Here is a 115343-nt window from a genome sequence, read left to right on the forward strand (position 1 = left end):
ACCGCAGGATATCGCGGTATTCGGGTTCCAGCGTGGACAGGCCGATGGAGACGGACACGGCAATCGGGAAGAAACTGATCATGAAGGCGATCAGCACCGTGTTGAAATCGTGCCAACCCACGAACATCAGCGCCACGATGGGCACAACGGTCGCCTTGGGCACGGCGTTGAAGCCGACCAGAAGCGGGTAAAGCGCATCGCGCATGGTGCGTGAAAAGCCCATCACCATGCCCAGCGCCGTGCCGAACACGACGGCCAGCAACAGCCCCGCCACCGTCCGCCAGAGCGTCTGCCAGCCCATGACAAGGAACAATTCCCAGTATTTGGCATAGGCAGGGGGCAAATCGCTGGGCGCGGCCATCTTGAACGTGGGCCAGCCCATGACCCAGACCAGCGCCTCCCATGCGGCCAGAAAGATCAGCAATGCCGCGACCGGCACATAGACCTGCCGCGCGGTCATGCGGCGTCCCCGGCGGGCACGCGGCCTTGGGCGACCTCGATCTGGTGGCGCAGGATATTGAGCATGTTTGCCGCCTCGGGGGTGTAAAGATGGTCCAGCGTGCGCAGGCCGGTGCCGGGAATATCGAGTACATATTGCGTGCGTGCAGGCCGGCCCGACAGGACAACGACCTGATCGGCCAGAAAGATCGATTCGCGCAGATCATGGGTGATCAGCACGCCGGTAAAGGGTTCTTCGGCCTTCACGCGGTGCATGATCTGCCACAAATCCTCGCGGGTGAAGGCATCAAGCGCGCCGAAAGGTTCGTCAAGGATCAGGACCTCGGGCGCATGGATCAGCGCACGGCACAGCGACGCGCGCTGTTTCATGCCGCCGGACAGTTCCGAGGGGCGCTTGTTCTCGAACCCTTCCAGACCCACCAACGCCAGCAATTTGCGCGCGCGTTCTTCGCCTTGCGCCTTGCTGAGCTTCGTCGGCACGATTTCCAGCGGCAGCAGCACGTTTTGCAGGATCGTGCGCCATTCCAGCAGCACGGGGTTCTGGAATGCCATGCCCACATTCGACCGGGGTGCGGTGATGCGCGTGCCATGCACCCGCACCTCGCCTTCTTCGGGGATCAGCAGACCTGCGATCAGCCGCGTCAGCGTGGATTTCCCACAGCCTGACGGGCCGACGACCGCGACAAAGCCCCCTTCCGGCACCGACAGTTCCAGACCGTCCAGCACCGGCAGAGGGCCAGAGGCGGTGCGATACGCATGCCGCACCCCCTTGATGTCAATCAGCGTCTCCAAGGTCATTCAGCCAGACTGAACCCGCCTTCGGGCAGATAGGCGCTGGTGAAATACAAGGATGCATCGGGTTCGTTCACGAATTCATAGGTCGTGGCAATCTGTTCGATGGACGTCGCCATCCGTGCGTCGTCGATGATGCCGAACCCGTTGGCCATGACCCAATCGGTCGCGACATTGTCGTTGATGGACAATTGCAGACGGCGCAGTTCAAGATCCGCATCAGCGGCGGGGTTGCGTTCGATCAGCATCGGGATCACGGCCTCGGGGTCGGCCACTGCAATGGCCCAACCTTCGGCGACACCTTGCAGGAAGCTGCTGATCACTTCGGGGTTCGCGGCGGCATATTCGGTGTTGACGATGATGACGTTGCCATAAAGCTCGACGCCGTGATCGGCCATCAGCAGTGTGACCAGATCATCCTCTGGCACGCCCAGACGGGCGGTGTTCAGATAGGATGTGAACGAAAAGCCGGTGATCGCGGCGACATTGCCTTCGGCCAGCATCGGTTCGCGGGTCGGAAAGCCCACGGGTTCCACGGTGATCGCGCTGACATCAAGCCCGTTTTCGGCCGCGAAGATCGGGAATTGCGCCCATGCGCCATCAGGCGGCGGCGCGCCGAGGATCTTGCCCTCAAGGCTTTGGGGCGTGTCGTCGATGCCCAAAGACCGCCGTCCGATAACCGCAAAGGGCGGCTTGTCATAGATCATCATAGCGCCGATCACGGGCGCGCCGGGGTTCTGGTCCAAAAACTTGATCAGGCTGTTGATGTCGGCCATGCCCACAGGGAAAGCGCCCGTCGCGACCTTGGGGATCGCATCCAGTGACCCGTCACCGGCGGACACGGTCACGTTCAGGTCAAGGGCGGCAAAATTGCCGTTGTCGATGGCCGCGAAATAGGGCGCGGCGGGTCCTTCGAAGCGCCAGTCAAGCGTGAAGGGCAGATCGGTCTGCGCGTGAACTGCCGATGCACCCGTCAGCGCGACAGCCAGAATTGTACGATTGAACATTATTACATCCCCGTTGGTGGTTTGGTCTTGTCGGCTGTCAGGTTTCATCCGCACCGCAGCAAGACACCAGTCGCACCGCCTTGCATCAGCCCCGTCCGCGCCACATCGACCATCATTTGCCCGATTGTTGTGCAGTTTGCCACAAAAGCAAGCGAAATTTCTGTAGGCGGTCAGACCACGCCCCGACAGAAAAATCAGAGTTGATGCACGGTCCCTGTTGCGCATCCGCCAAGGTGCTGCCAATCACACAAGGGTCAAAGGGGCTTTGGCCAATCATAACTGGAGAATACAGATGAATATTCGGTCGAAACTGCTGCTGCTGGCAGGCGTCTCGCTGGCGGCCTGCACCGAAATGCCTGTGGCAGCCACCGCACCAAACGGGTCACCGTTCATCGCTGAACTGCCCGAAGGCGTGCGCGCGATCGCGGCACCCAATCAGAACCTCGACAGGGTTGTCTTTCTCGAAGAGGACAATTGTTACTGGTATGAGCACGCAGGTCCGGTCGAAACGACCCTGCTGCCACTGCGTACCGCGCGCGGCAACGCGATCTGTGCCGAAGCACCTGCCGCAACGCCGGCAACGACCTGAGTCGACGAAAAAAGGCTGCGCCGCGATGGGCGCAGCCGGTCAGCTTCGCGCGGTGACTGTGTTTTCGGTCGGATAAAGGATCGCGCTGACGCCGGTGTCGACCTCTTCATAGAGTCCGATGATATGGGCCATGACCATCCGCACACAGCCGGAACTTGCCCGTCCGCCGATAGACCTCGGGCTGGGCGTTCCGTGGATACGCAGATAGGTGTCGCGGTTCCCGTCGAAGAGATAAAAGGCCCGCGACCCCAAGGGGTTCGACGGTCCGCCGTCCATCCCGTCGGAATGTTGGGCATAGGTTTCCGGTTCCCGCGCGATCATCGCATCGGTCGGCCGCCATGTCGGCCATTTCGCCTTGCGGCGGATCGTATAGGTGCCGGGTTCATAGAGGTTGCCCCGCGCGATGGCCACGCCATAGCGCATCGCGGTGCCGTCGCCGCGCACGTGGTAGAGATACCGCGCCACCGCATCGACATGCACATCGCCAGCGCGCAAGCCATCGTTCGCCTCGACGAGCGACGGAAGGAACCGAGGGTGAAAACCCCAGGGGTTGGATGTCATCGGATCATAATTTGCGGGCGTGACGCGCCGATCCCAGACCGGCCACATCGATGGCGGTGACACAGGCACACGCGGGGGCACGACTTCGGCGACGTCCGGCAGATCGGTGGTGATCTCGCCTCCGGTCAGGGTGTCGGCAGGCGCATCCTCGACAGTTTGCGCCGCGATGGGCGTGGAAAACAGGGCTGCACCTGTCATGATAAAATGGCGGCGGTTCAACATGGGGTCACTTCCAACTCGGGCATCAACAGATTGCTTTTATCTCTAGGCAGCGCATATGCGCCTGACAAGCATTTTGCGTCAGGGCGATATACACAACCTTGTGGCGTGGTGTTCCTGAAACACCCCAACCTCAGAAATGTTCCAGAACGATCTTGCCCTTGGCGGTGCCCGCCTCGATCAGGGCATGGGCCTTGCGCAGGGTATCGGCGTTGATCGGGGTCAGCACGGTATCCAGCGTCGTGCGCAAGCGGCCTGCGTCGATTTCACCCGCGACATAAGTCAGCAGGTGGTGCTGCGCGATCATGTCTGGGGTCTGGAACATCGCACGGGCGAACATGAATTCCCAATGCAGGCTCGCGGCCTTGGTTTTCATCCCCGCCATCGGCATCGGCACATCGGTGTTGTCGATGGACACGATCCCGCCTTGCGGGCGGATCAGTTCCACCGCCGCATCCCAATGGCGCATATCGTTGAAAACGGCGATATGATCGACGAATTGCAGCCCCAGCGCGCGCACCTGTGCGACCATGTCTTGCCGGTGGTCGATCACGTGGTCGGCCCCGAGGTCGGTCACCCAAGCGATGGTTTCAGCCCGCGACGCGGTCGCGATCACGACCAGCCCTGCTGCCTTGGCAAGCTGGATGCCGATGGACCCGACGCCGCCCCCTGCCCCGATGATCAGGATGGTCTGGCCCGCGTTCGCCCCGTCGCGGTCGATGCCCAGCCGGTCGAAAAAACTTTCGTAAGCCGTGATCGTCGTCAGCGGCAAGGCTGCGGCCTGCGCAAAGCCCAAGGTCGCGGGTTTGCGCCCGACGATGCGTTCATCGACCAGCTGGAATTCCGCGTTCGAGCCTGACCGCGTGATGTCGCCGGAATAATAGACTTCGTCACCCACGGCGAAAAGTTCCGCGTCCGGCCCCACGGCCTCGACCACGCCGGCGGCGTCGTAGCCCAGCACGCGCGGAGGGTTCTCGACCACATCAGCCGCTTTGGATTTGCGCACCTTGGTATCGACCGGATTGACCGACACCGCCTTGACCGCGACCAGAATGTCGCGCCCCGTGGGCACAGGCTTGGGCAGATCGACATCGACAAAACAGGCAGGGTCGGTCACCGGCAGGTAACGGGTCAGGGCGACAGCTTTCATGGGTTTATCCTTTGGTCAGTCATCAAGGGTCAGTCGGGCGAGTATCTCTTCGCTGTCCTGACCGCAATGCGGCGGCGGCAGGCGGTAGCTGACAGGCGTGCGCGACAGTTTCAGCGGATTGCCCAAGAGCCGCACCTGCCCTTTTTGCACATCGTCGCGCGGCATTGCCACGACCATGTCACGCGCTTGCGCTTGATCGGACCCCAGCGCCAGATCAATCGTGTTCACAGGCCCCACAGGCACCTTGCGCGCCTCGAGCCCGGTAATCACCTCGGCCAGCGGGCGCGTGGTGAGCCTTGGGCCGATCACCGCCAGCAAGGCATCGCGGTTTTGCGTCCGCGCAAGGTTGGTCGCGAAACGCGCATCCTGCACGATCTCGGTGCATCCAAGATAGTCGCAGAACCGTGCGAACTGGCTGTCGTTGCCCACCGCGATGATCGCATGGCCGTCCGCCACTTCGAAAACGTGATAGGGGACGATATTGGGGTGTCCGTTGCCGCGCCGCTGCGGCAGATCGCCCGATTCAAGGTAATTGGTGCCTTCGTTGATCAGCCATGCCAACTGGCTGTCCACCAGCGCGATGTCGATATGCTGGCCTTCGCCGGTGCGTTCCCTGTGGCGCAGGGCGGCCAGAATGCCGACGGTCGCATACATGCCGCACATCACATCGGCGATGCCGACGCCCACCTTCATCGGCGCGCCATCGGGTTCGCCCGTCAGGCTCATGATGCCACCGAACCCTTGGGCCATCAAATCATAGCCCGGCTTGTCGCGGTTGGGGCCGGTCTGCCCGAACCCCGAGATCGAACAATAGATCAGCCCCGGCTGCCGCGTCAGCAGATCATCCGGCCCCAGCCCGTATTTCGCCAGACCACCGGGCTTGAAGTTTTCGACCACGATATCGGCATGCCGGGCCAGCGCGCGGACCTGCTGCTGGCCAAGCTTTGTGCTGATGTCGATGGCGACGGATTTCTTGTTGCGGTTGGCGGCCATGAAATAGGCCGACAAATCCGTGGGCTGGCCGGCCGTGTCACAGACATTGGGCGGCCCCCAGCCGCGCGTGTCGTCGCCGCCGGTCGCGGGGTTTTCGACTTTGATGATCTCCGCGCCCAGATCGCCCAGCAACTGCGTGCAGGTCGGCCCCGCCAGAATGCGGGTCAGGTCCAGCACGGTGATCCCGTCGAGTGCGCCCGTCATGCTGTGTTCCTCCCCCTTGGTCTTGGCTGCGCGACTGTCTCGGGATGGTGCAGCTTCGTCAAGGGCTGGCGGTACGGTCCCCCGCCAGTCCCGATTCCATCTTTCAACCCATGCTTGTGATGCGCTGCCTGCGTGAAAAGCAGCAACGCAGAAGGCGCGACGGTGGTCTGACCCTGCAGATGGTGACCACGACCAGTGAGTCACCCGTCAAGGCGGCGTCCGGCTATCGTGTCACTCAACGCGCTTTTACCCTTGAAAAGCGTTAACAGCCGCGGCCTGAGCGACCGAAAAATCACTGGCCGTGCAAAGTGACACCACGTCACTTCGGCCAAACCTGTCCTTTAGGTAAGGCTTGGCCAGATACCCGCGGAAAATGTATTGACCAACCGAAATGTATCGGACTAAAGCACAACTCAGCCGCGTGTATGTAGTGAATGTTTTACCAAGTTTTGCGGGTTGCGAGCGCCGGTTCGGCGGATGCGATATTGCTGGCAGGATCAACGTCCTGCCAGCAAGTATCGGCACGATAACAGCTAAAGTCCCACCACTTTTGCAGGCGCGTTGTCTGGAGACATCAGGCTGACCGCCTGCCCTGTGCGCGCGCTTTCTTGTGCGGCGATCCCGATCGCGACCGCCTTGGCACCGTCCTGCACCGTCACCTCGACCATGCCTTCACCGCGCACAACCGCGTTGAACCGCTGGTGCTGGTAGAAGGTCGACCCATTGTGATCGCCCGCTTCCAGCAAGGTCGGATCGACCGGAATTTCGGACACGAACGGCCCCTTGGGGTCACGCGGGCTGATGATCAGCTGCGGCACAGGCGGTTCACCCAGTGCGAGCGGCCAGAACCGGCCCGGACCGGGGACCAGCGCCTCGATCTTGCCGCGCGGTCCCACAGCGCTGATTTCTTCCTGATAGCGCGACCCTTCGGCGAACATGCACAGTTCCAGCATCGCACGCGACCCATGCGCGAAATCGACGATCACATAGGCATTGTCCCAGATATCGGGCGCCTGCCCGTCATAGCGTTCATCCTTGTGGTTCACCGCCTGTCCCGCGCTGGCCATCACGCGGATCGGTTCGTCCTGCAGGATCAGGCGCATCAGATCGAAGAAATGGCAGCATTTCTCGACCAAGGTTCCGCCCGTCTTGGCGTTGAACCGGTTCCAGTCGCCGACCTTGGGCAAAAACGGAAAGCGGTGTTCGCGGATCGTCAGCATCTTGACGCCACCCGTGGCCGCCTCGGCCTGCGCGATCAGGGCGGCGACCGGGGGCATATAGCGGTATTCCATCGCGACCCAGACAGGGTGCGGGTAGCCCGCAAACAGGTCTTCGACCAGCACCGCCTCGGACGGGTTGGTAAACAGCGGCTTTTCGCACAGGATCGGCAGGGGCCGCATCGCCACGATCTGCTGCAATTGCGGGACATGCAGGTAATTCGGGCTGACGATCACAACGGCATCCAGATCGGGATAGGCCAGCAGCGCATCGAGGCTGTCCGCGACCTGCGCGCCACCCGCGAGCACCGCCCCCGCCTGTGCAAGTTCGGGCACCGGATCATAGACCACAGACACCCGCCCATGAGGCAACAGGTTGATATTCATGATATGTTCGCGGGCCATCATACCGCAGCCGACCAGCCCGTAGTTCACCATTTGCACGTCGTTCACCCTTTTCCCATGCGCGAGATATATTGCGCCCTGTCCGCATCGAACCAGGTGCGCGAAAATTCGACAGGCACGCGGCCTGCCAGATATGAATTGCGTTCGATATAGCCAGCCATCGCGCCCGCCCGCAGATGGAACGGCGCGGGCGTCCAGTCGGGCAAAGGTGCGACCCCGATCCGGTCCTCAGCGGCGGCAATCACCAGCCCGAGACGGTCGCGGTAGAACAGATACAGCGAATCGAGCAGATCGTCCGGCCCGATCGCAGGCGCATAGGCTCCGTCGAGCCAGATTTCCTCCAGCCCGACCAGAACCCCGCCCAGCCAGCGCAACCGCCTGATCCGGTGCCCCATCGCATCGGCCCCGAAGGGCTGTGCATCCGCAGGCTTGGGCAACAGATCGACCGACAGCACCCGCGCTGTGGGCAGACCGCCCCCGCGCTTCAGTTCCAGCCGGAAAAACGCATAGACGGAATCGACCGCCTCCAGCCTGCGGACGTAGTTGCCCGACCCTTGCACACGCTGGAGCAGCCCCTTCGCCTCGACATCGGCCAGCGCCTTGCGCAGCGTGCCGACGGCGACGCCCAAAGTCTCTGCCATCTCGCGTTCGGGGGGCAGGCGCGCGCCATCAGCCAGATGCCCGGCCGCGATTTCACGGATCAGCATTTCGCTGACCTGCACGAATTTCGGCAAGGCTGAGGTGGTCGCCATGGCCCTGCCCCTCCCCGGCGCGCCATCGAATTGATACACTATTGTTGCACATATCCGCCCGTGCTACGCAAGTGCAATCAGCAAGTCCTTGGGAGGGGAATCAATGACCGTCGTGCCCGTCACCAGCGCCGATCTGAATGCGGCAGAGGTGTCCTGGTTTTCCGCCCTGTGTTCGGATGACTACCAGTTTCTGGGCGTGCCGGATGGCGATCTGCGATCCTCGTGGGAGCATTGCCGCGACATTGCCCTGACCGCCGAGGCACAGGGGTTCCGCAACATTCTTGCACCGTCATCCTATCAGGTGGGTCAGGATACCCTGTCTTTCGTCGCGGGCATGGCGCCCTTGACGGAAAAGATCAATTTTCTCGCCGCCATCCGCTGTGGCGAAGTCCAGCCCATCATGCTGGCGCGCACCATCGCGACGCTGGATCACATGCTCAAAGGGCGGCTGACGCTGAACGTCATCAGCTCCGATTTCCCCGGCGAAGTGGCCGACAGCAAATACCGCTACAGACGCAGCCACGAGGTCGTGGAAATCCTGCGCAAATGCTGGACGCAGGACGAGGTCAGCCACGACGGCGAGATCTACCAGATCAGCAAGCTGACCACCGACCCTGCCCGCCCCTACCAGCAGAACGGCGGTCCCTTGCTGTATTTTGGCGGCTATTCGCCCGATGCCTTGGAACTTTGCGGGGCACAATGCGATGTCTACCTGATGTGGCCCGAAACAACGGATGTTCTGGAACAGCGGATGAAGGATGTCCACGCAAGGGCCGCCGCCCATGGCCGCACGCTGGATTACGGCCTGCGCGTGCATATGATCGTGCGCGACACCGAAGCCGAGGCGAAAGATTATGCCGACTACATCGCCAGCAAACTTGACGACGAATACGGCAAGCTGATCCGCGACCGCGCGCATGACAGCATCAGCCTTGGCGTCGCGCACCAGTCGCGCGCGCGCGAATTGGCGGATCAGTTCGGCTATACCGAACCGGGGCTTTGGACGGGGATCGGCCGTGCGCGGTCGGGCTGTGGTGCGGCCCTTGTCGGGTCCACCGACCAGATCATGACCAAGATCGAAGCCTATCAAAAGATGGGCATCCGTGCTTTCATCTTTTCGGGCTATCCGCATATCGCAGAGGCCGAACATTTCGGATCGCGCGTCATGCCGCATCTGAAAACCTGCTCGCTGCCGCATGCCTACGGGCGCGTGCCGACCGCAACACCAGCCACGCCCTTGGGCACAGGACCACGCCGCTAATGCAACGTATCACCATCTCCGACGACCTTTCCTTCAGCCGCATCGTCTATGGCATGTGGCGGCTGGGCGATGACGCCGACACCAGCCCCAAACATGTGCAGGCCAAGATCGAGGCTTGCCTTGCCCAAGGCATCACCACGATGGATCAGGCCGATATCTATGGCGGCTACATGGCCGAGGAAATACTGGGCGATGCCCTGCGGGCGGCCCCCGCACTCAAGGACCAGATCGAGATCGTGACCAAATGCGATATCGTCGTGTCCGCCGGGCGCTATGCGGGTGCCAGCGTCAAGCATTACGATACCTCGGCTGCGCATATCAATGTTTCGGTCGACCATTCGCTGCGGCTGATGGGGCTTGACCGGATCGACACGCTGCTGATCCACCGGCCCGACCCGCTGATGGACCATCACGAGACAGGCGCGGCGCTGGATGCCTTGGTCGCCGCAGGCAAAGTGCGCAGCGTCGGCGTGTCGAACTTCAAACTGCATGACTGGACCCTGCTGCAATCGGCGATGCAGACGCCGCTGATCACCAACCAGATCGAATTGTCGCTGGCCGCGCATCAGGGTTTCACCAACGGCGATGTCGCCTATCTGCAGGAACGCGACGTGCCGATCATGGCCTGGTCGCCTTTGGGCGGCGGCGCGCTGATGACAGGCAAAGGCGCGATGCAGGATGCCCTGGCGGCGGTTGCTGCGGAACAGGGTGTGGACATGGGCGCCGTTGCCGTCGCATGGTTACTGGCACATCCCGCGCGGATCATGCCGGTCATGGGCACCAATACGATCGCCCGGATCAAGACGCTTTCTGACGCATTGAAAGTCACGATGGACCGTGAGACCTGGTTCAAACTCTATACCGCAGCCCTTGGCCAGGAAGTTCCGTAATGCTCCAGACATTCGACCCGCAAACCGACAGCGCCAGTTTCCGTGCAGCCCTCGGGGTGTTCACGACCGGCGTGACCGTCATCACCACCGACAGCCCGGACGGCCCCATCGGGATCGTCGCCAACAGCTTTGCCAGCGTCTCGCTCGACCCGCCGCTGGTGCTGTGGTCGCCGGCCAAATCGTCCAAGCGGTTTGCCTATTTCGCGGGCGCGCGGCGCTTTGCGATCCATGTGATGGCCGCCGACCAGCGCGACATCTGCGCGGCCATCCTGGAATCGAAAACCGCCGTGCGATCGGTGCCTACCCATCTGTCGCATTGCGGCATGCCGATCATCGAAGGCGCGCTTGCCACTTTCGAATGCAATCTCGAGACCAGCCATGACGCGGGCGATCATGTCATCATCATCGGCCGTGTGACCAAGGCGCATTACACAGACGGCCACCCGCTGACCTTCCATGGCGGCCAGTACGGCACATTCGCACCACATCATCCACCATCTTCAGAATAAAAATATCCCGGGGGAATTGCCCCGCAGGGGCAAGGGGGCAGAGCCCCGAAAGCGCAACAAAACAGGGGAGGAGCCGATGTCGGTCCTGTTTGGTATCTTGTGGCCGCTGGAGCGGTTCAACACAGCCGTGCTTGCCATCGGCAAGCTGATCGCGGTGGCAGCGCTTGCCGTGATGGTGGCCTTGATCCTCGGACAGGTGTTTTTCCGCTACGTGCTCGACGATGCGCCGAACTGGACCGAAGAAGGCGCGCGGTTCGGGATGCTCTGGATGACCGGGCTGATGGCGCCGCTGGCCTACCGGATGGGCGGGTTCGTGGCCATCGACATGCTGGAACGCGCACTGCCCCGCCTGCTCGCCGGGCTGTTGTCGCTGCTGCTGCTCGCCATCTCGCTCTGGGTGCTGGTGGTCGCCTGGGAACGCGGGCTGAACAACCATGTCCTGACACTGTCGGGGCGCGGCTGTTCGTCCTCGCTGGAATGGCCCTTCGGGATCGAGATCGGGCGCTGCGGCGCGCGGTTCCAGAACAATTACCAATATGCCTCGCTCTGGGTCGGGGTCAGCCTGCTGATCGCGGTGAATATCGAACTGATCCTGCGGCAGGTCATCACCCTGCTGGGGCAAGGTGACCGTCTGACGCAATTCCGGCAAGAAGAAATGGCGGGGGCTGAATAATGCTGATTCTGTTCCTGCCGCTGTTCCTGCTCCTGATCATGATCGGCCTGCCGGTGGTCTTTGCGCTGATGGCCTCGCCCTTTGCGATGATCATGGCCGAAGGCGACACACGCAACGTCGTCGCAGGTCTTTACCGCAACCTTTACAACGGGATGGACAGTTTCCCGCTGATGGCGCTGCCCTTCTTCATGCTGGCAGGCGAGATCATGAACCGTGGCGGCATCACGCTGCGGCTGGTGGAATTCGCACAAGCCTTCATGGGCCATCTGCGCGGCGGCCTTGCGCATGTGAACATCCTGTCCTCGATGCTGTTCGCGGGCCTGTCGGGGTCGGCCGTCGCCGATACATCCGCAATCGGGTCCACGATGATCCCTGCGATGGAAAAGAACGGCTATACCCGCCGTTTCGCCGCCGCGATCACGGCAGCCAGTTCGGTCATCGGGCCGATCATCCCGCCCTCGGGCATCATGATCATCTATGCCTATGTGATGGGCGAAAGTGTCGCCTCGCTGTTTCTGGCAGGCATCGTGCCGGGGATACTCGTGGGTGTCGGGCTGATGGTCATGGTCCGACTGATGGCCGACCGCTATGACCTGCCCAAAGCGGAACGGATCGTCAGCAAGGACCAGACGATCACGCCCGGTGAATACTGGGTGAGCTTCGTGCTGCTGCGGATCAACCTCGCGGGGCTATTGATCGCGCTCTACACGCTGATCGCGCGGCCTGTGGGGCTCGCAAGCCTCGATGAGGCGGGCGACACTATACATGCCCTGAACCTCTGGGTCGTGTTTGCGGCGCTTATTGTCGCAGCGCATTTCGTCCTGGTGGGCTATCGCAAGCGGGTGTCGTCCGATTTCCGCATCGTATGCAAAAAGGCCGTGGCCCCCCTGCAGACGCCGATCATCATTCTGGGCGGCATCCTTGTGGGCGTCTTCACCCCGACCGAAGCCTCGGCCGTGGCGGTCGCCTATGCGTTGATCGTGTCGTTCTTCGTGCTGCGGTCGATGAAACTGCGCGACCTGACAGGCGTGCTGACGCGTTCGGCCATCGCCACCTCTGCCGTGCTGCTGCTGGTCGGGGCCGCCGTCGCGTTCAAAACTGTCGTGGCCTTGTCATATGCGCCGCAGATACTTTCGGATTATATCCTGTCGCTGTCCGAAAACCCGCTGATCCTGCTGTTCCTGATCAATATCCTGTTGTTCATCGTCGGCATGTTTCTGGATGCAGGTCCGGCGATCATCATTCTGGGGCCGATCCTTGGACCAATCTTCGTCGACATGGGCGTGCATCCCGTGCATTTCGCCATCATCATGAGCGTGAACCTGACCGTGGGGTTGGCCACACCACCGATGGGGCTTGTGCTGTTTGTCGCCTCAACCGTATCGGGCGAACGGGTCGAAACCATCGCCAAGGCGATCCTGCCGTTTCTGGCGGTGGAGATCCTCGTGATTTTCCTGATCACCTATATCCCCGCCATTTCGATGACGGTGCCATACCTTGCAGGCTTTCTGGGCTGTGCCCCGGATGTCGGCTTTTCCGCCTGTATCAGCCCCGCGCCGATACAGTAATCCACAGCATCCACAGGGAGGATACCATGCTGAAAAAACTGACCCAACTGGCCATGACCGCCGCCGTGCTTGTCACGCCGATGGCCTTGGCCGCACAGGATTTCACGATCCGCGCGACGGCCAATTCCAACACTGAAGACGAAGACTATGACGGGCTGGTCGTATTCAAGGATTACGTCGAGGCTGCATCGAACGGGCGCATCGCGGTGGAATTGTTCATCGGCACCCAGCTTTGCGCCACCGGCGAGGAATGCCTTGAAGGTGTCTCCGAAGGCTCGATCGACGTCTATATCTCGACCTCTGGCGGGGCTGCGGGGATTTTCCCTTACGTGCAGGTGCTTGACCTGCCCTATCTGATGAGCAGCGACCGCGTGGCCGAGGCCGTGCTGCAGGGCGATTTCGTGCGCATCATGCGCGACCGCGCGCTGGAAGACAGCGGCAACACGATCCGCCTGATGACCATCGGCAACACCGGCGGCTGGCGCAACTTTGCCAATACCGAACGCCGCGTGCAGACCCCCGCCGATCTGGAAGGGCTGAAGCTGCGCACCGTCGTGGCCGACCTGCCGATCCAACTGGTCGAGGCGATGGGCGCATCCGCGACCCCGATCCAGTGGCCCGAATTGTTCACCTCGCTGCAGACCGGCGTTGTCGAAGGCACGGCGAACGGCATCACCGACATCATGAACATGAAGTTCCCCGATGCCGGCCTGCAATATCTGACGCTGGACGGCCATTCCTACATGGGGGCGCTGTGGTGGATGAACAACGACGCTTTCCTTGCGATGCCAGAGGATCTGCGCCGCGTCGTGGTTGACGGCTTTGCAGCCCTGCAACAGGCGACCTTCGCCTCGCCCAAGCGCAAATCCATCGCCGCCTATGAGGCGTTTCTAGCCGGTGGCGGCAACCTCTATGTGCCGACGCCGGAAGAAAAGGCCATGTTCGCCGAAGCCGCCCAGCCGGTCTACGAATGGTTCGCCGCCAATGTCCAAGGCGGGCCAGAAATGCTGACCGCCCTGCAAGAGGCGGTGGCCGAGGTCGAGGCCGATCTGGCATCGGGATACGAGAGCGATTTGAACTGATCGCGCTTCACGAATGGTATGAAAATGGCCATCCCCAGCGGGTGGCCATTTTTGCATCAGTCAGGACGGCTGTGACTGCGCAAAATTATACACGGCACGGTTGCTTCGCTTTGGTGTTCAAGAGTATGCTGACAAAACTGAATCTCAGGAGCCAACGAATGTTCAGAGCCAAGATACTGCCGACCTTGGGTGCGTTGATCGCGCTATTCGTTGTGATCGGCATTTTTCCACGACAGGTGCTGGATTCGTTGGGTGCATCCGACGCTGTCAAAGGAATCGTGGTCATCGTGGTTGCGATCGGCGTCGCATGGGTTGTCGAGCGACTTCTCAAGCCAAAAACCTGAACTGGGGAGCGGGTGAACCCCGCCCTACGCCAGCACCCCCTGCACCGCGTCATATTGCGACAGGAACACCTTGCCGGTCAGCTGGTGCAGGAAATGCTGTTCGGCCAGACGGTCCATCACGGGGCCTTTCACCTCTGACAGGTGCAGTTTCACATCCATCTCGCGCAGCCTTTCATTGATCGCCTCAAGCGATTCCAGCGCGCTGAAGTCGATCTCGTTGATGGCCGAACATTGCAGGATCACGTGCCGCACGTCCTTGTCCCCCGCGACACGGGCTTGAATCCGGTCCTCCAGATAGCGGGCATTCGCGAAATAGAGGCTTTCATCCACCCGCAGGGTCACGATGCTGGGATGCGTGATGACCTTGTGGCGCAGGATATTGCGGAAATGTTCGGTGCCGGGCACCTGCCCCACCTCGGCGATATGTGGCTTGGACGAGCGGTAAAGATGCAGCAGCACCGACAGCAGGACACCTGCGGAAATCCCCGCCTCGACGCCAAGGCCCAGCGTCAGCAGGATCGTGGTCGCGACGGCGGCGAAATCGGCGCGGTCATAGGCCCAGCTGCGTTTGAGGATCGAAAAATCCACAAGGCTGAGCACGGCGACGATGATCGTCGCGGCAAGGGTCGCGATCGGCAGGAAATAGATCAGCGGCGTCAGCGCGACAGCGGCAATCGCCAGCCCTACCGCGGTGAACGCCCCCGCAGCAGGCGTTGCGGCCCCTGCGTCAAAGTTCACGACAGACCGCGAAAAGCCCCCCGTCACCGGAAAACCGCCCGTCAGCGATGCGCCGATATTGGCGGCCCCCAGCCCGATCAGTTCCTGATCCGGGTCGATGCGCTGGCGTTTCTTGGCGGCGAGCGTTTGCGCCACAGAGATCGATTCCACAAAGCCGATGATCGAGATCAGAAAGGCCGGCAGCAGCAATTGTCCCAAAAGCGCAGGCGAGAAAGAGGGTAGCGTGAAAGGCGGCAGGCTCTGCGGCACAGCCCCCACGATGCGCACGCCGCGTGCGTCCAGCCCCCAGTACCAGACCGCCGCAGTGGTCGCGACGACCACTGCAATCGGCCCCAGTTTGACCAGAAACCCTGTCAGCCCGGCGCCGAGGCCCAGCTTGGTCAAAAGAGGCTTCAGCCCCTTGCGCACCCAGAACAGGAACCCCGTCGCCAGCACACCGATCAGCGCGGTGATCCAGTTGATCCCACCCAGATTACTGCCCAGCGACACGACGAGTTCGGCAAGGTTATGCCCGTCGGCACTGATCCCCAGAATATGTTTCAGCTGGCTGGCCGCGATGATGATGCCCGATGCGGTGATGAACCCCGCGATCACCGGATGCGACAGGAAATTCGCGACGAACCCCAGCCGGAACAACCCCATGGCAAGCAGAATGATCCCCGACAGCCCCGCCAGCGACAAGGCGGCCACGGCATAGCCCATCGTCCCCTGTTCGACGATATTGCTCAGCGCTGCCGCCGTCATCAGCGACACAACCGCAACCGGACCCACGGCAAGGCTGCGGCTGGTCCCGAACACCGCATAAAGCATGATCGGCACGATCGAGGCATAAAGCCCCGCCTCGGCCGGAAGCCCCGCCAGCAGCGCATAGGCCAAAGATTGCGGGATCAGCATGATCGTGACAATAAAAGCGGCGGTCAGGTCGTTGCCAAGGTCGGAACGGGTATAATCCCGCCCCCATGACAGGATGGGCAGGTAGCGGGTCAAACGGGTATTCATGAACTTCTGGCCAGTTATGCCGCTTGCAAGGCCTGCAAGCGGACGGTTTCAACGCAAGGTCACGCCTTGCTGGTGTGCACACCCAGAACGGAATAGATCGGGCAGGACCGCGTCGCCGCCACGCCCAGCATCACCACGCCTAGCACAACCGAGATAACGGTGGCGAGCGTGCTGTTGAACAGCGCAAAGCCGCTGACGAACGGCAGCGCCAGCAGAACCAATCCCACGATTCCACGGATTATCCGGTCGATAGTGCCAACATTTACAGTCATGTCTCATGCTCCTTCATAAAGCTGAGTCCTGTCTAACCCCATCGCGACGAACCTGACGGTGACAATGTCACCAAGGTGCCTCAGCCATGGTGTTTGGCCAGTTGTTCCAGCCCGGTCCGGTCGCTGATCATCACCGCCCCGCGCGCCTGTGCGATCCAGCCGCGCCGCTGGAATTCCTGCAACTGCCGCGACACGACCTCGCGCGCTGTGCCAAGTTCGATGGCCAGTTTCTGATGTGTCGTCGCGATGTGGTCATCGCCATGCGACAGTTTCAAGAGCTTGTCGGCCAGTCGCACATCGATCCGCTGGAACGCGACCTCGTCGATCATCAAAAACAGGTCGGTGATCCGCTTGGAAAAGGCGGCAAAGACAAAGCTGCGGAATGACTTGGATTGCGCCACCAGATCGTCGAACACATCACGCGGGATCGCGGCGGCCTGGACGTCGGTTTCCGCGACCCCTTCGGCGGAATAATCGTCATAGGCCAGAAGGCAGGCGGTGGTCAGCACGCAGCTTTCGCCCGCCGTGATCCGGTAAAGCACGATCTCGTGCCCGGACTCGGACACCTGTTGCACACGCACGACCCCATCGAGCAGGAACAGCATGTTTTCCGGCGATTTGCCGGGGCCGAAGATCACGCTGCCTGCGGGTGCCGCGATGATGGCGCTGCGCGCCAACAGCAGGTCGCGCACGGGCGGTTCCATGCTGGCCAGTCCGGTAAAGCGGTCAAGCCAGGTGTCAGTCATGCGACCCGCCCCGGATCAGCACGCCCAGATCGGCGACATTCGTGCCGGTGGCCCCTGTCATCAGCAGGCCACCCGCCTGCGCAAGCGCCGCATGGCTGTCATTGTTGGCAAGCAGCCCTGCCACGTCGTCGATCCGGGCCAGCGTGTCCTGATCGACGATCCCACCCGCAGCCTCCGTTGGCCCGTCGCGTCCGTCGCTGCCGCCTTGCAGGCAGGTCCAAGCCACCCAACCGCGCCGCGCCGCCTCGATCGCGATGCGCAACGCCAGTTCCTGATTGCGCCCGCCGCGGCCTTTGCCTTTGAGCACCACGGTCGTCTCGCCCCCCCAAAGCGTGATGCCGGGGCGCGCCTGATCGCAGATCAGTTGCGCGGCATCCGCCACGTCGCCTGTGACAGGTTCGGGGATGACAAAGGCCGCACCCGCCGCCTTCGCCATGGCGGCGACACTTTGCGCGTTCGATCCGATCAGGATGTTAAGCGCCGCAGGCAGGTCCGGCACGGGACGGGCCTGCCCCAGATGGTCGCGGACGGCAGGCGGCACGCGGTCCCAAAGGCCCGCGCTTTGCAACAGCGTCACCGCCTGCGCCGCAGTGCCAATGGGGCGCGCTGTCGGCCCGCTGGCAATCGCGCTCAGATCATTGCCCACCACATCGGACAGGATCAGCGCCGTGACAGGATGCGGGGCCGCATGCCGCAGCATGCCCCCGCCCTTGAGGTCGGACAGTTGCTGACGGATCAGGTTCATGTCGCGGATATCAAGGCCCGATCCCAGCAACAGCGTGTTGACCGCGATCTTGTCGGCCAGCGTCAGCGCGCCCGCAGGGGCAGGCAACAGCGCCGACCCGCCGCCCGAAATCAGCGCCAGCACCGGGCCTTTGGCTGCCTGCAAGGCCGCGATCACGGCCTTTGCGGCCTCTGCGCCATTGTCATCCGGCACCGGATGCCCTGCGGCAAGCACCTGCGCACCGTCAAGCGGCTGGGCATTTTCGTAATTGGTCACTACGATGGTCGGGACACCCGCAAACCGCCCCAAGGCCGCCTGCGCCATCCCCCGCGCGGCCTTGCCCACGGCGATGGTGAGCGCGGGCGTCGCAATGTCGTCCAGATGCCGCGTCACCGCTGCCACGGGATCGGCGGCCATCACCCCCGCCGCGAAAATCCGCCGTGCCAGATCGCGCCTGTCATCCATCTCTCACCTCTTCGTTCCGCGCCAGCAGTGCCGCCATCCGCTGCACGACCTCCAATTCCAGTTCCGCCGCGGGCGATTGCCCCAAGGACGGCATCGAAAGCGCAATCAACACCCTCGGGCGCGGCATGGCAAGGATGACATGGGTCGCGGCATAGCGTTCGAACAGCCACGCGATGTGATCGTCGGCCACCGGGCCAAGCGCGGGCGGATCGTTGCGCCGCAAAACGGGCGCTGCCGCAAAGATCCTGTCCAGCACATCAGCCTGCAGACCGGATAGGCTCGCTTCGTTCACCACGACAGCGCCTTCGACCAGCGGATGGCTTTGCAGATCGCGCAGGAATGCCATCGGATCGTCGGTTTTCGCGGTGGCGAGATACCGCAAAAGCCCCAGGCTCTGGTCCTCTTGCCGCAAGGCGCGGGCATCATTCAGGATCGCCACGACGAACAGCGTCGTCATGATCGCGGCAATGCACATCAGCGCGCCATCGCGCCCCAGTTCGCCCAGCACGGCGATCAGCCCGCCCACGATGACAGCAGCGGCGACCATCACGCCCAGATGGGTCAGCGTGCCCGCATGCCCCTGCGACGATCGCCCAAGCCCAATAGCCAGCCAGCACAGGATCAGCACGCCGAGGGCCGAAAACTGGATCGGCAGCCCGATGTAAAGCAGCAGGAAATCCCCTGCCGCCAGCGGGATGAACAGCAAAAGCGACAGGCCCAGCCGCACGACCATCGCGTTTTCGGATCGCGACAGCTGCGCAGTGTCGCGGGTCACGACCAGCCAGCCGGACAACACAAAGCCCAGCGTCTGGAACGCCAAGAGCGCGAACAGCCGCGCGGGGTCGATCGCGTCCGAATACCACAGCGACGATGCGCCAAACGCCGCCGCCCCGCCCCCGATCACCAGCTTGATCGCGGGAGGCGCATGGCGGCGCAACAGACCTTCGGTCAGGATCAGCACCCCCAGCGGGATCAGCGCAGCACCCAGCAGGACCAGCACACGGAACGCCTCGATCCCGGTCAGGGCAACAAGGATGCGGCCCACGAACAACAACATCGTCACGCGGATGCCGAACAGGAACCGTCGGTTGATCGGGTCCCAGTGGTCGCGGCGCACCAGAACGCCTTGCAACACCGCAAGCCCCAGAACGGCGGCCGCCGACAGGAACAGCTGCATCAGGACGGTCGAGGCCGCGATCACGGGGCACGCCACGGGCGGAGCGTCGCCCAAGCCTTCGTGCTGTCGGACCAATGCACCAACGGCAGGATCACACGGCGCAGGCCTACGATGAACCCCGTGACCAGCAGACCGAAAACCGCCGATTTGGGCACTTCACGCGACAGGTAGGTCCGCATCGCGGCAAGGTCCATCCGCCCCAGTTGCAGCACGTCATCGCCACGGTCGTAATCCAGCATGGCGGCGCAAAAGGCGTTGTAGCTGTCGTCGCGGTGCTTGGGGGCGGCGTCCCATGTCTTTTTGAGATCGTCCGACCCGCCGGTATAGGCGTTCTCGATCACAAAGCGGTCCTCGTCGAACGATGCCTCGGGGCCGACGCCGAAAACGTGCCGCTGCCTGTCCATGATCTGACGCGCGAGCAGCAGATGGTTCAGCGTGCGCCTGCCCGCCTGCGGTCCGGGCCAGACATCGGAAAACATGCCGGATACCATGCCGACAACGGCAGGCACCTGCGTGACGTTGGATATCCAGACAGGCCGGAACTGGCGGCGGAAGAACACCAGAAAACAGGTCAGCCCATAAAGGACCCACGACAGGTTCTTCGACCGTTCGTCAGGGTCGACCATGACAAGGCCCAGATGCAGCACCTCGGTCAGGTGCGGGCCTGTGTCGAGCTGCATGATGGCCAGCGCGTTGAAGGCAATCGGCGTGCCATCCGCGCGGCAGACCAGCGTGATGATGACATCGCCCATGCGGGCCTTGTCGCCAGAAAACACGCCGTAAGTCAGCCCGCCCGCAGGCAGGGTGCGGGCGGCGATGCTGCGCAACTGGGCGGACAGATCGGCCAGCGCCGCATCCTCCATCCACCGCCCCGGCCGTTCTACGATTCGCACCACATGGCCCGCACCGCTGCGCAGGGACACATCCATGAAGCTGCGCCCAAGCGCCTTGAAAATCGTGCGGATCATGCTGTTACGCCTGCAAGGGTGCCGCTGACACTAGCAGCACCCGAGCAAGGCGCACAAGGCAGTTACAGGTAGCGGTTGACCAGATTTTCCAGTCGTTCCTGACGGCCAGACCGTGGTTCGGGGTTGATCCCTTCGGACTGGACCTTGGCGGTAATGGCATCAAGATCGCTGTTGAGCAGCGCGCGGCCTGCGTCGGTATCCCAACCGGCATAACGGGCGTTGCGTGCCTCTTCCAGCTTGCCATCCTCCAGCATCGCGGCGGCGGCGTTCAGGCCAGCGGCACAGGCATCCATGCCACCCACATGCGCAAGGATCAGATCCTCGGCATCAAGGCTCTGGCGGCGCAGTTTGGCGTCGAAATTGGTGCCGCCCGTGGTGAACCCGCCTGCGCGCAGCACCTCGTAATAGGCCAGCGCCATTTCGGGCACGTTGTTGGGGAACTGGTCGGTGTCCCAGCCGGACTGGTAATCGTTGCGGTTCATGTCGATGGACCCGAAAATCCCCAATTCGCGCGCCATCGCCAGCTCATGTTCGAACGAATGACCCGCCAGAATGGCGTGACCCTGTTCGATGTTCATCTTGACCTCACCTTCAAGGCCAAACTCTTTCAAGAACCCGTAGACGGTGGCGACATCATAGTCATACTGGTGCTTGGTCGGTTCCTGCGGCTTGGGTTCGATCAGGATCGCGCCCTTGAAGCCCATCTTGTGCTTGTAATCGACGACCATCTGCAACATCCGCCCCGCCTGCGCGCGTTCGCGGCCCATGTCGGTGTTGAGCAGGGTTTCATAGCCTTCGCGCCCGCCCCAGAGGACATAGTTTTCGCCGCCCAGTTTCATGGTCGCATCCATGCAGGTCTTGATCGTGGCTGCCGAGAAGGCAAAGACATCCGGGTCAGGGTTCGTCGCCGCCCCCGCCATGAACCGGCGGTGCGAGAACAGGTTGGCGGTGCCCCAAAGCAGTTTGACGCCGGTCGCTTCCATCTTGGCCGCGAAGTAATCGACGATTTCTTCCAGATTGCGGGTGTTTTCTGCAAAGCTGTTTCCTTCGGGGCGCACATCGGCGTCGTGGAAACAGAAATAGGGCACGTTCAGGATCTGGAACATCTCGAAGGCGGCATCGGCCTTCATCTTGGCCGCATCCATGCTGTCGTCGAACCACGGGCGGTCAAAGGTCTGCCCGCCGAACGGGTCACCGCCCGGCCAGGCGAAGGAATGCCAATAGGCGGCGGCGAAACGCAGGTGATCCTTCAGCGTCTTGCCCATGACCACTTCGTCGGGGTTGTAATGGCGGAAAGCGAAGTCGTTGTCGCTGTCCGGCCCCTCGTAGGTGATGGCGGGAATGCCTTTGAAGAAATCGGTCATGATAGTCCTTTCAGAGCGGTATAGCTCGCGCGATAGCGCGCATGGGCCTCGGCGAAGGCCGCGGTCAGTTTTGTGTCCGGGTCGATGGTGCGGGCGATCTCGGGGGCTGTTGCAATCTCGGCCCCTGCCCCGGTCGCGGCCATCAGGCCAAGCCGGGCGGCACCAAAAGCCCCGCCGAAATCACCCGCGACAGGCAGTTCGATGGCCATGTCCAGCGATGTGGCAATTGCCTGCACCCAGTAATCGGACCGCGACCCACCGCCCACGGCGATCAGGCGGTTGATTTTCGTACCGGTGCTGGTCAGCGCATCGTGGCAATCGCGGATCGCGTGGGTCACGCCTTCCAGCACGGCCCGGGTCATGGCGGCGGTATCGGTCGCGTGATCCAGATGCAGGAAGGCACCACGGATGGTCGCGTCGTTATGCGGGGTCCGTTCGCCGCCCAGATAAGGCAGGAACAGCGGCTTGCCGGGGGCTTGCAACGCGCCCAGACTGCCGGTCAGCGTGGCGGCGGGTTTGTCCGCGACACGCGCAAACCAGTTCAGCGCATCGGCGGCGGCAAGGATCACGCCCATCTGGTGCCATGTATCGGGCAAGGCGTGGCAGAACGTATGCACGGCACTCGCGGCGTCAGGATTGTAGGCGTCGCTTGCGGCGAAGAGCACACCGGACGTGCCAAGCGAGACGAACGCATCGCCCGCCTTGACCACACCCACACCCACGGCACTGGCGGCATTGTCGCCACCGCCGCCCGCGACCACGACGCCAAGCTTCAGGCCCCAGCGGGTGGCCAGCGCATCGCGGACCTGCCCCGACACTTCGGACCCTTCCACCAGACGCGGCATCTGCGCGCGGCTGAGGTTGGTCGCGGCCAGCAGGTCATCGGACCAGTCGCGTTTGGCGACATCGAGCCAGCTAGTGCCCGCGGCATCCGACATTTCCGCCACAGCCTCGCCCGTCAGCCACAGGCGCAGGTAATCCTTGGGTAACAGCACGCGGGCGACACGCGCAAAGATCGCGGGTTCATACTTAGCCACCCAGGCAAGTTTCGGCGCGGTGAAGCCCGGAAACACGATATTGCCCGTCAGCGCGCGGAACCTTGGGTCCGCGTCCAGTGCAGCAGCCTCCACCGCAGAGCGGGTGTCGTTCCACAGGATGCAGGGCCGCAATACTTCGTCGTTGTCATCCAGCAAGGTCGCGCCGTGCATCTGGCCGGACAGACCAATCGCCCTGACCCCCGCCAGCGGCACCCGCGCGCCAAGGTCGCGCATCACCGCGTCTGTCGCGTCAAGCCATGTGGCAGGCGCCTGTTCGGACCAGCCGCTTTCGGGGCGCACAGCCTCCAGCGGGGCGGATGCCTCTGCCAGAATGGCCTGATCATCGTCGATCAGGATGCCTTTCAGGCCCGATGTCCCCAGATCAAGCCCGATATACATCAGGCCGCCTGTTTGGGGTTCTTGCCCAGAATGATCATCGACAGGATGTCGTCCTCGGTCACATCCTCGACCCGTTCGGTGCCGACGACCTGCCCGTTCTTCATCACGGACACTCGGTCGCACAATTCCATCATCTCGCGCGTGTCGTGGCTGATCAGGAAGATACCAAGGCCCTGGGCTTTCAGTTCCTTGATCAGATCGGCGACCATCTTGGTCTCATGCACGCCCAATGCGGCGGTCGGTTCATCCATGATCAAGATCTTGGCCTTGAAATAGACCGCCCGCGCAATGGCGACCGACTGGCGTTGGCCGCCCGACAGGGCCGACACGGGTTCTTTCAGCTTTTTGAAGTTCGGGTTGAGCCGCGCCATGATCTTGCGGGTCTCTGCCTCTTGCCGCCCGTCATCGACGAAACCGAAAGGGGTCGTCAACTCGCGCCCCAGAAACAGGTTCGAGGCGGCATCGAGGTTATCAGCCAGCGCCAGCGTCTGGTAGATCGTTTCGATATTGTGGTCGCGGCTGTCGCGCGGCGACTGGATATTGGCCTTTTTGCCATCGATCCAGATCTCGCCGCTGTCGGCCTTGTAGGCCCCCGACAGGATCTTGATCAGCGTCGATTTGCCCGCCCCGTTGTGGCCCAGAAGGCCCACGACTTCACCGGGGTAAAGGTCGATGCTGACGTGATCCACCGCCTTGACCCCGCCAAACGAGATCGAGACATCTTTCATCTGCACAAGGGGTGTCATCATTTCGCTCCTGAAAGTTTGCGGTACTGGATGTCGATCCAGACGGCGAGGACCAGCACAAGACCGACGACGATGTTCTGATACGGCGCATCGACTCCGACCATTGCCATGCCCGATTGCAGCGACTGCATGATCAGCGCGCCGATGATCGCGCCGTAGATCGTGCCGATCCCGCCAGCGAGTGCGGTGCCGCCGATGACGGCCGCCGCGATGACGCGCAACTCGTCCAGCGTGCCGATATCGTTGGTGTGATACCCCAGACGGGCCGAGGCCACGATACCGCCCAGCGCGCAGAGCATGCCGACCATGGCGAAAATCTTGACCGTCAGAAGCTTGGTATTGATGCCCGACAGTTCCGCCGCATCAGGGTTGCCGCCCGTGGCAAAGATATAGCGGCCCAGACGTGTGCGCTGTGCGATCACAGTCATGACAACAGCGACGGCAATCAGCAGCAGGACCGAATAGGGAATGCCATAGCCGGCGGTGCAGCCTTCGGCAGCGGCACAGCCCCAGCGTTCGAATTCGCGTTCGATCACGCGCTCTGGCACCTCGTAGGCATTCAGCACGGCAACGAACCCCAGGATTGCGGCGACAACAGCACCGATCACCACCATTTCGGCCCACATCGGTTTCACAGGAAAGCCGTGGCCCATCTTGGTGCGGCGTGCCAGCAGCAGGCCAGCGGCGGCCGCGGCGGCGGCAAGCAGGCCGACAACCCAGCTCCAGAAAATGCCCAGCGTGCCATTGATCCCGCCGAACAGCATGTAGGTCTGGTCCAGCGGCCCGATGGTCTGCCCGTCAGTCAGATACCAGGCGACGTTGCGCCAGATCAGCAGACCGCCCAGCGTGACGATAAAGGCGGGGATCAACTGATAGCCGACCAGATACCCTTGAAACGCACCGATCAGCGCACCGGTCAGAATGCCCGCGACAATCGTGATCCAGGGGATCATGGGATGGCCGATTTCCAGCCCGAAGACCTGCGGCAATATCTGTGTCTGGGTGATCGCCATGACGGCGGTCGTCGTCGCCAGCAGCGCGCCGACCGACAGATCGATATGGCGGGTGACGATGACGAAGACCATGCCGGTCGCCATGATCGCCACCGACACGGTCTGGATCGACAGGTTGAAAATGTTGCGCGGTGTCAGGAACCGCAGGTCCGACCAGATGTGGAACACGACCCAGATCAGGGCCAGCGCCCCGATCATGCCAAGCAGGCGGGTATCCACCTCGAGCGTTTTGAGCAGAGACCGGCGCGCAGCGGGCGCTTTGGTCGCGGTTTGATCAGACATAACTTTGCTCCATCGCAGCCAAATGCGCACGGTCAGCGGCCAACGGTTTGCATGAAAAGGAAAAATGCGGCCCCTGCATCAACGGCAGGGGCCAGAGGCGGCGGGACGCGCCCGCCGCCATGATCTTAGTTACAAGGTGCCGGACCTGCGGTCACACCCTGGCAAAGCGCCTCGACGGTGATCCAGCCCGCATCGGCCACGACCGACAGGTTGTCAGCGGTCACAGGCACGGGGGCCAGGAAGATCGCGGTCATCTCGGTGCCGGCTGGCGATGTCCAGGACTGGCTGCCTTCGACGGCCGACATGTCGCCATCACCCGACGCCAGCGCCACGGCGATTTCACCGGCCGCACGGCCCAGTTCACGGGCGTCTTTCCAGACCGACACGGTCTGCGTGCCAAGCGCGACACGGTTCAGCGCGGCATGGTCGCCGTCCTGACCGGAGACGGGCAGACCTTCGAGGCCCTGTGCCGTCAGTGCCGCCACAACACCACCGGCAGTGCCGTCGTTCGATGCGACAACCGCGTCAACCGCGTTGTCGTTCGCTGTCAGGATCTGTTCCATGTTGCGCTGTGCGTTCGCTGGCAGCCAGCCATCGGTATAGGCTTCGGCCACGATGGTGATCGCGCCGCTGTCGATCGCTGCCTGCAGCACTTCCTGCTGGCCGCCACGCAGGAAATCTGCGTTCGGGTCGGTGGGCGAGCCCTTGATCATGACGTAGTTGCCGCTTGGCTGCTGTTCCAGCACGGCGCGGGCCTGCATCCGGCCGACTTCGACGTTGTCGAAGGTCAGATAGAATGCGCGGGGATCTTCGATCAGGCGGTCATAGGCGACGACAGGGATGCCTTCGTTGGCGGCAGCTTCGACAGCTGGCCCGATTGCGGCGCTGTCCTGTGCCAGAATGATCAGCGCGTCAACGCCTTGGGCGATCAGGCTTTCGACGTCAGACAATTGCTTGGCCGAGGACGATTGCGCGTCCGCGGACACATAGGTCGCGCCTGCCGCTTCGAGCGCTGCGCGAATCGCGGCTTCGTCGGTCTTCCAGCGCTCTTCCTGAAAGTTGGACCAGCTGACGCCGACCGTCAGGTCCTGCGCCAGTGCGGCAGAGTTGAAGCCAGCGACAGCAATCGCGGCAGCGATGATGGATTTATGCATGTATTCCTCCCAGAAATGCGGCCCTCATGCAGTGAGGGTGTGGGTTCATGAACCCTACGGCATCCAAAATGCCATATTAAGTTCAGTTGTCAAAATAAAAATCGCACGGATTTTGAAAAAACAGGCTTGATACAGCGAAATAATCGGGCAGTCTGTGAAGACCCCGGGTTTTGGCGCGCCGATCGCCCGTTTATAATTCAAGGGCTGAACTATGTATGATGAAATTTCGGCCAGCGGCGACGAATCGCCTTCTGTTTCAGGCTGCGGTCCATTGTTGCCGACGGCCAGCGCCTCTGCAAAGCCCCTGCGCCAGCAGATTTTTGAGCATGTGCGCGGCGCGGGTCGGGCCGCGCGGACAGACGTCACCCGTGCGCTTGGAATCAGTGCCGGGTCCGCGACGACGCTGACCGCCGAATTGATCGCCACAGGGCTTTTGCGCGAAGTCGAGGGGTTGCCCCGCGAAACCGGGCGCGGCCGCCCGCCTGTCGCCCTCGAAGTCGTATCAGAAGCCTGCCATGTGATCGGGATCAAGCTGTCGGACGAGGTCCATTCCGCTGTCCTGACCGATTTTTCGGGCCAGATGCTGGCGGATGCCAGCCTGCCCACGCCGCCCACCCGCAAGGGGCTGGACGATCTGCTCGATGAAATCGGCGTGCTGGTGGCGCTGGTCCTGAACGGCAGCGGCAAGGATATGTGCGACATCGCCGCCGTGGGAATCGGTTTGTCGGGGATCGTGGATCACCACACCGGCACGGTGCCGTGGTCACCCCTGCTGGCGGATCGCGATATGGATGTGGCAACCGCCTTTGTCGCGCGGTTCGGCGTGCCGCTGTATCTCGACAACGATGCCAACGTGCTGACTCTGGCCGAGTTGTGGTTCGGCGCGGGCCGGTCGATGACCGATTTCGCGGTCGTGACCATCGAACATGGGGTGGGCATGGGGCTGGTGCTGGACAACCGGTTGTTTCGCGGATCGCGCGGGATGGGGTTGGAACTGGGCCACACCAAGGTGCAACTGGACGGTGCCTTGTGCCGGTGTGGCCAGCGCGGCTGTCTGGAGGCGTATCTGGCCGATTACGCCCTTGCGCGCGAAGCGGCGACCGCCCTGCACCGCAACCCGCGCAACCTGCAAAGCCCCAACGCCATGCTGGACGCGTTGTTCGCACAAGCCAAAGGCGGCAACGAGGCCGCGCGCACGATTTTCCGGCGCGCAGGGCGTTATCTGTCGGTGGGGCTTGCCAATGTGATCCAGCTCTTTGATCCCGAACTGATCATCCTGTCGGGTGAACGGATGCAATACGATTACCTTTATTCCGACGAGGTGCTGGCCGACATGCACAAGCTGACCCTGAACGACGGGCGCAAGGCCTGCCGGGTCGAAATTCACGCCTGGGGCGATCTGGTCTGGGCGCGGGGCGCATCGGCGCTGGCACTGGCGGCGGTCACCGACAAGATCATGGGCGAGGCGCGGGCATGATCCGTGCGCTGGTGCTGTGCCTGCTGGCGGGTCAAGCGGCAGCCGGCCCCGTCTTCGAGGATCGCTCGGACGGGCTGCCCGGGCATATCTATGCTGGCGGCTGGGAACATTTTGTCGGCGGCGGCGTGGCGGTGTTTGACTGCGATGGCAATGGTTTGCCGGACATATTTGCCGCTGGCGGTGAAAACCCTGCCATCCTGCTGCGCAACACGGGTGACTTCACCTTCACCCCCGCGCCAGTCGCGGCGCTGACCGGCGTGACTGGCGCCTATCCTATTGACCTTGACGCCGATGGCGCGATGGACCTGTTCGTGATGCGCGTGGGTCCGAATGTCGTGCTGCGCGGCGACGGGGCCTGCGGCTTTACCGATGAAACTGCTGATTGGGCTGTGCCTGTGGGCGATCACTGGACCACCGCCTTCACCGCATGGTGGGACGGCGACGGCAGGCCGGTGATGGCTGTTGGCAATTACGTCGACCGGACCGACCCCGACGGCCCGTTCGAGGCCTGCGACGCCAACCAGATTCTGACGCCTGCGGCGGATGGTTACGTCAGCACCGATCTGACGCCGGGGTTCTGCCCGCTGTCGATGCTAGCCGCACAGGACGCGCGCGGGCGGCTGACGCTGCGGCTGTCGAACGACAGGCATTACTATGTGCGCGGCGGGCACGAGCAGATGTGGGATATCGCTGACGGGCGTTTTCTGGGGGCCGAGGATGGCTGGCAGAACGTCTCGCTCTGGGGGATGGGCATCGCCAGCCGCGACCTGACGGGCGATGGCCGCGACGATGTGATGCTGACCTCGATGGGCGACCAGTTGCTGCAACTGGCGCAAGAGGACGGCACCTATGCCAATGCGCCCTACAGCATCGGCACCTATGCCCAGCGCCCGCATACCGGCGATGACGGGCGGCCTTCGACCGGCTGGCACGCGGAATTCGCCGATGTGGACAATGACGGCCGCGCCGATCTCTTCATCGCCAAAGGCAATGTCGACCAGATGCCGGGGCTCGCCATGGCGGACCCCAACAACCTTTTGATGCAAAAGCCGGATGGCACGTTCGTCGAGGCTGGCCAGACTGCCGGGATCGCGACTACCGCGCGGTCACGGGGTGCGGCCTTGGCCGATTTCGACGGCGACGGGCGGCTGGATTTGATCGTCGTGAACCGCCGTGCCCCCTTGGAGATTTACCGCAACGTGACGGACGGCACCGGCAACTGGCTGACCGTCGCACTGACCCAATCGGGTGGCAATCGCAACGCCATAGGCGCAGTCGTCACGGTCACAACCGACGGCGCGACGCAAAGCCAGCAGAACACCATCGGTGGCGGTCATGCAGGCGGCAAGGCGCTGCCGTTGCATTTCGGGCTGGGCGATGCGGACAACGCCACGGTGACCGTGACCTGGCCCGATGGCACGCAAAGCACGCATGAGGGTCAGGCGAACGCGCCCCTAACCCTCTGGCATCCGCGCGACCGCTAGGCCGCTTGGCACAGCGTCAGGGACACCCAGAACGCCAGTCTTTGCGTTCGGATCGGTCAGACTTTCCAGAAAGGCCAGCAAGGCATCGAGCCCGCCATCGTCAAGCGTCACCGGCGCAACCTCGACCGCCGCCGCGATGGCCGCGGTATCGGCAAAGCCGCGCGTGTCGTCGACCGGCAGGTCAGGCAGCAGGGCCAGTTCAAGATCGTAAGCTGCCAGCGCCGCCACGGGATCAAGATGTGCGGTCAGGAAATCACGCAGATCGGCATAGGCGCCTGAATGGCCATAAGGCCCGGTCAGCGCCACATTGCGCAGGCTGGGCGTGCGAAAGGCGTAAAGATCCGCCGGATCACCCGTCACGCGGTAACGCCCCAGATCGCTGGCGTGGCTTTCGAACCGTTCGGCCTTGCCCGGCCCGATCTGCGGCACGCCCATCGCGTGAAACTGGTGGTCGGTCAGGAAAGGACCGGCATGGCAGGACACGCAGCCCGCCTCGCCATAAAACAGCGCCATGCCGGTCGCGGCGGGTTCGGGCAAGGTTGCCTCGCCGCGCAACACGGCGTCAAAGGGCGCGTTGTCGGACCGCCATTCCAGTTCCATGAATGCTGCGACCGCGTTGGATATATCGGTGAACCCGATCTGGTCGGGGCGGTCGATATGGTCATAGACCGCGATGAAACTATCGGCATAGGCCGGAATGTCCGCGACACGGTTGGCGATGATGTCCCAAGCGCCGCCTTCGCCGGTGATCGTGCCGCGCCGGACAGCTTGGGCCACGTCGTTTTCGCTGTAATGCCCTGCCATCTCGTCGGCGGAGAGCACCGGAAACATCGTCTGCGCCGACAGAAGCGAGGCAAAGCCCGTCACCATGTCGTCGGCCAGCGGTGTGCGCAGGCCACCGGGGCGGGCGGGGTCCACCTCGATCCGGCCATCGTGGAACAGGACCGTGAATTCATGCGCGCCAAGATTGAACAGCGCGGGCGAATTGCGCGGGATGCGCTGTTCGGGCCGATTGGCAGGGTCGGCCACACGGTCAGGGCCCAACCCCGTGCCGCCGTCGCCCATGCCCAGCGACAGCCCGTCGCTGGTGCCAAGGGCAGGATGATGGCAGGTCGCGCAGGAGACGTCGCGGTTCCCTGACAGGATCGGATCGAAGAACAAAAGCTGGCCGAGTTCGGCCTCGGCGCGGTCGACAGGCTTGAAATCCGCATCCGTCAAAGGCCGCGGCAAATCCTGCGCCGCTGCACTGCACGCCATGACGGCAAAACCTATAACCAGACGCATGTGATCCCCCCTGTTTGCGAGGCGGATCGTATCACCTGCCAAAGGTCTGGCAAGACTGCTTCATTCCATCCGCTTGCGAATCCGGCTGACCAGCATCCAGACAAGCAACAAGACAATCGGTGTTGCGACCGCCGTCATGATCGGTTTGGTGATCCCGAACGCCGCTTCCAGGGGTGCGGCCATGTAAAGCGCGAGATTGACGGCGTAGTAGCTGATCGCGACGACGGACAGCCCCTCGACCGTGCGCTGCAGGCGCAGTTGCAGATCGGCGCGCTTGTCCATGCTGGTAAGCAGTTCCTGATTCTGCGCCGAGCGTTCGACATCGACCCGTGTGCGCAGCAGATCGCCCGCGCGCAACGCACGTTCGGACATGGCGAAAAGCCGCGCCTCGGTGGATTTGACGGTCCGCATCGCGGGATCAAACCGGCGCATCATGAATTCACCGAATGTCTGCCGCCCGCCGAACCGCTCTTCGCGCAGGACCGCGATGCGCTGGTTGACGATCGTCTCATAGGCCCCCGCCGCCCCGAACCGGAATGTTGTCTGGGCGATCGTATTTTCGATCTCTGCCGACACCTGCAGCAAGGATTGCAACACCTTGGCCTGATCGGCCACCGACATGCGCATGTCATCGAGCAGCCCTGTCAGCGTACGGTCGAATTCCGCCATCTTCGGCCCGAGAGAGCGCGCCTTGGACAAGGCCAGCATCGACATCGCCTTGTAGGTTTCGATCTCGCACAGGCGTTGCACGACGCGGCCAATGCGGCGGTCATCGACATGCGGGCGCGCGAAGACGGCAAAGCGCATGTGGCCCGCAGGATCGATACGGAAATCGCCCGAGATGATCAGATCATTTTCCACCACGCGGCTGATCGCAAGGCTTTCGGGGACGAACCAATCCTTCACCTTGTCGAGAATGCCGTCGTCGGCCTCGACAACCTCGATCCGGATCAGGGCCGATGTGACGCGCGTGCCGGGCGCCTTTGACAGCCAGTCGTCCGGAAACACCTCGAACGTCGCCGCGTCAAACGGGCGGGCGGCAAGTCCGTCGCCAAAGATCGTGTAGGTCACGAATTCGGTGTGGCTTTCCCATTTCAACTGATGCTTGCCGATGGTCCCGAAGTAATGCGTGGCATCGGGCTGCGGATGCTGCGCGCCGAACCGGTCGAGCAGGTCGATCAGATGCGCGCGGTCCGCCGCACGGTCGCGGCCCGCGGCATTGCTGGCGGGTTTGATCGCCAGATAGGCCGCACGGCTGGGCGCGCCTACAGCCGGAAAGGGCCGCGCATGCAGTTCGTTGGCAAGAGTATAGCGCAGAGGATGGTCGGCTATCGGCGGCATGGTCAGGCGCTTTCACATTCGGATCACACCTACACTAGCGCACCAATCCTTGCTGTAAACAATAAAAGCGTTGATTTATAATTACTTAGTCGCACACAAAGGTATACGGTGGACGGCAATGCCCGGCGCGGGCTAGAAAACGTCATGCCGCGCACCCTGCTGTTCAACAAACCTTACGGCGTCCTGTCACAATTCACCGACGCACGCAGCCCCTCGCCGCGCCCGACGCTGTCGGCCTATATTGATGTGCCCGGCGTCTATCCTGCTGGCCGCCTCGACCGTGACAGCGAAGGATTGCTGGTGTTGACCGACGATGGCGCCTTGCAGGCGCGCATCGCAGACCCGCGTCACAAGCTGCCGAAAACCTATCTGGTGCAGGTGGAAGGCGCGCCCGACGACGCGGATCTTGCACCCCTGCGGCGCGGCGTGATGCTGAACGACGGGCCGACGCGGCCTGCGCAGATCCGGCTGATCGCGCCGCCCGCGCTGTGGGACCGCGATCCGCCCGTACGGTTTCGCAAATCGGTGCCGGATCAATGGATCGAGATCACCCTACAGGAAGGCCGCAACCGGCAGGTGCGCCGGATGACCGCGCATATCGGGTTTCCGACGCTGCGGCTGGTGCGCTGGCGGATCGGGGACTGGGATTTAGACGGGTCGTCGCCGGGCACCTGGCACGATGCACCGACCGGATAATGCTGTGTGGGGGCAGCGCAAGGTTTTTCGGACGAAAAACCTTCGGAGCGCAGCATCTGCCATCAGCGAGTGGTGCGGTCGGGGGGACTCGAACCCCCACGAATGTTACTTCACAGCGACCTCAACGCTGCGCGTCTACCAATTCCGCCACGACCGCACGTCTCAGGCTGGCAAGTGCCGCTCTCATAGACGAGGGGATTTGCGATGCCAAGAGGGAAATCATGTCCCTTTCCATCACCCTTTTGCCGGTTTATCCCGAAGCCATGGTAGAGTGGATCATCAGCGACGGGTTGACAGAGTACGAGACGGCGCTGGCCTTCATGGAGAACCGCGTCAACGCCATCGTCACGGGCCAGGCCGACGAATGTATCTGGCTGCTGGAACATCCCCCGCTCTACACCGCGGGCACATCGGCAAAGGCGGCGGACCTGATCGCGCCCGACCGTTTCCCGGTGCATGACGCGCGGCGCGGTGGTGAATACACCTATCACGGACCGGGGCAACGGGTGGTCTATGTTATGCTTGATGTGGGCAAGCGCGGGCGTGATGTGCGGCGTTTCGTGCAGGATCTGGAACGTTGGGTGATCGGCACGCTTGATGCCTTCACCATCAGAGGCGAGATTCGACCGGGCCGCGTCGGTGTCTGGGTGCAGCGCCCCGACAAGCCGCGCAGCGCAGATGGGGCGCTGGCCGAGGCAAAGATCGCCGCCATCGGGATTCGCATGCGCAAATGGGTGTCGTTCCACGGGCTGTCGATCAACGTCGACCCGGACCTGTCCCATTTCGATGGCATCGTGCCCTGCGGCATCCGCGACCACGGCGTGACGTCGCTGGTCGACCTCGGCCTGCCGGTCAGCATGGCCGATCTCGACCTCGCCCTGCGGCAGAGTTTTGAGCGCACCTTTACCCCCCCTGCGCCAATATAACCCAACGTGTCGCCCGCATGGGCAGTTGCCCCTTGCGGTGCAAGCGACTAGAACGCTGACCAACGACCGCCGTTCTTTGAATCGGCGGCGTCGATCTGTAGCCAATACGAGGAGAGCCACATGGCGGACGCAGCCATCCACGGCGATACACATCAGGACAACCGGAATTTCTTTACCCGGTGGTTCATGTCCACCAACCACAAGGACATCGGTATCCTGTACCTGTTCACCGCAGGCATCCTGGGGTTCGTGTCCGTGGCCTTCACCATGTACATGCGGCTGGAGCTTATGCATCCGGGCGTGCAATACATGTGCATGGAAGGGTTCATGACAGATCCCTGCACGCCCAACGGGCACCTTTGGAACGTCCTGATCACCTACCACGGTGTGCTGATGATGTTCTTCGTCGTGATCCCGGCGCTTTTCGGTGGGTTCGGGAATTATCTCATGCCGTTGCAGATTGGTGCGCCCGACATGGCGTTTCCGCGGCTGAACAACCTGTCTTTCTGGATGTTCGTGGCCGGTGGCACGATGGGTGTGGCTTCCATGCTTGCGCCTGGCGGCAATGGCCAGCTTGGGTCGGGTGTGGGCTGGGTCATGTATCCGCCGCTGTCCACCAACGAGGCGGGCATGTCGATGGATCTTGCGATCTTTGCCGTCCACTTGTCGGGGGCGTCGTCGATCCTTGGAGCGATCAACATCATCACCACTTTCCTGAATATGCGCGCACCGGGCATGACGCTGCACAAGGTGCCGCTGTTTGCCTGGTCGATCTTTGTGACCGCCTGGATGATTCTGCTGGCGCTGCCGGTTCTGGCGGGTGCGATCACCATGCTGCTGACCGACCGCAATTTCGGCACGACCTTCTTCCAGCCTGAAGGTGGTGGCGATCCGGTCCTGTACCAGCACATCCTGTGGTTCTTCGGTCACCCCGAAGTCTATATCATCATCATCCCCGGCTTTGGCATCATCAGCCACGTGATCGCCACTTTCAGCCGCAAGCCGATCTTCGGCTATCTGCCGATGGTCTATGCGATGGTCGCAATTGCGGTTCTGGGCTTCGTCGTCTGGGCGCACCATATGTACACCGTTGGCATGTCGCTGACCCAGCAAAGCTATTTCATGCTGGCCACGATGGTCATCGCGGTGCCGACCGGCGTCAAGATTTTCTCTTGGATCGCGACGATGTGGGGCGGGTCGATCGAGTTCAAGACACCGATGCTCTGGGCGTTCGGCTTCCTGTTCCTGTTCACCGTCGGTGGCGTCACCGGCATCGTGCTGAGCCAGGCGGCTGTGGACCGCGTGTACCACGACACCTATTATGTCGTCGCACACTTCCACTATGTGATGAGCCTTGGCGCGGTCTTCGCCATCTTTGCGGGGATCTATTTCTACCTGCCCAAGATGTCAGGCCGCATGTATCCCGAATGGGCCGGAAAGGTCCACTTCTTCACGATGTTCATCGGTTCGAACCTGACCTTCTTCCCACAGCACTTTCTGGGTCGGCAGGGCATGCCACGCCGCTACATCGACTACCCCGATGCCTTTGCGCTATGGAATCTGGTGTCATCTTGGGGTGCATTCCTGTCCTTCGCGTCCTTCCTGTTCTTCATCGGTGTGATGGCCTGGACGCTGTTGCGCGGACGCCGTGTCACGGAAAACAACCCGTGGAACGAATATGCCGACACGCTGGAATGGACCCTCCCCTGCCCGCCACCCGAACACACGTTCGAGACGCTGCCCAAGCGGGAAGACTGGGACAAGAAACACGCGCACTAGCGGCGCAGAAGATCAAAAGCCCCCGCCATGCGGGGGCTTTTTGCGTTAGACGGTGGGCGGTTAACCTCTCTTGCGCGGGCGGCAAGGGTTTGCGGCGATCAAATAGGCAGATTTGAGGACTGGAATGTCTGCAATGCGGACAGCCAGGCAGTTGCCGCTGAATAATAGGTGAGGATTTGATGGAGGACGATTCTGCGGAGACGCGGCGACCGATCTTGAAAGATCAGTCTGGTGCGCAGAGTTCCAGGAACGGGTCTGTTGCGTCCAACACTCCTTTTGCCGCAGAAATAGCCAACTCATTCGCTGCGCGTGTGTTTGGTAGAGACATTTGGGAACGGTTCTCAAAAATAGCTGTCCCCCATTCAAGCCCCAATACTGAGCCAAGGAGCTCAGCGTTTGCGAGCTTAAGGCGCTCGACGTCGGCGCAAAAGCTGTCGCGGCCCACTATAATCGTGTTACCTTCCGCGGCTGCAGCTTGCCCAAGCAACAGGATGGCGAGCGAGAAGATGAAAAACAGCTTTAGCTTCATTTAGGCAAAGTTACATCAATTCAGCGCCCGCGCAACTCGACTGTCGGTGCTGTCGGTCGAATTCGGACTAGTCTCAGTTTGCCCCAGATTGAGCTGCTGCCGGTTTCGTGGGTCGTTGGCGAGGTTATCAGGCAAATGGGCACTTTGCATACCTCCAGCCGTGGGAAATGATGTTCTTTTACATTGCGATTGCACATTGCGAGGGCCCGGATCACTTGGCGCGAATGCATAAGCTGGAGGATGCAGTCGAACTGGTCATTAAAGAGCTCCCAGATCAACTTCGCGAAAGTGGTCCACGACTGCGGGCGCAACATCAAAAGGTCAAAAAGATCATTGCAACATACGCGAGGTACCCTCATCGCAATGACATTCTTTCGCGACACTCGATCCCCGAAGAAGATCTTTATATTTCTGCAGGTAATTTTCTACATCGCGCCAACAGCGGACCTTGAGGCGCCTTGCAGCATTGGTATCTGTGGGCTCAAAGCAGTCATCGCACCGCGATATCGCGTACTTGCGTCAATTGCTGCAAAAGGCTGACCGTTGTGGGCGCTTTTTGGGTTTGGTCCACCATGACGGAGACAAAAGCCAGTGACAGTTTCACGCATGGCCCTATCTGTCGGGAAAGACGAGACTTTGCCGCGACGAGGTGAGACACATGCCCTATCAATGGACCCCAGACCATCCCGACACGCAGACAGACTGGCAACTGAGCCTGTGGCCCTACCGCTCGTTGTTGCGCAAGGATTTCGTGCTATTCATGGGGGCGACGGCAGCACTGGTCGCCCTGCCCTTGATTTCGCTTCTGGGCACGGTGATCGTCTGGGCCTTGCTGCCGTTTTTTGGCGTAATGTTCTGGGGGCTCTGGACCGCGATCAATATCAGCTACAAGCGCGGTGAGGTGCTGGAAGAACTGGTGGTCGATGAAACATCCGCCCATCTGATCCGCTACAATCCCAAGGGCGAGCGGCAGGAATGGCACGCGAACCGCTATTGGGTGACCGTGCATCTGCACCCAAGGGGCGGGCCGGTCGAAAACTATATCACCCTGCGCGGCGGCGACCGCGAGGTCGAGATCGGCGCGTTTCTGGACGTGTCCGAACGGCTGGCGCTTTACGGTGATCTCAAACGCGCGATCCGCGGGGACAGCCCGCGCTGATCCAGCCTCCGTGTCGCCGTCAGAAAGGCTTTCTTGCCTCCGGCGGGGATATTTGGGCTCGGAAGATGATGAAGGAAACTAGCCCAGCCGCGCCTTGACCATGGGACCGGCCTTCGCGAAATCCATCTGGCCGGTGTAGCGCGCCTTGAGTTCAGCCATGACCTTGCCCATGTCGCGGATGTTCTGCGCACCCACGGCGGCGATGGCGGCGTCGACCGCGGCCTCTGCCTCGGTCTCTGACAGCTGGCGGGGCAAGAATTCCTCGATCACCTTGATCTCGGCCAGTTCCTTTTCCGCGAGTTCCAGCCTGCCGCCTTCTTCATAGGCGCGCGCGCTTTCCTGCCGTTGCTTGACCATCCGGCCCATGATCGCAAGGACATCGGCATCCGACAGACCGGCGGCCTCGTCGGCGGTGCCGCGCATGGCGATGTCGCGGTCCTTGATCGCGGCGTTGATCAGGCGCAGCGTGGACAGCCTGTCGGCTTCCTTCGCTCTCATCGCATCGGTCAATGCGGTGGTGATCCGGTCGCGCAACTGCATGAAAAGTCCTGTTCCTGTCTCGACAAAGAACCTGCACCTTATCGCCTTGCCTGTGTTCTGACAAGCGGAGCTGACGCCACGGTATCCCTTGTTTGCAAGGCGGCACTCCGGCCTTGACCCTGTGGCCGCACCCCCGTAAACCCGCACCAATTTGACCAATGGAGATCGGCTCATGACGCAGAAATTAACGGCCTGCCTTGCTCTGGCGGATGGCACGATCTTTTACGGCATGGGTTTTGGCGCGGCGGGCGAAACGGTTGCGGAACTCTGTTTCAACACCGCAATGACGGGCTATCAGGAAATCATGACAGACCCGTCCTATGCGGGGCAGGTCATCACATTCACATTTCCCCATATCGGGAACACGGGGGTAAATGCCGATGACGATGAAACCGCTGATCCGGTGGCAGCGGGCATGGTCGTCAAATGGGACCCGACCGAGCCGTCGAACTGGCGCGCCACCGGAGAATTGAAAAGCTGGCTGGCCAGCCGCAACCGGATCGGGATGGGGGGTGTCGACACCCGCCGCCTGACCCGCGCGATCCGCCAGCAAGGCGCGCCGCATGTCGCCCTTGCCCATAACCCCGATGGCGTCTTTGATCTGGAGAAACTGGTCGCCAAGGCCCGTGCCTTTGCCGGTCTTGTCGGCCTCGACCTGGCCAAGGACGTGACCTGCGCGCAATCCTATCAGTGGAACGAAATGCGCTGGGCCTGGCCCGAAGGCCACCAGCCGCAGACACAGGCCCGCCACAGGGTCGTTGCCGTGGATTACGGCGCCAAGCGCAATATCCTGCGCTGTTTGGCGTCGGCTGGCTGTGACGTCACTGTCTTGCCCGCCTCTGCCACGGCCGAGGATGTGCTGGCGCTGAACCCCGATGGCGTGTTCTTGTCCAACGGTCCGGGCGATCCGGCGGCCACGGGCGTTTACGCTGTGCCGATGATCAAGGGCGTGCTGGAAACCGATATTCCGGTCTTTGGCATCTGTCTGGGCCATCAGATGCTGGCGCTGGCCTTGGGCGCGCGCACGGTCAAGATGAACCACGGCCATCACGGCGCCAACCACCCCGTCAAGGACCGCGAAACCGGCAAGGTCGAGATTACTTCGATGAACCACGGCTTTACGGTGGACAGCCAGACCCTGCCCGTAGGCGTGATCGAAACACATATCTCGCTGTTTGACGGGTCCAATTGCGGGATCCGCGTCGATGGTCGCCCCGTGTTCAGCGTGCAATACCACCCAGAGGCCAGCCCCGGCCCGCAGGACAGCTATTACCTGTTCGAACGCTTTGCCAATGCGATGGATTCCCGCGCCGCGCGCTGAGGCCGGTTAACACCATCTTAACCATCCGGCGCGATACCTGACCCGTTCACGGGGCGGGGTGCCGCATGCTTGACTTTATCACCGATTCCGCTCTGGTCCCGCGTTTGCCGGAGCGAGACACCGCGCTCTTGCAGTCCTTGCTGGCCAAGCGGACGCTGGATCAGACGCAGGCTGGCCGCGCTGTCGCGTCAGCGTTGCGTCTGGATGTGCCGCTGTCTGATGTCCTGCTGCGCGATTACGCCCTGCCCGCTGATCTCGTCGCGCGCCATCTGGCGAAGGCCCATGCAGTGCAGGTAATCGACCCTGTCCGCCATCCGCCGGATGCAGCCCTTGTGGCGCGATGGGGCGCGCGCGACTGCCTGCGCCTTGGCCTTCTGCCGTCGCGCGTCTCGCAAGGCACGGTGACTGTCCTGACCACCTGCCCTGCCCGCTTTGCACTGGCACGCGCGGATCTGGAACAATCCTTTGGCGCGGTCCGCATGGGCATCACGACCGAGGCGAAACTGACCGGGGCTGTCGCGACCCTACACGGACCGATCTTCGCGGCAGAGGCGGAAACCTGCGTTCCCGCCGCTGAAAGCTGCCGGAACTGGAACGCAAGGCGCGCGGCGGGGGTCGCAGTCGCGCTGCTGGCTGTGGTCTTGGCATGGGCGGCCGTCAATCCCTCCGGCCTGATCGTCGCCTTCTCGCTTTGGGCGACTGGCGTGCTGGCTGTCACGACGTTGCTGAAAGTGGCTGCCGCGATCAGCGGGCTGCGGGCCGCACCTGAAGCCTTGCGTCCCTTGGCCGAGGCTGACCTGCCCGTCATCACGATGCTGGTCCCGCTTTACCGCGAAAAGGCCATCGCCTCGCATCTGCTGGTCCGGCTTGCGGCGCTGCGGTATCCGCGCGCCTTGCTCGACGTGTGCCTTGTGCTGGAAGAGGATGACGCCACCACCCGCGCGACGCTGGCGCGCACCACCCTGCCCGGCTGGATCCGGGCCATCGTTGTGCCGCCCGGTCAGGTCAAGACCAAACCGCGCGCATTGAACTATGCCCTGCCCTTTGCGCGCGGCAGCATCATCGGCGTCTGGGATGCCGAGGATGCTCCCGCCCCCGACCAATTGCACGTGGTGGCCCGCCATTTCACACATGCCGCGCCCCATGTCGCCTGCCTGCAAGGGGTACTGGATTACTACAACACCGGCACCAACTGGCTGACGCGCTGTTTCACCATCGAATATGCCGCGTGGTTCCGTGTCGTGCTGCCGGGGCTGGCAAGGCTGGGCCTTGTGGTGCCATTGGGTGGGACGACATTGTTCTTCCAGCGTGCGGTGCTGGAGGACTTGGGCGCATGGGACGCGCATAACGTCACCGAGGATGCCGATCTGGGCCTGCGGCTGGCGCGGCGCGGCTATACCACCGAACTGATCCCCACCGTAACCATGGAAGAGGCGAATGGCCGCGCCTGGCCTTGGGTCAAGCAACGCGCGCGCTGGCTGAAAGGCTATGCGATCACGTACGGCGTACATATGCGCAACCCTGCGCGGCTGCTGCGCGATCTGGGGCTGTGGCAGTTCATCGGGGTGCAGGTGCTGTTTCTGGGCACACTCAGCCTGTTTGCGCTGATGCCGCTGTTCTGGTCACTGTGGCTGATCCCACTTGGGGTTGCGCATCCGCTGCATGGCTGGTTGTCAGCGGGGGCGTTCTGGACCATGACCTATGCGTTCTTTGCCGCAGAGGTGCTGGCCTTGACGGTCAACCTGATCGGCCTGCACAAGGCGGGTAAGCTGCACCTGTGGGGCTGGGCGCTGACATTGCCTGTCTATTTTCCGCTGGGCGCGCTGGCGGCCTATCGTGGGCTGGCCGAACTGGCCACGCGGCCGTTCTATTGGGACAAGACCACCCACGGCGTCGTGCTGACAGGATTGAAGCCGCAGATCATTCCGCCGCCTCAACCTTTGCCGCGTCCAGTTTCAACCGCGTGACGAAAGCAGCAGAGATGTGATCGCGCAGTGCCTTATAGGCGGCATCGCCATCCCCTGCAGCAATCGCCGCCACAATATCGGCATGTTCCTGCAAGGTCTGCGCCCCGCGCCCTTCAGCGGCCAGCGAGGTGGTCGCAAGCAGCGCCATCGACCGATGCACAAGGTCAAGCTGCTGCACCAGAAAGCGGTTGTGCGACGCCAGATGGATCTGTTTGTGAAACCGCCGGTTCGCCCGGCTGAGTGCTGCGGGATCGTTGATCAGCTTCTTGTCGGCCTCCAGCATATCCTGCAGGACCTTCACCTCTTCAGGCGCGGCATGCCGAGCGGCCAGACGCGCGGCCAGCCCTTCCAACTCGCCGCGCACGACGTAAAGCTCCGACAATTGCGAATGATCAAGCGAGGCCACGATCAGCGACCGCCCGTCGCGCGTCAGAAGCGACTGGGTTTCCAGCCGCTGCAACGCCTCGCGGATCGGGGTGCGCGACACGCCGAACCTTTCGGCCAGCTCGCTTTCGACCAGCCTGTCGCCCGGTTTATACAAGTGACTGTCGATCGCCTCCAATATCAGGGCATAGGCGTCTTTCTGGGATTGGCGGGGGTCTTGCATCACAAAGCCTGTCGTTGATCCCAAGACCTTACGCCGCATGTCCCATCGCAGGCAAGCAAAAGCGGTTGCACCCACCTTTGCCCCATATTACCCAATGCGCATGGTCACGCAGCATTTTGCACATGTCGATACATGGGTCTTTGACCTCGACAACACGCTTTACCACCCTTCGGCGGGGCTTTTCGCGCAGATGGATGTGCGTTTCGCGGCTTATGTCATGCGGATCACGGGGCTGGACCAGACGCGCGCGCTGCGGCTGGCGCATGACTATTGGATCAGCCACGGGTCCACCTTGGCGGGGCTGATGGCCGAACATCACATCGACCCAGACGACTTTCTGGCCGAGGTCCATGACATCGACATCGCCCATCTGACGCCCGATCCGGCACTGGGGGCGGCCATCGCGGGCCTGCAAGGGCGCAAGGTCGTCTATACCAACGGGTCGGAAAACCACGCCAAGCGCGTGCTGGCCGCGCGCGGGCTGACACGACATTTCGATGCGGTTTACGGGGTCGAACACGCGAACTATCGCCCCAAACCCACGGCCGAGGCTTTTGCCGCGATCTTTACCCGCGACGGGATCACGCCCACCAAAGCCGCGATGTTCGAGGATGAGGCGCGCAATCTGGCCGTGCCGCATGATGTGGGGATGCGGACGGTGCATGTGCATGAAACGCCCGAGAGCGCGCTGCACATCCACCACGGTGCGCCTGATCTTGCGGCTTTCTTGTCGCAGCTTGCGCGCTGATCCTTCTCAAGCCCTGCATGGCGGACTATGTCCTGCACATGGAACGCAAAAACGCTGATATTCTGATCGCAGGCGGCGGTGTCGCGGGGCTTGTCGCCGCAGCCGCCTTTGGCACGGCCGGTTTTTCGGTCGTGATCGTCGATCCCGCCCCGCCTGTCACCAATGCCCATAGCGACGGCGCCGATCTGCGCACCACAGCGTTCCTGCAACCCGCGCAGGCGTTTCTGGAAACGGCAGGTGTCTGGCCGCACCTTGCGGATCACGCGACCCCCTTGCAGATCATGCGCATCGTCGATGCCGCAGCCGACCCCCATGTCGTGCGCGACTTCGACGCGCGCGATATTTCAGACCAGCCCTTTGGCTGGAACCTGCCCAACTGGCTCCTCCGGCGCGAGATTGTCGCGCGCCTGCACGAACTGCCGAATGTCGATTTCCGCCCCGGTACGGGCTTTACAGGCATGGTGCCGCGGCTGAACGCGGCCTTGGTCAACCTAACCGATGGCACACAGGTCGCGGCCAAGCTGGTGATCGCGGCTGACGGACGCAATTCCGCCGTTCGCCGTGCCTTGGGGATCAGCACCACCACCACGCGCTATGGGCAAAAGGCGGTGACCTTTGCCGTCACACATGACGCGCCGCACGACAATGTTTCGACCGAGATTCACCGCGCGGGCGGTCCTTTCACGCTGGTCCCGCTGCCGGATCACGACGGAAAGCCCTGTTCCGCCGTGGTCTGGATGGATCATGGCGCGGAATGCCTGCGGCGTGCGGCGCTGGATACTGAGGTTTTCGAGGCCGAGGCGAACGACCGCTCCGCCCTGCATTACGGCCCGCTGAAGCTCGCATCCAAACGCATGGTCTGGCCGATCATCTCTCAGGTGGCTGACCAGATCACCGGCCCGCGCACAGCGCTGGTCGCCGAGGCCGCGCATGTCATGCCACCCATCGGCGCGCAGGGGCTGAACATGTCGTTGCGTGATCTGGCCTGCCTCTTGGACCTTACCACAGCCGATCCTGCGAACCTTGGCAGCCCTGCGATGCTCGACAGCTACGCCCGCCAGCGCCACCCCGATATCAAGCTGCGGGTCGCGGGCATCGACGCGCTGAACAAGGCCTCGATGCTGGGCAACAGCGTGGCGCAGGACCTACGCGCGCGCGGGATCGCAGCACTTTACGGGATCACCCCTGTCCGGCGCACATTGATGCAACTGGGGCTGGGCGCGCGTTAAAGCACGCGGTCCAGCACCGGCACCAACCGCGCGAGCGTGCCTTGCACGTCGTAAAGCTTGTCCAACCCGAAGAGCCCCAGCCGGAAGGTGCGGAAATCCGCAGGCTCGTCGCATTGCAGCGGCACGCCAGCGGCGATCTGCATGCCTTCGGCCATGAATTTCGACCCATTCTGGATGGCCGGATCATCGGTATAGCTGACGACAACACCCGGTGCGCCGAACCCCTCTGCCGCAACCGACCGCACGCCCTTGTCCGCAAGGACCTTGCGCACGGCGTTGCCCAATTCCCATTGCGCAGCCTTCAGCCGGTCGAACCCATAGTGCTTGGTTTCCAGCATCGTGTCGCGAAACGCGCGCAGCCCGTCTGTCGGCATGGTCGCATGATAGGCATGGCCGCCGTTTTCATAGGCCTGCATGATGCCGTGCCATTTCTTCAGATCGACGGCAAATGAATTGGACGTGGTCCCCGCCATCCGGTCCGCCGCACGCTGCGACAGCATCACCAGCCCCGCCGACGGCGTGGAGGACCAGCCCTTTTGCGGTGCGGAAATCAGCACATCGACGCCCACAGCCTTCATATCGACCCAGACGCAGCCCGAAGCGATGCAATCAAGCACCATGATCGCCCCCACCTCATGCGCGGCCTCGGCCAGCGCTGTCAGGTAATCATCTGGCAGGATGATGCCTGCCGATGTTTCCACATGCGGCGCAAAGACGACATCGGGGCGCGCTGCACGGATTGCCGCGACCACATCGTCAATCGGCGCAGGCGCAAAAGGCGCGCGGCTGTCGTTGCCGGCCTGCCGTGCCTTCATCACCGTGGTCTGGGCGGTGAACTGGCCGGCATCGAAAATCTGGGACCAGCGATAGGAAAACCAGCCGTTGCGCACGACAAAGGCATGCGCGCCGCTGCCGAACTGGCGCGCCACGGCTTCCATGCCATAGGTCCCGCCGCCCGGAACGATGGCGACGTGATCGGCGGCATAGACCTCTTTGAGCATTGCCGAAATATCGGTCATCACGCCTTGGAACGCCTTGGACATATGGTTCAGCGACCGGTCGGTGAACACGACCGAAAATTCCATCAACCCATCAGGGTCCACACCACGCGCTGCACCGTCCATCGTCGTCCTCCTCAACTCTTGCTCCACAGCTAAGACGCGGCTGGCCCGAAATCAAAGTCTATCTGGGCATACATCGGCCATTTCGCCCGCCCCGCGTTTCCGATCAGCGTCAAAGCGGCCCCGGACGGCGCTCTTCGGACAACAGCACGTTGGCCTCGACATTGCCGACACCGGGCAGGGTCATCAGGCGGCGGCGCAGCACGCGTTCGAAATCCGCCAGATCACGGGCGACAACGCGCAGGCGGTAATCATAAAGCCCCAGCACATGATCGACCGTCTGTACCTCGGGGATCGCCCCCACCGCGCGTTCAAAATCCTCCAGACTGACGCGGCCTTTGGTGGCGAGCTTCACCCCCAGAAACACCGTCACGCCAAATCCCGCCTTGGCGGCGTCCAACTGCAACTGCCGCCCCGCGATCACGCCCGCGTCCTGCAACCGCTTGATCCGGCGCCAGGTGGCAGGCTGGCTCAGCCCCAGCTTGGCCGCAAGCTGCGTGGTGGATTGATCTGCATTGGCCACCAGTGCGCGCAGGATCATACGGTCCAGATCATCAAGGCTCATAGCGGCAGGCTTTCGTCGCCCTTAACGGTGGCCACGGTCATCAGCGCCTCGATATCCGCGATATGCGGGAGCTCAAGAATAAGGTCACGATAGATCCGCTGGTAGTCCGCCAGATCGCGCGCGATCAGCGACAGGCGCACATCGACGCGGCCCAGAAAGGTCTGGATCTCGATCACCTCGGGCACCAGCCGCGCCGCTGCCAGAAACTCGTCGAACGCGCGCGATTGCGTCTTGTCAAGCGTGATGCGCAGACTGACCGCCACCGCATAGCCCAGGGCGCGCCAGTCGATCAGGGTCCGGCTGCCCGTGATCACCCCCGTCTCGCGCAGGGCGTCCAACCGCCGCGCGACCCGCGCAGGCGTGCTGCCCGCCGCCTCGGCAAGGTCCGGCACCCCCCGGCCCGGGTCGGCCTGCAACAGGCGCAGCAAACGGCGATCAAAGTCATCCAACATAAAATCCGCTATATTTGACAAGATCACGCATAACAATCTTCTTATTTCCAATAATACTCACAGAACACCGCTCACATCACCGCGCAGCGGCGCTATAAACACCCCAGCTTCAACAAAGGACGATAAAGATGCGCGTTTATTACGACCGTGATTGCGATGTGAACCTGATCAAGGACAAGAAAGTCGCCATTCTGGGCTACGGCAGCCAAGGCCACGCCCATGCGCTGAACCTGCGCGATTCAGGTGCCAAAAACCTCGTCGTGGCCCTGCGCGAAGGCTCGCCTTCCGCGAAAAAGGCCGAAGGCGAAGGGCTGAAGGTCATGGGCATCGCCGAGGCTGCGGCCTGGTGCGATGTCATCATGTTCACCATGCCCGACGAATTGCAGGCCGAGACCTACAAGAAATACGTCCATGACAACCTGCGCGAAGGCTCCGCCATCGCTTTCGCCCACGGCCTGAATGTGCATTTCGGCCTGATCGAACCCAAGCCCGGCGTTGACGTCATCATGATGGCCCCCAAAGGCCCCGGCCACACCGTGCGCGGCGAATATACCAAAGGCGGCGGCGTGCCCTGCCTTGTAGCTGTCCACAACGACGCGACCGGCAAGGCGATGGAAATCGGCCTGTCCTATTGTTCCGCCATCGGTGGCGGGCGGTCCGGCATCATCGAGACCAACTTCCGTCAGGAATGCGAAACCGATCTGTTCGGTGAACAGGCCGTGCTCTGTGGCGGTCTGGTCGAACTGATCCGCATGGGTTTCGAGACGCTGGTCGAGGCCGGATACGAACCCGAAATGGCCTATTTCGAATGTCTGCACGAGGTCAAGCTGATCGTCGATCTGATCTATGAAGGCGGCATCGCCAACATGAACTATTCGATCTCCAACACCGCCGAATATGGTGAATATGTCTCCGGCCCGCGCATCCTGCCTTACGAGGAAACCAAGAAGCGCATGAAAGACGTGCTGACCGACATCCAGACCGGTAAATTCGTGCGAGACTTCATGCAGGAAAACGCCGTGGGCCAGCCCTATTTCAAGGCGACCCGCCGGATCAACGACGAACACCAGATCGAACAGGTCGGCGAAAAGCTGCGCGCGATGATGCCCTGGATTTCCGCAGGCCGCATGGTGGACAAAGCCAAGAACTAAGCGCCCGTCGGGCGGGGCTTGCCCCGCCACACCCGCACAAGGCCCGGACACGCTCCGGGCCTTTTTGCCCTTTGGACAGCCCTCATGCCACAGCAGCCCACGCCTTTGAACTGGATCTCGATCGCCCTTCTGGGGCTGATCTGGGGGGCGACCTTCATGGTCGTGGCCACCGCCCTCGAAGGGTATGGCCCGCTGACCGTCGCCTGCGCGCGCACCAGTCTGGGGGCTGTGGCCATGCTGACGCTGATGGTCGTCTTGCGGCGGCCCTTGCCGGATTTCACGCCGCAGATGGGGGCCTATCTGCTGGCCATCGGCATTTTCAACACCGCCGTGCCTTTCGCCCTGCTCAGCTGGGGGCAGCAATATGTCCCTTCGGCTTTGGCGGGCATTTCCATGGCGGCGCTGCCTTTGTTCGTGCTGCCGCTCGCGCATGTGTTTTCGGATGAAAAGCTGCGGTTGCGCAGCGCCGTCGGCGTCGTGATCGGCTTTTGCGGCGCGGTCGTGCTGATCGGCCCCGGTGTTTTGCGGATCGGCACCGGATGGGAGCCCTTGGGCCAGTTGGCCTGCCTTGCCGCCGCCCTGTCCTATGCGGTGTCCAGCGTCATGACCCGCCGCTGCCCGCCCATCGACCCGATCACGATGACAGCGCTATTGCTCAGCGTCGGTGCCGCCGCCCTGATCCCCGCGATGCTGATCGTCGAAGGCATCCCCGGCGCTGCCGCCCCCCGCCCGATGCTGGCGATCATCTTTCTGGGGGTCGTCCCGACCGCGCTTGCCGCCTTGCTGCGGGTAGCGACCATCCGCAGCGCGGGGGCCGTTTTCATGACGCTCGTGAATTATCAGGTCCCGGTCTGGTCGATGCTCTTTGGCGTGCTGGTCCTGAACGAGGTCCTGCCTTTGCGGTTCTTCGCAGCGCTCGCGCTGATCCTGCTCGGCCTCGCGATCAGCCAATGGGCGAGTCTGCAACGGATTCTTGCACGTCATAGTTAAGTAGAAATTCCGCCCAATTTAGACCACACTTGCTGTTCACGACTCCGTTATCGCAATTTCGGAGAACAGCATGCGTCATCTCGTCACCGGCCTTTTCATGGCAATTCTTCTGACATCACTGGTAACGCAGGCCGAGGCACGCAGCGGATCCGTGAGAGCCCAAGAGCTGCTTTTTGTAGCCCCGACCGAAATGACAAATGAGAACGGGCCTTTGGCGCTTTGCCATCTGGTCGAAACACGGTCGGCGATTTACGTGAACTATTGGCGCGCGATGCAAGGTTATGCGCTTGCGGCGAACAACTGCGATACCGACATGTACCGGCCTCTCGACGCGGCAGACCTGAAGGTTATGCAAGACGCAGGCATGATCTCTGCCGATATCCCGTCGGTGCCAAAGATGTCGGTGCAATCATTGGTCGGCGGGTTCTGGGGCCTTGGCGTTTTCGGTGTTCTGGCGCTGTTGGCAGGCTTGAAGGTCTTGCAGACCCAAAAGCGCAGGGGCCAGCGCCTTGCGATGATGGGTAACGCGACACCCGGTGCCCAAGCCATTCTGGATGCCATGTGTCATACCGCCAAGGCAGACGGCTATATCGCCCCGTCCGAAGTTGAGGTGATCAAGTTCGCCGCAGAAGAAATGACCGGTAAGACCTTTCCGCTCGCCCATGTCAAACAGATGGCGACGCTTGCGAAAACCGATCTGGTCAAGAACGACTACAAGCAATTGATCAAGGGCCGCAGCAAGATGGAACAACTGGACATCATGCGCGGTGTGCTGATGGTCGTCGCCGCCGATGGCAGGATGGAAGGCAAGGAAAAGACCTTTGTCGGCAATCTGGCTCAGACCATGGGGATGGACGGCCTGACGCTCCAAAACCTGTTGGCCGACGTCGTCGCCGACACTACGCGAAATCCAAGTCCGGCCTGACCGACAGGTTTGGACCTGGCCATGATCACGTCGACGACCTGCCCGCAAGGTGGGTCATCTTCGCGTCCGGCCATCCCCCAGACAAAAGACGGCCAGCACTTGCCTCCGCAATCCGCATACTATCCTGACGTGGCGACCAGTCAGCCGGGGCGCCGTCCGACACAGGCGCTAGGCCATTCCGACGTTTTCGGCCAACATGACCGAAACGGGGAAATGGTCGGAATAGCCGTTCTGATCCACATTCGCCACATCACCCTTGGGCAGGCCGAACCGGATCGGGCCAAGGCTGACCGAGGGTGACACCATTTCGGGAAATACCTCGACCCGCGCGGTGCCATCGACCACACTGTAAGGGCCATCGCCTGTCACCAATGGCTTCCCGACGAGGATCTGGTCGAAAAGGTTTCCGTCACCACCAAAATAGAGCGTGCCGTTCAACATCCGCGTCTTGCCCCGCGTATCCGTCGCAGGAAAGGTCAGATATTCCCATGCCAGATTGTAGAATTGTGCCGACCGGCCGCGTTCTACATCGCCTCTTTCGCGCCAGGCCACAGCGTTGAACCGCAAGGATGGATCGAAAGGATCATCGTTGAAATCGCCGAACGCCAGCACCGGCATGTCGGCGCCGACCTCCTCGCGGATGCGCTGGTGCCAATACCCAAGCGTTTCACCCGCCGTCGCGCGAAAGCCCGCACTTTCGACCGTACCGCCAGACCGTGATGGCCAATGGTTGCAGAGCAGCACGATGTCATTGCCCGCCTGCGACCGGAACGTCGCCTGAAGGATGTCGCGCGTGCCCGTGCGGCGCAGAACGAAATGGTTGAAGATCAGCGCCGGATCAACGGTGAATGCGCCGCTGTCATAAATGAACGCGGTATCAATCCCGCGCAGATCACGCGTGTTGTCCGCATGGACAACCGCATAGCGCCTGTCCGGCAGCGCGGCATTCAGCAGCCCGGCAAGATCGGCAAGCACAAAACCGTCCTCGACCTCGCAAACCCCCAGAATGTCGGGCCCTGCGCCGGATTTCATCTGCACGATGATGCGCGCGAGTTGCGCCAGCTTGCGGTCGTATAACGCACGCGTCCAGCCGCGCAGGTCGTTTTTCACCCTGTCCCTGATCCAGTCGATCCGGGGTGGATGGTCTTCGGGACCAAAAAGATTTTCGACGTTCCAAAAGGCAAGAAGATGCTGCGCCATGTCAAAGCTCCCGCAACCTGTGGCGGAAGCATAACACGGCATGCGCGCATTTATGTGACAGATTCAACCTCGGCGACGATCTGGTCCACGACCTGCGCCAGAAGCATGTCATCCTCGCATTCGGCCATGACGCGAATCAGTGGTTCGGTGCCGGATTTGCGGATCAAGAGGCGGCCTTTGCCGAACAGTTTGGTTTCGGCATCCGCGATGGAGGCGGCGACGCCTTTGGTCGCTAGAGGGTCAGTGCCTGCGGTGAAGCGCACGTTTTTCAAAAGCTGCGGCACGGTGTCGAAATTGCGGGCCAGCACGCTCGCCTTATGCCCCGTGTCGATCATCGCGGCCAGAAATTGCAGCCCTGCCAGCAGACCGTCGCCTGTTGTGGCATAATCGGTCATCACGATATGGCCCGATTGTTCGCCACCAAGGTTGAACCCGCCTGCGCGCATCGCCTCGACCACGTAGCGGTCGCCGACGGCGGTGCGTTTGAGGTGCAGGCCCTTGGCTCCAAGAAACCGTTCCAGCCCCAGATTTGACATGACCGTCGCGACCAAAGTGTCGCCTTGCAAACGTCCCTTCGCGGCCCAGCGCGCGGCCATCAGCGCCATGATCTGGTCGCCATCGGCCACTGCCCCGGTTTCATCGAGGATTATCACCCGGTCCGCATCGCCATCGAGGCAAATACCCACATCGGCCCCTGTCTCGCGGATCACCTGCGCGGCGCGGTCGGGATGGGTCGATCCACATCCGTCATTGATGTTGAACCCGTCGGGGTCCACGCCGACCTTGATGACGGTGGCCCCGAGTTCCCAAAGGACCTCGGGGGCGACCTTGTATGCGGCACCGTTGGCGCAGTCGATCACGACCTTCAGACCGTTCAGCCGCATGCCCGCCGGAAAGGTGGATTTCAGCCGTTCGGCATAGCGGAACCGCCCGTCGTCGATCCGCTTGGCGCGCCCGATATTGGCGGCCTTGGCGGGTTCGATGTCCGCGGCGATCAGCGCCTCGATCTGTTCTTCGGCGGCATCCGACAGTTTGAACCCGTCAGGGCCAAAGAACTTGATCCCGTTGTCATGGTGCGGGTTGTGGCTGGCGGAAATCATGATGCCGACATCGGCGCGCATTGAGGTGGTCAGCAAGCCAACCGCCGGGGTCGGCACCGGACCCAGCAGCAGCACGTTCATGCCGGTGCTGGTCAGCCCTGCCGTCAGCGCGCTTTCGAACATGTAGCCCGACAGGCGCGTGTCCTTGCCGATCACGACGCGATGTCCGTTCGATCCGTCATTGCGGAAATAGCGCCCTGCCGCAGCCCCGATGCGCAGCGCCATATCGGCGGTCATCGGATAGACGTTCGCCGTGCCGCGCACCCCGTCGGTGCCAAAGAACTTGCGTGTCATCTGCTGTCTGTCCCCTGTATCGCCGCCCAAAGCGCCAGCGCCTGTTGTGTGGCAAAGGTATCATGCACCCGCAGGATCTGCACCCCTTGCGATACGGCATGAAGCGCCACCGCGACAGACCCCGCCACGCGGTCCTTGGCGTCCTGTCCGCCGCCAATCGTGCCGATGAACCGCTTGCGCGAGGCACCGAGCAGGATCGGGCAGCCAAGGGCATGAAACAGCGCCAGGTTCTTGAGCAGGGTCAGGTTATGGTCCTGCGTCTTGCCGAACCCGATACCGGGGTCGATCACGATGGCCTCGCGCGCAATGCCGGCCGCTTCGGCCAGCGCGATGCGGGCGGCGAGAAAGTCGTAAACATCCAGCAGCACATCGTCATAGCGCGGGTCGTTCTGCATCGTCGCGGGATCGCCCTGCGCATGCATCAGGCAGACAGGCAGGCCCGCATCCGCCGTGACCTGTGCCAAGGCGGGGTCATGGCTGAAGGCCGCGACATCATTGACCATACTCGCCCCTGCCGCGATGGCCGCTTGCGCCACATCGGCCTTGCGCGTGTCGATCGAGATCGCGACAGCGGACTGCGCCCTGATCGCGGCGATCACAGGGGCGGTACGGCGGATTTCCTCGGCATTGGGTACGGTCACGGCACCGGGCCGCGTGCTTTCGCCGCCGATGTCGATGATCTCGGCCCCGTCGAACTGCATCGCCAAGGCGCGGGCTGTGGCGCTGGCCGGATCGGCGTGATCGCCGCCGTCCGAGAAACTGTCAGGTGTGACGTTCAGGATCCCCATGATGCGCGGGCGGTCCATCGACAGCCCGGCAATGGGCGCGCGCGGGGCGGTCAGGCGGGCGAGGATGGTCGCGGGCACGTCGCTTGCAGGCACGATGCGGGACGACCGCCCCCGTTCAAGAACAGCGACATCGCGGAAATGGCACGGGCCCCCCGCCAGCGGCAGCGCATCACGGGCCGGTTCCGCCGTGACGAGCGGCCGGTAATAGAGCGTCATGCCAAAACCGCCTGATCAACCGGCAGGACCAGCACGGGCAGGGGCGTCGCGGGGGCTTCATGGCCTACGAATACCAGTTCGGCCGCCTGCATCTGGGCTGCGAACCATGCGACAAGCGCCGCGGCATCGGCAGGGCTGGCGGAGGGTCCGTCAACCGCATCGAGCACGATCTTGGACGGGGCCCAGACGCTGATCTGGCCGTTCTTCATCGCCCAGTCGAGTTCGGTCCGCGTCTGCACGACAACGCAGCGCATATCACGCACGGCCAAAGTCCAGGCGTTCTGTTCGATGGCCAGCAGGTCGATGCGGCGTTGCGCCAGTTTGTTGGGCACTTGCGGTGCCTTTGTATCACCCGCACCGACGCAGATGATGACGGGGGCTGGCATCGCGGCAAGCTGGTCGATCCACCCCCCCAGCAGGGGCGACGCGATGGCGGCATTCGACAGAAACACAACGCGCGGATGCGGTACGGGGATATGGGCCTGCCCGCCAGGGGCGTGCCCGTCGCGGGCGCGCACGATCTCGACGCCCAAGGCAAAGGGGCCGCGATCCAGCTTTTCGATCCGCACGAACACCCGCTGCGCCTGCGGTTCCAGCAAGATACGGTCGGCCACACGCGCAGCAAGGGTTTCAAGAAGGTTCAGCCGTTCGGCATGCAGTTCGATCCCGATGGCTTCGGTCACGCGGTCATAGGACAGGATGCGATCGACATCGTCGTCGATCGGGCCGGACAGGCGGGGCACTTCGACCACGACGTTGAAGCGCACCCGCTGCAGGGTGCCGCGTTCCTGCTGGAACGCGCCGATTTCCACGCTGACGACGTAATCGCGCAGGGAAATCCGGTCGCAGGGGGTGGTAGTGCTTGCCTCGGCCCTTTCGCTGGGATGGGCAAAGGCAAGGCGGATGTCATCGGTCATCAGGTCGTCCGGTCAACTGGCAGCATTGCCGCCAGCGATACCCCGCCCCTGTCCGCAGGACAAGGACGGGTACAGCAAGACGGCGGATGGATGCGACCTCAGTTCGACGCGGTGCGGACAGGTTCGCGATAGAACAGATGCGCGCCGATCGTGGCCGTCTTGGTAAACCGGCGCGACCAGGACGGGCTGACAGCGTTGGTATGGAAATGCGTGGCACCGCCGGTCAAATCGCGCGATGTGCCGTCCAGCAGGATCGCCGCGATCTTGCCGACGCGTTCCCAGGCATCCTGTTCGCGGATCACATTGGCATTGCCGTCGCAGTTATAGCTGAACTGGCAGGCATGTTTGCGCCCCGTGCCCTGTGTCACGACCCCGCAAAGCGAGCGCGGATATGCGGCGCTGTCGACGCGGTTCAGGATCACTTCGCCCACGGCGAACTGGCCGCGCACGGATTCGCCACGCGCCTCGAAATACAGCGCCTCGGCCAGGCATTGCCATTGCTCATCACCCGAAGCAACGGGGAGAGCGTCAAGAAAATCGGTATCATAGATCACGACGGGTTCCGTCGGAATGCCCCGCTCACTTGCGGGGGGCAGGCTGGTCAATTGCGCCATACGCGCATCAGGGACCACGGCGAGCGCTGCACGCTCTTCGCCCAGAACGGCGGCCAACCGGCTGGCCATGTCTTCGTCTGCAAGGGCGGCACCGGCCCCAAGCGCCAGTTGTGTTGCCAGAAAAGCGGCGGCGATTTTTTTCAAAGGCGTCATTTTCAAACCAGAGCAACCACGCGGAAAGCCCCGCGGAGGCAACGCGGTGGTTAGGGCAATCCGGACCGCAGGTCTACCCCTAGTGGCCCCTACGGCGGAAGATCGCCCAGATTCGGTAAAAATATGATAAAATCGCACCACATGGTGCCCGCAGCCAAAAGAGAGGCACTACATCTAGTATATCACGGATTGGTGATACCGTCCTTCAAGGCCAGCTGCGCCGCCATCAGGCGCGCCCCCGGCACCCGGAAAGGCGAGCAGGAGACATAGTCGAACTTGTGATCCCGGCAGAATGCGATGGCACTGCGGCTGCCGCCATGTTCACCACAGATCGACAACACGACATCGGGTCGCCCGCGCCGCCCGCGTTCGGCACCCATCGCCACCAGCTCGCCGACACCTTCGATGTCGAGCGTGTGGAACGGGTCTTCGGCATAGACGCCCTGCTGCACGTAGGTCGACATGAACCGCCCCGCATCGTCGCGCGACAGACCATAGGTCATCTGGGTCAGGTCATTGGTACCGAACGACAAAAATTCCGCATGTGCGGCGATGTCCTGCGCGCGCAAAGCGGCCCGCGGGGTTTCCACCATGACGCCAAGCCGGTAATTCAACGTCGCATGCGCCCGCCCGGCCACCATGTTGGCCACGCGTTCGATGCGGGATTTCATCAGCTCGACCTCGCGCATGGCGGACACCAGCGGGATCATGATATCGACGGCAGGCGCGATACCCTTGGCACCGACCGCGACCATCGCCTCGAAGATCGCCTGCGCCTGCATGTCATAAATTTCGGGAATCGCGATCCCCAGCCGCACGCCGCGCATCCCCAGCATCGGGTTGTATTCGCTGAGTGCGGCCACCCGTTCGGTCACCTCGGGCAAAGGCAGCGCCAGTTGTTCGGCCAGATCGCGCAGACCCGCCTTGTCCGAGGGCAGGAATTCGTGCAGCGGCGGGTCGAACAGGCGGACGCAGACGCTGCGCCCTTCCATGATGCTGAAAAGCTCTGCAAAATCCGCCCGCTGCATCGGCAACAGACGGTCCAGAACGGCGCGGCGGTCCTTGCTGCTTTCGGCAAAGATCATCTCGCGCATGACACCCAGACGGTCGCCTTCAAAGAACATGTGTTCCGTCCGGCACAGCCCGATGCCTTCGGCGGCGAAATTGCGCGCGGTCTGCGCGTCGGCGGGGGTATCGGCATTGGCGCGCACGCCGATATCGCGGAACGTGTCGGCCCATTCGAGCAGGGTTTGGAACGCACCGTCAAGCGACGCCTCCAGCATCGGCGGCGCACCGGCCAGCACCTGCCCCGTGGTGCCATCGACGGTGATGATGTCGCCAGCGGAAAAGGTCCGCCCGTCAGGGGCAACCACACGGCCCGACTTGCGATCAATCAGCAAATCGGATGCACCAACGACGCAGGGCACGCCAAGCCCGCGCCCGATCACGGCGGCATGGCTGGTGATGCCGCCGCGCATCGTCAGCACGGCAGAGGCGGCGTGCATCCCGCGGATATCCTCGGGCGTGGTTTCGCGGCGGACCAGCACGCAGGGGTCACCGCGCGCGGCACTTGCCTGCGCTTCGTTCGCGGTCAGCACGATCCGGCCAGAGGCGGCACCGGGGCTGGCGGCGATGCCGGTCACCAGCACGTCACGCGGCGCGCGGGGGTCCACCTGCCGGTGCAGCAGTTCCGACAGCGCCACAGGTTCGACGCGCAGAACGGCCTCTTGCCGCGTGATGACGCCATCCTCGGCCAAAGCCACGGCGATCCGCACCGAGGCCCGCGACGACCGCTGCACCCGCACGGCGTCAAGAATGAACAGCTTGCCCGCGTCGATCGTGAACTTGACCTGCATCTCTTCGCGCAGATGCTTGCGGCACAGCGCGCCGCATTCGACCAGCTGCGCAAAGGTTTCGGGGCAACGGTCCTGCAAGGACGCACCGCGCGGATCGCGTGTCAGGTAAAGCGCGCCTTCGGCATCGGTCTTGTCCATCTGCGGCACGTCCTGCGCGACATAGCGGCCGACGATCCGGGGCGCGCCGGTGGTGCTGTCGACGAATTGCACGGTGCCGGTGCCACATTCGCCCTGCCCCAGTCCCAGCGCCATCGCCTGCACGACCAGCCCCAGTCCCGCATCCGCGGGCGCGCCCTTGGCCTGCCGCAGCAGACGCGCACTGGTGCCGTCCCACGCGCGCGCCATGGACCGCAACACCTCGGCCAGTTGCACGGCGGGGTCTTGGGGAAAGGGCGTGTCGGTTTCAGCCTCATAAGCCGCGAGCAGCCTGTAGAGACTGTCCGCGTCGGCCACATCGGGCAGATGGAATTCGTCGGGGTCCAGCCGCGCCACATGCACCGCGTAGGATTGCACAAAGCGCAGATACAGCCGCGCCGCTGCCGGTTCACCCATCGCCTGTGCCATGCTGACGAAACGGGCGTCATTCATGCCCACGTTCAGGATCGCGGATGGCCCGCCCCAATCGGCATTCTCGCTTGACGGGCGCACGGACAAGAGCGGTTGCGGCCCGAAAGGCGCCATCAGCCCGGCCATATCGGGCAGGTTGCCAAGGGCAGCGTCGCGCACCGCGTCAAAGGACAAGGCGACCGTGACAGGCACCGGCATGTCCAGCCGGATCAGCCGTTGCAGGCATTTCGCGCGGTCGCCATGGGCCGCGACCGACACCGGCGCGGTCGGCGTGATCAGCGTCACGCGGTCTTGGGTGATCTGTTGCTGCACTGCGGCACCGCCCTATTGCGTAGGTGCAGCATAGAGCAGGAAATGGCCATGCGTAAAGCCAAGTTGACAGCCAAGATGTCTAACCTTCGATTTTTGTCAGGTCAGCCACAGACAGACAGATTTTCCTGATGCGCGACAGAAGGTTAAGCCGGTTCCGGCGGATCACCTGCAGGTCGTCGTTGACCTGCACAGCGGTGAAAAAAGCGTCAATCGGCCCGCGAAGTGCCGCCATAGCGGTCATCGCGGTGCTGAAATCTTCGTCTTTCATCGCCGGCATGATCTTTGCATCCGCAGCATCGAGGGCGGCAAACAGCGCCTTTTCGGCATCGTCTTCGGCGAATTTCAGGTCGGCGCCATAGGAATACTCGACGCCGTCCTTCTCCTCGGCCTGGGTGAGGATGTTGTTGGCGCGCTTGAACCCCTGAATCAGGTTTTCGCCGTCATCGGTGGCAAGCGTTTCCGCGAGCGCGTGGGCGCGTTTGACGAGCAGGGTCAGGTCGTCATTGCCCGGCATCGCGATACAGGCGTCGATGATATCGTAGCGGATGCCTTGGTCCTTGAGATAGACCTTGAGGCGGTCGTGGAAAAAGGCGAGCAGGCTGTCGTAATTTGCACCCGCATCATCTGGCACAGTTTCACCAGACTTGAACTCTTCAGGAATACGCATCTCGGCAGATACCCGAATATCACGCAAATTAATCCGCGCCCCATTCTCCAACACCAGCCGAATAACGCCCAGCGCCGCTCTACGCAGCGCAAAGGGGTCCTTGCTTCCGGTCGGCTTCTCGTCAATCGCCCAGAAGCCTGTCAGCGTGTCGATCTTGTCGGACAGCGCCACGGCCACCGATACGGGTGCGGTCGGCACAGCATCGGACGGTCCCAGCGGCGAATAATGGTCTTGGCAGGCGGCGGCCACCGCGGAATCCAATCCGGCGGCTGTCACATAATAGCGGCCCATCAGCCCCTGCAATTCGGGGAATTCATTCACCATTTCCGATTGCAGATCAGCCTTGGCAACCTTGGCCGCCTGTTCGGCCAGATCGGGGTCAGCGCCCACATGCGGCGCGATTTCGCGCGCGAGGGCTGCGATCCGCGCAATGCGGTCGCCTTGTGATCCCAGCTTGTTATGGAAGGTCACATTGGCGAGCCCCGCGCCCATGCCTTCCAACCCCTCGGCCTTGACCGTGCGCAGGTCGTTTTCCCAAAAGAATTTCGCATCCGACAACCGTGCCGCCAGCACCTTTTGATTGCCCGCCAGAATGGTGGCCCCGTCATCGGCGGTGGCCATGTTCGCGACGGTCACAAAGCGTTCGATCCGGCCTGTCTTGGGGTTGCGGACCGAAAAGAATTTCTGATGTTCCTTCATCGAGGTTTGCAGCACCTCCGGCGGCAGGCCCAGAAAGGCCTCGTCGATCCGACCCAGCAGGACGACAGGCCATTCGACCAGCCCTGAAACCTCGGCCAGAAGCCCGCGATCCTCGACCAGTTCCAGACCGGATGCAAAGGCCTGCTGCGTCGCGTCGTTCCAGATCACCTCGGCGCGCTCATCCGCGCGCAGGATGACATGGGCGCGTTTCAGCTTCGCCTCGTAATCGTCAAAGCCGTTCACGGTGAAGGTGTCTGGCGAAAGGAAACGGTGCCCCCGCGAGCTGCGCCCTGCGGTGATCCCGTCGATGGTCAGCGGCACGACCTCGGCCCCTGCCTCATCCGACAGCAGGCAGATGATGGATTGCAGGGGGCGCACCCATTTGAGCGACCCCGTGCCCCAACGCATCGACTTGGGCCAGGGGAAATTGCGCACGGTGGCGTCCAGCACTTCCGCGATGATGTCGGCGGCCTTGCGCCCCGGCTTTTCGATCACGGCGAAATAGGTCTGGCCCTTCTTGTCGTCGCGGATTTCCAGCGCCTCGCAGGTGATCCCCGCGCCCCGCAGGAACCCGTCGATGGCGGCATCGGGTGCGCCGACCTTGGGGCCTTTGCGTTCCTCGCGCACGGCGCGGCTTTCGCCCGTCAGCCCGTCAATCGCCAGCGTCAACCGACGCGGCGTGGCAAAGGCGGCGGCACCGGCATAGGTCAGCCCCGCTTCGACCAGACCGTCGGTGACCAGCTTGCGCAGGTCATCGGCGGCACGCGCCTGCATCCGGGCCGGAATTTCCTCGGAGAAAAGTTCAATCAGAAGATCAGGCATTATTGCAGGCTTTCGGGTGCTGGGGGGCAAGTGTCAGGGGCGGGATAGCGGTTGAACACGGCTTCGCCGCAGGCGTTGATCTCGTGCCAGATATAGGCGCGCCCGTCGGGGTAGACCGCGATCACGCGGTCGATGCCGTATTGCACGTTCGCGGTACCAAGATAGGCCGTGGCAAGGCCGCTTTGCAGGTCGGCGCCGATCTCGCGGGCGTCGAAACAGTCAAACCAGCGCGGCGCGATGCGCGGTTCGGCAAAGGGCAGCGGCATTGCGGTGGCCAAGATCGCCGTGTCGATATCGGTCGTCAGGCAGCCACGATACCGCAGCGGGCTGGAAATCGCGTCGATACCGGTGAAGTCAGTGAACGGCAGGGTGATGGGATCGCCGTCTGCGGCGGTCAGCATGATGTCGCCTTCGGTGGCTGTGACATCCTCGTAATAGGCATAGACTTGCAGGTAATACATCGCCGCGCCGAACACGACAGCCAGCACCAGCATCCCCACGATCAGCAAGCGTGCCATCAGGCGGTGGCCCCCGCTGCTTCGGTCTGCACGAAAGCATCGGCACAGGCCTTGGCCAGCGCGCGCACCCGCCCGATATAGGCCTGCCGTTCGGTGACGGAAATCACGCCGCGCGCATCCAGCAGGTTGAACAGGTGGCTGGCCTTGATGCACTGGTCATAGGCGGGATGCGCCATGATGATCTGCATGTCCTTCTTGGGGTCATGCGCGGCGGTCGACAGGATGCGGTGGCATTCGGCCTCTGCGTCCTTGAAATGCTGCAGCAGCATGTCGGTATCGGCCACGTCGAAATTCCAGCGCGCATATTCCTGTTCAGTCTGGCGGAAGATGTCGCCATAGGTCAGCGGGATCGGCGCGTCCGGGTCGTTGAAGGGCATGTCCATCACATGATCCACGCCCAGCACATACATCGCCAACCGTTCCAGACCATAGGTCAATTCGCCCGATACAGGGCGGCAGTCATGCCCGCCGACCTGCTGGAAGTAAGTGAACTGGCTGACTTCCATGCCGTCGCACCAGACCTCCCAACCAAGCCCCCATGCACCCAGGGTCGGGCTTTCCCAGTCATCTTCGACAAAGCGGATGTCATGCAGATGCGCGTCGATTCCGATCGCCGCCAATGACCCAAGATAAAGGTCCTGCAAATCCGGCGGGCTAGGTTTGATCAGCACCTGATACTGGTAATAATGCTGCAAACGGTTCGGGTTCACGCCATAGCGCCCGTCGGTCGGGCGACGGGACGGTTGCACATAGGCCGCCGCCCAAGGTTTCGACCCCAGTGCGCGCAGGGTCGTGGCGGGGTGGAACGTGCCGGCGCCGACTTCCATGTCGTAGGGTTGCAGGATCGCACAGCCCTTGGCCGCCCAATAGGACTGAAGCCGCAGGATGATTTCCTGAAAACTGCGCGGTTTGTCGGACATGGGCACCCTCGTTTGCATCTTGGGCGTCACATAGGCCCCGCCGCCCCAAGGGTCAATCAGTTGCGCCAGAACCGGACCGAGATGATGGTCAGGACCACCATCACTTCGAGCCTGCCGACAAACATCGCGATCGCCAGAATCCATTTCGCGGGATCGTTGATATTCGCGTAATTCCCTGCCGGTCCGATCTCTGGCCCAAGGCCGGGGCCGATGTTGCCGATCGCGGTGGCGGCCCCCGAAATCGAGGTGATGAAATCAAGCCCGGTCAGACCAAGAAGGACGGTGATAATCCCCAAAAGCGATACGAAAGCCACAAAGAACGCGATCACCGAGTTCATCACGTCGTCCCCGATCGGGCGTCCTTCGTAGCGGGGTGCAAAAACGCCATGCGGGCTGTGTATCTGGCGGATCTGGCTTTTGATCGCGGCAAACAGGATCTGATAGCGGAACACCTTGACCGAACAGGCGGTGGACCCGGCACAGCCGCCGATCAGGCCGATGAAGAAAAACGCGACAACCGGAAACGTGCCCCATTGCATGTAGTCCGCGCTGGCATAGCCGGTGCCGGACATGATCGAGACGATGTTGAACATGGCCTCCCGGAAGGCAAGTTCCGTCCATTCACCCTCACGTCCCCAAAGCCAGGCCGTCATCAGCAGGATGAATAATGTCAGAAGGCCGAAGAACACCCTGACCTGACTGTCACGCCACAAAGGCTTGGCGGTGCCCGCCAGCAGCTGCACATACCGCACGAAAGGCAGTGCGGCGAGGATCATGAACACGGCGGCCGTGTAATGGATACCGGCGTTGTATAACCCGAACGATGCGTCTGTCGTTGCCATGCCGCCGGTCGATACGGTCGTCATCGCGTGAACAAAGGCATCGAAAGGCGCCATGCCCAGCGCCGAATAGATCAGCCCGCAAGACACCGTCAGGACCACGTAGATCACCGAGATCTGGCTTGCGATCTGACCTGCACGCGGCAGGATTTTTCCCATCGTTTCAAAAGCTTCTGATCTGAAAATCTGCATGCCGCCGACCCGCAGTTCGGGCAGGAACACCATCGCCACGACGATGATCCCGATACCGCCCAGCCATTGCAGCACGCCGCGCCACAACAGTAAGCCAGCAGGCAAAGTTTCAAGCTGGGTAAAAGTCGTGGCCCCTGTCGTGGTCAGCGCGGACATGGACTCAAAGAACGCATCCGTCAGCGACGCATCGGTCGCACCAAGGATAAAGGGGATCGCCCCGAACAGCGGCAGCGTCAGCCAGACGAGCGATGTCAGAAGGAAGGTCTGGCGCAGCGTCAGCCCCGCCGTCACACCGTTGGAGCAGGCCAGCGCCAGCAAGCCGCCCGTCAGGATCGTCACCACGGCACTTTCGAAAAAGACGAACCAATGCGGATCGTCCGCCAGCAGGTCAGCCGCTAAAGGCACCAGCATCGTGACCCCCAGCGAGGCGACAAGCAGACCGATCACATATCCGACGGGGCGCAGATCAAACATGCGGCAGCGTTGGCCCGCCCCCGCGCCGCTGTCAAGAACGGGCGCCATTGAAACCCGTCGGGCGCGGGTTAATTGGCACGCATGTTCACTCCGACCAAAGACAGCGCGCTGGCGCGCCTTGCCGATTTCGTGCCGCGCGCAGGCCGCGATTATGCGACCCTGCGCAACCATGAGGACCTTGCCCATGTCTCGGTCCTGTCGCCCTATGTCCGCCACCGGATCATCACCGAGGAAGAGGTGCTGCGCGCCGTGCTGGCGAGACACAGCCCGCAGGCGGCGGAAAAATTCGTGCAAGAAGTGTTCTGGCGCACCTATTGGAAAGGCTGGCTGGAGATGCGCCCCACGATCTGGGCCGATTACCGGCGTGATCTGGCGGGCGCGCTGAACGAGATCCAGACACAGGCGGGCCTGCGCCAAAGATGGGAAGCGGCCTGTCTGGGCCAGACCGGCATCGACGGTTTCGACGATTGGGCCCGGCAATTGGTGGACACCGGCTATCTGCATAATCACGCGCGGATGTGGTTCGCCTCGATCTGGATCCACACACTGCACCTGCCCTGGGTGCTGGGCGCGGATTTCTTTCTGCGGCATCTGCTGGATGGGGATGCGGCCTCGAATACGCTGTCATGGCGCTGGGTGGGGGGCATCCAGACGCTGGGCAAGGCCTATCTGGCGCAGCCGGACAATATCGCGAAATACACCCAAGGCCGATTCCGGCCCGAGGGGCTGGCCCAGTCCGCGGCGTCCCTGCCCTGCCCCCCGCATCCGGCGCGCGGGCCGCTGCCCGTCAGCGGCACCATCGACCCCGGCCAGCGCACGGGTCTGGTTGTGACCGAGGATGACCTGTCGCCCGACTGGTTGCTGGACAAGATATCGCCCGTGGCCACGGCTTTTGTGCAAACAACAGACCGGCGCAGCCCGTTGCAGGTAGCCCCGATTGTGACGGATTTCGTCGCAGGGGCGATGCGGGATTGCAATGACCGGTTCGCAGGCCAGCTTGGTCGCGTCAGTTTCATCAGTGCCGATGCTGTGGACGACTGGCGCAAGGCCGAAGGGCTGGAGCAGGTGGTAATGGCCTACCCGCCTGTCGGCCCTGCCGCCGATGCCTTGCGCCAGATCGATGCGGTGCGCATGCTGCGCACCTATGATCTGGACGCCTGGCCCCATGCGACCCACGGGTTTTTCCGGTTCAAGGACGCGATCCCCAAACTGCTCGGGCGGATCAAGGGGCTGGCGGTACTCTGACCGCAGCGCGCTGCGGTCGCCTCCGGCGGAGGTATTTGGGCTCTGAAGATGCGGCAGGCTTGCCGGAATCATACGGGGCGGCTAAACTAAACCGAATAGTTCAGAAAGAAGGCATGACATGGCGGTATCACTGACGATCAACGGCACGGCGCACAGCGTCGATCTTCCCGATGATGTGCCTCTGCTCTGGGTGCTGCGCGATGAAATCGGGCTGACCGGCACGAAATTCGGCTGCGGGATCGCCGCCTGTGGCGCCTGCACCGTGCATATCGACGGACAGGCCGTGCGGTCCTGTCAGGTGGCGCTGGCCGATGTCTGGGGCCAGGTGACGACGATCGAAGGGCTGGGCCAGCCCGACAATCTGGCCGTGATCCAGCAGGCCTGGATCGACCATCAGGTCGCGCAATGCGGTTACTGCCAGTCCGGCCAGATCATGAATGCCGCGGCCTTGCTGGCCGAAACCCCTGCCCCCACAGATGACGATATCGACGCCGCCATGCAGGGCAACCTGTGCCGCTGCGGGACCTATCCGCGCATCCGGGCCGCGATCAAGGACGCGGCCCAGCGTCTGACAGAGGTGTAATCATGGCCAGTTTTCGTAAGATCGCCCGCCGCACCTTTCTGATCGGGTCCGCCGCCATCGTGGGTGGCGTCGCTTTCGGTGTCTATCAGGTCCGCAAGGACGCCCCCAACCCGCTGGTCGCGCAGACCGGTGAAGCCGTGCTGACACCTTTTGTGTTGCTTAACCAAGACGGCGTAACCGTCATCGCGCCCCGTGCCGAAATGGGGCAAGGCGTGCAGACCACGCTGGCCGCCCTTGTCGCCGAAGAGATGGATGTCGCATGGGAGGATATCACTGTCCTGCACGGCCCGCCCGCGCAGGCCTATTACAATCAGGCACTTCTGGGCCTTGCCCTGCCGTTCCGCCATTATGCCGACACCGATTTCCGCCATAGCCTGCGTCAGGGGATCGGCGAGGTGGGCAAGCTGCTGCATCTGCAGGTGACGGGCGGGTCCACGTCCATGAAGGACGGGTATGAGCGGATGCGCCATGCCGGGGCCAGCGCCCGCGAGGCGCTGAAACTGGCGGCGGCGGCGCAATTGGGCGTTGCGGCCAGCGAATTGCGGACCGCGGACAGCCATGTCATCGCCCCAGACGGCACCCGCATCGCCTATACCGCACTGGCCGAGGCAGTGCGTGACATCGAATTGCCGGAAGTGGCGCTGCGGCCCAAATCTGAATGGAAATACCTCGGCAAATCCATGCCGCGCCTCGACATGATGGCCAAGACGACCGGCACCGCGCAATTCGCAGGTGACGTGCAGCTTGACGGGATGAAGTTCGCCACCGTACGGATCAACCCCAAACGCGCGGGCATGGTGTCTTATGACGACACTGCCGCGCGCGCGATGGCGGGGATTGAGGCAGTGATCGATCTTGGCGATGGCATCGCCGTTGTTGCGTCGAACACCTGGCTGGCCATGCAGGCCGCCGAGGCGGTGGAGATTGTCTGGCAAGACGCGACCTATCCCGCCGATACCGCAGGCATGGTGGCAGCGATCACAGCGGCCTTTGACGCGGCCCCCGACAGCACCGTGCGCGACGATGGCGATGTGACGGCTGAGATTTCAGGGACCGAGGTAGTGGCGGAATATACTGTGCCCTTCCTCGCCCATGCTACGATGGAGCCGATGAATGCCACCGCCCTTTTCTCCGGCGACAGGCTGGAAATTTGGACCGGCAATCAGGCCCCCGTGATGACGCGCGACAAATGCGCGGCAGCGGCGGGGATTGCCCCCGAAGCCGTCACCGTCCACACGACGCTGATGGGCGGCGGTTTCGGACGGCGGGGCGAGACCGATTATTCGGTGCAGGCCACGCGCATTGCAGCAGCCCTACCCGGCACGCCGATCCGCATGACCTGGACCCGGGAAGAGGACATGCGCCACGATTTCTATCGCCCCGCCGCGATGGCGCGGTTCCGGGGTGTGGTCGCGGATGGTACCGCCCAACTGATCGACGGCAAGATCGCGGCCCCTTCGGTGTTCCGGCAATCCGCCTTGCGCCAGATGGGGCAGGTCCCCCCCGGCCCCGACCGCGCCCATGTCGAAGGGGCGGCAGACCAGCCTTACGGCGTGCCGAATTTCCGCATCACGGGGCATCTGGCCGATCTGAGCGTGCCTGTCGGGTTCTGGCGGTCGGTGGCGGCATCGTTCAACGGGTTCTTTCTGGATACCTTCATCGACGAAATGGCCCATGCGGCGGGCAGTGATCCGTTGCAATTCCGGCTGGCGCTGGCCGCGCGTGAACATGCGCCTTCGGCTGGCGTGATCCGTGCCGTGGGCGAGATGTGCAGCTGGACGGGCGAGACACCCGCCAACATCGGGCGCGGTGTGGCGTTCTGCCATTCCTTCGGCACCGCCACCGCACAGGTGGTCGAGGTCGAGGACACCGGGCGCGGAATCCGCATCAACCAGTGCTGGATCGCCTGTGATCCGGGTATCGCGCTCGACCCGTCGATCATCGAGGCGCAGATGGTGTCGGGTGCGATCTATGGCTTTTCAGCGGCGATGCAGGAAGAGGTGACATTCACCGACGGGGCCGCCGATCAGGGCAATTTCACCGATTACGATGCGCTGCGGATGCATACGACGCCACGGTTCGACGTGCGCATTCTGGAAACCAGCGCGCATCTGGGCGGGATTGGTGAACCGGGCACGCCAACCGCAATGCCAGCGCTTGGCAATGCTCTGTTCGATCTGACGGGCGTGCGGGCGCGGGAATTGCCGCTGATCAAAACCTTTGATCTGATCCTGTGATGCCGTGACAGGCAAAAATTTTCGAGGAAAATTTTTGGCGCGCCGAAATTTTTTGACAAAAAATTTCTACGCGGACAGCCAGTCCGCGTAGTCACTGACCAAAAGATGCGTCGGTACGACGTCCTCCTCGATCTGCGCAAAACGCCCGATCGGGTCGCGGAAGATGTTGTCGGTCTCGTCGTCGTTAACGGTCGAAACCTCGCCGATCAACACGTCGCCACCCTCGCCCCAAAAGGCGTGCCAGTCGCCGGGCATCAGGGTCACGCTTTCGCCGGGCGCAAGGCGCAGCTTGTCGCCGGGGGTGAAGGCCCGCGTGATCCCGTCGCACATGACCACGCCGCCTGCGGTTTCGTCGAAATGGCCAGCGGGGTCAGAGCCGTAGAGTTCCACAACCAACGTCGCACCGCCGCGATTGATGATATCCTCGGCCTTGATGACATGGGTATGCATCGGTGACAGCTGGTCCTGTTTGGAAATCAGCAGCTTTTCGGCATAGCACATGCCACCGCCGCGCTGCAGGTCAGACAGCCGCCCGTTGCGCAGGGTGAACAGGAACAGGCCCATGTCGTCATAGCGTCCTGCGCCGTAATCGGTGATATCCCATCCGCAGCGCGCGTCGATTACGGCTTTTGCATCTGCGGCACGCGCCTTGAACAGGTCCGGCGACCAATAGGCCCACGGCGGCAATCGAAAGCCGTAGGACCGGATCATCTGATCCGCTTCGGCCATGATATCATTGATGCGCGAGCGTTTCATGCGCAAAGGCGTAATCGTCTACGAAACCTTGCGCAAGGCCCCCGCTGCCCAGTCGCGGCACGCATCGCCAAAGGCGGTGAACAGCGGGCGCGACACCGGATCGGCATCGGCGTTCCATTCGGGATGCCATTGCACCGACAGCGTGAAGCCCGGCGCATCGGCGATATAGATCGCCTCTGGCGTACCGTCGGGCGCGTGGCCGTCGACGATCACGCGGGGGCCGGGTTGCTTGATCCCCTGTCCGTGCAGCGTGTTGGTCATGACGCTGGGCGCCCCCATCAGGTGGTGGAAAACGCCACCCTGCCGGAAGGTCACGGTATGGCGCAGGGCGAATTTCTCTTCCAAACTGCCGTCGGGGGGCATCCGGTGGTTGTCACGCCCCGGCAGGTCGCGGATTTCCGGGAAGAGCGTGCCACCCATCGCGACATTGACCTCCTGAAAGCCGCGGCAGATGCCAAGGATCGGCTGGCCGCGCGCCACGCAGGCGCGGATCAGCGGCAGGGTCAGGCGGTCGCGGTCGCGGTCGAATGTGCCGTGGGCGGGGGTTTCTTCCTCGCCGTATTCCTCGGGATGGACGTTCGCGCGCGCGCCGGGGAATACAAAACCGTCACAGATATCCAGCAAGGTCTCGATACAGACCAGCCCCGGATGCGACGGCACGATCAGCGGCTGACAGCCCGACACTTCGGCCAAGGCCTGCGCATTCATCGTGCCAGCGGCATGGGCGGGGTATTCGTCGTTGATCAGATAGCTGTTGCCGATGATCCCGATCACTGGTCGGCGCATGTCATTCTCCTGCAGGGTTGCACAGAGGATAGCCGCGCCGCGCCCAAAGCGGAAGGGATGTCAGACGCACAAGGGGGCATGCGCTGACGCACATGCCCATGAAAACGGCAGATCGCCGCACTGTCGCGGGGAAATCGGGCTTAGGCTTCGCCCGTCAGCCCTGCCGCTTCGATCCCTGCCATCGCGGCAATGACGTCATTGTCGGATGTATCGCCCGTCACGCCGACAGCACCGATGACAGCACCTTTCTTGTCGCGCACCAGCACGCCGCCCGGGACAGGCACGACCTGCCCGCCATACACGCCATTGATCGCGGCCATGAAAAAGGGCTGCGCCTCGGCGCGGGCCATCTGCGCCTTGCCTGCCATACCCAGCATCACCGACCCATAAGCCTTGCCATGGGCGATGCCGAAGCGACCGGGCGATGCGCCGTCTTCGCGTTCGAACGCCTTCACATGGCCGCCCGCGTCCAGCACCACGACCGACAGCGGCTTCAGCTCCAGTTCGCGCCCTGTGGCCAGCGCCTTGCGGATGATCGTGCGGGCCTTCGTGATCGAAATCTCTGACATTCTCGTCTCCATCGCGGGGGTTGCCGCCTTAGTGGTTGCGTTGGGCTTTCAGTTCCAGACGGCGCTGGTGCAGCACGGGTTCGGTATAGCCCGAGGGCTGTTCGCGCCCTTTGAACACCAGATCACAGGCCGCCTGAAAGGCGATGCCGTTGAAATCGGGGGCCATGGGGCGATAGGCGGGGTCGCCTGCGTTCTGGTCATCCACGACGCGCGCCATCTTCTGCATCGCGTCCATCACCTGATCGCGGCCCACCACGTCATGATGCAGCCAGTTCGCCAGCGCCTGTGACGAGATCCGGCAGGTGGCGCGGTCTTCCATCAGGGCCACGTTATTGATGTCGGGGACCTTGGAACAGCCGACACCCTGATCGATCCAGCGGACGACATAGCCAAGGATGCCTTGCGCGTTGTTTTCGACCTCGCGCATTTTCTGCGCATCGGTCCAGCGCTGGTATTGCGCCAGCGGAATATCAAGGATCGAGGACACATAGGCACGCCGCCCGCCTTTGCGCAGCCGCGCCTGCACCGCCATGACGTCGATCTTGTGGTAATGCAGCGCGTGCAGCGTCGCGGCTGTCGGGCTTGGCACCCAGGCGCAGTTCGCCCCCGATTGCGGATGGCCGATTTTCTGTTCCAACATCGCGGCCATCAGGTCGGGCATGGCCCACATCCCCTTGCCGATCTGCGCGCGCCCCGAAAAGCCGCATTCCAGCCCGATATCGACGTTCTGATCCTCATAAGCGCCGATCCACTGCTTGCGCTTGATGAAATCCTTGCGGCTGAAGGGGCCTGCCTCCATCGAGGTGTGGATTTCATCGCCGGTGCGGTCCAGAAAGCCCGTGTTGATGAAAGCCACACGCGATTTCGCGGCGCGGATACATTCCTTGAGGTTGACGGTCGTGCGCCGTTCCTCGTCCATGATGCCGATCTTGACGGTGTGGCGCGGCAGGCCCAGCGCATCCTCGACCGCGGCAAAAATGTCGTTGGTGAACGCGACTTCTTCCGGGCCGTGCATCTTGGGTTTGACGACATAGACAGAGCCATGCGCCGAATTGCCGCCCTCTTTCGCCAGATCATGCAGCGCGATCAGCATCGTGACCATCGCATCCATCAGCCCTTCGAACACCTCTGCGCCATCCGCGTCAAGGATCGCGGGATTGGTCATCAGATGGCCCACGTTGCGAATCCAGAGGAGCGCGCGGCCTTTCAGCGTGACATTGCCGCCATTCGGCGTGGTATAGTCACGGTCGGCGGCCAGTTTGCGGGTCATCGTCTTGCCGTTCTTGACCAGATCGGCGGTCAGGTCGCCCTTCATCAGGCCCAGCCAGTTGCTATAGGCAAGCACCTTGTCTTCGGCATCGACGCAGGCGACCGAATCCTCGCAATCCATGATCGCGGAGACAGCGCTTTCCAGCCGGACATCGGCCAAAAGCGCCTGATCGCGGCTGCCGATGGGATGGGCGCGGTCGAACACCAGTTCCACATGCAGGCCGTTGTTGACCAAAAGCACCGCATCGGGGGCCTTGGGGTTGCCGCGATACCCCGCGAATTTGGCTGGATCGCGCAAGGGTGCATCGTCGATCAGCAACTGGCCGTCTTGGACGTGATAGCGCGCGACATCGGCGTGGCTTTTGCCTTCGATGGGGAAAGCCTCGTCCAGGAACACGCGCACACGGGCGACGACGCGCGCGCCATGGCCACGATCATAACCGCCGCTCGGAGGCTGCACACCCATCGCGTCGGTGCCATAGAACGCATCATACAGGCTGCCCCAGCGCGCGTTTGCGGCGTTCAGCGCAAAACGCGCGTTGGTGATCGGCACGACCAGTTGTGGGCCGGGGATTGTGGCGATTTCCGGGTCCACGTTGGCGGTGTCGATTTCGAAATCGTCGCCTTCGGGGACAAGATAGCCGATATCCTTGAGGAAATGTTCATAGGCGACGCGGTCATGTGGCTTGCCGCGCTGGCCGACATGCCAGGCGTCGATAGCCGATTGCAGGTCGTCGCGTTTTTGCAGCAGCGCGCGATTGCGGGGCGTCATGCTGCCCACCAGACCCGCAAAACCCGACCAGAAAGCATCGGGGCTGATCCCGGTGCCGGGCAGAGCCTGCGTGTCGATAAACGCCGCCAGTTCGCTGGCGACCTGAAGCCCATGTTTTGCAACGCGATCGGTCATGGCTGTAATTCCTTCTATCCCGGCATGCGGCGGCATACCTGTGCCTTGCCGCACGAATTAGAACACAAGTTTCCGATAGGCAACACGGGCGGGCGGAATCAGTTGCGCGTCCCGCGACACTTGTCTGAGCAATAGCGCACAGACTCCCAGACCTTGGCCCATTTTTTGCGCCAGGTGAACGGCCTGCCGCAGGTGGCGCAGGTCTTTTGGGGCAGATCAGATTTCTTGCGCATCTTGGGCATGGGACGCAGCTAGGCTGGCGCGCCGTGAAATCCACTGTCAGGCAACCACAATAAAACACACGCGAAACTTCGCTGATCCGGTGTCGCGCGCCGGGCCTTATTTGCAATTTTTGCAAAAAAGTCCCAATGTCGTGGAACCGTTACACAATTCTGGTGTTTGAGAAGTTATGGAAAAGCGTATCACGCCCTTGATCGCCGAGCGTGCGCCGTGGCTTTATGCGGACAGGCCCGGCACGCGTGTCGTGCGAGAGGCGCTGCACGCCATGCTGGGCTATGAAAAGACGCTTCAGATCGCGCGCAAGCTTGAACATGCCGAGCCGGCCCGGATCATGCAGGAGATGGCAGAGCGGCTGGCCCTGCTGGTCGACAGCAAGGGCCTTGGTCATTTGCCAGCCCATGGCCCTGCCTTGATCGTGGCAAACCATCCCACGGGAATCGCCGACGGGATCATCCTGAACCACCTGATCGCGCGCACCCGGCCTGACGCCTATTTCTTTGCCAACCGCGATATCCTGCGTGTGTTCCCGCAAATGGACACGATGATCGCACCTGTCGAATGGCGCAAGGAACTGCGCAGCCATGCCAAGACCCGCGAGACGATGACCTTTGTGCGCACCGCGACCGAAGCAGGGCGGCTTGGCGTGATCTTTCCGTCGGGGCGGCTGGCCAAACGGCGCGGGCTGTCGCTGCATGAACGCCCGTGGATGGCCTCTGCCGCGATGCTGGCGCGCAAATTCGACCTGCCGGTCATTCCGGTCAACATTCAGGCGCGCAATTCGGCGCTGTTCTACCTTTTTGATCGTATCCACCCAACGCTGCGCGATATTACCTTGTTCCATGAGACGCTGAACAAAGACCGCCAACCCTTTGTCGTGACCATGGGCGAACCGATCTCGGCCTCGGCCATCCCGCGCGACCCGGAGGAAGGGATCGCCCTGCTGCGCACCGCGACACTGGCACTGGGCGGGGAACATGCGCCGGTGGTCAATCTGATCGCGACAACACGCCCGTGGCTGTCCAAAGACGCATCTACCGCACCTTGAAGCGGGGCCCGCGTTCTTTTAGAGATCGCGCAAACCTGCGCGTTTCGGTAAAGATCGTGCAGACCTGAACCAAGGATGCCCGCAATGCTTGATCTGACATATGACGCCCCCGCACCCAAAGTCATCGCAGGTGCGACCGGCGATTGGGAACTGGTGATCGGGCTGGAAGTCCATGCGCAGGTCGCGACCAACGCCAAGCTGTTTTCCGGTGCCTCGACCCTGTTCGGTGCCGAACCCAACAGCAACGTGGCTTTCGTGGACGCAGGCATGCCCGGCATGTTGCCCGTCATCAACGAGGAATGCGTCGCACAGGCGGTGCGCACCGGGCTGGGGCTGAGGGCGCAGATCAACCTTGTGTCCGCCTTTGACCGCAAGAATTATTTCTACCCCGATTTGCCGCAGGGCTATCAGATCAGCCAGCTGTACCACCCCATCGTGGGTGAAGGCGAAGTGCTGGTCGAAATGGGCAACGGTCTGGCCCGTCTGGTGCGGATCGAACGCATCCATCTGGAACAGGACGCGGGCAAGTCGATCCACGACATGGACCCTGCGATGTCTTTCGTCGATCTCAACCGCACGGGTGTCGCGCTGATGGAAATCGTCAGCCGCCCCGATATTCGCGGGCCAGAGGAAGCCGCCGCCTATGTGCTGAAACTGCGCCAGATCATGCGCTATCTGGGCACCTGCGACGGCAATATGCAGAACGGCAACCTGCGTGCCGATGTGAACGTGTCGGTCTGCCGTCCGGGCGATTATGAACGCTATCAGGCGACGCAGGATTTCAGCCACCTTGGCACGCGCTGCGAGATCAAGAACATGAACTCCATGCGGTTCATCCAGATGGCCATTGATTACGAGGCCCGCCGCCAGATTGCACTGCTGGAAGACGGCAAAAGCGTCACGCAGGAAACGCGGCTTTACGATCCTGACCGGAACGAGACACGCTCGATGCGGTCCAAGGAAGAAGCGCATGATTACCGCTATTTCCCCGACCCCGATCTTCTGCCGCTCGAAATCGAACAGGCGTGGGTTGATGACATTGCGGCCAAGCTGCCCGAACTGCCCGATGCGAAAAAGGCGCGGTTCATTGCGGATTTCGGCCTGTCGGAATATGATGCCTCGGTCCTCACAGCCGAAGAAGAAAACGCCAGCTTTTTCGAAAAGGTGGCCGAGGGACGCGACGGCAAACTGGCTGCAAACTGGGTGATCAATGAACTCTTCGGCCGCCTGAAAAAGGACGACCGCGATATCGCCAGCAGCCCGATTTCCGCCGAACGTCTGGGCCAGATCATCGGGCTAATCAAATCCGACACCATTTCGGGCAAAATCGCCAAGGACGTGTTCGACATCGCCTATACCCAGAACCGCGACCCCGAAGAGATCGTGGAAACCGAAGGCATGAAACAGGTCACCGACACCGGCGCCATCGAGGCTGCGGTGGACGCCATCATCGCCGCCAACCCCGATCAGGTCGCAAAAGCGCAGGCAAATCCGAAATTGGCCGGCTGGTTCGTGGGTCAGGTGATGAAGGCCACCGGCGGCAAGGCCAATCCGGCGGCGGTCAACCAGATCGTTTCGGCGCGGCTTGGGCTTTAGGATGATTGGACATCCGCGGCGGGCTTGCTATGGTCCGGCCTCTGGCATCAGGGAACATCACGATGACATATGAATACAAGGTCGTACCGGCCCCCTTGCGCGGCACGAAAGCGCCCGGCGTCAAGACGAACGAAGATCGCTTTGCCCTGTCGCTGGAAAACGCGATGAACGAACTCGCGGCGGATGGATGGGAATATATCCGCGCCGACACGCTGCCCTGCGAACAGCGCGAAGGGTTGATGAGCAAGACGACGGTCTATCAGAACATGCTGGTGTTTCGCCGCGCCAAGGTCGTCAACACAGCCCCAAAGATGAAGGCACAGCGCCCCGTGCCAGCCGCGCCATCCGTGACGCCACCCGCTGAAAAAGTGCAGAAAAAGGTCGTGCTTTCGGACGACAAGCCAGCGCCGGACGCGGCAGCAAACGATTGATCAGCGCAGGTCGATCGCCAAAGCGTGAATCCGGGCCATCAGGTCGGGGCCAATAGCGGCATGGATCGCCCGGTGCCGTGCGATCCGCGACATATCATCCAGTGACGACGCCTTGATCACGACACGCCAATGGCTTTCGCCTGTCCCGTCGTCACCCGCATGGCCCGCGTGTTTGTGGCTTTCGTTGATCACGTCGAGCGTCTGAGGGTCGAGCGTCATCAGTCTTGCGTGAATTTCAGCCTGCAATGCCATTATTTTCCCTCTGCCCTCTTCTCTCTGTCGCTCAGGGGTCTACAGTCTGTCGTCCGAGTCGGAAAGATGAGATGCGCCATGAAAAAAGATGATCCCTTCGGTTTCGATATGTCTGTGTCGGGTTCCAAGAAAAAGAACCCGCGCGGGCGCCGTGGCATGTCCGGGGCGTCGGAAACATCGACGCGCGTCTGTGATCACGAAGGCTGCGACCGCCCTGCGCCGTTCCGCGCGCCCAAATCGCCCGACGTTCTGGATGATTATTTCTGGTTCTGTCAGGAACATGTCCGCGAGTATAATCTGAAGTGGAATTTCTTCGACACCACGTCAGAGGCCGAACTGGCCGCGCAGATGGACAAGGACCGCGTCTGGGACCGCCCCACCAAGCCGTTCAAGCGGTCGGTCGAGGAACGCGCCTGGGCCCGTCTTGGCGTGGATGACGCGCATCAGGTGCTGGGGGCCAATGCGACCCGCAACCCCGGGCGCGGCGCCGCCGTTGGGCGCAAACTGCCGCCGACCGAACGGCGCGCGATCGACATTCTGGAAGCCAAGGACAATTGGTCAAAGCAGGAGATCCGCAAGGCTTACAAGTCGCTGATCAAGGTACTGCATCCCGACATGAACGGCGGCGACCGCAGCCAGGAAGAACAATTATCCGAGGTTGTCTGGGCTTGGGACCAGATCAAGGTCAGCCGCAACTTCCGCGACGCGGATTAAGGCGTTTCGGGGCAGGCTTGAAAGCAAACTGCCGCTTTTCACCGTCCAGCGGAGCGTGACGCCGCGAAAAGTGGCTCCGGCTCTTCCCGAGGTGTTCTGATCACTTGCGATAGAAATAGGCCTGTGACAGCGGACTGAGCGACGATTGCGCCTGCTTTTCCTGTGCCGACAGGATCGCGAGGCGTTTGCGCTCGACCTGAGCCAGCAGCCAGTGGGCGATGAAAACGCCGCTGCACCAAAGAGCCGCGACCACCGGATTTTCAAGGAAAGCGGACAGCACGATGAACGGCGCGTAGATGGTCCCGTAGATCGGTGTGATCAGGCTGCCGCCAATCAACGATGCGAGTATTAGCATAACCAGCGCCCCGAAACAGGCCCTGACCGCGCCCAGCGCACCGGGCGTGCCGACCCAGCCCCGCGCGATCATCAACGACGTCAGGCCCGCCAGACCTGATGCAAAGATCATCCAGCCATCGTAAATGCCGATCCCGCCCGGCGCTGTCGGCCACATGGCCGCGTCACTCAGGATCATGTAGCCTGTCAGCCCTGTCAGCACCGTCACAGCCGCATAAGCCAAGACTGCGGTTCTGCCGTCTGTCGTTGTGATGGACCCGTTGAAAATGCGCGCGACCATTGCGCTACTCCTGAAACAAGGACATTCTTCAAATTCTGCTGCAAAAAACGGCAAGAGGCTGTGCCGACGAACGGTCTTGCCTATCTCATGTTTACCATAGGGAACCCCGCAAATCAACGATTCCAGCGCGATGCGCGTCATGTCGCACAGGCCGAACGGGCAACTTGCCTGATCCCGTCGGACGGGGTGGCGCTTGCCGCTGGCTGCGTTATGTTGCATCCGAGAATTGATTGCGACCTATCAACCAAAAAAGGCAAGGCACATGGCCGACGGCACCACAGACATGCACGCGAAACCCACCGAGGACATCTCCGTCAAGGACGTGTTCGGCATCGACAGCGACATGAAGATCAAGGGTTTCGCGGAAAGGTCCGACCGTGTGCCCGAGATCGACAGCACCTACAAATTCGACCCCGAAACGACGCTCGCGATTCTTGCGGGCTTTGGCTATAACCGCCGCGTGATGATCCAGGGCTATCACGGCACCGGGAAATCGACGCATATCGAACAGGTGGCAGCACGGCTGAACTGGCCCTGCGTGCGGGTGAACCTTGACAGCCATATCAGCCGGATCGACCTGATCGGCAAGGATGCGATCAAGCTGCGCGACGGCGTGCAGGTCACCGAATTCCACGAAGGCATCCTGCCTTGGGCGCTGCGCAACCCTGTCGCCATCGTCTTCGACGAATATGACGCAGGCCGCGCGGATGTGATGTTCGTGATCCAGCGCGTGCTGGAAACCGACGGCAAGCTGACGCTGATGGACCAGAACGAAATCATCACGCCGAACCCCTATTTCCGTCTGTTCGCAACGGCCAACACGGTCGGTCTGGGGGATACGACGGGGCTGTATCACGGCACCCAGCAGATCAACCAGGCGCAGATGGACCGCTGGTCGATGGTGGTGACGCTAAACTATCTGTCGCATGATGCCGAGGCCGCGATCGTCCTGTCGAAATCGCCGCATTACAACACCGACAAGGGCCGCCGCACGATCAGCCAGATGGTCACCGTCGCCGATCTGACGCGCACGGCCTTCATGAATGGCGATCTGAGCACGGTGATGTCGCCGCGCACGGTGCTGGCCTGGGCGGAAAACGCGCGGATCTTTGGCAATGTCGGCTATGCGTTCCGGCTGTCCTTCCTGAACAAATGCGACGAATTGGAACGCCAGACGGTGGCGGAATTCTATCAGCGCTGTTTCGACGAAGAACTGCCCGAAAGTGCGGCAAGCCTGAGCTTGAAATAAAAGTAAGCCGGGGAAAACCCCGGCCTACGGTCGTGATGTAGGTCGGGGTTCTCCCCGACCTTTTGCGTTCAGCCGCGTGCGGCTTTGGTCGCGTTTGCCCACCAGACGATATCGTCCAGCGTCGCGTTGACCGAAGGCATCAGGTGATCGGCGATGGTGTCGATCTCGGCATTGGCGCCCAGCGGATGCACGCCGAAGAAATCGCCGCCACCGATGTGGACCGCATTGCGTACGGGCACCATCTGCAGTTCCACGGCGATGTTGCGTAGGTGTTCCAGCGCGCGTGTGCCGCCGACCGACCCATAGGCGATGGCAGACATCGGCTTGCGGTTCCATTCGTTATAGGCCTGATCCAGCGCGTTCTTCAGCGCGCCGGTGATCGAGCGGTTGTATTCAGCGACAACAAAGATGTAGCCGTCGAATTCGCCGATCTTTTGCTGCCATTTCACGGCGCGTTCGTCCGAAGATGGCATCCAGAGGTTGCTGGCCATCTCGTCGAACAGCGGCAGGTCGAAATCGCGCAAATCGACCAGTTCGACATCCATGTCGTCGCGGGCCTGTGCCTGTTTCAGCATCCATGCGGCGGGTTTGTCGGCAAAGCGGGTGGCGCGGGTCGATCCGATGATCAAAGCGATCTTTGGTTTCGTGGTCATGTCATCTCTCCAGAATTGGGTATGCGATGGATACTAGATGCGGCAAGACGGGTCTTGTTGCTACGGGCACCACGGCGCAGGGTCTGTGCAAAAATACGCAAGGCGCGCAGGCCCCCTTGCCCCTGCCCTGATCCGGTGGTTTATCTTTGACATGCAAAAACCATCCGACAATCCCGCCGATCCGTTCAAGAAAGCCCTGGCCGAGGCGACCAAGGTCATGGCAGATGACCGCGAATTGTCGGTGACGTTCTCGGTCGATCCCTCCGGTCAGACCGCCGAGACAATGCGCCTGCCGCAGGTGTCGCGCCGCATGACCCGAGACGAGGTGTTGCTGGCGCGCGGCACGGCGGACAGTTTCGCGCTGCGCCACAGGTTCCACGATGCCGCGACCGCTGCGCGCTATATGCCGCAAGGCCAGATGGCGCGCGATCTGTACGATGCGATGGAAACCGCCCGGATCGAGGCTGTCGGCGCACAATACATGCCCGGCACCGCCGGAAATATCGACGCCAAGATCGGCAACGAAGCCAAGCGCAAAGGCTATGACCAGATCACCCAAGCCTCTGACGCGCCGCTGCCCGTCGCGGCGGGCTATCTGATCCGGCATCTTGCGACGGGGCGCGATCTGCCTGCGGGGGCGGATAATGTCATGGAGCTGTGGCGCGGCTTCATCGAGGATCATTGCGGCGGCACGCTTGAAAACCTCAATGCCACGCTGAACGACCAGAAAGAATTCGCCCGTTTCGCGCGGCAATTGATTTCCGATCTGGGCTATGGCGACCAGCTGGGCGACGACCCTGACCAGCTCGACGACGATCAGGACGAGGCCGCCGAGGACGGCAGCGACGATCAGGACGAACCCGACAGCAGCGGCGACAATGACGGCGACAGCGAGGAGGCCGAAGCCAGCCCCGAACAAAGCCAGGAAAGCCAGCAGGACGCCAAACAGGCGCAGGTCAGCATGGATGACCAGGCTGATGCCGAGATGGGCGAAGAAGTCGAGATGCCAGAGGGCGAGGCCCCGATGGACCCGCCCCAACCCGCGCCCGTGTCGGACGCCGACCCCGATTACAGGGTCGCCTATACCGCGTTCGACGAGGAAATCGGCGCACAGGATCTGGCCGAACCTGTGGAGCTGGACCGCTTGCGTGCCTATCTGGACCAGCAGCTTGAGCCGCTGAAAGGCGCTGTGTCGCGGCTTGCCAACAAGCTGCAACGCCGCTTGCAGGCGCAGCAGAACCGGTCGTGGGAGTTTGACCGCGAGGAAGGCATTCTGGATGCAGGAAGGTTGGCGCGGGTTGTGGCCTCGCCCACCACGCCGCTGAGCTTCAAGGTCGAGAAAGACACCGATTTCCGCGACACGGTGGTGACGCTTCTGTTGGACAATTCCGGCTCCATGCGGGGTCGGCCGATCTCCATTGCCGCGATCTGTGCGGATGTGATGGCGCGCACGCTGGAACGCTGCGACGTGAAGGTCGAAATCCTCGGGTTCACGACCAAGGCGTGGAAAGGCGGCCAAAGCCGCGAGAAATGGCTGGCCGATGGCCGCCCCGCCACACCCGGCCGCCTGAACGACCTGCGCCATATCATCTATAAATCCGCCGATGCGCCGTGGCGGCGGACGCGGCCCAACCTTGGGCTGATGATGAAAGAAGGGTTGCTGAAGGAAAACATCGACGGCGAGGCGCTGGAATGGGCGCACCGCCGGATCACCGCGCGACACGAACAGCGCAAGGTGCTGATGGTAATTTCCGACGGTGCGCCGGTCGATGACAGCACTTTGTCGGTGAACCCCGCCAATTATCTGGAAAAGCACCTGCGCGACGTGATCGCGATGATCGAACGCCGCCGCGCAGTCGAGCTTGTCGCGATCGGGATCGGCCATGACGTGACGCGCTATTACGAACGCGCGGTCACCATCACCGATGTCGAGCAACTGGCGGGGGCGATGACAGAACAGCTTGCCAGCCTGTTCGACAATGATCCGCGCAAAAGGGCGCGCGTCTTGGGGATGCGCAAGGTCGGCTGATCCGGTTCTGGCGAACCGGAGGCCTTCGGCGAGAGTATTTTTGGAAAAAAGAAGTGGGGGCGCGATGTTCCAGAGTTTTGATGCGCAATCGAGCCCAGATCAGGGGCCAGTGCGGCTAGCCGATCTGCGGGCACAGATGCTGGCCGCGGGTGTGGATGCTTTTCTTGTGCCGCGCGCCGATGCCCATCAGGGGGAATATGTGGCGGCGCGCGATGCGCGGCTGCGTTGGCTGACGGGGTTTTCGGGGTCGGCAGGGTTTTGCGTGGCGTTGCAGGACCGCGCGGGCGTGTTCATCGACGGGCGCTACCGTGTGCAGGTTTTATCAGAGGTGGCAGAGTGCTACACGCCCGTGCATTGGCCCGAGGTGCAACTGGCCGACTGGCTGAAGGCCGCGCGCCCTGCGGGTGGCGTGCTGGGCTATGACGCGTGGCTGCACACGGTGGACGAGATCGCAAAGCTGCGCGCAGCGCTGCCCGCGTGGGAGCTGCGGGCCGTGGACAATCTGGTGGACCGGATCTGGCAGGACCAACCTGCCCCGCCGGATGCGCCGTTCACGGTGCAACCGCTGGATCTTGCGGGGGAAGATCACGCCGCGAAACGCGCGCGGCTGGCGCAGGCGCTCAGCGCTGATGCCTGCGTGCTGACCTTGCCTGACTCCATCGCGTGGCTTTTGAATATCCGTGGCAGCGACATTCCCCGCAATCCGGTGCCGCAGGGCTTTGCCATTCTGCACCGCACGGGGGCGGTGACCCTGTTTGCGGGTGCGGGCAAGGCGGACGGGATCGTGGACCATCTGGGCCCCGATGTGACCCTGCGCGATGTCGTAGATTTCCTGCCTGTCTTGCAGGGCATGACCGGCGCGGTGCAGATCGACCCCAAGACCTGCCCCGATCTGGTGGCCAGCACGCTGGCGGGGGCGCAGGTCGTGCATGCGCCTGACCCTTGCATCCTGCCCAAGGCCTGCAAGAACGCGACCGAGATCGCGGGCGCGCGTGCCGCGCACGACCGCGACGCTGTGGCGATGGTGCGGTTTCTGGCCTGGCTTGATGCCACCGCCCCCCACGGCAGTCTCACCGAAATCGACGTTGTGCGCGCGCTGGAAGGGTTCCGGCGCGAGACCAACGCGCTGCGCGACATCAGTTTCGAGACGATCTGCGGGTCCGGCCCCAACGGTGTCATCGTGCATTACCGCGTGAGCGAGGCGAGCAATCGTAGTCTGGGGCAGAACGAATTGCTGCTGGTGGATTCCGGCGGGCAGTATCAGGACGGCACGACCGATATCACCCGCACCATCGCCATCGGCACGCCGACCGCGACGCACCGTGCCTGTTACACCCGTGTGTTGCAGGGGATGATCGCGGTCAGCCGCATCCGGTTTCCGCGTGGCGTGGGCGGGCAGCATCTGGATGCGCTGGCGCGCGCGCCTTTGTGGCTGGCGGGGATGGATTATGACCACGGTACGGGCCATGGCGTGGGCAGCTACCTGAGCGTGCATGAAGGTCCACAGGGAATTTCCCGCCGGTCCGAGGTTGCCTTGCAGGAAGGGATGATCCTGTCGAACGAGCCTGGCTATTACCGTCCCGGCGCTTTCGGCATCCGGATCGAGAACCTGATCGTCACGGTCAAGGCGCAACCCCTGCCCGGTGCCGATGCGCGCGACATGCTGGCCTTCGAGACGCTGACGCATGTGCCATTCGACCGCCGCCTGATCGACAGCGATCTGTTGACGGGCGCAGAACGGGACTGGATTGATCGCTATCATGCCGATACATTGGTGCGTGTCGGCCCACGCCTTGACCCGCCAACCAAAGACTGGCTGGTCGCGGCCTGCGCGCCTTTGTAACCCGAAATTCTTGCCCCGAAGGACCTTTCATGTCTGATCACATCACAATTCGCCCTGCGACCGGCACATGGGTCGTGCGCGCCGGTGGCGCCGTTCTGGGCGAATCCACCGATGCGCTGGAACTGACCGAGGGCGATTATCCGCCCGTGATCTATTTTCCACGCGCCGATATCGCCATGGCGTTTCTGGAACCGTCGGACACCACATCGACCTGCCCGCACAAGGGCAGCGCTTCCTATTACGGGATCGCGGCGAAAAGCGGGCTGATCAAGGATGCCGTCTGGTCCTATGAGGACCCCAAACCTGCCGTCGCGGAGATCAAGGGATACCTTGCGTTCTACACCAGCAAGGTTGCGGTCGAGGAAGTCTAGGAATGTTCCTCGGCGGCGGTGTCCGACAGGGCGCGGTTCATCGCGCGCAGGGCATCGACCTGATATAGCGCACCCAGCAATTCGGGCGTGTCCGCTTCGCCGCCCAGGGACAGGACCGGCAGAAATGCCTCTCCGCTCCGGTCGAAAAGTGGCATCGCCTGTTCCAGCGTCGCAATCCGGTCAAGATACAGCCCCTGTTGGACCAAAGCCCAACAGGCCTCTTCAGGGGCGTCACGCAGATGGGTCACGACAGGGATCGTGGCGAGCAGATAGGCTTGGGGTCCTGCCGCCAGATGCACGCCGCGGCGTTCCAGCTGGGTCAGAAAGAACGACCTGTCCACCAACCGCGAGGCAAGTGCGGTGGACAGTGACACGGCGACCATCACCGCCAGCCCCGTCTGCCAGTCGCCTGTCAGTTCGAACACGATCAGCGTCGTGGAAATCGGCGCCCCCAGCACGGCAGCGGCGACAGCGCCCATGCCTGCCAGCGCGTAAAGCGACCCTTCGCCCGACACGTTGGGAAACACCGATGTCGCGATCAGGCCATAGGCGAGGCCGGTCAGCGCCCCGATCATCAAGGATGGTGAAAACACGCCACCGCCCATCCGCCCACCGATGGTGATCGCCACGGCAAGGACCTTGATTGCCACAAAGACAATCGCTTCGTGCAGCAAGAGCGATCCGGTCAATGCCGCGGTCGTGGTTTCATAGCCGACCCCGATGATATGGGGAAACCAGATTGCCAGCCCGCCCAACAAGGCCCCGGCAACCGCCGGCCGCAGATAGCGTGGCAGACGCAGGATGGATTGCCCGAAATTCGCCAGATCATCGGCCCAGAAGATCGACTTCATCAGCACAACCGCGACAAGCCCGCAGACCAGCCCCAGCAGCAAAAAGGCGGGAAGCTCGACATAGAACCCCAGCGCGTTCTGCACGGGCAGGACGAATTCCGCCACATCGCCGAACACCAGGCGGTTGATCACCGTGCCGACCGCCGAAGCGATGACAATCGGCGCGAAGGCATGGACAGCAAAGTGCCGCAAGATCACCTCGAGCGCGAACAAGGCACCCGCGATCGGCGCATTGAAACTGGCGGAGACAGCAGCCGCGACGGCACAGCCAAGCAGGTCGCGCCCGGTAATCCCGTTCGCCTTGATCCAGCGGCAGACAATGGTGGACAGCACGGCGGCCAGATGGACCACCGGGCCTTCGCGCCCGCTCGACCCGCCGGTGGACAGCGTGATGAGCGACGCAACAGCCGACGCCAGCCCCCGCCGTACCTCGACCCGGCCACTGGCAAGCGCCGCCCCTTCTATGACGTCAGCGACGGATCGCACACGGCCGTCATCGGTGAAACGATGCAGGATCAAACCGACGACCAATCCGCCGCAAATTGGCACGGCCAGCACGTGATACCACGCAAGATCGGCAGCAAAGCTATGCAGCTTGAGAAAATCATCGGTGCCGTAGACACTGGATTGCAGCACCGAAATGCCAAGCCGGAACAACACCGCCGCGCCACCTGCCGCAATGCCGATCGCCAGCGCGATGAACCAGAACTGGATCTGGTTCGGCCCATGCGTTTTCATCACATGCAGGGCGTCCCGACACACAAGCCGAACATGGGCGACACCTTGGTCAAGGGTCGATTTGACTGGTGTGCGCATATGCTGCCCGCTGTCTTTAATGTTCCGCCGTCCGGTCGGTTGTTGCGTCTATCCGCGTTGATAACTTGGCGATGATGCAGGTCCAAGCCCCGAATGCGCCACGGCTGTCACAGAGACATCGGAAACGTCAGTGGCCCGGTCTATACTTTCGTATAGGTTGCCTTGCCCTGCACAGAATTGTTACATTCTTCTTCAGAGCGTTGCTCTTGTGTTGTTTGATGGTGAACTTGGAAAGACTGGTTTTGTGGCCGGGCTGACAAGAGTTAAGGAAGCGGGCGTTTGCGGCCGTTTACCAAAAAGATCGGATTTGCCCATCCCGGAGGTGAGTGGCCGGGGTGGCAAAAGTGAAAGAGTGGGTAGGGTAACCCGTGTTGTCTAGGGGTGGTGTAGCGGGCGCGGCAACGTGTCGGCGGCGCTGCCCCTAATTTTTCAGGCCTTTATCAGGGCCTTGGCCGCTTCGCGCGCCGCTTCTGTGACGGTGTCGCCCGACAGCATCCGCGCGATCTCGTCGATCCGCGCACCGGCATCGAGTGGCACGACCGTCGACAATGTCTCATCCGCATGTTGGTGTTTTTCGACGCGCCAATGATGGCCGCCCAAGGCTGCGACCTGCGGTGAATGGGTCACGACCAGCACCTGCCCGCCCTTTGCCAATTCCGCCAGACGCCGGCCTACCGCATCCGCGGTCGCCCCGCCGATGCCACGGTCGATTTCGTCAAAGATCATCGTAAGCCCGTCAGCCCCTTGGGTCAGACAGACCTTCAAAGCCAAAAGAAACCGGCTGAGTTCGCCGCCCGAAGCGATCTTGTTGATCGGCCCGGTCGGCGCGCCGGGATTGGTCGCCACTGTAAAGGCCACCGCGTCGATACCGTCCGGGCCGGGATCTGCATCGGTGATTTCAGTCGTGAAAACAGCACGTTCCATCTTGAGCGGTGCAAGTTCTTCCGCCATCGCAAGGTCCAGCTTGCGCGCCGCCGCCTGCCGTTTGGCACGCAGGCCGGACGCGGCCGCATTATAGGTGGCCTGCGCCGCATGCAGGTGATCGGACAATGCCTTCAGGCTGTCGGACGATCCATCCAGTACCGCAAGCCGCCCGCGCAGGTCATCGGCAAAGCCGCGCAGATCATCGGGCAGCACGTCATGTTTGCGCGCCAATCCACGAATAGCGAACAGGCGCTCTTCGGTCTCCTCCAACGCAAAAGGATCGAACGACAGCGCGTCCAGACAGGATTCGATCCCGCGTTGGGCATCGTAAAGCGACAGCATCATCGCCTCGATGGCGGCAAGGGCCGTGTCAAGCTGGCCTTCGGCCTTGTCGGCTGCCCCTTGCAGCCAGCGCGATGCGTCATTGATCAACCCTTCGGCGCCTTGCAGGCCCAGCGCCTCATGCGCGCGGGCGATGTCAGTGCGGATCTTTTCGGCGCCCTGCATCAAGCGGCGCTGTGCGTCGAGCGTCGCTTCTTCGCCCGCCTCGGGCGACAGCGCGTCAAGTTCGGCGACGGCGTGGCGCAGGTAATCTTCTTCGGCACGGGTTTCGGCAACCTTGGCCTCGGCTGCGGCAAGCGCCTTGCGCGCGGCCGCCAGCGCGCGCCACGCTGTTTGCGTCGCAACCAGTTCCAGATCGACACCGGCAAAAACATCAAGCATCTGGCGGTGGCCACGCGGGTTCAAGAGGCCGCGGTCATCATGCTGGCCGTGCAATTCAACCAGTGTTTCGGACAGCGCACGCAGCACATCGCCGCTGACGCGGCGGTCGTTCACCCAAGCCGTCTTGCGCCCGTCACGGGTATTGATACGGCGCAGGATCAACTCGTCCTCCACCTCTAGCCCCGCGTCTTGCAGGATCGTGCGGGCCGGATGGTCGGCGGACAGGTCGAACCATGCTGTCACTTCGCCCTGATCCGCGCCTTGCCGGACCAGCTCGGCCCGCCCGCGCCAACCCAGAACAAAGCCAAGGGAATCGAGCAGGATGGATTTGCCCGCGCCGGTTTCGCCGGTCAACACGTTCAGTCCAGGCTGGAAGGACAATTCCAGCCTGTCGATGATCAGCATGTCCCTGATGTCTAAGCCGCGCAGCATGTCGCACCCCGAAGGGCGGGGGCAACCCCGCCTTGGTTAGAGCCACTCACCCCGTACCACCTGCCGATAGATCGACGCCAGCCAATTGTCGCCCAAAGGCTCTGCGGCAAGGCCGCGCCCGGTCAGTAAGGCAAAGCTTGCCTCATACCATTCGCTGGACTGGTAGTTGTAGCCAAGGATCGCACCTGCGGTCTGGGCTTCCTCAGTCAGACCCAGCGACAGATAGGCTTCCACCAGACGGTGCAAAGCCTCGGGGGTGTGGGTCGTGGTCTGGAAATCCTCGACCACGGTGCGGAAACGATTGGCGGCCGCGGCGTAATTCGCGCGCTTGAGGTAATAGCGCCCGATTTCCATTTCCTTGGCGGCAAGCTGGTCAAAGGCCAGATCGAATTTCGCCACGGATGCAGCGGCATATTCGCTGTCGGGATAGGTTTCGATCACATTGCGCAAGGATTGCAGCGCCTGAAAGGTCAGCCCCTGATCGCGGCCGATATCGGAAATCTGGTCATAATAGGACAAAGCCAGCAGATAGGCCGCATAGGGCGCATCCTGTTCGGCAGGATAAAAATCAAGGAAACGCTGCGCTGCGGCGCGGCTGTTGGGATAGTCGCGGTCGCGGTGATAGGCGAACGCCTGCATGATCAGCGCGCGCTGCGCGAATTCGGAATAGGGATAAAGGCGTTCGATCTCGCCAAAGGTAAAGGCGGCGTCATCGGGGTTGCCCGCTTCAATCTGGCGTTCACCCAATTCGAAAATCTGCTGCGCACTCAGGTCTTCCAGTGGGACATTGCTGCCCCCGCCGCCGCAAGCCACCAGCAACATCAGGGCGGCAACCGCGCCCAAAACGCGTTTGTTTTTCATGTTGCTTGTCACGTCTGCTGTCCTCTTGCCTGACTGCCGCCGCACAGCACGCGGCGCGCTGCGGTTCCGGACGGGTCTAGCATACAAAATTCGGGGGCAAAATGCCTTTTGATCTTTGTGCGATCAACACGGCGACAACCCGTGTCAGGCGACTGCGACCAGATCGGCCTGGCTGACACCGACGCCCGGCAAACGGGCCGCGATATTGCTGTCGCAACGCACCATACGCCAGGCATCGGGCTGTGCGAACAGCGCGCGCAACAGCATGTTGGTCATCGCGTGACCCGCCCGCGACCCGGTGTAGCGGCCAAGGATCGGTGCACCAGCGGTGTAAAGATCGCCCAGCGCATCAAGCATCTTGTGCCGCACGGCTTCGTCAGGGTGCCGCAGGCCGCCCGGTGTCAGGATCTTGTCGCCATCGACAACGACGGCGTTGTCAACGGTACCACCCAAGGCAAGCCCCTGCGACCGCATCGTGGCGACATCCGAGGACCGGCAGAAGGTCCGGCTGTCACATAATTCGCGCACAAAAGCGCCATTCGCCATGTTCAGCGTCTTGTGCTGCTGGCCGATCGCGACGTCAGCGAAATCAATCGAAAAGTCGATCTGCAAGGTGGTCGCCGGGCGCAGCGATGCCGATGCAGCGCCCTGCCTGACGGTCACCTCACGAAGAACCTCGATCGCGTGCAGCGGCGCCGCCTCCGTTTGCAATCCGGTGGCGACGATCCCGCGCACAAAGGCTGCTGCACTGCCGTCAAGGATCGGGACTTCGGCCGCGTCGATGTCGATCAACGCGTTATGCACGCCGCAACCGGACAGCGCGGCCATCAGATGTTCGATCGTCGAAACCGACACACCATCCGCATTTGCCAGCCGTGTATTCAGCGGCGAGACGATGACATTCTGCCACAGCGCAGCGATGACAGGCGTCCCTGGCAGATCGACGCGCCGGAAGGCGATACCCGCACCCGCCTGCGCCGGACGGACAACGACCCGCACTGGCGCGCCTGTGTGCAGGCCGACACCTTCGAAGACGATTGGAGATTTTACGCTGTTCTGCACGAGAGAGAGCCAACTTCGCCATGAGAGATTTTCTTCTCCTTAGGTAGTGTGCAGGTGCAGCATGCTCAATTCACTCTTTGCGACGGACTGAAACATCATGTTTCAAAAACAAAATATTCGCTTATCCCATTGATATAAATGCCAAAGGCCGCATCGCTGCGGCCTTTGGTGTCAATGTCACTGGCGCGTTGTCGCAACCTGTGTCGGGATCAGTTCGCCTGACGGCGCAGGAAAGCCGGGATTTCGATTCGATCCTGATCGCCCTCCGCCTCTTGGTCAGGCCGCAAAGCGGTGACCTGCGGTTGCGAACGCGATGGCTGCGGCGCGGGCGCCTCGGCCTGCGCACCTGTCATGCGGTTGATCAAGGAATTGATCCCGAAACGCGTCTTTTCCGGCTCTGCTGCACGTGGTGCGGGGCGCTGCTGTTCGGCGGGTTTCGGCGCGCGGTTGACGGCGGCTTGGAGACGGGCCAGCGCCTCTGGCGACGGGGTGCCGGGCGCGGGCGCGCGCGGTGCGACGAAGGTGTCCGCATCCGACAGCGTCGGTTCGGGGCGCGGCGTGTAGGCAGGCGGCGGCAGGTCGTCTGCAGCGCGTGTCTGGGCAGCAGGCGCTTCGCGGCGTGGCTCGAATGCTGGGGTGTGATCCTCTTCGAAATCCTCGAACAGGCTTGGCTCTGTGCGGGCCGGGGCTTGGGCGACGACGCGTTCGGCAGCAACAGGCGCGGGCGCCGGTGCTGGCGCTGGCGCTGCGGGGGCCTGATGGGCCTGCGGCAGTGGCGCGGACATCGACCGGCGCGGTGTCGCATCCTCGGCGCGTTTGACCTTGGCGTCGATGCCGGTGGCGACGACGGACACGCGCATCCGGCCTTCCATGCTGGTGTCCAGCGTGGAGCCGACGATGATATTCGCCTCGGGATCGACCTTTTCGCGGATCTTGTTGGCAGCCTCGTCCAGTTCGAACAGCGTCAGGTCATAGCCGCCGGTGATGTTGATCAACACACCGCGCGCGCCTTCGAGGCTGATTTCGTCCAGCAGCGGGTTCGCGATGGCCTTTTCGGCGGCCTGGATGGCGCGGTTTTCGCCCTCGGCCTCGCCGGTGCCCATCATGGCCTTGCCCATCTCGTCCATTACGGCGCGCACGTCCGCAAAGTCGAGGTTGATCAGGCCCGGACGGACCATCAGGTCGGTCACGCCCTTGACGCCTTGATACAGCACGTCGTCCGCCAGCGCGAAGGCTTCGGTGAATGTCGTGTTTTCATTCGCCAGACGGAACAGGTTCTGGTTGGGGATGATGATCAGCGTATCGACGACCTTTTGCAGCGCCTCGATACCATCGTCGGCCTGGCGCATCCGCTTGCCGCCTTCGAACTGGAAAGGCTTGGTCACGACGCCCACGGTCAGCACGCCGAGTTCACGCGCAGCCTGCGCGATGATCGGGGCCGCGCCTGTCCCGGTGCCGCCGCCCATGCCTGCGGTGATGAAACACATATGCGCACCGGCCAGATGATCGACGATCTGTTCGATGCTTTCTTCGGCGGCCGCAGCGCCCACGCTGGCGCGCGCACCGGCACCCAGACCTTCGGTCACTTTCAGACCCATCTGGATTTTCGATGTGGCGCGCGATTGTTGCAGCGCCTGTGCATCCGTGTTGGCGACCACGAATTCAACCCCGTCGAGTTGTTTCTCGATCATGTTGTTGACTGCGTTGCCACCAGCGCCGCCCACGCCGAAAACGGTGATGCGCGGCTTCAGTTCGTCGTGCCCGGGAAGGGAAAGGTTCAGTGTCATAACTCTGTCCGCCTGTTTTTATATCAGCCCGTCCCACCGGGCGACTGCTGCCAATTATCCTTCAGCATATCGGTATGATGCCGAAAGGTCACGGAAAAAACACAAAGTGCCTACCAAATCTTGACGAAAAATGCGCAATTTCTGCTCGATATCGCATGATCGGCAAGATGTTGCGCATCACCAGTTGTCTCTGAACCATTTGACGGCCCGTTTCAGCGACCGCGCCGGATAACGGTCGGCGGGAATCTCGAAATCCCACCATTCGTCCTGTGGGTTCGCCGCAAAGAGCGACAGGCCCACGGCCCCCGAAAACGCGGGGCCGATGGCGGCCTGCGGCAGACCCTGCACCCGCAGCGGACGCCCGAGACGGACCTGCTGCCCGAGGATCTTGCTGGCAAGCCCATCAAGCCCGGGAATCTGGCTGCCACCGCCGGTCAGCACGATCTGCTGACTTGGCAGATGCTCGAAGCCGGCAGCGTCGAGCCGTAAACGGACTTCTTCAAGGATTTCCTCGACCCGCGGGCGCATGATGCCGATCAGTTCGGCACGGCTGACGGTGCGGCGGTCGCGTTCCCAGTCGCCGGTATCGCCGCCGATCTCGATCATTTCGCGGTCGTCCATGCCGGTAGCCACGACGCCGCCGTAGAAGGTCTTGATCCGCTCGGCGGTGGCGGCGGGAATCTGCAACCCCATCGAGATGTCAGAGGTCACGTGATCGCCGCCCATGCGCACCGAATCCGCATAGATCATGTGCTTTTTCATAAAGACCGAAATGCCGGTGGACCCGCCGCCCAGATCGACGCAGGCCGCACCCAGTTCCTGTTCATCCTCGACCAGCGTGGACATGCCCGAGACATAGGCGGAGGATGCCAGCCCCGCGAGTTCGAGATCGCAGCGTTTGATACAGTAAAAGATGTTCTGGATCGCGGCGGCATCGACCGTCAGCATGTGCATGTCGGTGGTCAGCCTATTGCCCATCTGCCCGCGCGGATCGGCAAGGCCGGAACGGTTGTCGAGCGCGAAATTGACCGGCTGGGCGTGCAGCACTTCGCGGTCGGACCCGTAGTCCGGCACATCGCAATTGGCCATGACCTGGCTGATATCCTGTTCGGTGACGGTGCCGCCCGACACGTCCAGTTCACCGGCAAGACCGTAAGACCGCGGGCGCGCGCCGGACAGGCAGGCGATGACGTGATCGACCCGGACATTGGCCATTTTCTGTGCCGCTTGCACCGCCGTGCGGATCGCGCGTTCGGTTTCCTGCATCGCATCGACTTCGCCGTAGCGGACACCGCGCGAACGGGTCGTCGCCGCCCCGATCACGCGAAACTGCGATTGTCCCGCCATGGACCCGACGCCATCGACGCTGCGGAACCGCTCCGGCCCGTCGAAGCGCAGCACAAGGCATGCGATCTTGGAGGTGCCCACATCAAGCACCGCTACCACGCCGCGCTGCATTGCGGCCTTGCGCATCTGCCGCATCGCCCGTTGACTGTCGTAAAGATCGCCCATCAGTTGCCCGCCCCGGTTGTTGTTGTATTCACGCGGCGCAATGCGGCCGCGGCATCTTCGTTCATCCGCAAGGTCGGCCGTTCGGCATTGCGCATGTCCACAATGCTCACGTCCCGTTCCAGCATGTCCTGCGCAAGGTTCAGCACGATCACCCGGTCGAATGCCGCAACCGCACCGTCACCGGGCAGCAATATCCGCTGGTCGCGATCAAGCACGATGTCCCACCGCCGTTCGCCCATCCGCACGAGCCCGCGCACCCGGTCGCGCAAGGGCCCCGCCCCCGCATACAGCGCCAAGGCTTCCTGAATGTGCTGTTCCGCCCCGTCACCCGCAATCAACGGAAGGTCGGGACGGTCGCCGCGCGATATGACCGTGCCGGATTGCACCCCCTCGGTGTCGATCAAATGCAGAACGGGGCCATCGCGCCACAGCGCGACAGGCACGCGCGGGGTCACATCGACCTGCAACGCACCACCCGGCCCGACCCGGACGCTGGCGGACCGCACGGCATCCAGCGCCTCGATCTCGGCACGGATCGCGAGAAGGTCGAGCGCAAAGGACGACACCGGATATTCCTGAGGCAAAAGATTGACCACAGCGGCCATCAGCCCGTCATCAGCGCCTGTGACGGTCATGGATTGCACCATGAATTGCGGGCGTTCCTGAAAGCCGCGGATTGTTTCCGCAATCCGCGTATCCAGCATGGTGCGGTTCTCGGGCTTGGCAAACCACGACCCGGCGATCACCGCGATCAGCAGGATCGGCACGCCGATCCGCACCGCCGCGCGGAACCCCGGCGTCAGCATCAGCCGCTGATAGCGATAGCCCCATTTCGACGGGGCCGGATCATGCGGCATATCGGCTGTTGCACGGCGGCGGATCAGCGATCGCATGAGGCATCCTCCACCAGCCAGCGGCAGAGTTCCGGAAAGCTGATCCCGACCTTGGCCGCCTGTTCCGGGGCGAGCGAGGTGGGCGTCATGCCGGGCTGGGTGTTGGTTTCCAGCAGGATCAACCCGTCGAGGCCACGGCTTTCGTCCCAGCGGAAATCGGTCCGGCTGATCCCGCGACAGCCCAAGGCGCGATGCGCACGCAGGGCATAATCCATGCAGGCGTCGAAAATCTGCGCGGGAATGTCCGCTGGCACCACATGGCGCGATCCGCCGGGGGCGTATTTGGCGTGGTAATCATACCAACCATCGGTGATGATATCGGTCACGGTCAGCGCACGGTCGCCCATCACCGTCGTCGTCAATTCGCGCCCCGGGGCATAGGTTTCCACCATCACCCGCGCGGGCATGTCGTCGGACAATTGCGGCGGGCCGTTGGCGGCGTCATGCACGATGTAAATACCGACGCTGGAGCCTTCGTTATAGGGTTTCACCACATAGGGCGGCGGCATGACGTGGCGCGCGCGCACGTCATCGGCATCGGCCAGAATGCTGCCCACGACAGGCAGACCGACAGCGCGGTAGATATCCTTGGTGCGTTCCTTGTCCAGCGTCAGTGCGGACGCGAGAATCCCCGAATGTGTATAGGGTATCCGCAGCCATTCGAGCAGGCCTTGGACGGCACCATCCTCGCCCCAACGGCCATGCAAGGCGTTGAATACGGCATCGGGGGCAATCTCGGTCAGACGCGTGGCAAGGTCGGGGCCGGCGTCGACCTCGATCACATCACATTCCGCTGCCCGCAAAGCCGCCGCACATTCGTGGCCAGAGCTGAGCGATACCTCGCGTTCAGCCGATGGACCGCCCATCAGAACAACAACTTTCGGGTTTGCCCTGCTCGACATACCCACCGCCTTTTTTGCGGGCCGTTTGCGGCCCGTCATTGGTTTTGCCCCTGTGCGGGGCGCCGGTCTTTGCGACCATTAATCCGCGTGCCGCAAACCGACCCGCATGATTTCCCATTCTAGCGTGATCCCTTGGGAATCGTAAACCTTTTTCCGCACCAGCTCGCCCAGATCTTCCAGATCAGCGGCGGTCGCCCCGCCAGCGTTGGTCAGAAAGTTGGGGTGCATCGTGTTCATCACCGCCCCGCCAAGGGTTGCACCCCGCATCCCTGCAGCGTCGATCACGGCCCAGGCTTTCAATTCATGCGTATCATCGGCGCGGCCAGTCGAGGAAAACCCCGCCGGATTGCGAAAGGTCGATCCGGCCGTGCGGTCCTTGGTCGGCTGGGTCGCGTCGCGTTTGGCCAGCTGGTCATCCATGCGCGCAGCGAGTTCTTCGGGATCGCCTGCGGGCGGCGCAAAAGTCGCGCCCAGAATGATCGCGCCTTCGGGCAAGGTGCTTTGACGATAGGCAAGATGCAGGTCGGCGGCGGGCAGATCCTGCACCGTGCCGTCACGCAGGACGACCTGCACCGATGTCAGCACATCGGCCACATATGACCCATAACAGCCCGCGTTCATCCGCACCGCCCCCCCGATCGTGCCGGGGATGGTGCGCAGGAAGGTCAAATCAAGCCCCGCCTCTGCCGCGCGCCGCGCGACATGGGCATCCAGCGCCGCCGCCCCCGCCGTGACGGTGCCGCAGTCGATCGCAATGCTATTGAACCCCCGCCCCAGGCGCACGACAATCCCCGGTATCCCGCCGTCGCGCACGATCAGGTTGCTGCCCACACCCATCGGGAACACCGGCACGGATGGGTCGAGTGCCGCCAGAAACGACGCCAGATCCTCGGCATCGGCAGGCTGGAACAAGACCTCTGCCGGGCCGCCGACGCGCATCCATGTCAGATCGGCCAAGGGGCGTTGCGGGGTCAATGTGCCACGGACGGGGGGTAAATCACGCATGGGTCCGGGCTCCTTTAGCTGCCAACCGCTCAGTCTGATGGGTGGTCTGATAGGCGCAAACGGTCAGCCCTGTAAAGCCGACCGCTGGCGTATCGTCAGACCTGCTGCGCGTGGGGCGGGACCGCGCCCTTGCGCTGCCATCCCAAGATGCCGCCGACGATGACGCCCAATCCGGCAGGCGCCGCGATCAGCACAAGACTGACGAGGTAGATCAGCCCGTCAAGGCCGCTCGTGCCTTCCAGCCCGACCAGCATCGCAATCGTCAGGGCCACAAATGCGAGGATCAGGCCAATGGTCCCGGACCGCAGCCGCTTGCGCCCGCACCAGAACGACAGCCAACCAGCAAGCCCCGCCACGCAGGCGGGCATCACGCCGAAAAACGCAAAAGCCTCGAGTTCCATGATTCGCTCCTCATATTGAACATTGTTCGTTTCTTAGCAAAGATGTGAACGACGTTCAATATCTACTTTCCGGCCTGCCGGTCATCGCGGTTGCGCAGCAGTTTGCCCAAGATCGCCCCTGCCCCGCCGCCCAGTACCGATGGCACAATACCCAATAGCAGGATCGCCATCGCCTGCACCGGGTCGATCCCAAAAGGTTTGGCGGTTGCATAGAAAAGGACCACCGCCGCAGCGCCCAGCACCGACAGAATTGACAGGACAAGCCCGAATTTGCCCGCCCTTGCCAGCCGGACCAGCGCAAAGAACGGCAGAAAAGCGCAGAACGCCATCGCCGCGATGATCCCGAAACCGCCCATCAGCGCGATCCGACCCGGCGCAGCCAGCGCCACAGGTATAAAAACGGCCAACGCAGAACCAAGCCGCCGACGAAAAGCCCCAAAAGCCCCATCGCTGGCCCCGCCTGCCATGTCACCCACGCCAGCAAGGGCAGACCGATCGCAATCAGCACATAGGCGCGCCGCCAATGGTTATCGGTCGATGGAAAGGCCGCCATCACGAACGCCAGCACGACCCAGAGGCTGATGGCGATCAGGCTTTGGGTCATGGGCGCGCCGTCATGATCGGGTCAGCCCTGCAACCTTGCGGGCAGCCCGTTGGCCCAAGCGCTGATCGTGCCAGCGCCCAGACAGACCACCATATCGCCCGGTTTGGCTTGTTCGCGGACCAGCCGTTCCAGATCATCCTCGGAGTTCACGATGCGGGCATGCCTGTGGCCGTGGCGGATCAGGCCTGCGACCAGATCGGCGTGGCTCGCGCCTGCAATCGGGTCCTCGCCTGCGGCGTAAACTTCCGAGATGCCCACGACATCGGCATCGTTGAAGCAGGCGCAGAATTCATCAAAATGATGCGACAGACGGCTGAAGCGATGAGGCTGATGCACCGCGATCACGCGGCCTGTTGTGGCTTGGCGCGCGGCCTTGAGTACGGCAGCAATTTCCACCGGATGATGGCCGTAATCGTCGATGATCGTGACACCGTCCACCTCGCCCACCTTGGTAAAGCGGCGGTTGACCCCCCCGAAACCGGCCAGGGCGGCGCGGATTTCATCCTTTTTCATGCCCAGATGCCGCGCCACCGCGACAGCGGCCAAGGCGTTCGACACGTTATGATCGCCGGGCATCGGCAGGCTGCACCCTTCGATCACCTGATCCTCGGATTGCAGGGCAATGTCGAAATGCGCGACACCCGCCTTGTAGGTCAGGTTGATCGCGCGCACATCGGCCTGCGCGTTGAAACCGAAGGTCACGACACGGCGGTCGGTGATCTTGCCCACCAGCGCCTGCACTTCGGGGTGGTCGGTGCAGCAGACGGCAAGACCGTAAAACGGGATGTTGGAGACGAAATCATAGAACCCTTTGCGAAGGTTCTCGATGCTGCCCCAATGTTCCATATGTTCGGGGTCGATATTGGTGACGATGGCAATTGTCGCAGGCAGGCGGTTGAAGGTGCCGTCGCTCTCGTCCGCCTCTACCACCATCCATTCGCCCTGCCCCATGCGGGCGTTGGACCCATAGGCATGGATGATCCCGCCGTTGATGACCGTCGGGTCGATGCCGCCTTCGTCCAGCAGGGCCGCGACCATCGTGGTCGTCGTCGTCTTGCCATGCGTGCCTGCGACAGCGACGTTGGATTTCAGGCGCATCAATTCGGCGAGCATTTCCGCGCGGCGCACCACCGGCAGGCCGTTCGCGCGCGCGGCGTCGAGTTCGGGATTGCCCGGTTTGATCGCAGAGGAAATCACGACAACCTCGGCCCCCGCCAAATTCTCGGCGCGCTGGCCTTCAAAGATCACCGCCCCCAGCGCCTTGAGCCTGTCGGTGATCTTGGTCGCCTTCAGGTCGGACCCCTGCACGCGGTAACCGTGGTTCAGCAGCACCTCGGCGATGCCGGACATGCCGATGCCGCCGATACCGACGAAATGGATCGGGCCCACATCAAGGGGCAGTTTCGTTGCAGCATTCATCACAGGGGTTCCATCCATCATCTTTTGCGCGCCTCTGCCAGATTTTCAACCAATTGCACAAGCCGGTCCGTGGCGTCCGGCACGCTGCAGGCGACCGCCTTGGTCGCCATATCGGCGGCCATTGCGTCATCGGACAGAAGGTTCTGCAACGCCATCGTCAGGTTGGGTGCGTCGAACTGCGCCTCGGTCATCATCAATGCCGCCCCCGCCTCGACCAATTGGCGGGCATTGGCGGTCTGTTCGTCACGCACGGCCGCCGCGAAAGGCACCCAGATCGCGGGCCGCCCGATCACGCTGACATCGGCCACCGTGGACGCGCCAGAGCGGGAAATCACAAGCTGCGCCTCGCTCATCCGGGCGGGGACATCGGCAAAAAAGGTCTGCACATCGGCGGAAATGCCCGCCTCGGCATAGAAGGCCGCGACACGGTCCATATCCTCGGCGCGGGCCTGATGGCTGACGCGGATATTGCCGCGCAGATGATCCGGCAAGGCGGCGATGGCGGCAGGCACGACATCGGACATGATCCGCGCGCCTTGCGATCCGCCCAGCACCAAAAGCGCCATCGGGTAATCCCCCGGCGGGATGTAAGGCGCACCCGCGCGGTCCAGCACCGCCGCACGCACCGGATTGCCCGTGTGGATGCCGGTGACACCCACAGGCAGGTCGGTCGGCCATGTCCCACAGGCGACCTGATCGACGCGCCGCGCGAAAATCTGGTTCACGCGCCCCAGCACGCCGTTTTGTTCATGGATCATGCGCGGCACCCGCAAGGCCCAGGCGGCTGTCATCGCTGGAATGGCAGGATACCCGCCAAAGCCCACGACAACCGCAGGCCGGTCACGCAGCATCCGCCATTTCGCAGCCGCGATGCCACCGGCGATGCGGAACGGCACCGCCAGTTTCTGCGCCAGACCGCCGCGCGCGAAAGTAGCGCTACCCACGGTCGCAACCTCGACCGCATCGGGAAAGCCGCCCGTATAGCGCGCGCCGCGCGCATCGGTGGACAGTTTCACACGCCAGCCACGGGCCAGCATCGCCTCGGCCAAGGCCTGCGCGGGGAACATATGCCCGCCCGTGCCGCCCGCTGCGATGATCAACAGCGGCGCGGTCATCGGTTGGCCCGGCGCAGCAGGATATCGCCGATCTCGCCCTGCGGACGCGACCGGGTAAAGGCCAAGAGCATCCCGATCGCGATGCCACCCGCAATCAGCGATGACCCGCCATAGGACACGAAAGGCAGCGTCATCCCCTTGGCGGGCAGCAGGCGCACGGCCACGCCCATGTTGATCATCGCCTGCGCACCAAAGATGCAGGCAAGACCGGTGCCCGCCAGCCGGATGAACGGGTCACGTTCCTTCATCAGCCGCAGAAGCGAGCCGACGACGATGGTCGTGTAAAGCGTGATGATCACCAGCACGCAGATCAGCCCGTATTCCTCGGCAGCGACGGCGATGATGAAATCGGTATGCGCATCCGGCAACGACCATTTCACCTGTCCCTCGCCCACGCCAACGCCGAAAAACCCGCCTTCGCGGATCGCGTTGGTGGCAAAGCCAAGCTGCGTCGTCGGGTCCACGTCAGGCGACAGGAACCCGTCGATACGCCGGGCGAAATGCTCGGAATTGGCGTAGAATAGTGTCCCTGCAAAAAACACGGCGACGGCAAGACCGATCAGCAAGGTCATGGGTGCGCCTGCCACGAAATACATGACACCCCAGGCGAACATGATCAGCGCGGCCTGCCCGAAATCAGGCTGCAACGCCAGCAACGTCGTGATCACCATGGTCAGCACGAAGGAATAGAGCTTGCCGGGCGGGCCGCCCAGCTGGGTTGCGGCGGCCAGCAGCCAGGCTGTCATGACGATGAAGCCAGGCTTGAGAAACTCGGACGGCTGCACCGAGGCAAACCCCAACGAATACCAGCGCGTTGCGCCCTTGCCGAAATCGGTGCCAAAGAACGGCAGCAGCAAAAGCGACAGGAAAGCCGCGAAAAACCCCAGAATCGCCAACCTGCGCACCATTGTCGGCGACATCATCGACACGACGATCATCGCCATGATGGCCGCACCGCCGAACACGGTCTGGCGGATCACATAGTGAAACGGCTCCAGCCCGTTTTTCGCCGCGAGCGGTGGTGATGCGGCGAACCCCAGCAGCAGACCGATCCCGAAGAGGATCATGACGCAGGACAACGTCCATTTATCAATCGTCCGCCACCACCGTGGAAGAACCGGGTCGCCGGATTGTACCGGAACCGCCCCATAGACCATTTCCGTCATGGATCACCGCCAAATTTGCCTCAATCGCCCGTTTTCCGGGTCTCGGCACAGCATAGACCGGCTTGCCACGCGATTCCACTGGAAATCTGCGCCCTTGCGCCCGCCGCTGATCCACGCCACATCGCGTGCCATGAAAGTGGAGACCCTGATCATCGGCGCAGGTGCCGCAGGCATGATGTGCGCGGCCCATGCGGGACCGGGCGCGCTGGTCGTCGACCACGCGCGTGCGCCTGGCGAGAAGATCCGCATCTCTGGGGGCGGGCGCTGCAATTTCACCAACCTGCATACCAGCGCCGACAATTTCATCAGCCAGAACAGGCATTTCGCCAAATCGGCACTGGGGCGCTATACGCAGTGGGATTTCATCGCCCTGGTCGATGCGCATCGCATTCCCTGGCATGAGAAAACGCTGGGGCAGCTCTTCTGCGACACATCGGCCAAGGATATCGTCGCCTTGCTTCGGGCCGAGATGGCACGCGCGGGCGCTGATCTGTGGCTGGACACGCATGTCGGCGAGATCAGCCATGCCGGCACGGAATTCACGGCCAGACTGACACGCGACGGCCGCGAAATCACCGTCGCGGCCCGCAATCTGGTGCTGGCCAGCGGCGGCAAATCCATTCCGAAGATGGGCGCGACCGGCTTCGCCTATCAGGTGGCCGCAGGTTTTGGCCTGCCCGTCGTGACACCCCGCCCCGGACTAGTGCCGCTGACCTTTTCGGATGACAGGTTCAGGCCGCTGGCCGGTGTGGCGACCCCTGCACGCGTGACGGCGCATGGCACGGGATTCGACGAAGCCCTGCTTTTCACTCATCGCGGGCTGTCGGGTCCGGCCGTGCTGCAGGCCTCATCCTATTGGTGCGAAGGCGATCCGATCAGCATCAACCTGACGCCCGGCACAGATCTTCTGGCTGCGTTGCAGCAGCACCGGCACAGCGACGGACGCAAGGCCCTGACGACGATCCTGTCGCAATATCTGCCCGCCCGGTTGGTTGATTACCTCAAGGACGGCTTCAATCTGCTGGGCACGATGGCCGACCAGGGCGACGCGCGTCTTGCCGCCCTTTGCGATGCGCTGCGGGACTGGCAGGTCACACCGTCCGGGTCCGAAGGATACCGCACCGCCGAAGTCACCTTGGGCGGTGTCGACACATCCGCCCTGTCGTCGCAGACATTGGCGGCCAAGACCGTGCCGGGGCTTTATTGCATAGGTGAATGCGTGGATGTGACCGGCTGGCTGGGCGGATACAATTTCCAATGGGCCTGGTCGTCCGGCTCGGCGGCGGGACAGGCGATCAGGCAAGGGTAAGGTGGGTCAGGTCCCACCTAACGCGGCCATTGCGCCGTGCGCAGGGCCGGGTCAGGCGACACGCGCGACGGGTGGATGGACCGTGCGTCCCTGTTTGATGTCGGTGAGCACGAATTCATTCACAAGCTGCGTCAATGCGTGCGCGGATTGCTGCATCGAAGTGATCGCCGCCACCGTCTCCTCGGCCATCGCCGCATTGTGCTGCGTCACCTGATCAAGCTGGGCGACGCCGGTTGCGATTTCGCTCAACCCGGTCGATTGTTCCTGCGATGAATTGGCCACTTGCGACATCAGCACGGTCGCGCGGCCAACCTCTGTCACGATGCTGCCCAGCGCATCGCCCGCCTGATCGGCCAATTGCACGCCATGATCGACAAGATCCGTGCTTTTGCGGATCAGGTTCTTGATTTCCTTGGCGGAATCCGACGCCCGTTGGGCGAGGTTGCGCACTTCGGATGCGACGACGGCAAAGCCACGGCCTGCATCACCCGCGCGCGCGGCCTCGACCCCGGCGTTCAACGCCAGCAGGTTCGTCTGGAACGCCATATCGTCGATCACGGTCACGATCTCCGCGATCTGCGCCGAGGCCACGGCGATGTCGCGCATCATCTGGACGCTTTGCTGCACCACGTCGTTGCCCCGTTCGGCATTGTGCTGGGCCTGTGCCACGACCTGATCCGTTTCCCGCGTGGCGGCGGCGGATGATTTCACCGTCACCGTGATCTCTTCGACGGCGGCGGCGGTCTGTTCCAGTGTCGCAGCTTGCGTTTCGGTCCTGCGCGACAAATCCTCTGCCGCGAGGGTCATTTCCTGCGCGTGCTGATTGATGCCGGCGCTGGTCGTCTGGATCTGTTCCAGCAACCCGCGAAACGTCGTCATCAGGGCATTCAACGATTCCCGGATACCGTCATATCGCGCAGGATAGTTGCTGCTGTCCGGTCCCGGTACGGGACGCGACAAGTCGCGGGCCGCCATCCGGGCCATGCCATCCTGGATATGAGTGAAGGCAAGGTTCTGTTCTTCCATCTGGGCAGAAAAATAGGCCCTGATGACATAATGCATGTCCAACCCGAAGGCCCGGGTCAGCAGCGGCAGCTCACGTCCGACCCGCGCCCGCCGCGCAGCGCCGGTCAAGCCGCGCGCATTCTTCAGCAGAAGGGTCTGAATCTGTGATGTCGCATGGCTGTAGCCGGACAGATACAGCAGGAACGGCAATTGTATCTTGAAATGGACCCGCCCCAGACGGTCGGCCGATGTCAGGTAGGTCTCGTCGAAACGCCCCGCAAAAAGCAGTTCCCAGTGCCGTTTCTGTTCGTGCCGCGCATGGTTCATCATCGCCTGATCGGGAAAGAACCGCATGCTGTCCGAATCCGAGGTGGCGAAACTGTAGAAATGGTCAAGCACCTGATCCATGAGCGGCATCGCCAGTGCGCCCGCAGCCCTGACGCTGTCGCGATCAAGGTCGAATTTCTTGAGAACCTGGTCGATTGTTTCGAGCATGCGGGCAAACCTGCGGTTGTGGATACGCTGATCCGACACCTACACGTCAGTCGTAAACATTCCGTTGCCAGATCTGCGATTTATGCGGATGTCCCCGAAATTTCCGCCATCACACAGCCGATGAAATCCGCGCCGCGCTGTTCGAAATTGTCGTATTGGTCGAATGACGCCGCCGCCGGTGCCAGCAGGACGACATCACCGGGGTCTGCCTCTGACGCGGCAAGCGCCACGGCGCGGGCCATCGTGGTGCAGACCTCGGCGGGAATGCCCGGCAATTGGCGGGCGAAATCCGCCGCCTCCCGCCCGATGACATAGGCCTTGGCGACATGGGACAGATGCGGCAAGAGCGCATCGAGCCCGCCTTCTTTCTGCAATCCACCGCAGATCCAGCGGATGCGCGGGAAGGCTTGCAGCGCCTTGGCCGCGCTGTCGACATTCGTGGCCTTGCTGTCGTTGACGAAATGCACGCCGTCCCGTTCGGCGACCAGCTGGCTGCGGTGCGGCAGGCCGGGGTAGGAATGCACCGCCGCCTCGATCGTGCGGGGACCTAACCCGAGCGTGCGGCAGACGGCATAGGCCGCACAGGCATTCTGGTGGTTATGCGCCCCCGGCAGGCCCGCGATCGGGCGCAGGTCGATCGACCCGACCTGCCGCCCGTGCCGGTATTCCGACAAGAACCCCTTGCGCGCGAAAACCGACCACGCGGCTTCGGTCAGCTTTTGCCCCGAAGAGACCAGCAGCACACGGTCGTCGCCCGCGCCTTCGGACAATTGGTTCGCCAGATACCGACCTTCGTTTTCGTCGACACCGATCACCGCGCGGTCAGGCCCACCTTCGGCGAACAGCCGCCGTTTGGCAGCGAAATAGCCGCCGTGCCCTGCGTGCCGGTCCAGATGGTCGGGCGACAGGTTGGTCAGCACCGCGACATCGGGGGTCATCGCGCGCGCCAGATCGGTCTGGTAGGACGATAGCTCCAGCACGACAACCTCGCCATCGCGCGCGGGTTCGATGTCGAGCACGCCGCGCCCGATATTCCCCGCAAGCTGCGCAGGCCGCCCGCTCTCGGCCAGAATATGGTGGATCAGCGCCGAAGTAGTGGATTTCCCGTTTGATCCGGTCACGGCGACGACGCGGGGGGTCGTCTCGAACCCGTCCCAATCGTCGGTGGCGAAGGACCTGAAGAACAGGCCGATATCATTGTCCACCGGCACGCCTGCCGCCCAAGCGGCGGCGATGGCGGTATGAGGTGCCGGATAAAGATGCGGGATGCCGGGGCTGACGATCAGCGCCGCGACACCATCATAGGACGCCGTCTTGGTCAGGTCGCGCAGGACATAGCCCGCGGTTTCCGCCAATTCGCGCCCCGCCTGCCCGTCATCCCAGACGACGACGCTGGCGCCACCGGCCTGCAAGGCCGCCGCTGTCGCACGGCCCGACCGGCCCATGCCAAGGACCGCGACCGTCGCACCTTCATATCCGCGTACGGGGATCATCGGATCAGCGCACCTTCAGCGTGGCCAGACCGATCATCGCGAGGATCAGTGCGATGATCCAGAAACGGATCACGATCTGCGGTTCGGACCAGCCTTGCTTTTCGTAATGGTGGTGGATCGGGGCCATCAGGAACACCCGTTTGCCGGTGCGCTTGAAGTACAAGACCTGAATGATGACCGACAAAGCCTCGACGACGAAGAGGCCGCCGACGATGGCCAGCACGATCTCGTGCTTGGTGGCCACGGCAATGGCCCCCAGCGCGCCGCCCAAGGCCAGCGATCCGGTGTCACCCATGAACACGGCGGCAGGCGGTGCGTTGTACCACAGAAAGCCAAGGCCGCCGCCGATCAGACCCATGGTGAAGATCAGCAATTCGCCGGTGTCGGGGACGTAATGCACGTCCAGATATTGTGTGAAATCGACGCGACCGACCGCATAGGCGATGACCCCGAAAGTGCCTGCCGCGATCATCACGGGCATGATGGCCAGCCCGTCCAGACCGTCGGTCAGGTTCACCGCATTGGCAGAGCCCACGATCACGATCACTGCGAAAGGGACGAACAGCAGGCCGAGGTTGATCAATGTGTCCTTGAAGATCGGCACAGCAAGCTGGTTGGTCAAATCATCAGGGTGATACTGCGCCGCCCAATAGGCCGCGATGCCTGCGATGGTGATCCCAAGCAGGATACGCACCTTGCCCGACACGCCGGACGTTGTCTGCTTGGACACCTTGGCGTAATCGTCGGCAAAACCGATGGCGGCAAAGGACAGGGTGACAAACAGGACCATCCAGACGAAGGGGTTATCCAGCCGCGCCCACAAGAGCGTGGACACCGTCAGCGCGCCCACGATCAGCAAGCCGCCCATCGTGGGGGTACCCGCCTTGACGAAATGCCCTTCGGGCCCGTCGCTGCGGATGGGCTGGCCCTTGCCCTGCTTGCGACGCAGCACGTTGATCAGCGGCCGTCCGAAGATGAACCCGAAAATCAGCGCGGTCATGAATGCGCCACCGGCACGGAAAGTGATGTAGCGGAACAGGTTGAAGACGTCGCCGCCATCTGAAAGTGCCGTAAGCCAATAAAACATGTCTATGTCCTGTTATTCGTAAACGCGGCGATGCCCGAGTTTGCGGATCGCGTCAACGACCAGCGACACTTTGCTGCCTTTTGATCCCTTCACCAGCACCACATCGCCGGTATCCACCAGGCGCGCCGCCTGTGCGGCCAGTTCAGCCGCCGTCGCGGCCCATTGCCCGCGCTTGCCCTGCGGCAAAGCCTCCCACAGATGCCGCATCAGGGGGCCTGCGCAATGGATCAGGTCAAGCTGTTGTAGATGCGGGTTCTGCGCCATGCCGACATGCATCGCGATCTCGTCAGCCCCCAGTTCGAGCATGTCGCCCAGAATGGCGATCCGCCGTCCCTTGACGATCCGCCCCACCCCGTCGCGCGGCTGGCCTGCCGCGATGACTTCTAGCGCGGCGGCAAGTGACGTGGGGTTGGCATTGAACGCATCATCCATCAGGTCAAGCGTTTCGAATTCATTGGCCGCATCCAACTGGATGATCTCGCGCGTGCCGCGCCCCGCTGGCGGCACCCAAAGTGCCAGATCAAGCGAGGCTGCGACAGGGTCCGCCCCAAGGGCCGCGACCACGGCCAGCACGCCCACCGCGTTCAGCCCGAAATGCCGCCCCGGCACCGAGAGTTTGAACAGGTAGTCATGCCCCGGCGATGCTGCGCTGATGACGGTCACATCCTGAGAGATGCGCAGATCATTGACCCGCCATTCGCCAGCACCTTCACCGAACAGCACGATCTGCGCGCCGATCTCGCGGGCGTGGTCCTGCAAGATCGCCGTTGTCTCGACATCTCCGTTCAGCACTGCGATGCCGCCCGGCTCCAGCCCGTCGACGATCGTGGCCTTTTCCGCCGCGATCCCCGCAAGGCTTTCGAAAGACGCCAGATGCGCCGCCGCCACGGTCGTGACCATCGCCACATGGGGACGCGCCATGCGCGACAGGGGTGTGATCTCGCCCGGATTGCTCATCCCGATCTCGATCACGGCGAAATCGGCATCGGCAGGCATCCGCGCCAGCGTCAACGGCACGCCCCAATGGTTGTTGTACGACGCCTCGGCGGCGTGGCATTTGCCTTGGCGGCTCAGCACGGTACGCAGCATTTCCTTGGTCGAGGTCTTGCCCACCGATCCGGTGATCGCGGCAATACGGGCCGTGCTGCGGGCACGCGCGGCGATGCCCAGCGCCTCCAGCCCTCTCAGCACGTCAGGCACGACCAGCAAGGGCGCATCGGGTGCGACACCTGCGGGGCGGTGGCTGACGAGTGCGGCGGCAGCCCCTTTTTCCAGCGCCATAGCGACGAAATCATGCCCGTCGCGCACATCCGTCAGTGCCACGAACAGATCGCCCGGTTGTAAACTGCGGGTGTCGATCGACACGCCTGTCGCAGTCCAGTCACCCTGTGCGGCGCCACCTGTTGCGGCAACCGCATCGGCAGTGGTCCACAGCGCAGTCATATCCGCCCCTCCAGCGCCGCGACGGCGACGCTGGCCTGTTCCACATCGTCAAACGGCATCACCGTATCCCCGATGATCTGCCCGCTTTCATGGCCTTTGCCCGCGATCAGCAGCGCGTCACCCGGTTGCAGCATGTCGATACCGCGCAAGATCGCCTCGGCACGGTCAGCGACCTCGGACAGGCTGTCACAACCCTGCGCACCCGCCAGAACGGCGACACGGATGCTGGCGGGGTCCTCGGACCGCGGATTGTCGTCGGTCACGATCACCGAATCCGCGAATTTCGCCGCCGCCTCGCCCATCAGCGGGCGTTTCGCGCGGTCGCGGTCGCCGCCTGCGCCGATGATCGCCACGATCCGGCCCATGACATGCGGGCGCAAAGCTTTCAGCGCGGTTTCCACGGCATCGGGCGTATGGGCGAAATCGACAAAGACCGCCGCACCGTTCCCGCGCGTCGCGGCGAGTTCCATCCGACCCCGCACGGTGCCAAGCTGGGGAAGTGCTGCGAACACATCCAGCGGATCGGCCCCTGCGGCGATCACCAATCCGGCAGCAAGCAGCACGTTTTCGGCCTGAAAACCACCGATCAGCGCAAGGCGTGCGTGATGCGGACGGCCCTGCCATGTGAACAAAAGGTCCTGCCCCGTCGCATCGAACCGCTGTCCGGTCAGACGCAGGCGGGCATCATCGCTGCGCCCGACGCCGATCACCTCTTGCCCGCGCTTGGTGCAGATCGCGGCAACGACTGGCCCCTTGGGATCGTCCAGATTGACGACGGCCACGCTATCCTCGGCCAGCACGCGGGTGAAAAGGCCCATCTTGGCCGCGAAATAGGCCTCGAACGTGCCGTGATAATCCAGATGGTCCTGCGTGAAATTGGTGAAACCCGCCGCCGCCAGCACCACGCCATCCAGGCGGCGCTGGTCCAGCCCATGCGATGAGGCCTCCATCGCGACATGGGTGACGCCATGCGCCACAGCCTCGGCCAGAACGCGGTGAAGGGTGATGGGTTCCGGCGTCGTATGCTTGAGCGGATAGGCCCAAGCGCCCTCGACGCCGGTGGTGCCAAGGTTGACGCCCGCCAGCCCCATGTCTTCCCAGATCTGGCGACAAAAGCTGGACACCGATGTCTTGCCATTGGTCCCCGTCACCGCAACGACCGTGCCCGGATGCGCCCCGAACCAGAGCGAGGCCGTCTGCGCCAGCGTCTGGCGCGGGTCTTCGGCGACGATCAGCGCGGCGTCGCTTGCGCCCAACACATCGGCGGCGATCCGCGCACCGGCGGCATCGGTCAGCACGGCGGCAGCGCCCATGCGCAGGGCGTATTGGATGAATTCCGCACCATGGACCTTTGCCCCCGGCAAAGCCGCGAACAGGCTGCCCTTGGTCACGTCGCGGCTATCCACGGCAAGGGATGTAATGGTCGCATCGCGCCCCTGCGCTGCCGTCAATCCCAGCGCCGTCAGTGTCTTCATCGCAACAACCCCCTAGTTCGAGGTGAGTGTTACACCGACAGGATCGCCCATGTCCACGTGTGGCCTGAGGCCCAGCAAAGGCGCTGTCCGGCGGATGATTTCGGCGGCCACTGGCACGGTTGTCCAGCCCGCCGTGCGGCGCGGTTCGACACCCGAGGTTTCGACGGGCTCATCCAGCGTGACGATCAGCACATATTGCGGATTGCTGGCCGGAAACACCGACGCAAAGGTCGAAATGACCTTGTCTTCATAATAGCCGCCGCCCGCCGCGCGCGGTTTGTCGGCAGTGCCGGTCTTGCCACCGACCTCATAGCCAAGGACGTCACCCATGGATGCGGTCCCTTCGGTCACGGTCGCACGTAGCATGCCGACGACCGACCGGCTGACAGCCTGGCTGATCACGCGGGGGCCCGGTTGCGGATCGGGGTTGTGCAGCAGCGTCGGTTCGACCCTGGTGCCGCCATTGACCATGGCCGCATAGGCCGCGGCCAGATGCAAGGGCGACGACGACAGGCCGTGACCATAGGAAATCGTCATGGTCGAAATCTCGGACCAGTTGCGCGGCAGCAGGGGTGCGCCGGTCGGCGCTTCGATCAATTCGACCGGGGTGGGCTGCAACAGGCCCAACTGCCCCAGAAAATCACGCTGCCGTTCCGCGCCGATCTGCATTGCGATACGCGCTGTACCGACGTTGGAGGATTTCACGATCACGTTCGTGACGCTGTTCTCGGGGCCATAGTTGCGGAAATCGCGAATGCGGAAACGACCCCATGTCAGCGGGTTGGTGGTGTCGATCATCGTATTGGCGTTGACCAGACCCAGTTCCATGGCCTGTGCGACTGCAAAGATCTTGAACACCGACCCCAGTTCGTACACGCCCTGCACCGCGCGGTTGAACAACGGACTGTCGGACTGATCGCCGGTCGTGGCGACCTGCGGGCGGTTGTTGGGGTCGAAATCAGGCAAGGAGGCCATCGCGATAATCTCGCCCGAATGGATATCCATCAGGACCGCCGTGGCCCCCTTGGCGTTCATCAGCGCCATGCCGCCCGCCAGCACTTGTTCGGTTGCCGCCTGAATCGACAGGTCGATCGACAGTTGCAGCGGCGCGCCTTCGTTGGCCGGATCGCGCAGGAAGGTGTCGAACTGGCGTTCCACGCCGGCCACGCCGATCACCTCGGCGCTGGACACGCCTTCGCGGCCATAGCGGGCACCGCCAAGGATATGCGCGGCCAATGATCCGTTGGGATAAAGCCGCATTTCGCGCGGGCCGAACAACAGGCCGGGGCTGCCGATGTCATGCACGGCCTGCATCTGCTCGGGGCTGAGCTGGCGGCGCAGCCACAGGAAACGGCGCTGTCCGGTGAAATCGGCCAAGAGCTTTTCGGCATCCATTTCGGGAAAGATCGCGGCAAGCTGGCTGGCAGTGCGCGCGGGGTCGATCATCTGGCGCGGATGCGCATAAAGCGAGAATGTATCAAGATTGGTGGCAAACAAGCGCCCGTTGCGGTCCACGATATCGGCGCGCTGGCCGATAATTGGATTCCCTTCGGCAGCGGCGCGCGGTTCTTCGGGGACCGAGGACGCCAGCGTGCCCATCCGCCCGCCGATCACGATAAAGGCGCAAAAGAACATCAGACCCAGCAGCAGCAAACGGCCTTCGGCGCGGCTGCGGGCCTTGTCCTGTTCGGCGGCATGGCGGCGGGCACGGTTTTCAGCCTCGATCACATCGGGGTTTTCGCCCTTTTCGCGGGCCTTGAGGATACGGGCCAACGGCCGCAGCGGCGTGCGCATCACAATGGGTCCTCTGCAAGGTCGATCATGTCGCTGGACAATTCGATCGGGTCGGTGATCGGCAGGATCGGCGGAATAGGATAAATGATCTGGTTGACCTGCCCGAACGCCTCTGGCCGCAGCGGCAGCAGGCCGAGCCGGTCAAAATTCAGATCGGCAAGATCGGCAAGCCTGTCGGGCCGATTCAGATAGGCCCATTCCGCGCGCAGCATCTGCAACCGGTCATGGGCGGCACCGATTTCGGTGTAGAGTTCGCGCGCCTCGCGGACGGCGGCCTGCGTGGTGTAGTTTTCCTGATAGGCCCAGAAGGCCAGCCCGATCACGGCAAGTGCTGCGAATACAAACAGAAAACTCCGCATCAGCGGCCCCCCTTCTTGCGCATCATCGGCATGCCCAGATCGGCCGGATCGAGGCTTTGCGCCGGAGCCTCAGTGCGGATCGCGACCCGCAGCTTGGCTGACCGCGACCGCGGATTTTCGGCCAGTTCCTGATCGTCCGGCCCGATCGCCTTGCGCTTTTCGATGCGAAAGGCGGGTGTGATCTGTTCGGTTTCCGGCGCATAGCGGTTGGCATTGGCGTTGTTGCCCGACCGTGCTTGCAGAAACCGTTTGACCATCCGGTCCTCGACCGAATGAAAGGTCACGACCGCCAGTTGCCCGCCCGGTTTGAGCGCGCGTTCGGCGGCCATCAGCCCTTCGGCCAGTTCGCCGTATTCGTTGTTCACCGCGATCCGCAGCGCCTGAAAGGTCCGCGTGGCGGGATGCGACTGGTTCGGCTTGGCGCGCGGCAGGCAGCTTTCGACGATCTTGGCCAACTGCCCTGTCGTCGTCAGCGGACGGGCTGCGACAATCGCCTTGGCGATGCGCCGGGACGCGCGTTCTTCGCCGTAAAGATAGATGATATCGGCCAGTTCGGCCTCGTCCGCGTCATTGCACAAATCAGCGGCAGACAGGCCCGATTGCGACATCCGCATATCAAGCGGCCCGTCGCGCATGAACGAAAAGCCGCGTTCCGCCAGATCAAGCTGCATGGAACTGACGCCAAGGTCCAGCACCACGCCGTCAAGGTCCTGCGCATAGGTATCAAGCTGCGAAAACACGCCTTCCTGCATCACGATCCGGTCGCCGTAATCCGCGACCCATCCTGCGGCCATCTCGAACGCCAGCGGGTCACGGTCCACCGCGATCACCTTGTCCGCACCCGCCGCGAGCAGCGCGCGGGTATAGCCGCCGTTGCCGAAGGTGCCATCCAGCCAGACACCCGTCACAGGGCTGACCGCCCCGATCAAGGGCCGGATCAGGACGGGAATGTGCGGGGTTTGATCTGCGGCAGCGGACATGGCGGCGCCTACCCGTCCAGCAGGATCAGCGGATCATAGCCTTCGGGCTTGTCCGCCAGATAGGCCGCCATCACGCCGGACACGTCGCTGTCATAGCGGTCAGCCTTCCAGATTTCGAAATGGTCGCCAAGGCCGCTGAAGGTCACTTCGCCATCGGTGATCCCGAGTTTCTGACGCTGCCTGATCGGCATGACGGTGCGCCCATCCTTGTCCACGTCCAGACGGATCGACTGGCCGATGATCAGGCGCGACAGGATCTGCTTGCGTTCCGACCCGCGCGGCAGCGCGTTGATCTGGGCCACGACCTTGTTGAATTCTGCAACGGTATAGCCGTGCAGCTGGTTCTTCAGATGCTCGCCATACAAAAGATACATGCGGGGGGTGCGGTCGGGGGTCCATTCGGGATCGCCGGTCTCGAGCACGCGACGAAAATCAGCCGGGATCGACATGCGCCCCTTGCTGTCCACCTTTTGGGTGTGTTCGCCGGTAAAACTCAGATCCACTGCCCTCTGCCTTCACTGTCCGCCGGACCGGGGCCCGGATGTGAAAACGGCGGATTGTGCTGCTGCCACTGCACAATCCGCCGCCCTCGTCCCATTTCTGGGAAAGTCCGACTGCGCGTGCCACCTGGGGGGATGTCTGCTCGCTCACGCGCCGGATCGTTTTTGAGGTGATGCCGAAGCCTGTATGAAACCTGCTTTTGCCGGTCGGGGTTCTTGAGATGCCCCTTTGAAGTCGTGTCCGTCATCACCGTGCGCCTGTTGTGCCATCGCGCGATGCGCCGATCAACAGTTTTCTGGGATTTCATGGAATTTGATGGGCAGACCGCGCGGTAGCGACACGGCCTGGCAGTGCCCGAGGACGCACTTTGCGCATATGTTGCGGTAGTTGCGTCGAAAGCCACCAAATAGGGTAAAGAAAAAGAAACCCTGCGTGATGCAGAAAATCTGCAACTTTCCGCGGTTCCGCCCCGGTTTAAGCAGGTCGTGGCGCAGGAACGGACGTCGACCTCACGGAATCATCACGCAAATGATTCGGATACGTGATCGATTCCATGAATTCCCGATCAGGCAGGGACAGTCAGCCGTTTGTGCATCACATGGGCGGCGACATAGCCAAGATCGGGATGCAGGAAGGCATCGGGGATGGTGCCGACGGTCGCAAAGCCAAGGCGGTGCCACAGGCGGACCGCGCCCGCGTTGCTGGCCAGCACGAAATTGAACTGCATCGCGAGATACCCCATCGCGCGGGCCTGATCCTGGCTGTGCAGGCACATCTGCGCGGCAAGCCCCTGCCCGCGCGCGGCTGGGGCGACAATATAGCCGCAGTTGCAGATATGCGCGCCGCCGCCGGGCTGGTTGGTGCGGATATAATATGTGCCAAGCACCGCATCGCCCGCCACCGCCACATAGGTCGCGGCGGGCTGCTGCATCCAATAGGCGAAAGCGGCCTCGCGGGTGATCGCGGGATCGACGGCATAGGTCGTGCCTGCGCGGAACACATCGTGCAGGATCGGCCAGAGGGCGTCGAAATCCGCCTCGGTCGCCAGCCTGATCGTGATCACGCCATCCCGCCCGCGACCAGACGGCGCGCGATGGTCGCGTAAGCCTCGGCCATGGGGGAGGATCCGGCGGCAATCGGTGTGCCCGCATCGCCCGCCAGCCGCGTATCCAGATCAATGGGCAGCGCGCCAAGGAAGGGCACGCCGATCTTGTCGGCCTCCAGCGCGACGCCGCCATGGCCGAAGATATGCGCCTCGTGCCCGCAATTGGGACAGATATAGGTGGACATATTCTCGATCAGGCCAAGAACGGGCGTATTCAGCGTCTTGAACATATCGAGCGCCTTGCGCGCATCGAGCAAGGCCACATCCTGCGGCGTGCTGACCACGATGGCCCCCGTCAGTTCGGTGCGCTGACACAAGGTCAGTTGCACATCGCCGGTGCCGGGGGGCAGATCGACGATCAGCACGTCCAGTTCGCCCCAGGCCACCTGCCCCAGCATCTGCTGCAGCGCGCCCATCAGCATAGGGCCGCGCCAGACGACCGCCTTGTCGGGGTCCATCATCAGGCCAATCGACATCATCGTCACGCCATGCGCCTGCAGCGGGATGATGGTCTTGCCGTCAGGACTGCCGGGGCGTTTGTTCACACCCATCATGCGCGGCTGGCTGGGGCCATAGATATCGGCGTCGAGCAGACCGACCCGCCGCCCCTGCCGCGCGAGCGCCACTGCAAGGTTGGATGACACCGTCGATTTGCCCACCCCGCCCTTGCCCGATCCGATGGCAAGGATGCGGTCCACGCCGCTGACCTTCGCGGGGCCAGCCTGCGGCGTCGGGTGCCGCCCGATCTTGAGCGAGGGCGGCTCGGCCGGTTTGGGCGCGGGGCCATGCGCTGTCAGCACAGCCGATACGCTGTCGACACCGGGCAAGGCCTGCACGATCTGTTCGGCTGCGCGGCGCAGGCCGTCCATGCGCGCGGCTTCGGCAGGGGTTTCGGCCTCGATCACGAAACTGACCTTGTCGCCATCGATCCGCAAGGCGCGGATCATGTCGCGCGCGACAAGATCTCCACCCTCCGGCAGCGCGATGCGGGCCAGCGCGGTCAGAATATCTTCTCGGGTTACAGCCATAAGGACGGCTCCTTTTTCAATTGCGCCTGTTTTTCCGTCAACTTCTGGCACGTTTTGGGCAATACGCAAGTCTGCGGCGTGACCTGCCTAAAATTGCAACAGACAGATGACATTAGGTCAGCATAACTTATGCATTTTCTGCATAGCAGCATTGACCGATCGGCCATTGTGCAAGTGCAGCATTATCTTACATGATGGTCACAAGCGAACGGCAAACCTGCCGCGACCAAAGAGATAGACGAGACGTAATATGACAGCTTTCAACATCACCCTTCCAGCAAACATGCCTTTCGCAGACCGCTTCGCCGGTTTGCGGGCCAACCTGTCGGACAAGATGGCAAAGCGCAAAGTGTATCTGACAACGCTGCGCGAATTGCAATCGTTGTCGAACCGGGACCTGGCCGATCTGGGCCTGTCGCGGTCCGAACTGCGCAACATCGCGTTTGAAGCCGCTTACGGCAAGTAATTCAAGGATCGGATCTGCCGCCTCCTCCCTGAAAAGGCAGATCTGACAGACCCCACGCCTTACCTCCTCCCAGGGCACGGGGTCATGATTAAAGCGGCGGCATCCACCTCCTCCCGGGTGCCGCCGCTTTATGAAACAAGTTTCGGAACCGCCCACCTCCTCCCGGGTTGGAACCGATGATACCGCCGGCGGCGCCCACCTCCTCCCGGGCAAAGTTGGCGAGGACGCGCCTTGCTTCTTCTCCTCCCGAGACGCAAGGAGGCGCTGATAATAAGAACGGTCATGCCCACCTCCTCCCGGGCATGGCCGTTTTTTTATGCGCGGTTGCAGGGGCGCTGCCCCACCCCCGGATCAAGTCCGGGGTCACCCCGGAGTATTTTGGGAAATAAGAAGCCAAAAGGCTCAGGCCCGCGTATCTTTCGGCGATCCCATGACCATATAGCTTGTGATCGAGCGGACATGCGGCACAGTGCCCAGAATGTCGGTGTGGAACGCCTTGTAGGCGGGCAGATCGGCGACCTCGACCCGCAGCATGTATTCGAATGCACCCGCGACATTGTGGCATTCGGTCACCTGATCGGCACCTTGCATCGCGCGTTCGAAACCCGTTTGCGCGGATTTGGTATGTTCCGACAACCCGACCGCGACATAGACGACATAGGCGCGACCCGTCTGCGCGGGATCGAGCCGCGCGCGATAGCCTTTGATCACACCACTTCGTTCCAATTCCTGCACCCGTCGCAGGCAGGCGGAGGGCGACAGCCCGACCTTTTCGGCCAGTTGCAGGTTGCTGATGCGGCCATCGCGGGACAAGATGCGCAATATCCGCGCGTTGATTGGGTCAGTCTGAGTCATTAATTGCACAGATAAGGCATTCTTGCGCAACTTGGCAATTACATTGCGCGATCCGCCCACTATTGTTGCGCGATGACATATGAAATCCTCATCGCCCTTGTGGGCTTTGCCTTTGCCTCTTCGATCACGCCGGGGCCGAACAACGTGATGCTGATGGCCTCTGGCGCGAATTACGGGCTGCGCCGGACGGTGCCGCATATGCTGGGTATCTCGGTCGGTCATGCGTTCATGGTGTTCATGGTCGGCGTGGTTCTTTTGGGCGTGTTCCTGACCTATCCCGCGCTGAACATCGTGCTGAAAGTGGTGAGCGCCGCTTATATGCTGTGGCTGGCTTGGAAAATCGCCAATGCCGTGCCACCAGAGGCGAAAGCGGTCACAGGCAAGCCCTTTACTTTTCTGCAGGCCGCCGCCTTTCAATGGGTCAACCCCAAGGCCTGGTTCATGGCGATCACCGCGATCAGCGCCTATGCGCCGCAGGACCGCGGGCTGGTGGTGGGGTCACTGATGGTGGCGGGAATTTTCGCCGCGACCAACCTGCCCGCCGTCACCGTCTGGGCCTGGATCGGGGTGCAGGTGCGCCGCTGGCTGGGCACCGCGCGCCGGTTGCGGGTGTTCAACGTGACGATGGCGGTGCTGCTGGTCGCATCGCTCTGGCCGATGCTGGTGGCTTAGAACGGCACATCATTAGCCGCATCGGCGCTGACGATGAACCGTGCTACGACATGTTTTGTGCCCGCCTTGTCAAAGGCGATCTCCAGCTTGTCGCCTTCGATCGCGAGCACCGTCCCATAGCCGAATTTCTGGTGGAAAACCCGGTCATCCACGCTGAAGGCCGACACCGCGGTCGCGTCGATGGTCATGTTGCGCGCCTCGGACGGCATGGCCATGCCGCGCTGTTGGCTGCGCCCCTGCAACCGCCGCCAGCCGGGCGAATTGTAGACATCGGCGTCATGCGCCTTTTGATGCAGGTCGGACCCCAGTGCCCCCATGATCGCGGGGGACGCGCTGGCCGCCATGCCCGCCGCCCCGTAACCGCCGCCATAAAGGCCGGGCGGGGTCAGCACGTCGACATGATCAGCGGGCAATTCGTCGATGAACCGCGACGGCATCTGCGACTGCCACTGGCCGTAAACGCGGCGGTTGGCGGCGAAAGAAATCGTGCAAAGCTCCTCCGCGCGCGTGATGCCGACATAGGCAAGGCGGCGTTCTTCCTCCAGCCCTTTCAGCCCGCTTTCATCCATCGAGCGTTGCGACGGGAACAATCCGTCCTCCCAGCCCGGCAGGAACACGGCAGGAAATTCCAGCCCCTTGGCCGCGTGCAGGGTCATGATGCTGACCTTTTCGCCAGACTCCTCGGTTTCATTGTCCATGATCAGGCTGACGTGCTCGAGAAACCCTTGCAGGTTCTCGAAATTCTCCAGCGCCTTGACCAGTTCCTTGAGGTTTTCAAGCCGTCCGGGCGCCTCGGGCGTCTTGTCGTTCTGCCAAAAGCCGGTGTAGCCGCTCTCGTCCAGAATCATCTCGGCCAGTTCCACATGGGTATCCGCCTCGGCGCGGACCTGCGCGTGCCAGCGGTCCAGCTCTGCGACAAGTTCGGTCAGTTCCTTCAACCCTTTGCCACCCAGCAGACGCCCTTGGCAGACCAGCCGCGCGCCTTCGACCAAGGACACGCCATTGCTGCGCGCGGTGCGCTGGATCGTCTGGATCGCCTTGTCGCCCAAACCGCGCTTGGGGGTGTTCACGATCCGCTCGAAGGCCAGATCATCGGCGGGCGACACGGCCAGCCGGAAATAAGCCATCGCATCGCGGATTTCCATGCGTTCATAGAATCGCGGCCCCCCGATCACGCGGTAAGGCAGGCCGATGGT

109 protein-coding genes and 1 tRNA gene (2 of these 110 cut by a window edge) are annotated in these 115343 nt (G+C 62.6%); 36 read left to right on the forward strand and 74 right to left on the reverse strand.

What is annotated here, in order from left to right:
* The 3 genes in view from H147_RS0103555 to H147_RS0103565 are tightly spaced (each overlapping or abutting the next) and all read right to left on the reverse strand, a layout consistent with a single transcriptional unit that may run on beyond the window.
* Positions 1–460, reverse strand: partial view of an ABC transporter permease gene (locus tag H147_RS0103555; RefSeq protein ID WP_019953968.1) — the 5' portion only. 302 nt of this gene lie to the left of the window's left edge; the window shows 460 of its 762 coding nt (coding positions 1–460); the start codon lies at positions 458–460; its stop codon lies beyond the left edge, outside the window.
* Positions 457–1257, reverse strand: coding sequence for an ABC transporter ATP-binding protein (locus tag H147_RS0103560; protein WP_019953969.1), 801 nt, complete (start codon positions 1255–1257; stop codon positions 457–459). The genes H147_RS0103555 and H147_RS0103560 overlap by 4 nt, the downstream gene beginning before the upstream one ends.
* Entirely contained in the window at positions 1254–2258 is a 1005-nt protein-coding gene (locus tag H147_RS0103565; protein ID WP_019953970.1) for an ABC transporter substrate-binding protein, read from the reverse strand. Before H147_RS0103565 ends, H147_RS0103560 begins: the two co-directional genes overlap by 4 nt.
* A 292-nt stretch (positions 2259–2550) precedes the next feature.
* Between H147_RS0103565 and H147_RS0103570 the strand changes: the two genes are divergently transcribed.
* Positions 2551–2847 carry a hypothetical protein gene (locus H147_RS0103570; protein ID WP_019953971.1) on the forward strand — a complete coding sequence of 99 codons (297 nt, stop codon included), beginning with the start codon at positions 2551–2553 and terminating at the stop codon, positions 2845–2847.
* A gap of 39 nt (positions 2848–2886) precedes the next feature.
* Here the strand turns inward: H147_RS0103570 and H147_RS0103575 are convergent, their stop codons facing one another.
* From H147_RS0103575 to H147_RS0103600, 5 genes are all read right to left on the reverse strand, one after another.
* On the reverse strand, positions 2887–3630 hold the full coding sequence (locus H147_RS0103575; RefSeq protein ID WP_019953972.1) for a L,D-transpeptidase: 744 nt from the start codon (positions 3628–3630) through the stop codon (positions 2887–2889).
* Positions 3631–3760: 130 nt separating this feature from the next.
* A complete protein-coding gene (locus H147_RS0103580) occupies positions 3761–4777 on the reverse strand; it encodes a zinc-binding alcohol dehydrogenase family protein (protein ID WP_019953973.1) in 1017 nt (338 codons plus the stop codon).
* Between the two features lie 15 nt (positions 4778–4792).
* On the reverse strand, positions 4793–5974 hold the full coding sequence (locus H147_RS0103585) for a CaiB/BaiF CoA transferase family protein (protein WP_019953974.1): 1182 nt from the start codon (positions 5972–5974) through the stop codon (positions 4793–4795).
* A gap of 533 nt (positions 5975–6507) precedes the next feature.
* On the reverse strand, positions 6508–7629 hold the full coding sequence (locus H147_RS0103595; RefSeq protein ID WP_019953976.1) for a Gfo/Idh/MocA family protein: 1122 nt from the start codon (positions 7627–7629) through the stop codon (positions 6508–6510).
* An 11-nt stretch (positions 7630–7640) separates the two neighbouring features.
* The gene (locus H147_RS0103600; protein WP_019953977.1) at positions 7641–8348 is read right to left on the reverse strand and encodes a GntR family transcriptional regulator; all 708 of its coding nucleotides are present in this window, start codon (positions 8346–8348) and stop codon (positions 7641–7643) included.
* A 103-nt stretch (positions 8349–8451) separates the two neighbouring features.
* Here H147_RS0103600 and H147_RS0103605 point away from each other — a divergent pair, with 103 nt between their 5' ends.
* From H147_RS0103605 to H147_RS0103635, 7 genes are all read left to right on the forward strand, one after another.
* The gene (locus H147_RS0103605) at positions 8452–9609 is read left to right on the forward strand and encodes an LLM class flavin-dependent oxidoreductase (RefSeq protein ID WP_019953978.1); all 1158 of its coding nucleotides are present in this window, start codon (positions 8452–8454) and stop codon (positions 9607–9609) included.
* Positions 9609–10499 carry an aldo/keto reductase gene (locus H147_RS0103610; RefSeq protein WP_019953979.1) on the forward strand — a complete coding sequence of 297 codons (891 nt, stop codon included), beginning with the start codon at positions 9609–9611 and terminating at the stop codon, positions 10497–10499. The genes H147_RS0103605 and H147_RS0103610 overlap by 1 nt, the downstream gene beginning before the upstream one ends.
* Positions 10499–11008 (forward strand): flavin reductase family protein, encoded by a 510-nt coding sequence (locus H147_RS0103615; protein ID WP_019953980.1) that lies wholly within the window; start codon positions 10499–10501, stop codon positions 11006–11008. The genes H147_RS0103610 and H147_RS0103615 overlap by 1 nt, the downstream gene beginning before the upstream one ends.
* Before the next feature lie 76 nt (positions 11009–11084).
* Positions 11085–11681 (forward strand): TRAP transporter small permease, encoded by a 597-nt coding sequence (locus H147_RS0103620; RefSeq protein ID WP_026352221.1) that lies wholly within the window; start codon positions 11085–11087, stop codon positions 11679–11681.
* Complete coding sequence (locus H147_RS0103625; RefSeq protein WP_019953982.1) at positions 11681–13249, forward strand: TRAP transporter large permease; 1569 nt, start codon at positions 11681–11683, stop codon at positions 13247–13249. The genes H147_RS0103620 and H147_RS0103625 overlap by 1 nt, the downstream gene beginning before the upstream one ends.
* 26 nt (positions 13250–13275) lie before the next feature.
* On the forward strand, positions 13276–14331 hold the full coding sequence (locus tag H147_RS0103630; RefSeq protein WP_019953983.1) for a TRAP transporter substrate-binding protein: 1056 nt from the start codon (positions 13276–13278) through the stop codon (positions 14329–14331).
* Between the two features lie 158 nt (positions 14332–14489).
* Positions 14490–14675 (forward strand): hypothetical protein, encoded by a 186-nt coding sequence (locus tag H147_RS0103635; protein WP_019953984.1) that lies wholly within the window; start codon positions 14490–14492, stop codon positions 14673–14675.
* A gap of 24 nt (positions 14676–14699) precedes the next feature.
* Here the strand turns inward: H147_RS0103635 and H147_RS0103640 are convergent, their stop codons facing one another.
* The 11 genes from H147_RS0103640 to xylF form a co-directional block, all read right to left on the reverse strand.
* A complete protein-coding gene (locus tag H147_RS0103640; RefSeq protein WP_019953985.1) occupies positions 14700–16412 on the reverse strand; it encodes a SulP family inorganic anion transporter in 1713 nt (570 codons plus the stop codon).
* 59 nt (positions 16413–16471) lie between these two features.
* Entirely contained in the window at positions 16472–16684 is a 213-nt protein-coding gene (locus H147_RS0103645; protein WP_026352222.1) for a YgaP family membrane protein, read from the reverse strand.
* A gap of 80 nt (positions 16685–16764) precedes the next feature.
* Positions 16765–17430 (reverse strand): Crp/Fnr family transcriptional regulator, encoded by a 666-nt coding sequence (locus tag H147_RS0103650; RefSeq protein ID WP_019953987.1) that lies wholly within the window; start codon positions 17428–17430, stop codon positions 16765–16767.
* Complete coding sequence (locus H147_RS0103655; protein WP_019953988.1) at positions 17423–18619, reverse strand: glycerate kinase type-2 family protein; 1197 nt, start codon at positions 18617–18619, stop codon at positions 17423–17425. The genes H147_RS0103650 and H147_RS0103655 overlap by 8 nt, the downstream gene beginning before the upstream one ends.
* Positions 18612–19850, reverse strand: coding sequence for a phosphatidylglycerol lysyltransferase domain-containing protein (locus tag H147_RS0103660; protein WP_245541096.1), 1239 nt, complete (start codon positions 19848–19850; stop codon positions 18612–18614). Before H147_RS0103660 ends, H147_RS0103655 begins: the two co-directional genes overlap by 8 nt.
* A complete protein-coding gene (locus H147_RS0103665; RefSeq protein WP_019953990.1) occupies positions 19817–20764 on the reverse strand; it encodes a hypothetical protein in 948 nt (315 codons plus the stop codon). Before H147_RS0103665 ends, H147_RS0103660 begins: the two co-directional genes overlap by 34 nt.
* Before the next feature lie 62 nt (positions 20765–20826).
* Positions 20827–22128 carry a xylose isomerase gene (gene xylA, locus H147_RS0103670; protein WP_019953991.1) on the reverse strand — a complete coding sequence of 434 codons (1302 nt, stop codon included), beginning with the start codon at positions 22126–22128 and terminating at the stop codon, positions 20827–20829.
* Entirely contained in the window at positions 22125–23564 is a 1440-nt protein-coding gene (xylB, locus tag H147_RS0103675; protein ID WP_019953992.1) for a xylulokinase, read from the reverse strand. The genes xylA and xylB overlap by 4 nt, the downstream gene beginning before the upstream one ends.
* Entirely contained in the window at positions 23564–24313 is a 750-nt protein-coding gene (locus tag H147_RS0103680) for an ATP-binding cassette domain-containing protein (protein ID WP_019953993.1), read from the reverse strand. Before H147_RS0103680 ends, xylB begins: the two co-directional genes overlap by 1 nt.
* Positions 24310–25605 carry a sugar ABC transporter permease gene (locus H147_RS0103685; protein WP_019953994.1) on the reverse strand — a complete coding sequence of 432 codons (1296 nt, stop codon included), beginning with the start codon at positions 25603–25605 and terminating at the stop codon, positions 24310–24312. The genes H147_RS0103680 and H147_RS0103685 overlap by 4 nt, the downstream gene beginning before the upstream one ends.
* 125 nt (positions 25606–25730) lie before the next feature.
* Positions 25731–26759: a D-xylose ABC transporter substrate-binding protein gene (gene xylF / locus H147_RS0103695; RefSeq protein ID WP_019953996.1), complete on the reverse strand. Its 1029-nt coding sequence runs from the start codon at positions 26757–26759 to the stop codon at positions 25731–25733.
* Between the two features lie 211 nt (positions 26760–26970).
* Here xylF and H147_RS0103700 point away from each other — a divergent pair, with 211 nt between their 5' ends.
* Together H147_RS0103700 and H147_RS0103705 are read left to right on the forward strand one after the other, a co-directional pair.
* Entirely contained in the window at positions 26971–28236 is a 1266-nt protein-coding gene (locus tag H147_RS0103700; protein WP_019953997.1) for an ROK family protein, read from the forward strand.
* Complete coding sequence (locus H147_RS0103705) at positions 28233–29720, forward strand: CRTAC1 family protein (RefSeq protein ID WP_019953998.1); 1488 nt, start codon at positions 28233–28235, stop codon at positions 29718–29720. The genes H147_RS0103700 and H147_RS0103705 overlap by 4 nt, the downstream gene beginning before the upstream one ends.
* Here H147_RS0103705 and H147_RS0103710 read toward each other — a convergent pair.
* Both H147_RS0103710 and H147_RS0103715 read right to left on the reverse strand, forming a co-directional pair.
* On the reverse strand, positions 29691–31004 hold the full coding sequence (locus H147_RS0103710; protein ID WP_026352223.1) for a cytochrome-c peroxidase: 1314 nt from the start codon (positions 31002–31004) through the stop codon (positions 29691–29693). The two genes, H147_RS0103705 and H147_RS0103710, sit on opposite strands and share 30 nt — an antisense overlap.
* Before the next feature lie 60 nt (positions 31005–31064).
* A complete protein-coding gene (locus H147_RS0103715; RefSeq protein ID WP_019954000.1) occupies positions 31065–32345 on the reverse strand; it encodes a DUF3422 family protein in 1281 nt (426 codons plus the stop codon).
* A 144-nt stretch (positions 32346–32489) separates the two neighbouring features.
* On the opposite strand from H147_RS0103715, the gene H147_RS0103720 reads away from it, so the two are divergent.
* A complete protein-coding gene (locus tag H147_RS0103720) occupies positions 32490–33041 on the forward strand; it encodes a pseudouridine synthase (protein WP_026352224.1) in 552 nt (183 codons plus the stop codon).
* Between the two features lie 70 nt (positions 33042–33111).
* On the opposite strand, the gene H147_RS0103725 is transcribed toward H147_RS0103720, so the two are convergent.
* Positions 33112–33198: transfer RNA gene (locus H147_RS0103725), tRNA-Leu, on the reverse strand.
* A gap of 106 nt (positions 33199–33304) precedes the next feature.
* Here H147_RS0103725 and lipB point away from each other — a divergent pair.
* Together lipB and ctaD are read left to right on the forward strand one after the other, a co-directional pair.
* The gene (gene lipB / locus H147_RS0103730; RefSeq protein WP_026352225.1) at positions 33305–33967 is read left to right on the forward strand and encodes a lipoyl(octanoyl) transferase LipB; all 663 of its coding nucleotides are present in this window, start codon (positions 33305–33307) and stop codon (positions 33965–33967) included.
* Between the two features lie 120 nt (positions 33968–34087).
* Positions 34088–35746 carry a cytochrome c oxidase subunit I gene (gene ctaD / locus H147_RS0103735; protein WP_019954003.1) on the forward strand — a complete coding sequence of 553 codons (1659 nt, stop codon included), beginning with the start codon at positions 34088–34090 and terminating at the stop codon, positions 35744–35746.
* Positions 35747–35969: 223 nt separating this feature from the next.
* Here the strand turns inward: ctaD and H147_RS0103740 are convergent, their stop codons facing one another.
* On the reverse strand, positions 35970–36275 hold the full coding sequence (locus H147_RS0103740; protein WP_019954004.1) for a hypothetical protein: 306 nt from the start codon (positions 36273–36275) through the stop codon (positions 35970–35972).
* Positions 36276–36382: 107 nt separating this feature from the next.
* Here H147_RS0103740 and H147_RS20470 point away from each other — a divergent pair, with 107 nt between their 5' ends.
* The gene (locus H147_RS20470) at positions 36383–36727 is read left to right on the forward strand and encodes a DUF924 family protein (RefSeq protein ID WP_110570902.1); all 345 of its coding nucleotides are present in this window, start codon (positions 36383–36385) and stop codon (positions 36725–36727) included.
* A gap of 206 nt (positions 36728–36933) precedes the next feature.
* Positions 36934–37434, forward strand: a complete 501-nt coding sequence (locus tag H147_RS0103745; RefSeq protein WP_019954005.1) for a DUF2244 domain-containing protein — start codon at positions 36934–36936, stop codon at positions 37432–37434.
* A gap of 78 nt (positions 37435–37512) precedes the next feature.
* On the opposite strand, the gene H147_RS0103750 is transcribed toward H147_RS0103745, so the two are convergent.
* Positions 37513–37974: a GatB/YqeY domain-containing protein gene (locus tag H147_RS0103750; protein ID WP_019954006.1), complete on the reverse strand. Its 462-nt coding sequence runs from the start codon at positions 37972–37974 to the stop codon at positions 37513–37515.
* Between the two features lie 172 nt (positions 37975–38146).
* On the opposite strand from H147_RS0103750, the gene carA reads away from it, so the two are divergent.
* Both carA and H147_RS0103760 read left to right on the forward strand, forming a co-directional pair.
* Positions 38147–39295, forward strand: coding sequence for a glutamine-hydrolyzing carbamoyl-phosphate synthase small subunit (carA, locus tag H147_RS0103755; protein ID WP_019954007.1), 1149 nt, complete (start codon positions 38147–38149; stop codon positions 39293–39295).
* A gap of 65 nt (positions 39296–39360) precedes the next feature.
* Positions 39361–41262: a glycosyltransferase gene (locus H147_RS0103760; RefSeq protein ID WP_019954008.1), complete on the forward strand. Its 1902-nt coding sequence runs from the start codon at positions 39361–39363 to the stop codon at positions 41260–41262.
* Here the strand turns inward: H147_RS0103760 and H147_RS0103765 are convergent.
* Entirely contained in the window at positions 41216–41869 is a 654-nt protein-coding gene (locus H147_RS0103765; protein WP_026352226.1) for a GntR family transcriptional regulator, read from the reverse strand. The genes H147_RS0103760 and H147_RS0103765 overlap by 47 nt on opposite strands.
* A 100-nt stretch (positions 41870–41969) precedes the next feature.
* Here H147_RS0103765 and H147_RS0103770 point away from each other — a divergent pair, with 100 nt between their 5' ends.
* Complete coding sequence (locus tag H147_RS0103770) at positions 41970–42617, forward strand: pyrimidine 5'-nucleotidase (RefSeq protein ID WP_026352227.1); 648 nt, start codon at positions 41970–41972, stop codon at positions 42615–42617.
* Between the two features lie 17 nt (positions 42618–42634).
* Entirely contained in the window at positions 42635–43846 is a 1212-nt protein-coding gene (locus H147_RS0103775; protein WP_019954011.1) for a UbiH/UbiF family hydroxylase, read from the forward strand.
* Here the strand turns inward: H147_RS0103775 and H147_RS0103780 are convergent.
* The 3 genes from H147_RS0103780 to H147_RS0103790 all read right to left on the reverse strand — a co-directional run bounded on the left by H147_RS0103780 (position 43843) and on the right by H147_RS0103790 (position 45984).
* The gene (locus H147_RS0103780) at positions 43843–44970 is read right to left on the reverse strand and encodes an aminotransferase class V-fold PLP-dependent enzyme (RefSeq protein ID WP_019954012.1); all 1128 of its coding nucleotides are present in this window, start codon (positions 44968–44970) and stop codon (positions 43843–43845) included. The two genes, H147_RS0103775 and H147_RS0103780, sit on opposite strands and share 4 nt — an antisense overlap.
* A gap of 109 nt (positions 44971–45079) precedes the next feature.
* Positions 45080–45532 carry an Lrp/AsnC family transcriptional regulator gene (locus tag H147_RS0103785; RefSeq protein ID WP_019954013.1) on the reverse strand — a complete coding sequence of 151 codons (453 nt, stop codon included), beginning with the start codon at positions 45530–45532 and terminating at the stop codon, positions 45080–45082.
* Positions 45529–45984 carry an Lrp/AsnC family transcriptional regulator gene (locus H147_RS0103790; RefSeq protein WP_019954014.1) on the reverse strand — a complete coding sequence of 152 codons (456 nt, stop codon included), beginning with the start codon at positions 45982–45984 and terminating at the stop codon, positions 45529–45531. Before H147_RS0103790 ends, H147_RS0103785 begins: the two co-directional genes overlap by 4 nt.
* 128 nt (positions 45985–46112) lie before the next feature.
* Between H147_RS0103790 and ilvC the strand changes: the two genes are divergently transcribed.
* From ilvC to H147_RS0103805, 3 genes are all read left to right on the forward strand, one after another.
* A complete protein-coding gene (gene ilvC / locus H147_RS0103795) occupies positions 46113–47135 on the forward strand; it encodes a ketol-acid reductoisomerase (protein ID WP_019954015.1) in 1023 nt (340 codons plus the stop codon).
* A gap of 84 nt (positions 47136–47219) precedes the next feature.
* The gene (locus H147_RS0103800) at positions 47220–48125 is read left to right on the forward strand and encodes a DMT family transporter (protein WP_019954016.1); all 906 of its coding nucleotides are present in this window, start codon (positions 47220–47222) and stop codon (positions 48123–48125) included.
* Between the two features lie 190 nt (positions 48126–48315).
* Complete coding sequence (locus H147_RS0103805) at positions 48316–49050, forward strand: tellurite resistance TerB family protein (RefSeq protein ID WP_162561624.1); 735 nt, start codon at positions 48316–48318, stop codon at positions 49048–49050.
* Between the two features lie 168 nt (positions 49051–49218).
* Here H147_RS0103805 and H147_RS0103810 read toward each other — a convergent pair whose 3' ends face one another.
* The 10 genes from H147_RS0103810 to H147_RS0103855 all read right to left on the reverse strand — a co-directional run bounded on the left by H147_RS0103810 (position 49219) and on the right by H147_RS0103855 (position 62198).
* Positions 49219–50250: an endonuclease/exonuclease/phosphatase family protein gene (locus H147_RS0103810; protein WP_019954018.1), complete on the reverse strand. Its 1032-nt coding sequence runs from the start codon at positions 50248–50250 to the stop codon at positions 49219–49221.
* Positions 50251–50300: 50 nt separating this feature from the next.
* Complete coding sequence (gene glmM, locus H147_RS0103815; RefSeq protein ID WP_019954019.1) at positions 50301–51644, reverse strand: phosphoglucosamine mutase; 1344 nt, start codon at positions 51642–51644, stop codon at positions 50301–50303.
* Positions 51641–52648: a dihydropteroate synthase gene (gene folP / locus H147_RS0103820; protein ID WP_019954020.1), complete on the reverse strand. Its 1008-nt coding sequence runs from the start codon at positions 52646–52648 to the stop codon at positions 51641–51643. Before folP ends, glmM begins: the two co-directional genes overlap by 4 nt.
* A complete protein-coding gene (locus H147_RS0103825; protein ID WP_019954021.1) occupies positions 52645–53565 on the reverse strand; it encodes a dihydroneopterin aldolase in 921 nt (306 codons plus the stop codon). The genes folP and H147_RS0103825 overlap by 4 nt, the downstream gene beginning before the upstream one ends.
* 98 nt (positions 53566–53663) lie before the next feature.
* The gene (locus tag H147_RS0103830) at positions 53664–54332 is read right to left on the reverse strand and encodes a cell wall hydrolase (protein ID WP_019954022.1); all 669 of its coding nucleotides are present in this window, start codon (positions 54330–54332) and stop codon (positions 53664–53666) included.
* A 182-nt stretch (positions 54333–54514) separates the two neighbouring features.
* Positions 54515–57067, reverse strand: coding sequence for a putative PEP-binding protein (locus H147_RS0103835; RefSeq protein WP_019954023.1), 2553 nt, complete (start codon positions 57065–57067; stop codon positions 54515–54517).
* Positions 57068–57146: 79 nt separating this feature from the next.
* On the reverse strand, positions 57147–59255 hold the full coding sequence (gene glyS, locus H147_RS0103840) for a glycine--tRNA ligase subunit beta (RefSeq protein WP_019954024.1): 2109 nt from the start codon (positions 59253–59255) through the stop codon (positions 57147–57149).
* Positions 59255–59773 carry a DUF6446 family protein gene (locus H147_RS0103845; protein WP_019954025.1) on the reverse strand — a complete coding sequence of 173 codons (519 nt, stop codon included), beginning with the start codon at positions 59771–59773 and terminating at the stop codon, positions 59255–59257. Before H147_RS0103845 ends, glyS begins: the two co-directional genes overlap by 1 nt.
* Positions 59773–60693, reverse strand: a complete 921-nt coding sequence (locus H147_RS0103850) for a glycine--tRNA ligase subunit alpha (RefSeq protein WP_019954026.1) — start codon at positions 60691–60693, stop codon at positions 59773–59775. The genes H147_RS0103845 and H147_RS0103850 overlap by 1 nt, the downstream gene beginning before the upstream one ends.
* A 56-nt stretch (positions 60694–60749) precedes the next feature.
* Positions 60750–62198 carry a TrkH family potassium uptake protein gene (locus H147_RS0103855; RefSeq protein ID WP_026352229.1) on the reverse strand — a complete coding sequence of 483 codons (1449 nt, stop codon included), beginning with the start codon at positions 62196–62198 and terminating at the stop codon, positions 60750–60752.
* A gap of 81 nt (positions 62199–62279) precedes the next feature.
* Between H147_RS0103855 and H147_RS0103860 the strand changes: the two genes are divergently transcribed.
* From H147_RS0103860 to H147_RS0103870, 3 genes are all read left to right on the forward strand, one after another.
* Positions 62280–63443 carry an FAD-binding domain-containing protein gene (locus H147_RS0103860; RefSeq protein WP_019954028.1) on the forward strand — a complete coding sequence of 388 codons (1164 nt, stop codon included), beginning with the start codon at positions 62280–62282 and terminating at the stop codon, positions 63441–63443.
* A 118-nt stretch (positions 63444–63561) separates the two neighbouring features.
* Positions 63562–64026 carry a (2Fe-2S)-binding protein gene (locus H147_RS0103865; protein WP_019954029.1) on the forward strand — a complete coding sequence of 155 codons (465 nt, stop codon included), beginning with the start codon at positions 63562–63564 and terminating at the stop codon, positions 64024–64026.
* 2 nt (positions 64027–64028) lie between these two features.
* On the forward strand, positions 64029–66263 hold the full coding sequence (locus H147_RS0103870) for a xanthine dehydrogenase family protein molybdopterin-binding subunit (RefSeq protein ID WP_019954030.1): 2235 nt from the start codon (positions 64029–64031) through the stop codon (positions 66261–66263).
* A 66-nt stretch (positions 66264–66329) separates the two neighbouring features.
* Here H147_RS0103870 and H147_RS0103875 read toward each other — a convergent pair whose 3' ends face one another.
* The 5 genes from H147_RS0103875 to H147_RS20475 form a co-directional block, all read right to left on the reverse strand.
* Positions 66330–67019 carry a D-lyxose/D-mannose family sugar isomerase gene (locus H147_RS0103875; RefSeq protein WP_019954031.1) on the reverse strand — a complete coding sequence of 230 codons (690 nt, stop codon included), beginning with the start codon at positions 67017–67019 and terminating at the stop codon, positions 66330–66332.
* A gap of 18 nt (positions 67020–67037) precedes the next feature.
* Entirely contained in the window at positions 67038–67805 is a 768-nt protein-coding gene (locus H147_RS0103880) for a gamma-glutamyl-gamma-aminobutyrate hydrolase family protein (protein WP_019954032.1), read from the reverse strand.
* 140 nt (positions 67806–67945) lie between these two features.
* On the reverse strand, positions 67946–68374 hold the full coding sequence (locus H147_RS0103885; RefSeq protein WP_019954033.1) for a GlcG/HbpS family heme-binding protein: 429 nt from the start codon (positions 68372–68374) through the stop codon (positions 67946–67948).
* 28 nt (positions 68375–68402) lie between these two features.
* The gene (locus H147_RS0103890; protein ID WP_019954034.1) at positions 68403–70550 is read right to left on the reverse strand and encodes a malate synthase G; all 2148 of its coding nucleotides are present in this window, start codon (positions 70548–70550) and stop codon (positions 68403–68405) included.
* 98 nt (positions 70551–70648) lie between these two features.
* Positions 70649–70792, reverse strand: a complete 144-nt coding sequence (locus H147_RS20475; RefSeq protein WP_081625816.1) for a DUF2256 domain-containing protein — start codon at positions 70790–70792, stop codon at positions 70649–70651.
* A gap of 167 nt (positions 70793–70959) precedes the next feature.
* On the opposite strand from H147_RS20475, the gene H147_RS19290 reads away from it, so the two are divergent.
* The 3 genes from H147_RS19290 to H147_RS20245 all read left to right on the forward strand — a co-directional run bounded on the left by H147_RS19290 (position 70960) and on the right by H147_RS20245 (position 73862).
* Entirely contained in the window at positions 70960–71835 is an 876-nt protein-coding gene (locus tag H147_RS19290) for a 1-acyl-sn-glycerol-3-phosphate acyltransferase (protein WP_019954036.1), read from the forward strand.
* Between the two features lie 84 nt (positions 71836–71919).
* A complete protein-coding gene (gatB, locus tag H147_RS0103905) occupies positions 71920–73431 on the forward strand; it encodes an Asp-tRNA(Asn)/Glu-tRNA(Gln) amidotransferase subunit GatB (protein WP_019954037.1) in 1512 nt (503 codons plus the stop codon).
* A 62-nt stretch (positions 73432–73493) separates the two neighbouring features.
* The gene (locus H147_RS20245; RefSeq protein WP_081625820.1) at positions 73494–73862 is read left to right on the forward strand and encodes a DUF4177 domain-containing protein; all 369 of its coding nucleotides are present in this window, start codon (positions 73494–73496) and stop codon (positions 73860–73862) included.
* Here the strand turns inward: H147_RS20245 and H147_RS0103915 are convergent, their stop codons facing one another.
* The gene (locus H147_RS0103915; RefSeq protein ID WP_019954039.1) at positions 73863–74081 is read right to left on the reverse strand and encodes a BolA family protein; all 219 of its coding nucleotides are present in this window, start codon (positions 74079–74081) and stop codon (positions 73863–73865) included.
* A gap of 111 nt (positions 74082–74192) precedes the next feature.
* On the opposite strand from H147_RS0103915, the gene H147_RS0103920 reads away from it, so the two are divergent.
* The gene (locus H147_RS0103920; RefSeq protein WP_019954040.1) at positions 74193–74828 is read left to right on the forward strand and encodes a DnaJ domain-containing protein; all 636 of its coding nucleotides are present in this window, start codon (positions 74193–74195) and stop codon (positions 74826–74828) included.
* A 100-nt stretch (positions 74829–74928) separates the two neighbouring features.
* On the opposite strand, the gene H147_RS0103925 is transcribed toward H147_RS0103920, so the two are convergent.
* Positions 74929–75462, reverse strand: a complete 534-nt coding sequence (locus H147_RS0103925) for a hypothetical protein (RefSeq protein ID WP_019954041.1) — start codon at positions 75460–75462, stop codon at positions 74929–74931.
* Positions 75463–75724: 262 nt separating this feature from the next.
* Between H147_RS0103925 and cobS the strand changes: the two genes are divergently transcribed.
* Positions 75725–76711, forward strand: coding sequence for a cobaltochelatase subunit CobS (gene cobS / locus H147_RS0103930; RefSeq protein WP_019954042.1), 987 nt, complete (start codon positions 75725–75727; stop codon positions 76709–76711).
* A gap of 68 nt (positions 76712–76779) precedes the next feature.
* Here cobS and H147_RS0103935 read toward each other — a convergent pair whose 3' ends face one another.
* Positions 76780–77364, reverse strand: coding sequence for an NADPH-dependent FMN reductase (locus H147_RS0103935; RefSeq protein ID WP_019954043.1), 585 nt, complete (start codon positions 77362–77364; stop codon positions 76780–76782).
* 151 nt (positions 77365–77515) lie between these two features.
* Between H147_RS0103935 and cobT the strand changes: the two genes are divergently transcribed.
* The 3 genes from cobT (at position 77516) to H147_RS0103950 (ending at position 81607) form a co-directional block, all read left to right on the forward strand.
* Positions 77516–79393 (forward strand): cobaltochelatase subunit CobT, encoded by a 1878-nt coding sequence (gene cobT, locus H147_RS0103940; protein ID WP_026352231.1) that lies wholly within the window; start codon positions 77516–77518, stop codon positions 79391–79393.
* 64 nt (positions 79394–79457) lie between these two features.
* Positions 79458–81236: an aminopeptidase P family protein gene (locus H147_RS0103945; protein WP_019954045.1), complete on the forward strand. Its 1779-nt coding sequence runs from the start codon at positions 79458–79460 to the stop codon at positions 81234–81236.
* Between the two features lie 29 nt (positions 81237–81265).
* Positions 81266–81607 carry a DUF427 domain-containing protein gene (locus H147_RS0103950; RefSeq protein ID WP_019954046.1) on the forward strand — a complete coding sequence of 114 codons (342 nt, stop codon included), beginning with the start codon at positions 81266–81268 and terminating at the stop codon, positions 81605–81607.
* On the opposite strand, the gene H147_RS0103955 is transcribed toward H147_RS0103950, so the two are convergent.
* The 15 genes from H147_RS0103955 to ftsW form a co-directional block, all read right to left on the reverse strand.
* Positions 81604–83274 carry a chloride channel protein gene (locus tag H147_RS0103955; RefSeq protein WP_026352232.1) on the reverse strand — a complete coding sequence of 557 codons (1671 nt, stop codon included), beginning with the start codon at positions 83272–83274 and terminating at the stop codon, positions 81604–81606. The genes H147_RS0103950 and H147_RS0103955 overlap by 4 nt on opposite strands.
* A 429-nt stretch (positions 83275–83703) precedes the next feature.
* Positions 83704–85353 (reverse strand): DNA repair protein RecN, encoded by a 1650-nt coding sequence (recN, locus tag H147_RS0103960; RefSeq protein ID WP_019954048.1) that lies wholly within the window; start codon positions 85351–85353, stop codon positions 83704–83706.
* 36 nt (positions 85354–85389) lie between these two features.
* Entirely contained in the window at positions 85390–86214 is an 825-nt protein-coding gene (locus H147_RS0103965; protein WP_081625821.1) for an outer membrane protein assembly factor BamD, read from the reverse strand.
* Positions 86215–86358: 144 nt separating this feature from the next.
* Positions 86359–87276 (reverse strand): UDP-3-O-acyl-N-acetylglucosamine deacetylase, encoded by a 918-nt coding sequence (lpxC, locus tag H147_RS0103970; protein WP_019954050.1) that lies wholly within the window; start codon positions 87274–87276, stop codon positions 86359–86361.
* Between the two features lie 209 nt (positions 87277–87485).
* Positions 87486–89063 carry a cell division protein FtsZ gene (ftsZ, locus tag H147_RS0103980; RefSeq protein ID WP_019954052.1) on the reverse strand — a complete coding sequence of 526 codons (1578 nt, stop codon included), beginning with the start codon at positions 89061–89063 and terminating at the stop codon, positions 87486–87488.
* A 177-nt stretch (positions 89064–89240) separates the two neighbouring features.
* Positions 89241–90575: a cell division protein FtsA gene (ftsA, locus tag H147_RS0103985; RefSeq protein WP_026352233.1), complete on the reverse strand. Its 1335-nt coding sequence runs from the start codon at positions 90573–90575 to the stop codon at positions 89241–89243.
* Complete coding sequence (locus H147_RS0103990) at positions 90575–91468, reverse strand: cell division protein FtsQ/DivIB (RefSeq protein WP_019954054.1); 894 nt, start codon at positions 91466–91468, stop codon at positions 90575–90577. Before H147_RS0103990 ends, ftsA begins: the two co-directional genes overlap by 1 nt.
* Complete coding sequence (locus H147_RS0103995; protein WP_019954055.1) at positions 91456–92334, reverse strand: D-alanine--D-alanine ligase; 879 nt, start codon at positions 92332–92334, stop codon at positions 91456–91458. The genes H147_RS0103990 and H147_RS0103995 overlap by 13 nt, the downstream gene beginning before the upstream one ends.
* Before the next feature lie 114 nt (positions 92335–92448).
* Positions 92449–93375 (reverse strand): UDP-N-acetylmuramate dehydrogenase, encoded by a 927-nt coding sequence (murB, locus tag H147_RS0104005; RefSeq protein WP_026352234.1) that lies wholly within the window; start codon positions 93373–93375, stop codon positions 92449–92451.
* A 95-nt stretch (positions 93376–93470) separates the two neighbouring features.
* The gene (locus H147_RS0104010) at positions 93471–93776 is read right to left on the reverse strand and encodes a hypothetical protein (protein ID WP_019954058.1); all 306 of its coding nucleotides are present in this window, start codon (positions 93774–93776) and stop codon (positions 93471–93473) included.
* A gap of 62 nt (positions 93777–93838) precedes the next feature.
* On the reverse strand, positions 93839–94165 hold the full coding sequence (locus tag H147_RS0104015; RefSeq protein ID WP_019954059.1) for a hypothetical protein: 327 nt from the start codon (positions 94163–94165) through the stop codon (positions 93839–93841).
* Positions 94132–94380 (reverse strand): DUF2484 family protein, encoded by a 249-nt coding sequence (locus tag H147_RS0104020; protein ID WP_019954060.1) that lies wholly within the window; start codon positions 94378–94380, stop codon positions 94132–94134. The genes H147_RS0104015 and H147_RS0104020 overlap by 34 nt, the downstream gene beginning before the upstream one ends.
* Before the next feature lie 21 nt (positions 94381–94401).
* On the reverse strand, positions 94402–95799 hold the full coding sequence (gene murC, locus H147_RS0104025; protein WP_026352235.1) for a UDP-N-acetylmuramate--L-alanine ligase: 1398 nt from the start codon (positions 95797–95799) through the stop codon (positions 94402–94404).
* A gap of 17 nt (positions 95800–95816) precedes the next feature.
* On the reverse strand, positions 95817–96914 hold the full coding sequence (locus H147_RS0104030) for a UDP-N-acetylglucosamine--N-acetylmuramyl-(pentapeptide) pyrophosphoryl-undecaprenol N-acetylglucosamine transferase (protein WP_019954062.1): 1098 nt from the start codon (positions 96912–96914) through the stop codon (positions 95817–95819).
* On the reverse strand, positions 96911–98080 hold the full coding sequence (ftsW, locus tag H147_RS0104035) for a putative lipid II flippase FtsW (RefSeq protein WP_026352236.1): 1170 nt from the start codon (positions 98078–98080) through the stop codon (positions 96911–96913). Before ftsW ends, H147_RS0104030 begins: the two co-directional genes overlap by 4 nt.
* Positions 98081–98210: 130 nt before the next feature.
* Between ftsW and H147_RS0104040 the strand changes: the two genes are divergently transcribed.
* Complete coding sequence (locus tag H147_RS0104040) at positions 98211–99389, forward strand: BaiN/RdsA family NAD(P)/FAD-dependent oxidoreductase (protein ID WP_026352237.1); 1179 nt, start codon at positions 98211–98213, stop codon at positions 99387–99389.
* Positions 99390–99440: 51 nt separating this feature from the next.
* Here the strand turns inward: H147_RS0104040 and H147_RS0104045 are convergent, their stop codons facing one another.
* The 11 genes from H147_RS0104045 to H147_RS0104095 all read right to left on the reverse strand — a co-directional run bounded on the left by H147_RS0104045 (position 99441) and on the right by H147_RS0104095 (position 112154).
* Complete coding sequence (locus H147_RS0104045) at positions 99441–100889, reverse strand: globin-coupled sensor protein (RefSeq protein ID WP_019954065.1); 1449 nt, start codon at positions 100887–100889, stop codon at positions 99441–99443.
* Between the two features lie 80 nt (positions 100890–100969).
* Positions 100970–102382 (reverse strand): UDP-N-acetylmuramoyl-L-alanine--D-glutamate ligase, encoded by a 1413-nt coding sequence (gene murD, locus H147_RS0104050; RefSeq protein WP_019954066.1) that lies wholly within the window; start codon positions 102380–102382, stop codon positions 100970–100972.
* A 4-nt stretch (positions 102383–102386) separates the two neighbouring features.
* Positions 102387–103469 carry a phospho-N-acetylmuramoyl-pentapeptide-transferase gene (gene mraY, locus H147_RS0104055; RefSeq protein ID WP_019954067.1) on the reverse strand — a complete coding sequence of 361 codons (1083 nt, stop codon included), beginning with the start codon at positions 103467–103469 and terminating at the stop codon, positions 102387–102389.
* A gap of 12 nt (positions 103470–103481) precedes the next feature.
* The gene (locus H147_RS0104060) at positions 103482–104912 is read right to left on the reverse strand and encodes a UDP-N-acetylmuramoyl-tripeptide--D-alanyl-D-alanine ligase (protein ID WP_019954068.1); all 1431 of its coding nucleotides are present in this window, start codon (positions 104910–104912) and stop codon (positions 103482–103484) included.
* Complete coding sequence (locus tag H147_RS0104065) at positions 104909–106387, reverse strand: UDP-N-acetylmuramoyl-L-alanyl-D-glutamate--2,6-diaminopimelate ligase (protein WP_019954069.1); 1479 nt, start codon at positions 106385–106387, stop codon at positions 104909–104911. Before H147_RS0104065 ends, H147_RS0104060 begins: the two co-directional genes overlap by 4 nt.
* Before the next feature lie 12 nt (positions 106388–106399).
* Positions 106400–108181 carry a peptidoglycan D,D-transpeptidase FtsI family protein gene (locus H147_RS0104070; RefSeq protein WP_019954070.1) on the reverse strand — a complete coding sequence of 594 codons (1782 nt, stop codon included), beginning with the start codon at positions 108179–108181 and terminating at the stop codon, positions 106400–106402.
* The gene (gene ftsL / locus H147_RS0104075) at positions 108181–108540 is read right to left on the reverse strand and encodes a cell division protein FtsL (RefSeq protein WP_019954071.1); all 360 of its coding nucleotides are present in this window, start codon (positions 108538–108540) and stop codon (positions 108181–108183) included. The genes H147_RS0104070 and ftsL overlap by 1 nt, the downstream gene beginning before the upstream one ends.
* Positions 108540–109520: a 16S rRNA (cytosine(1402)-N(4))-methyltransferase RsmH gene (gene rsmH / locus H147_RS0104080; RefSeq protein WP_019954072.1), complete on the reverse strand. Its 981-nt coding sequence runs from the start codon at positions 109518–109520 to the stop codon at positions 108540–108542. Before rsmH ends, ftsL begins: the two co-directional genes overlap by 1 nt.
* Before the next feature lie 8 nt (positions 109521–109528).
* Positions 109529–110023: a division/cell wall cluster transcriptional repressor MraZ gene (locus H147_RS0104085; protein ID WP_043699328.1), complete on the reverse strand. Its 495-nt coding sequence runs from the start codon at positions 110021–110023 to the stop codon at positions 109529–109531.
* 563 nt (positions 110024–110586) lie between these two features.
* Positions 110587–111084: a GNAT family N-acetyltransferase gene (locus tag H147_RS0104090; RefSeq protein WP_019954074.1), complete on the reverse strand. Its 498-nt coding sequence runs from the start codon at positions 111082–111084 to the stop codon at positions 110587–110589.
* The gene (locus tag H147_RS0104095) at positions 111081–112154 is read right to left on the reverse strand and encodes an Mrp/NBP35 family ATP-binding protein (RefSeq protein WP_019954075.1); all 1074 of its coding nucleotides are present in this window, start codon (positions 112152–112154) and stop codon (positions 111081–111083) included. Before H147_RS0104095 ends, H147_RS0104090 begins: the two co-directional genes overlap by 4 nt.
* Before the next feature lie 283 nt (positions 112155–112437).
* Between H147_RS0104095 and H147_RS0104100 the strand changes: the two genes are divergently transcribed.
* Entirely contained in the window at positions 112438–112620 is a 183-nt protein-coding gene (locus tag H147_RS0104100) for a DUF1127 domain-containing protein (RefSeq protein ID WP_245541097.1), read from the forward strand.
* A gap of 402 nt (positions 112621–113022) precedes the next feature.
* Here H147_RS0104100 and H147_RS0104105 read toward each other — a convergent pair whose 3' ends face one another.
* Positions 113023–113475, reverse strand: coding sequence for an Lrp/AsnC family transcriptional regulator (locus tag H147_RS0104105; protein WP_019954077.1), 453 nt, complete (start codon positions 113473–113475; stop codon positions 113023–113025).
* A gap of 72 nt (positions 113476–113547) precedes the next feature.
* On the opposite strand from H147_RS0104105, the gene H147_RS0104110 reads away from it, so the two are divergent.
* Positions 113548–114147 carry a LysE family translocator gene (locus H147_RS0104110; RefSeq protein ID WP_019954078.1) on the forward strand — a complete coding sequence of 200 codons (600 nt, stop codon included), beginning with the start codon at positions 113548–113550 and terminating at the stop codon, positions 114145–114147.
* Here the strand turns inward: H147_RS0104110 and H147_RS0104115 are convergent.
* Positions 114144–115343, reverse strand: the 3' portion of a protein-coding gene (locus H147_RS0104115; protein ID WP_026352239.1) for an ATP-dependent helicase. It continues 1191 nt past the right edge of the window; only the last 1200 of its 2391 coding nucleotides appear in the window; the start codon falls outside the window, past its right edge; the stop codon is at positions 114144–114146. The two genes, H147_RS0104110 and H147_RS0104115, sit on opposite strands and share 4 nt — an antisense overlap.

Source organism: Yoonia vestfoldensis DSM 16212, assembly GCF_000382265.1.
GTDB classification, from domain to species: domain Bacteria; phylum Pseudomonadota; class Alphaproteobacteria; order Rhodobacterales; family Rhodobacteraceae; genus Yoonia; species Yoonia vestfoldensis.

Coding starts and splice junctions, on each gene's coding strand:
- H147_RS0103560 (WP_019953969.1), bottom strand. CDS start 1,257: ATGACCTTGGAGACGCTGATTGACATCAAGGGGGTGCGGCATGCGTAT.
- H147_RS0103565 (WP_019953970.1), bottom strand. CDS start 2,258: ATGTTCAATCGTACAATTCTGGCTGTCGCGCTGACGGGTGCATCGGCA.
- H147_RS0103570 (WP_019953971.1), top strand. CDS start 2,551: ATGAATATTCGGTCGAAACTGCTGCTGCTGGCAGGCGTCTCGCTGGCG.
- H147_RS0103575 (WP_019953972.1), bottom strand. CDS start 3,630: ATGTTGAACCGCCGCCATTTTATCATGACAGGTGCAGCCCTGTTTTCC.
- H147_RS0103580 (WP_019953973.1), bottom strand. CDS start 4,777: ATGAAAGCTGTCGCCCTGACCCGTTACCTGCCGGTGACCGACCCTGCC.
- H147_RS0103585 (WP_019953974.1), bottom strand. CDS start 5,974: ATGACGGGCGCACTCGACGGGATCACCGTGCTGGACCTGACCCGCATT.
- H147_RS0103595 (WP_019953976.1), bottom strand. CDS start 7,629: ATGGTGAACTACGGGCTGGTCGGCTGCGGTATGATGGCCCGCGAACAT.
- H147_RS0103600 (WP_019953977.1), bottom strand. CDS start 8,348: ATGGCGACCACCTCAGCCTTGCCGAAATTCGTGCAGGTCAGCGAAATG.
- H147_RS0103605 (WP_019953978.1), top strand. CDS start 8,452: ATGACCGTCGTGCCCGTCACCAGCGCCGATCTGAATGCGGCAGAGGTG.
- H147_RS0103610 (WP_019953979.1), top strand. CDS start 9,609: ATGCAACGTATCACCATCTCCGACGACCTTTCCTTCAGCCGCATCGTC.
- H147_RS0103615 (WP_019953980.1), top strand. CDS start 10,499: ATGCTCCAGACATTCGACCCGCAAACCGACAGCGCCAGTTTCCGTGCA.
- H147_RS0103620 (WP_026352221.1), top strand. CDS start 11,085: ATGTCGGTCCTGTTTGGTATCTTGTGGCCGCTGGAGCGGTTCAACACA.
- H147_RS0103625 (WP_019953982.1), top strand. CDS start 11,681: ATGCTGATTCTGTTCCTGCCGCTGTTCCTGCTCCTGATCATGATCGGC.
- H147_RS0103630 (WP_019953983.1), top strand. CDS start 13,276: ATGCTGAAAAAACTGACCCAACTGGCCATGACCGCCGCCGTGCTTGTC.
- H147_RS0103635 (WP_019953984.1), top strand. CDS start 14,490: ATGTTCAGAGCCAAGATACTGCCGACCTTGGGTGCGTTGATCGCGCTA.
- H147_RS0103640 (WP_019953985.1), bottom strand. CDS start 16,412: ATGAATACCCGTTTGACCCGCTACCTGCCCATCCTGTCATGGGGGCGG.
- H147_RS0103645 (WP_026352222.1), bottom strand. CDS start 16,684: ATGACTGTAAATGTTGGCACTATCGACCGGATAATCCGTGGAATCGTG.
- H147_RS0103650 (WP_019953987.1), bottom strand. CDS start 17,430: ATGACTGACACCTGGCTTGACCGCTTTACCGGACTGGCCAGCATGGAA.
- H147_RS0103655 (WP_019953988.1), bottom strand. CDS start 18,619: ATGGATGACAGGCGCGATCTGGCACGGCGGATTTTCGCGGCGGGGGTG.
- H147_RS0103665 (WP_019953990.1), bottom strand. CDS start 20,764: ATGATCCGCACGATTTTCAAGGCGCTTGGGCGCAGCTTCATGGATGTG.
- xylA (WP_019953991.1), bottom strand. CDS start 22,128: ATGACCGATTTCTTCAAAGGCATTCCCGCCATCACCTACGAGGGGCCG.
- xylB (WP_019953992.1), bottom strand. CDS start 23,564: ATGTATATCGGGCTTGATCTGGGGACATCGGGCCTGAAAGGCATCCTG.
- H147_RS0103680 (WP_019953993.1), bottom strand. CDS start 24,313: ATGATGACACCCCTTGTGCAGATGAAAGATGTCTCGATCTCGTTTGGC.
- H147_RS0103685 (WP_019953994.1), bottom strand. CDS start 25,605: ATGTCTGATCAAACCGCGACCAAAGCGCCCGCTGCGCGCCGGTCTCTG.
- xylF (WP_019953996.1), bottom strand. CDS start 26,759: ATGCATAAATCCATCATCGCTGCCGCGATTGCTGTCGCTGGCTTCAAC.
- H147_RS0103700 (WP_019953997.1), top strand. CDS start 26,971: ATGTATGATGAAATTTCGGCCAGCGGCGACGAATCGCCTTCTGTTTCA.
- H147_RS0103705 (WP_019953998.1), top strand. CDS start 28,233: ATGATCCGTGCGCTGGTGCTGTGCCTGCTGGCGGGTCAAGCGGCAGCC.
- H147_RS0103710 (WP_026352223.1), bottom strand. CDS start 31,004: ATGCGTCTGGTTATAGGTTTTGCCGTCATGGCGTGCAGTGCAGCGGCG.
- H147_RS0103715 (WP_019954000.1), bottom strand. CDS start 32,345: ATGCCGCCGATAGCCGACCATCCTCTGCGCTATACTCTTGCCAACGAA.
- H147_RS0103720 (WP_026352224.1), top strand. CDS start 32,490: ATGCCGCGCACCCTGCTGTTCAACAAACCTTACGGCGTCCTGTCACAA.
- lipB (WP_026352225.1), top strand. CDS start 33,305: ATGGTAGAGTGGATCATCAGCGACGGGTTGACAGAGTACGAGACGGCG.
- ctaD (WP_019954003.1), top strand. CDS start 34,088: ATGGCGGACGCAGCCATCCACGGCGATACACATCAGGACAACCGGAAT.
- H147_RS0103740 (WP_019954004.1), bottom strand. CDS start 36,275: ATGAAGCTAAAGCTGTTTTTCATCTTCTCGCTCGCCATCCTGTTGCTT.
- H147_RS0103745 (WP_019954005.1), top strand. CDS start 36,934: ATGCCCTATCAATGGACCCCAGACCATCCCGACACGCAGACAGACTGG.
- H147_RS0103750 (WP_019954006.1), bottom strand. CDS start 37,974: ATGCAGTTGCGCGACCGGATCACCACCGCATTGACCGATGCGATGAGA.
- carA (WP_019954007.1), top strand. CDS start 38,147: ATGACGCAGAAATTAACGGCCTGCCTTGCTCTGGCGGATGGCACGATC.
- H147_RS0103760 (WP_019954008.1), top strand. CDS start 39,361: ATGCTTGACTTTATCACCGATTCCGCTCTGGTCCCGCGTTTGCCGGAG.
- H147_RS0103765 (WP_026352226.1), bottom strand. CDS start 41,869: ATGCAAGACCCCCGCCAATCCCAGAAAGACGCCTATGCCCTGATATTG.
- H147_RS0103770 (WP_026352227.1), top strand. CDS start 41,970: ATGGTCACGCAGCATTTTGCACATGTCGATACATGGGTCTTTGACCTC.
- H147_RS0103775 (WP_019954011.1), top strand. CDS start 42,635: ATGGCGGACTATGTCCTGCACATGGAACGCAAAAACGCTGATATTCTG.
- H147_RS0103780 (WP_019954012.1), bottom strand. CDS start 44,970: ATGGACGGTGCAGCGCGTGGTGTGGACCCTGATGGGTTGATGGAATTT.
- H147_RS0103785 (WP_019954013.1), bottom strand. CDS start 45,532: ATGAGCCTTGATGATCTGGACCGTATGATCCTGCGCGCACTGGTGGCC.
- H147_RS0103790 (WP_019954014.1), bottom strand. CDS start 45,984: ATGTTGGATGACTTTGATCGCCGTTTGCTGCGCCTGTTGCAGGCCGAC.
- ilvC (WP_019954015.1), top strand. CDS start 46,113: ATGCGCGTTTATTACGACCGTGATTGCGATGTGAACCTGATCAAGGAC.
- H147_RS0103800 (WP_019954016.1), top strand. CDS start 47,220: ATGCCACAGCAGCCCACGCCTTTGAACTGGATCTCGATCGCCCTTCTG.
- H147_RS0103805 (WP_162561624.1), top strand. CDS start 48,316: ATGACAAATGAGAACGGGCCTTTGGCGCTTTGCCATCTGGTCGAAACA.
- H147_RS0103810 (WP_019954018.1), bottom strand. CDS start 50,250: ATGGCGCAGCATCTTCTTGCCTTTTGGAACGTCGAAAATCTTTTTGGT.
- glmM (WP_019954019.1), bottom strand. CDS start 51,644: ATGACACGCAAGTTCTTTGGCACCGACGGGGTGCGCGGCACGGCGAAC.
- folP (WP_019954020.1), bottom strand. CDS start 52,648: ATGACGCTCTATTACCGGCCGCTCGTCACGGCGGAACCGGCCCGTGAT.
- H147_RS0103825 (WP_019954021.1), bottom strand. CDS start 53,565: ATGACCGATGACATCCGCCTTGCCTTTGCCCATCCCAGCGAAAGGGCC.
- H147_RS0103830 (WP_019954022.1), bottom strand. CDS start 54,332: ATGACGCCTTTGAAAAAAATCGCCGCCGCTTTTCTGGCAACACAACTG.
- glyS (WP_019954024.1), bottom strand. CDS start 59,255: ATGCCTGATCTTCTGATTGAACTTTTCTCCGAGGAAATTCCGGCCCGG.
- H147_RS0103845 (WP_019954025.1), bottom strand. CDS start 59,773: ATGGCACGCTTGCTGATCGTGGGGATGCTGGTGCTGGCTGTCGTGTTC.
- H147_RS0103850 (WP_019954026.1), bottom strand. CDS start 60,693: ATGTCCGACAAACCGCGCAGTTTTCAGGAAATCATCCTGCGGCTTCAG.
- H147_RS0103855 (WP_026352229.1), bottom strand. CDS start 62,198: ATGTTTGATCTGCGCCCCGTCGGATATGTGATCGGTCTGCTTGTCGCC.
- H147_RS0103860 (WP_019954028.1), top strand. CDS start 62,280: ATGTTCACTCCGACCAAAGACAGCGCGCTGGCGCGCCTTGCCGATTTC.
- H147_RS0103865 (WP_019954029.1), top strand. CDS start 63,562: ATGGCGGTATCACTGACGATCAACGGCACGGCGCACAGCGTCGATCTT.
- H147_RS0103870 (WP_019954030.1), top strand. CDS start 64,029: ATGGCCAGTTTTCGTAAGATCGCCCGCCGCACCTTTCTGATCGGGTCC.
- H147_RS0103875 (WP_019954031.1), bottom strand. CDS start 67,019: ATGAAACGCTCGCGCATCAATGATATCATGGCCGAAGCGGATCAGATG.
- H147_RS0103880 (WP_019954032.1), bottom strand. CDS start 67,805: ATGCGCCGACCAGTGATCGGGATCATCGGCAACAGCTATCTGATCAAC.
- H147_RS0103885 (WP_019954033.1), bottom strand. CDS start 68,374: ATGTCAGAGATTTCGATCACGAAGGCCCGCACGATCATCCGCAAGGCG.
- H147_RS0103890 (WP_019954034.1), bottom strand. CDS start 70,550: ATGACCGATCGCGTTGCAAAACATGGGCTTCAGGTCGCCAGCGAACTG.
- H147_RS20475 (WP_081625816.1), bottom strand. CDS start 70,792: ATGCCCAAGATGCGCAAGAAATCTGATCTGCCCCAAAAGACCTGCGCC.
- H147_RS19290 (WP_019954036.1), top strand. CDS start 70,960: ATGGAAAAGCGTATCACGCCCTTGATCGCCGAGCGTGCGCCGTGGCTT.
- gatB (WP_019954037.1), top strand. CDS start 71,920: ATGCTTGATCTGACATATGACGCCCCCGCACCCAAAGTCATCGCAGGT.
- H147_RS20245 (WP_081625820.1), top strand. CDS start 73,494: ATGACATATGAATACAAGGTCGTACCGGCCCCCTTGCGCGGCACGAAA.
- H147_RS0103915 (WP_019954039.1), bottom strand. CDS start 74,081: ATGACGCTCGACCCTCAGACGCTCGACGTGATCAACGAAAGCCACAAA.
- H147_RS0103920 (WP_019954040.1), top strand. CDS start 74,193: ATGAAAAAAGATGATCCCTTCGGTTTCGATATGTCTGTGTCGGGTTCC.
- H147_RS0103925 (WP_019954041.1), bottom strand. CDS start 75,462: ATGGTCGCGCGCATTTTCAACGGGTCCATCACAACGACAGACGGCAGA.
- cobS (WP_019954042.1), top strand. CDS start 75,725: ATGGCCGACGGCACCACAGACATGCACGCGAAACCCACCGAGGACATC.
- H147_RS0103935 (WP_019954043.1), bottom strand. CDS start 77,364: ATGACCACGAAACCAAAGATCGCTTTGATCATCGGATCGACCCGCGCC.
- cobT (WP_026352231.1), top strand. CDS start 77,516: ATGCAAAAACCATCCGACAATCCCGCCGATCCGTTCAAGAAAGCCCTG.
- H147_RS0103945 (WP_019954045.1), top strand. CDS start 79,458: ATGTTCCAGAGTTTTGATGCGCAATCGAGCCCAGATCAGGGGCCAGTG.
- H147_RS0103950 (WP_019954046.1), top strand. CDS start 81,266: ATGTCTGATCACATCACAATTCGCCCTGCGACCGGCACATGGGTCGTG.
- H147_RS0103955 (WP_026352232.1), bottom strand. CDS start 83,274: ATGCGCACACCAGTCAAATCGACCCTTGACCAAGGTGTCGCCCATGTT.
- recN (WP_019954048.1), bottom strand. CDS start 85,353: ATGCTGCGCGGCTTAGACATCAGGGACATGCTGATCATCGACAGGCTG.
- H147_RS0103965 (WP_081625821.1), bottom strand. CDS start 86,214: ATGAAAAACAAACGCGTTTTGGGCGCGGTTGCCGCCCTGATGTTGCTG.
- ftsZ (WP_019954052.1), bottom strand. CDS start 89,063: ATGACACTGAACCTTTCCCTTCCCGGGCACGACGAACTGAAGCCGCGC.
- ftsA (WP_026352233.1), bottom strand. CDS start 90,575: ATGGGCGATCTTTACGACAGTCAACGGGCGATGCGGCAGATGCGCAAG.
- H147_RS0103990 (WP_019954054.1), bottom strand. CDS start 91,468: ATGCGATCGCTGATCCGCCGCCGTGCAACAGCCGATATGCCGCATGAT.
- H147_RS0103995 (WP_019954055.1), bottom strand. CDS start 92,334: ATGGGCGGTCCATCGGCTGAACGCGAGGTATCGCTCAGCTCTGGCCAC.
- murB (WP_026352234.1), bottom strand. CDS start 93,375: ATGCGTGATTTACCCCCCGTCCGTGGCACATTGACCCCGCAACGCCCC.
- H147_RS0104010 (WP_019954058.1), bottom strand. CDS start 93,776: ATGGAACTCGAGGCTTTTGCGTTTTTCGGCGTGATGCCCGCCTGCGTG.
- H147_RS0104020 (WP_019954060.1), bottom strand. CDS start 94,380: ATGACCCAAAGCCTGATCGCCATCAGCCTCTGGGTCGTGCTGGCGTTC.
- murC (WP_026352235.1), bottom strand. CDS start 95,799: ATGAATGCTGCAACGAAACTGCCCCTTGATGTGGGCCCGATCCATTTC.
- H147_RS0104030 (WP_019954062.1), bottom strand. CDS start 96,914: ATGACCGCGCCGCTGTTGATCATCGCAGCGGGCGGCACGGGCGGGCAT.
- ftsW (WP_026352236.1), bottom strand. CDS start 98,080: ATGACGGAAATGGTCTATGGGGCGGTTCCGGTACAATCCGGCGACCCG.
- H147_RS0104040 (WP_026352237.1), top strand. CDS start 98,211: ATGAAAGTGGAGACCCTGATCATCGGCGCAGGTGCCGCAGGCATGATG.
- H147_RS0104045 (WP_019954065.1), bottom strand. CDS start 100,889: ATGCTCGAAACAATCGACCAGGTTCTCAAGAAATTCGACCTTGATCGC.
- murD (WP_019954066.1), bottom strand. CDS start 102,382: ATGATCCCCGTACGCGGATATGAAGGTGCGACGGTCGCGGTCCTTGGC.
- mraY (WP_019954067.1), bottom strand. CDS start 103,469: ATGTTTTATTGGCTTACGGCACTTTCAGATGGCGGCGACGTCTTCAAC.
- H147_RS0104060 (WP_019954068.1), bottom strand. CDS start 104,912: ATGACTGCGCTGTGGACCACTGCCGATGCGGTTGCCGCAACAGGTGGC.
- H147_RS0104065 (WP_019954069.1), bottom strand. CDS start 106,387: ATGAAGACACTGACGGCGCTGGGATTGACGGCAGCGCAGGGGCGCGAT.
- H147_RS0104070 (WP_019954070.1), bottom strand. CDS start 108,181: ATGCGCACGCCGCTGCGGCCGTTGGCCCGTATCCTCAAGGCCCGCGAA.
- ftsL (WP_019954071.1), bottom strand. CDS start 108,540: ATGCGGAGTTTTCTGTTTGTATTCGCAGCACTTGCCGTGATCGGGCTG.
- rsmH (WP_019954072.1), bottom strand. CDS start 109,520: ATGTCCGCTGCCGCAGATCAAACCCCGCACATTCCCGTCCTGATCCGG.
- H147_RS0104095 (WP_019954075.1), bottom strand. CDS start 112,154: ATGGCTGTAACCCGAGAAGATATTCTGACCGCGCTGGCCCGCATCGCG.
- H147_RS0104100 (WP_245541097.1), top strand. CDS start 112,438: ATGCCTTTCGCAGACCGCTTCGCCGGTTTGCGGGCCAACCTGTCGGAC.
- H147_RS0104105 (WP_019954077.1), bottom strand. CDS start 113,475: ATGACTCAGACTGACCCAATCAACGCGCGGATATTGCGCATCTTGTCC.
- H147_RS0104110 (WP_019954078.1), top strand. CDS start 113,548: ATGACATATGAAATCCTCATCGCCCTTGTGGGCTTTGCCTTTGCCTCT.